At 44.7% G+C, this 115,343-nt stretch carries 93 protein-coding genes, 1 tRNA gene and 1 other annotated feature (2 of these 95 cut by a window edge); of the genes, 17 read left to right on the top strand and 77 right to left on the bottom strand.

Features of this window, described 5'->3' with window-relative positions; genetic code table 11:
• The 7 genes from HGO97_RS00715 to HGO97_RS00685 all read right to left on the bottom strand — a co-directional run.
• Positions 1–35, bottom strand: the beginning of a protein-coding gene (locus HGO97_RS00715; RefSeq protein WP_216238474.1) for a metal-sensing transcriptional repressor. It extends 268 nt beyond the left edge of the window; 35 of the gene's 303 nt are visible here — the first part of the coding sequence; it begins with the start codon at positions 33–35; its stop codon lies beyond the left edge, outside the window.
• 158 nt (positions 36–193) lie between these two features.
• Positions 194–1,474, bottom strand: a complete 1,281-nt coding sequence (locus HGO97_RS00710; protein WP_216238462.1) for a hypothetical protein — start codon at positions 1,472–1,474, stop codon at positions 194–196.
• 62 nt (positions 1,475–1,536) lie between these two features.
• A complete protein-coding gene (locus HGO97_RS00705) occupies positions 1,537–2,700 on the bottom strand; it encodes an NAD(P)-dependent malic enzyme (protein ID WP_216238460.1) in 1,164 nt (387 codons plus the stop codon).
• A 21-nt stretch (positions 2,701–2,721) separates the two neighbouring features.
• Complete coding sequence (locus HGO97_RS00700; protein WP_442900472.1) at positions 2,722–4,149, bottom strand: aspartate ammonia-lyase; 1,428 nt, start codon at positions 4,147–4,149, stop codon at positions 2,722–2,724.
• A 189-nt stretch (positions 4,150–4,338) separates the two neighbouring features.
• On the bottom strand, positions 4,339–5,673 hold the full coding sequence (locus tag HGO97_RS00695) for an MATE family efflux transporter (RefSeq protein ID WP_216238458.1): 1,335 nt from the start codon (positions 5,671–5,673) through the stop codon (positions 4,339–4,341).
• A 498-nt stretch (positions 5,674–6,171) separates the two neighbouring features.
• Positions 6,172–7,992: a CocE/NonD family hydrolase gene (locus HGO97_RS00690; RefSeq protein WP_216238457.1), complete on the bottom strand. Its 1,821-nt coding sequence runs from the start codon at positions 7,990–7,992 to the stop codon at positions 6,172–6,174.
• Between the two features lie 145 nt (positions 7,993–8,137).
• Positions 8,138–9,526, bottom strand: a complete 1,389-nt coding sequence (locus tag HGO97_RS00685) for an APC family permease (RefSeq protein ID WP_216238456.1) — start codon at positions 9,524–9,526, stop codon at positions 8,138–8,140.
• 169 nt (positions 9,527–9,695) lie between these two features.
• On the opposite strand from HGO97_RS00685, the gene HGO97_RS00680 reads away from it, so the two are divergent.
• Complete coding sequence (locus HGO97_RS00680) at positions 9,696–10,421, top strand: Crp/Fnr family transcriptional regulator (RefSeq protein ID WP_216238455.1); 726 nt, start codon at positions 9,696–9,698, stop codon at positions 10,419–10,421.
• Between the two features lie 499 nt (positions 10,422–10,920).
• The gene (locus HGO97_RS00675; RefSeq protein ID WP_216238453.1) at positions 10,921–12,765 is read left to right on the top strand and encodes a CocE/NonD family hydrolase; all 1,845 of its coding nucleotides are present in this window, start codon (positions 10,921–10,923) and stop codon (positions 12,763–12,765) included.
• Positions 12,766–12,844: 79 nt separating this feature from the next.
• On the opposite strand, the gene HGO97_RS00670 is transcribed toward HGO97_RS00675, so the two are convergent.
• The 3 genes from HGO97_RS00670 to HGO97_RS00660 form a co-directional block, all read right to left on the bottom strand.
• Positions 12,845–14,959, bottom strand: coding sequence for a glutamine synthetase III family protein (locus HGO97_RS00670; protein WP_216238451.1), 2,115 nt, complete (start codon positions 14,957–14,959; stop codon positions 12,845–12,847).
• Between the two features lie 147 nt (positions 14,960–15,106).
• Positions 15,107–15,973, bottom strand: a complete 867-nt coding sequence (fba, locus tag HGO97_RS00665) for a class II fructose-1,6-bisphosphate aldolase (protein ID WP_216238449.1) — start codon at positions 15,971–15,973, stop codon at positions 15,107–15,109.
• 226 nt (positions 15,974–16,199) lie between these two features.
• Positions 16,200–18,248 (bottom strand): FAD-dependent oxidoreductase, encoded by a 2,049-nt coding sequence (locus tag HGO97_RS00660; protein ID WP_216238447.1) that lies wholly within the window; start codon positions 18,246–18,248, stop codon positions 16,200–16,202.
• Positions 18,249–18,465: 217 nt separating this feature from the next.
• On the opposite strand from HGO97_RS00660, the gene HGO97_RS00655 reads away from it, so the two are divergent.
• The gene (locus HGO97_RS00655; protein WP_216238446.1) at positions 18,466–19,050 is read left to right on the top strand and encodes a TetR/AcrR family transcriptional regulator; all 585 of its coding nucleotides are present in this window, start codon (positions 18,466–18,468) and stop codon (positions 19,048–19,050) included.
• 96 nt (positions 19,051–19,146) lie between these two features.
• Here the strand turns inward: HGO97_RS00655 and HGO97_RS00650 are convergent.
• From HGO97_RS00650 to murB, 6 genes are all read right to left on the bottom strand, one after another.
• Positions 19,147–19,218, bottom strand: a tRNA-Glu gene (locus HGO97_RS00650).
• A 211-nt stretch (positions 19,219–19,429) separates the two neighbouring features.
• Positions 19,430–20,395 carry a diacylglycerol/lipid kinase family protein gene (locus HGO97_RS00645; protein WP_216238442.1) on the bottom strand — a complete coding sequence of 322 codons (966 nt, stop codon included), beginning with the start codon at positions 20,393–20,395 and terminating at the stop codon, positions 19,430–19,432.
• A gap of 130 nt (positions 20,396–20,525) precedes the next feature.
• On the bottom strand, positions 20,526–20,786 hold the full coding sequence (locus HGO97_RS00640) for an HPr family phosphocarrier protein (RefSeq protein WP_216238441.1): 261 nt from the start codon (positions 20,784–20,786) through the stop codon (positions 20,526–20,528).
• Positions 20,779–21,741: a DNA-binding protein WhiA gene (gene whiA, locus HGO97_RS00635; protein ID WP_216238440.1), complete on the bottom strand. Its 963-nt coding sequence runs from the start codon at positions 21,739–21,741 to the stop codon at positions 20,779–20,781. The genes HGO97_RS00640 and whiA overlap by 8 nt, the downstream gene beginning before the upstream one ends.
• Positions 21,742–21,755: 14 nt before the next feature.
• Positions 21,756–22,634 carry an RNase adapter RapZ gene (rapZ, locus tag HGO97_RS00630; protein WP_216238439.1) on the bottom strand — a complete coding sequence of 293 codons (879 nt, stop codon included), beginning with the start codon at positions 22,632–22,634 and terminating at the stop codon, positions 21,756–21,758.
• Position 22,635: 1 nt separating this feature from the next.
• Positions 22,636–23,541 (bottom strand): UDP-N-acetylmuramate dehydrogenase, encoded by a 906-nt coding sequence (murB, locus tag HGO97_RS00625; RefSeq protein ID WP_216238437.1) that lies wholly within the window; start codon positions 23,539–23,541, stop codon positions 22,636–22,638.
• A 230-nt stretch (positions 23,542–23,771) separates the two neighbouring features.
• Here murB and HGO97_RS00620 point away from each other — a divergent pair, with 230 nt between their 5' ends.
• From HGO97_RS00620 to HGO97_RS00600, 6 genes are all read left to right on the top strand, one after another.
• On the top strand, positions 23,772–25,094 hold the full coding sequence (locus tag HGO97_RS00620; RefSeq protein ID WP_216238435.1) for an HlyC/CorC family transporter: 1,323 nt from the start codon (positions 23,772–23,774) through the stop codon (positions 25,092–25,094).
• 348 nt (positions 25,095–25,442) lie between these two features.
• On the top strand, positions 25,443–26,531 hold the full coding sequence (locus HGO97_RS00615; protein ID WP_216238433.1) for a hypothetical protein: 1,089 nt from the start codon (positions 25,443–25,445) through the stop codon (positions 26,529–26,531).
• Between the two features lie 158 nt (positions 26,532–26,689).
• Entirely contained in the window at positions 26,690–26,815 is a 126-nt protein-coding gene (locus tag HGO97_RS23955) for a hypothetical protein (RefSeq protein ID WP_281419924.1), read from the top strand.
• 18 nt (positions 26,816–26,833) lie between these two features.
• Complete coding sequence (locus HGO97_RS00610) at positions 26,834–27,544, top strand: restriction endonuclease (RefSeq protein WP_216238431.1); 711 nt, start codon at positions 26,834–26,836, stop codon at positions 27,542–27,544.
• 218 nt (positions 27,545–27,762) lie between these two features.
• Positions 27,763–28,527 carry an N-acetylmuramoyl-L-alanine amidase gene (locus HGO97_RS00605; RefSeq protein ID WP_216238429.1) on the top strand — a complete coding sequence of 255 codons (765 nt, stop codon included), beginning with the start codon at positions 27,763–27,765 and terminating at the stop codon, positions 28,525–28,527.
• Between the two features lie 205 nt (positions 28,528–28,732).
• Entirely contained in the window at positions 28,733–31,315 is a 2,583-nt protein-coding gene (locus HGO97_RS00600) for a PEP/pyruvate-binding domain-containing protein (RefSeq protein ID WP_216238427.1), read from the top strand.
• 125 nt (positions 31,316–31,440) lie between these two features.
• Here the strand turns inward: HGO97_RS00600 and glmM are convergent, their stop codons facing one another.
• Both glmM and HGO97_RS00590 read right to left on the bottom strand, forming a co-directional pair.
• Complete coding sequence (glmM, locus tag HGO97_RS00595) at positions 31,441–32,790, bottom strand: phosphoglucosamine mutase (protein WP_216238425.1); 1,350 nt, start codon at positions 32,788–32,790, stop codon at positions 31,441–31,443.
• Between the two features lie 180 nt (positions 32,791–32,970).
• Complete coding sequence (locus HGO97_RS00590; RefSeq protein WP_216238423.1) at positions 32,971–34,365, bottom strand: NAD(P)/FAD-dependent oxidoreductase; 1,395 nt, start codon at positions 34,363–34,365, stop codon at positions 32,971–32,973.
• A 310-nt stretch (positions 34,366–34,675) separates the two neighbouring features.
• On the opposite strand from HGO97_RS00590, the gene HGO97_RS00585 reads away from it, so the two are divergent.
• The gene (locus HGO97_RS00585; RefSeq protein ID WP_216238422.1) at positions 34,676–35,473 is read left to right on the top strand and encodes an HAD family hydrolase; all 798 of its coding nucleotides are present in this window, start codon (positions 34,676–34,678) and stop codon (positions 35,471–35,473) included.
• A 50-nt stretch (positions 35,474–35,523) separates the two neighbouring features.
• On the opposite strand, the gene HGO97_RS00580 is transcribed toward HGO97_RS00585, so the two are convergent.
• The 15 genes from HGO97_RS00580 to HGO97_RS00510 form a co-directional block, all read right to left on the bottom strand.
• The gene (locus tag HGO97_RS00580; protein ID WP_216238419.1) at positions 35,524–36,285 is read right to left on the bottom strand and encodes a DeoR/GlpR family DNA-binding transcription regulator; all 762 of its coding nucleotides are present in this window, start codon (positions 36,283–36,285) and stop codon (positions 35,524–35,526) included.
• A gap of 197 nt (positions 36,286–36,482) precedes the next feature.
• Positions 36,483–37,556, bottom strand: coding sequence for an S-methyl-5-thioribose-1-phosphate isomerase (gene mtnA, locus HGO97_RS00575; RefSeq protein WP_216238417.1), 1,074 nt, complete (start codon positions 37,554–37,556; stop codon positions 36,483–36,485).
• A gap of 68 nt (positions 37,557–37,624) precedes the next feature.
• Positions 37,625–38,074, bottom strand: coding sequence for a ribose 5-phosphate isomerase B (gene rpiB, locus HGO97_RS00570; protein ID WP_216238415.1), 450 nt, complete (start codon positions 38,072–38,074; stop codon positions 37,625–37,627).
• A 262-nt stretch (positions 38,075–38,336) separates the two neighbouring features.
• Positions 38,337–39,512 carry an iron-containing alcohol dehydrogenase gene (locus HGO97_RS00565; protein ID WP_216238413.1) on the bottom strand — a complete coding sequence of 392 codons (1,176 nt, stop codon included), beginning with the start codon at positions 39,510–39,512 and terminating at the stop codon, positions 38,337–38,339.
• A 175-nt stretch (positions 39,513–39,687) separates the two neighbouring features.
• Positions 39,688–40,155, bottom strand: coding sequence for a helix-turn-helix domain-containing protein (locus tag HGO97_RS00560; protein WP_216238412.1), 468 nt, complete (start codon positions 40,153–40,155; stop codon positions 39,688–39,690).
• Positions 40,156–40,489: 334 nt separating this feature from the next.
• On the bottom strand, positions 40,490–42,355 hold the full coding sequence (locus HGO97_RS00555) for a putative bifunctional diguanylate cyclase/phosphodiesterase (RefSeq protein WP_216238411.1): 1,866 nt from the start codon (positions 42,353–42,355) through the stop codon (positions 40,490–40,492).
• Positions 42,356–42,618: 263 nt separating this feature from the next.
• A complete protein-coding gene (tuf, locus tag HGO97_RS00550; RefSeq protein WP_216238408.1) occupies positions 42,619–43,812 on the bottom strand; it encodes an elongation factor Tu in 1,194 nt (397 codons plus the stop codon).
• A gap of 130 nt (positions 43,813–43,942) precedes the next feature.
• On the bottom strand, positions 43,943–46,060 hold the full coding sequence (fusA, locus tag HGO97_RS00545; protein WP_216238406.1) for an elongation factor G: 2,118 nt from the start codon (positions 46,058–46,060) through the stop codon (positions 43,943–43,945).
• Positions 46,061–46,078: 18 nt separating this feature from the next.
• Entirely contained in the window at positions 46,079–46,549 is a 471-nt protein-coding gene (gene rpsG, locus HGO97_RS00540) for a 30S ribosomal protein S7 (protein ID WP_216238397.1), read from the bottom strand.
• Between the two features lie 243 nt (positions 46,550–46,792).
• Complete coding sequence (rpsL, locus tag HGO97_RS00535; RefSeq protein WP_109732657.1) at positions 46,793–47,215, bottom strand: 30S ribosomal protein S12; 423 nt, start codon at positions 47,213–47,215, stop codon at positions 46,793–46,795.
• A 199-nt stretch (positions 47,216–47,414) separates the two neighbouring features.
• Positions 47,415–47,978, bottom strand: coding sequence for an HD domain-containing protein (locus HGO97_RS00530; RefSeq protein WP_216238395.1), 564 nt, complete (start codon positions 47,976–47,978; stop codon positions 47,415–47,417).
• 168 nt (positions 47,979–48,146) lie between these two features.
• Positions 48,147–49,589: a proline--tRNA ligase gene (gene proS / locus HGO97_RS00525; protein WP_216238393.1), complete on the bottom strand. Its 1,443-nt coding sequence runs from the start codon at positions 49,587–49,589 to the stop codon at positions 48,147–48,149.
• A gap of 133 nt (positions 49,590–49,722) precedes the next feature.
• Positions 49,723–49,930, bottom strand: a binding site (T-box leader).
• Between the two features lie 74 nt (positions 49,931–50,004).
• Positions 50,005–51,144, bottom strand: coding sequence for a toxic anion resistance protein (locus HGO97_RS00520; RefSeq protein WP_216238391.1), 1,140 nt, complete (start codon positions 51,142–51,144; stop codon positions 50,005–50,007).
• Between the two features lie 21 nt (positions 51,145–51,165).
• Positions 51,166–52,590 (bottom strand): 5-bromo-4-chloroindolyl phosphate hydrolysis family protein, encoded by a 1,425-nt coding sequence (locus tag HGO97_RS00515; RefSeq protein WP_216238389.1) that lies wholly within the window; start codon positions 52,588–52,590, stop codon positions 51,166–51,168.
• A gap of 181 nt (positions 52,591–52,771) precedes the next feature.
• Positions 52,772–53,746 carry a calcium/sodium antiporter gene (locus HGO97_RS00510; protein WP_334299569.1) on the bottom strand — a complete coding sequence of 325 codons (975 nt, stop codon included), beginning with the start codon at positions 53,744–53,746 and terminating at the stop codon, positions 52,772–52,774.
• Positions 53,747–53,837: 91 nt separating this feature from the next.
• On the opposite strand from HGO97_RS00510, the gene HGO97_RS00505 reads away from it, so the two are divergent.
• Entirely contained in the window at positions 53,838–54,494 is a 657-nt protein-coding gene (locus HGO97_RS00505; RefSeq protein ID WP_216238386.1) for an RluA family pseudouridine synthase, read from the top strand.
• A 60-nt stretch (positions 54,495–54,554) separates the two neighbouring features.
• On the opposite strand, the gene spoVG is transcribed toward HGO97_RS00505, so the two are convergent.
• From spoVG to HGO97_RS00490, 3 genes are all read right to left on the bottom strand, one after another.
• Positions 54,555–54,842, bottom strand: coding sequence for a septation regulator SpoVG (gene spoVG / locus HGO97_RS00500; RefSeq protein WP_109732663.1), 288 nt, complete (start codon positions 54,840–54,842; stop codon positions 54,555–54,557).
• A 75-nt stretch (positions 54,843–54,917) separates the two neighbouring features.
• Positions 54,918–56,036 (bottom strand): glucose-1-phosphate adenylyltransferase subunit GlgD, encoded by a 1,119-nt coding sequence (glgD, locus tag HGO97_RS00495; RefSeq protein ID WP_216238385.1) that lies wholly within the window; start codon positions 56,034–56,036, stop codon positions 54,918–54,920.
• Positions 56,033–57,307 carry a glucose-1-phosphate adenylyltransferase gene (locus HGO97_RS00490; protein ID WP_216238384.1) on the bottom strand — a complete coding sequence of 425 codons (1,275 nt, stop codon included), beginning with the start codon at positions 57,305–57,307 and terminating at the stop codon, positions 56,033–56,035. The genes glgD and HGO97_RS00490 overlap by 4 nt, the downstream gene beginning before the upstream one ends.
• A gap of 214 nt (positions 57,308–57,521) precedes the next feature.
• On the opposite strand from HGO97_RS00490, the gene murC reads away from it, so the two are divergent.
• From murC to HGO97_RS00470, 4 genes are all read left to right on the top strand, one after another.
• Positions 57,522–58,898 (top strand): UDP-N-acetylmuramate--L-alanine ligase, encoded by a 1,377-nt coding sequence (murC, locus tag HGO97_RS00485; protein ID WP_216238383.1) that lies wholly within the window; start codon positions 57,522–57,524, stop codon positions 58,896–58,898.
• Positions 58,899–59,046: 148 nt separating this feature from the next.
• Complete coding sequence (locus HGO97_RS00480) at positions 59,047–60,294, top strand: DnaD domain protein (RefSeq protein ID WP_216238382.1); 1,248 nt, start codon at positions 59,047–59,049, stop codon at positions 60,292–60,294.
• A gap of 13 nt (positions 60,295–60,307) precedes the next feature.
• A complete protein-coding gene (locus HGO97_RS00475) occupies positions 60,308–61,297 on the top strand; it encodes an ATP-binding protein (protein WP_216238381.1) in 990 nt (329 codons plus the stop codon).
• A gap of 18 nt (positions 61,298–61,315) precedes the next feature.
• Positions 61,316–62,500 carry a ribose-phosphate pyrophosphokinase gene (locus tag HGO97_RS00470; RefSeq protein ID WP_216238375.1) on the top strand — a complete coding sequence of 395 codons (1,185 nt, stop codon included), beginning with the start codon at positions 61,316–61,318 and terminating at the stop codon, positions 62,498–62,500.
• Positions 62,501–62,619: 119 nt separating this feature from the next.
• On the opposite strand, the gene HGO97_RS00465 is transcribed toward HGO97_RS00470, so the two are convergent.
• From HGO97_RS00465 to HGO97_RS00440, 6 genes are all read right to left on the bottom strand, one after another.
• Positions 62,620–64,602 (bottom strand): sodium-translocating pyrophosphatase, encoded by a 1,983-nt coding sequence (locus HGO97_RS00465; RefSeq protein ID WP_216238373.1) that lies wholly within the window; start codon positions 64,600–64,602, stop codon positions 62,620–62,622.
• Between the two features lie 367 nt (positions 64,603–64,969).
• Positions 64,970–66,058 carry a M24 family metallopeptidase gene (locus HGO97_RS00460; RefSeq protein WP_216238372.1) on the bottom strand — a complete coding sequence of 363 codons (1,089 nt, stop codon included), beginning with the start codon at positions 66,056–66,058 and terminating at the stop codon, positions 64,970–64,972.
• A gap of 134 nt (positions 66,059–66,192) precedes the next feature.
• Positions 66,193–66,945, bottom strand: coding sequence for an ABC transporter ATP-binding protein (locus HGO97_RS00455; RefSeq protein ID WP_216238363.1), 753 nt, complete (start codon positions 66,943–66,945; stop codon positions 66,193–66,195).
• The gene (locus HGO97_RS00450) at positions 66,932–68,914 is read right to left on the bottom strand and encodes an FtsX-like permease family protein (protein WP_216238361.1); all 1,983 of its coding nucleotides are present in this window, start codon (positions 68,912–68,914) and stop codon (positions 66,932–66,934) included. The genes HGO97_RS00455 and HGO97_RS00450 overlap by 14 nt, the downstream gene beginning before the upstream one ends.
• A gap of 20 nt (positions 68,915–68,934) precedes the next feature.
• Entirely contained in the window at positions 68,935–69,693 is a 759-nt protein-coding gene (locus tag HGO97_RS00445) for an ATP-binding protein (RefSeq protein WP_216238359.1), read from the bottom strand.
• Positions 69,675–70,394, bottom strand: coding sequence for a LytR/AlgR family response regulator transcription factor (locus HGO97_RS00440; RefSeq protein ID WP_216238357.1), 720 nt, complete (start codon positions 70,392–70,394; stop codon positions 69,675–69,677). Before HGO97_RS00440 ends, HGO97_RS00445 begins: the two co-directional genes overlap by 19 nt.
• Before the next feature lie 218 nt (positions 70,395–70,612).
• On the opposite strand from HGO97_RS00440, the gene HGO97_RS00435 reads away from it, so the two are divergent.
• Together HGO97_RS00435 and HGO97_RS00430 are read left to right on the top strand one after the other, a co-directional pair.
• Positions 70,613–71,686 carry a sensor histidine kinase gene (locus HGO97_RS00435; protein WP_216238354.1) on the top strand — a complete coding sequence of 358 codons (1,074 nt, stop codon included), beginning with the start codon at positions 70,613–70,615 and terminating at the stop codon, positions 71,684–71,686.
• Complete coding sequence (locus HGO97_RS00430; RefSeq protein WP_216238352.1) at positions 71,676–72,389, top strand: response regulator; 714 nt, start codon at positions 71,676–71,678, stop codon at positions 72,387–72,389. Before HGO97_RS00435 ends, HGO97_RS00430 begins: the two co-directional genes overlap by 11 nt.
• Positions 72,390–72,543: 154 nt before the next feature.
• Here the strand turns inward: HGO97_RS00430 and HGO97_RS00425 are convergent, their stop codons facing one another.
• The 35 genes from HGO97_RS00425 to araA form a co-directional block, all read right to left on the bottom strand.
• Positions 72,544–73,524, bottom strand: a complete 981-nt coding sequence (locus HGO97_RS00425) for an ABC transporter permease (protein ID WP_216238349.1) — start codon at positions 73,522–73,524, stop codon at positions 72,544–72,546.
• 4 nt (positions 73,525–73,528) lie between these two features.
• Positions 73,529–75,016, bottom strand: a complete 1,488-nt coding sequence (locus HGO97_RS00420) for a sugar ABC transporter ATP-binding protein (RefSeq protein ID WP_330654132.1) — start codon at positions 75,014–75,016, stop codon at positions 73,529–73,531.
• 92 nt (positions 75,017–75,108) lie between these two features.
• On the bottom strand, positions 75,109–76,242 hold the full coding sequence (locus tag HGO97_RS00415) for a substrate-binding domain-containing protein (RefSeq protein WP_216238347.1): 1,134 nt from the start codon (positions 76,240–76,242) through the stop codon (positions 75,109–75,111).
• Positions 76,243–76,351: 109 nt separating this feature from the next.
• Positions 76,352–77,302 (bottom strand): phosphotriesterase family protein, encoded by a 951-nt coding sequence (locus tag HGO97_RS00410; protein ID WP_216238345.1) that lies wholly within the window; start codon positions 77,300–77,302, stop codon positions 76,352–76,354.
• Positions 77,303–77,321: 19 nt separating this feature from the next.
• Positions 77,322–78,170, bottom strand: a complete 849-nt coding sequence (locus HGO97_RS00405; protein WP_216238344.1) for a MurR/RpiR family transcriptional regulator — start codon at positions 78,168–78,170, stop codon at positions 77,322–77,324.
• A gap of 371 nt (positions 78,171–78,541) precedes the next feature.
• Positions 78,542–79,390, bottom strand: coding sequence for a MurR/RpiR family transcriptional regulator (locus tag HGO97_RS00400; RefSeq protein WP_216238342.1), 849 nt, complete (start codon positions 79,388–79,390; stop codon positions 78,542–78,544).
• 126 nt (positions 79,391–79,516) lie between these two features.
• Entirely contained in the window at positions 79,517–80,485 is a 969-nt protein-coding gene (locus tag HGO97_RS00395; RefSeq protein WP_216238340.1) for a D-2-hydroxyacid dehydrogenase, read from the bottom strand.
• A 48-nt stretch (positions 80,486–80,533) separates the two neighbouring features.
• The gene (locus HGO97_RS00390; RefSeq protein WP_216238337.1) at positions 80,534–82,072 is read right to left on the bottom strand and encodes a xylulokinase; all 1,539 of its coding nucleotides are present in this window, start codon (positions 82,070–82,072) and stop codon (positions 80,534–80,536) included.
• A gap of 21 nt (positions 82,073–82,093) precedes the next feature.
• A complete protein-coding gene (locus HGO97_RS00385; RefSeq protein WP_216238335.1) occupies positions 82,094–82,936 on the bottom strand; it encodes a class I fructose-bisphosphate aldolase in 843 nt (280 codons plus the stop codon).
• 90 nt (positions 82,937–83,026) lie between these two features.
• Positions 83,027–84,064, bottom strand: a complete 1,038-nt coding sequence (locus tag HGO97_RS00380) for a zinc-dependent dehydrogenase (protein ID WP_216238333.1) — start codon at positions 84,062–84,064, stop codon at positions 83,027–83,029.
• Between the two features lie 439 nt (positions 84,065–84,503).
• On the bottom strand, positions 84,504–85,217 hold the full coding sequence (locus HGO97_RS00375) for a tryptophan synthase subunit alpha (RefSeq protein WP_216238330.1): 714 nt from the start codon (positions 85,215–85,217) through the stop codon (positions 84,504–84,506).
• 2 nt (positions 85,218–85,219) lie between these two features.
• On the bottom strand, positions 85,220–86,368 hold the full coding sequence (locus tag HGO97_RS00370; RefSeq protein WP_216238328.1) for an iron-containing alcohol dehydrogenase: 1,149 nt from the start codon (positions 86,366–86,368) through the stop codon (positions 85,220–85,222).
• A gap of 21 nt (positions 86,369–86,389) precedes the next feature.
• On the bottom strand, positions 86,390–87,181 hold the full coding sequence (locus HGO97_RS00365; RefSeq protein WP_216238326.1) for a BtpA/SgcQ family protein: 792 nt from the start codon (positions 87,179–87,181) through the stop codon (positions 86,390–86,392).
• A 180-nt stretch (positions 87,182–87,361) separates the two neighbouring features.
• The gene (locus HGO97_RS00360) at positions 87,362–88,108 is read right to left on the bottom strand and encodes a nucleoside phosphorylase (protein WP_216238322.1); all 747 of its coding nucleotides are present in this window, start codon (positions 88,106–88,108) and stop codon (positions 87,362–87,364) included.
• Positions 88,105–89,061, bottom strand: a complete 957-nt coding sequence (locus tag HGO97_RS00355; protein ID WP_216238313.1) for a carbohydrate kinase family protein — start codon at positions 89,059–89,061, stop codon at positions 88,105–88,107. The genes HGO97_RS00360 and HGO97_RS00355 overlap by 4 nt, the downstream gene beginning before the upstream one ends.
• 23 nt (positions 89,062–89,084) lie before the next feature.
• The gene (locus HGO97_RS00350) at positions 89,085–89,648 is read right to left on the bottom strand and encodes a cysteine hydrolase family protein (protein WP_216238311.1); all 564 of its coding nucleotides are present in this window, start codon (positions 89,646–89,648) and stop codon (positions 89,085–89,087) included.
• A 27-nt stretch (positions 89,649–89,675) separates the two neighbouring features.
• Positions 89,676–90,593, bottom strand: a complete 918-nt coding sequence (locus HGO97_RS00345; RefSeq protein ID WP_216238309.1) for an ABC transporter permease — start codon at positions 90,591–90,593, stop codon at positions 89,676–89,678.
• The gene (locus tag HGO97_RS00340) at positions 90,593–91,663 is read right to left on the bottom strand and encodes an ABC transporter permease (protein WP_216238308.1); all 1,071 of its coding nucleotides are present in this window, start codon (positions 91,661–91,663) and stop codon (positions 90,593–90,595) included. Before HGO97_RS00340 ends, HGO97_RS00345 begins: the two co-directional genes overlap by 1 nt.
• Positions 91,656–93,197, bottom strand: coding sequence for an ABC transporter ATP-binding protein (locus HGO97_RS00335; protein ID WP_216238307.1), 1,542 nt, complete (start codon positions 93,195–93,197; stop codon positions 91,656–91,658). Before HGO97_RS00335 ends, HGO97_RS00340 begins: the two co-directional genes overlap by 8 nt.
• A gap of 25 nt (positions 93,198–93,222) precedes the next feature.
• Complete coding sequence (locus HGO97_RS00330; protein WP_216238304.1) at positions 93,223–94,422, bottom strand: BMP family lipoprotein; 1,200 nt, start codon at positions 94,420–94,422, stop codon at positions 93,223–93,225.
• Between the two features lie 29 nt (positions 94,423–94,451).
• Positions 94,452–95,180, bottom strand: a complete 729-nt coding sequence (locus tag HGO97_RS00325; RefSeq protein ID WP_216238303.1) for a GntR family transcriptional regulator — start codon at positions 95,178–95,180, stop codon at positions 94,452–94,454.
• 262 nt (positions 95,181–95,442) lie between these two features.
• On the bottom strand, positions 95,443–96,174 hold the full coding sequence (locus tag HGO97_RS00320; RefSeq protein WP_216238302.1) for a GntR family transcriptional regulator: 732 nt from the start codon (positions 96,172–96,174) through the stop codon (positions 95,443–95,445).
• Positions 96,175–96,371: 197 nt separating this feature from the next.
• The gene (locus HGO97_RS00315; RefSeq protein WP_216238300.1) at positions 96,372–96,821 is read right to left on the bottom strand and encodes a chemotaxis protein CheW; all 450 of its coding nucleotides are present in this window, start codon (positions 96,819–96,821) and stop codon (positions 96,372–96,374) included.
• On the bottom strand, positions 96,812–98,821 hold the full coding sequence (locus HGO97_RS00310) for a chemotaxis protein CheA (RefSeq protein ID WP_216238298.1): 2,010 nt from the start codon (positions 98,819–98,821) through the stop codon (positions 96,812–96,814). Before HGO97_RS00310 ends, HGO97_RS00315 begins: the two co-directional genes overlap by 10 nt.
• Positions 98,808–99,776: a GGDEF domain-containing response regulator gene (locus HGO97_RS00305; RefSeq protein WP_216238296.1), complete on the bottom strand. Its 969-nt coding sequence runs from the start codon at positions 99,774–99,776 to the stop codon at positions 98,808–98,810. Before HGO97_RS00305 ends, HGO97_RS00310 begins: the two co-directional genes overlap by 14 nt.
• A gap of 48 nt (positions 99,777–99,824) precedes the next feature.
• Positions 99,825–100,301, bottom strand: coding sequence for a chemotaxis protein CheD (locus tag HGO97_RS00300; RefSeq protein ID WP_216238294.1), 477 nt, complete (start codon positions 100,299–100,301; stop codon positions 99,825–99,827).
• Positions 100,302–100,303: 2 nt separating this feature from the next.
• Entirely contained in the window at positions 100,304–100,915 is a 612-nt protein-coding gene (locus HGO97_RS00295) for a chemotaxis protein CheC (protein WP_216238292.1), read from the bottom strand.
• 21 nt (positions 100,916–100,936) lie between these two features.
• Positions 100,937–102,613 (bottom strand): HAMP domain-containing methyl-accepting chemotaxis protein, encoded by a 1,677-nt coding sequence (locus HGO97_RS00290; RefSeq protein WP_216238290.1) that lies wholly within the window; start codon positions 102,611–102,613, stop codon positions 100,937–100,939.
• 21 nt (positions 102,614–102,634) lie between these two features.
• Entirely contained in the window at positions 102,635–103,000 is a 366-nt protein-coding gene (locus HGO97_RS00285; RefSeq protein ID WP_216239160.1) for a response regulator, read from the bottom strand.
• A gap of 35 nt (positions 103,001–103,035) precedes the next feature.
• Positions 103,036–103,854, bottom strand: a complete 819-nt coding sequence (locus HGO97_RS00280; RefSeq protein WP_216238288.1) for a CheR family methyltransferase — start codon at positions 103,852–103,854, stop codon at positions 103,036–103,038.
• Entirely contained in the window at positions 103,847–104,815 is a 969-nt protein-coding gene (locus tag HGO97_RS00275) for a hypothetical protein (RefSeq protein WP_216238287.1), read from the bottom strand. The genes HGO97_RS00280 and HGO97_RS00275 overlap by 8 nt, the downstream gene beginning before the upstream one ends.
• Before the next feature lie 231 nt (positions 104,816–105,046).
• The gene (gene rpoC / locus HGO97_RS00270; protein ID WP_216238285.1) at positions 105,047–108,676 is read right to left on the bottom strand and encodes a DNA-directed RNA polymerase subunit beta'; all 3,630 of its coding nucleotides are present in this window, start codon (positions 108,674–108,676) and stop codon (positions 105,047–105,049) included.
• Between the two features lie 14 nt (positions 108,677–108,690).
• On the bottom strand, positions 108,691–112,548 hold the full coding sequence (gene rpoB, locus HGO97_RS00265) for a DNA-directed RNA polymerase subunit beta (RefSeq protein WP_216238283.1): 3,858 nt from the start codon (positions 112,546–112,548) through the stop codon (positions 108,691–108,693).
• Between the two features lie 142 nt (positions 112,549–112,690).
• Positions 112,691–113,935 carry a M20 family metallopeptidase gene (locus HGO97_RS00260; RefSeq protein WP_216238277.1) on the bottom strand — a complete coding sequence of 415 codons (1,245 nt, stop codon included), beginning with the start codon at positions 113,933–113,935 and terminating at the stop codon, positions 112,691–112,693.
• Positions 113,936–114,089: 154 nt separating this feature from the next.
• Positions 114,090–115,343 carry the 3' portion of an L-arabinose isomerase gene (araA, locus tag HGO97_RS00255; RefSeq protein WP_216238267.1) on the bottom strand. It continues 243 nt past the right edge of the window, so the window shows 1,254 of its 1,497 coding nt (coding positions 244–1,497); its start codon lies off the right edge, out of view; it ends in the stop codon at positions 114,090–114,092.

Raw genomic sequence — 115,343 nt, 5'->3', positions numbered from 1 at the left:
TTTGTCTTATGACAGCATTCCTTCATCTCTTCCATCTTTACACCTCCTTCACTTTCTGAGCTCATTATATACCCTCATGGGGTATATTGCAAGTAAAAAATAAAAAGAAGAAAACGCCGGGAGTAAAATAAATTTCCGAAAATCAATTTTTGCTCCCAGCGCATCTTCTATTTTATTTATATTCTTTATACTGCTACACAAATATCACCATCAAGCTGACGATCAGTACGGACACTGCATTTGATATGAGCATCGTGCCCATCCCGAGCACTGGCCCGATCTGACTCTTGATATATCCTTTTTCTGCTTCACTCTCCCCGATTGCTGCCGCATTATTTGTCAGCATATCATTGACCGGAAATCCCATCATACAGTTCATTGTCAGAGCGATGCCTTTTTCTGCCCTGAATCCACAGATCTTGGCTCCTACAATACCGCAGATTACCAGAACGACCGTCGAGACAACAAAAACCAGAAGCAGCGGCGGAAGGAAGGATACAAGTCCCTGCCAAGGACACCTTGCAATCGTATTGGCCATCAGTCCCATCAATCCCATCAGCAGAAGTCCGTAAGAATCTGCTTTAAAAAGCGGTGCCTTATCCATAAGACCAAGGCTTCCAAGAATACATCCGAACAGCAGCGCTGTGATATTCGGATTGATATTCATCCCTGCCAATACAGTACCATGAAGCAGATTATTGATCACTGTCACAATCATAATAATTCCCAGATAATAAGCAGTATTCTTATACTTCGCAGGAATCCTCTCACAGAAAGGAACCTTTCCTCCCTGCTGTGCATTGGGGTTTTGCCCCATCCCTGGTACGTCCGGCTTCGTCATCCCTGGTGCACCATTCATCGGGGATGCTCCGTTTCCTGCAGCATTGCCGCTTTCCTTCTCCTGACTGCCTTGGCTGCGTGCCCTGAACTCAGCCGACAATGCCCTGCTCTCCCGCTTTAATGCCCATGTCACCACCGGAACACTGAACAATCCCTGGAACATGAATACCAGCCATGGAAAGACGGAAATCGCCGGATTCTTATCTAATACCCATCTGGATGCGATCGCACAGGAAGCGCCTCCTCCGATGACAGACCCAGGTGATAAAAATGCCAGGCCCTTTCCCAGAATCGGAGTCAGTCCAAACCCTACGATCACCACCAGTGCCAGAGACGCTGCAATACAGAGGAAGGCCTCCTTCTTTCGCGCCTTAAGCATCTTAAAGTTGATCATGGTCCCTGAATGGATGACCAGCACATTGAACGCAATCGTTCCGACTGCAATCATATTGGCAGACAACAGCATATCCGTCGGAAGGATTCCCGTTCCAAATCCAATCGCAAATAAGATACCATAAATCAAAGGCATCGGAATCATAGATTTCAGCTTTGTTGCAATCGTCAAAGAGACAAATGCGATTGCCAAAAATACAAGAAAACTTCTGTCAAATGCCCATGTATATTCAGTCCCCATAAAAAATCACCGTCCTTTATCTTTCTATTACAAAGTATAAAGGAACGGTGACTTTTTTACTGTCAGAAAACTGACACATGTGCACATTTTGCTACTTCTTCTGCAACTCTTGCGGCTACTCTCTTATCAAATGGGGATGGAATGATATAGTCAGCCTTGAGCTCTTCTTCACTGACAAGGGAAGCAATGGCACGTGCTGCTGCCAGCTTCATATCGTACGTAATGTCCCTGGCCCCTGCATCCAGCGCACCTCTGAACAAGCCTGGGAATGCCAGCACATTATTGATCTGGTTCGGATAATCAGAGCGTCCGGTTCCCATGACCTTCACGCCTGCCTCCACAGCATCCTCATAGGTAATCTCCGGTGTCGGGTTTGCCATGGCAAATACGATCGGGTCTGGAGCCATCGTTGCGACCATCTCCTTTGTCAGGATATTCCCTGCGGAAACACCGACAAATACATCCGCACCCACTATGGCATCCTTTAATGTTCCTGTCACGCCCTCTGGGTTCGTCAGTCTTGCAAGCTCCAGCTTATGCCCTACGGCAAACGGACATCCCTCTGCCAGAATTCCCTCCAGATCACAGATCGTCATATGCTTCACACCTGCATGGAGCATCATTTTTGCGATTGCTGTTCCAGCACTTCCCGGACCGTTTAAGACTACTTTTATCTCATCGATCTTCTTTCCCACGACCTTCAATGCGTTCATCAAAGCCGCCGTCGTTACGATCGCAGTACCATGCTGGTCATCATGGAATACAGGAATATCCAGCTCTTTCTCCAGTCTCTGCTCGATTTCAAAGCACTTCGGTGAACAGATATCCTCCAGGTTGATTCCTCCGAAACAAGGAGCGATCCGTTTCACTGTCTCGATAATTTCTTCCGTATCCTTGGTATCCAGGCAGATTGGAAATGCATCCACGCCACCGAACTCCTTGAACAAAATGGCCTTTCCTTCCATGACCGGCATTGCCGCTTTCGGGCCGATATCTCCCAATCCTAAGACAGCAGTTCCATCAGATACGACTGCGACCAGATTACCCTTTGCTGTATAATCATAGGCCTTCTTCTCATCCCTGTGAATTTCCATACACGGGCTGGCAACTCCCGGCGTATAAGCAGTACTTAAATCCTCTCTTGTCTTTAGCGGCACTTTACTGCACACCTCAATTTTCCCGTGAAACTCTTCATGCATCCTTATTGCTTCTTTACCATAATCCATTACCCACACCCCTCTTTCCTTTTATTGTGCATCCATATTTTTTAACAGAAGCTCTTTTCCTGAAATTCCTGGTTCTGTCATATTTTTTACATCCAGTATCTCTTCTAATTCCTCCTCATTCAAAAGCCCTTCATCCAGAATCAGCTTTCTGACTGATACTCCGGTCTTAATTGCTGCTTTTGCCAGGGAAGCCGCTTTTGCATATCCCACATGAGGACATATCGCTGTAACAATGCCAACACTATTATCTACCAGCTCTTTGCAGCGCTCCTTATTTGCAGTGATTCCTTTCACACAGTTATCTACAAATGTTTCTACTGCATAGGCCAATGTATCTATGGACTGGAACAGACAGTAGAAAACAATCGGCTCAAATGCATTCAGTTCCAATTGTCCGGCCTCTGCCGCCATAGTGATCGTCACATCATTTCCAATAATATTAAATGCGACCTGATTGACGACTTCCGGGATAACTGGATTCACCTTTCCAGGCATGATGGAAGAGCCATTTTGCTTTGCTGGAAGATTGATCTCTCCGAATCCGCATCTTGGGCCGGAGGACATCAGACGGAAATCATTCGCTATTTTTGAAAGCGTTACTGCACAGGCCTTCACCGCACCGGATACCGCTACAAATGGGTCCAGGTTCTGTGTCGCATCGATCAAATCATAAGCCTGCACGAAATCCATACCGCTGATCTGTGCCAGATTCGGAACGATACGTCTTAAATAGGCCTCATCCGCATTGATTCCGGTTCCGATTGCCGTACCTCCCATATTCAGGGTCCGCATTTCTTCCTGTGCCTTTTCCATACGGTTGATATCACGCTGAATTGCTACGGAATATGCTCTGAATTCCTGTCCCAGACGAATCGGCACTGCATCCTGCATCTGTGTCCTGCCCATTTTTATGATGGAGTCGAATTCCTCGCCTTTCTCACAGAACGCCTTATGTAACCGCTCCAGCTCTTTCTTCGCATTCTTTAGAAGCTTCAAGGAGGTCATCTTTCCTGCTGTCGGAATTACATCGTTGGTCGACTGTCCGCAGTTTACGTGGTCATTCGGATGTACGATGGAATAATCGCCTTTCTGGCCTCCCAGAATCTCAATGGCACGGTTTGCGATTACTTCATTGGCATTCATATTGATCGAAGTACCTGCCCCGCCCTGAATCGGGTCTACGATAAATTCATCATGGAGCTTTCCTTCCACGATCTCATCGCAGGCTTTCACAATCGCTTCCGCAATATGTTTATCTAAAAGCCCGATTTCACAGTTCGTGATCGCTGCCGCTTTCTTAATCTGTGCCAGGCTGTTAATAACCTCGGGATGCATGGACAATCCAGTGATACGGAAGTTCTCTGCCGCTCTTAAGGACTGCACACCATAGTAGACGTCTTCCGGTATTTCCTTTGAGCCTATCGAATCCTTCTCTGTCCTGCATTCCATTCCATCTATATTTTTTGTCATAACCATAATAAAAAACCTCCCAGACTTTACTGCCAATTTCTTTTTACAGGCACATTATAAGTCCGAAAGGTTTTATAATCAAAGACATATATTTATATATCGCTCATAACCGTTTATTTATACCCCCGCAAAATCGGGCCGTATGCTCATTATTTTTAGGACAGCCTCCTAGGCTTTTGTTTTCCATTTTCCACTGATATATCGAATCACACAGAGAACAAAGCCTGTGCTCCAGGAAATCGGAAGCCCCCACCAGATAGACGCCATTCCCAGATTTGTATACTTCAGCATCAAATAGGAGGATGCTACTCTGACCACAAGTGCAATGATTGTAGCTGCCATAGAGTAGAATGCATCCCCTGCTCCTCTTAAGGCACCACTCAAATTATTATAAAAGGCATTGATCAGATAAAAGAGAGCGATTGCCCCCAGATATCCCACGCCAAATTCCATTACGACCGGGTCCACATCTCCTTTCAGGAAGATTCCGATCAACTGATACCGAAACAGAAAGATCAAAAGTGCAATACTTCCACAGACTGCTGCGGCCAGCCCAAATCCTGCACGTACTCCCTGTCTGGCTCTGCGCTCATCGCCTGCACCGATATTCTGTGCCACATACGTAGACAGAGCAGAGCCCAGATCAAACATCGGCATCATCGCCAGTGACTCTACCTTTCCAGCAGCCGCATATCCTGCCATCGCCGCTGTACCAAAAAGATTGACCATCCCCTGCACACACATCACACTGATGGAAACAGAAACCTGCTGGAACATGGCTGGAATCCCAAGGTTCAATATCCTTTTTAACATCTGTCCATCAAAAACGCGCTCCTCTTTTGACATCTGCAGAATCTCGGCTTTCTTCCTTATATAAAGTACACATAAAAGTGCAGAAATTCCCTGAGACATAATGGTAGCCACAGCCACGCCGGCGATTCCCATATGGAAAACAACGACAAATAAAAGATCCAGTACAATATTTAAAATAGAAGCAATGATCAAAAAGTAAAGCGGTGTCTTAGAGTCACCGATGGACCTAAATATAGCCGTACACACATTATAAGCGAACGTCAGCACCAGTCCTCCGAACACGATCCGCAGATACAACGTACTTCCCGCCATGATATTGTCTGGAGTCCCGATCAGCCTAAGAAGAGGAACTGCAAGCCCCTGGCTCACGCCTGTCAGAATAACTGCCAATACTCCCATCCCAATAATCATCGTATATAGCGCCCGGTGGAACTCTTCCATATTTCTGGCACCAAATAATTGAGACAAGAGTACCGAGGCACCAATCGTAAGACCTATCATCACCGCATTTAAAATAAAAGTCACCGGAAATGAGCCTCCCACCGCCGCCAGGGCATCCTCTCCCACAAACCGGCCGACCACGACCGTATCTACAATACTATAAAGCTGCTGAAACACATCTCCCAGCAGCATAGGCAGGGCAAATCCCCCTATAATCCGCGCAGGCTTTCCCGCTGTCATATCCTTCATATATAACCTCCATCTCACTCATTCCACATACGATTTCTATCACTTTCAACACAATTGTCTATTATAAGCCTCTGATCGTCCAAAAGTCCAGCCCCAAATTCAAATCTTCCTCGATGGGATATTCTTCCATTACTGTTCACTCGCAAGCTTGACACTTGCTGTCAAGCTATGCGCCAGAGTTGACAGCAGGATGGATTTCAGCCCCATGCATCGAAGATGCATTTAAAATGGGCTGAAATCGTAACTGTACACAGGGTACCTGTGAACAGTTACATCTGTCCTGCTTTGTATGATATAGGGGACGAGACTTCCTATATCATACAAAAGAAACCCTGCGGCAGTGCTCCATGTCCTTGAAAAGGCATATCTGCACTACCGCAGGGTCTGTTTACATCTTACATCGTTTTCCCCTCTGCAATCAGATATATCCGATGGGACATATCCGAATACATGCCCTTACGGGCAGATCCACAGTAGAACCGTGGAATAAAGTAAAGACTAATCTTCTACCTCGATCTCATCCCAATTCTCGAAAGGCTGTACCCACTGTTCCGGATCAGTATACGGAATAATTGGAAGCAGCAGATAAGAAGGATGATTATTATCTCTGTAAATCTTGTATGAAGTTGTTGTATTTCTCGGAATGACATTCATATTACCGACTTTTCCTGTCCAGCTCTCTGTATGGCATGCATTCGGGCACTGGCTCGTGATTTCCAGTTCAATCCAATGTCCTGGCGGAATAATCATGGATGTCGGGTTCATCTCGATTACATACTCGCGAATCTCACCTGGTGTTACAGGGATAGATACGCTGTTGTCATGTACTGGAGCACCAATTGTCGACTTTTCTTCATTCAATGGATGAGAAGCTCTTAATGCACCATAACGTAAAAGCGGCATTCTTGTTCCATCTGGAAGCACGTCGAACAGACTGCATACAAAGTTCGCATCCTCAGCATCAATAGAAGCCCAGAGATGTAACTCGATCGGTCCTGTGATTTCCTTAGCCTGTGGGAATCTGGAGGACTTGTATACAAGCTTGTTGACTTCTGTAGAAACTGACGGCGGCAGGTGAGTAAATCCATCCGGCGGCAGATCCTTATCCGGCTCTCTGTCCCAACGCAGACGGTTGAAGGAACGTAAGTACATCTTCTGCCACTCTGTTCTTGCCAGCGGCCACTCGTTCTCATAACGGGTTCCTGAGTTAATAACACAGAACTTATATGGAGGCTCATCCATAATACCTGTATCCACGCCTTTGAGCCAGTGATCATACCATCTTAAGCATTCTTCGTTCAGTGCGCGGTATGGAAGTTCCAGTCCGTCGTAACCTTCCAGAACGCCAAGACGCTTTGGAGCCTGAAGACGATCATCGTTCATAGCAGAGAAAATCGGAGCGCTCCATCTTCCGAGCGGTGACCATGCACAGTGCAGGTATACAGGAACTTTTACTTTATCATACATCTGGTTCGCACTGCGCTGTTTCCAGTATTCATCATCCAATGGATGAAGCAGGTAATCCAGATAGAAGGTGTGGTATGTTGGCGGCCAGGTCGTCAGGATCTTGGTGAAATAGGAATTCACTGCGATATCCGGGTCCTGGAGACGCTCTTTCATCATCTCTTTTACTTTCTCTTCCCCATACATCTTTACAGACCAAGGCATTGGCTGATTAGATGGGCAAAGCTCCCAGTAAATGCTCATGTATGTAGACGGAACACCGCCATAATATCCATGCTGATAGTAATCATCAACGAATGAGCAAGGCATAATACATTTCAAATGCGGCGGCTGCTGAGCTGCTGCAAGAATCTGGCAGATTCCAAAATAGGAATATCCGATCATACCTACATTGCTGTCACACCACTCTTCTCCTGCTGCCCATTCGATCATATCATAGATATCCTCATGCTCCTGAGGATTATATACGCCGTAGAAAGTTCCTTCACTCTTACCAATTCCTCTTGGATCTGGAATAATATATGCATATCCTCTCTTTACAAAGTATTCAATATCTCCTGCTTCCAAGCTGTGGTCAAATAAGAGAGACTCTGGCGGAATCGCACCTCTCTTGATTCCCTGCATCTCTTTACTATAAGCAGACCAGCTTACAAGTGCCGGAACCGGACCAGCTCCCTTCGGGAGATATACATCTACACAGAGGCGTACTCCATCCCTCAAGGTCATCCATACATCCTCATGCAGTTCTACTTCATACTTAGGTCTTGATAATTTATCCAAATTCTTCACATATCGTTTGTCCCAATAATTTGGCAGGTTATCAATCCCAAGAACTTCTGTAATTCTTCTTTTCATAGTTTCGTACCTCCTTTTCATGTAAATATCATAACAAAAAATGGTGTGTACCGTTGTCATGTACACACCATTTTTAAACTTTTCTATGTCACCTGAGGAGACAATTTTATGTCATCCTGGAAGACAATTCGCTCTTTAAAGGCTGTTATTTCGCTGCTGCACCGTCGATTTCAGCCTTTGCATTCTTCTCCATCTCATACCATGGCTCATAAGGCTCTTTCATCTTCTTGAAGATGTCGAATCCCTTCTTATCCATCACGTACTTACGACGAATCAAGGTATAGATGATCGCACAAACATAGAATATAACCATTGTGATCCAGTTCTTCGGAGACATCTGGAACAATACATAACTACCAAGCAGCACACACATCACTCCGGCTGCAATCGTCAGAATACAATTCAGAATATGAGGTGTCTTAATATATGCATTCTTATATGCGTTCGGGAATTTTCTCGGCAGCATAAAGATACTGAAAAATGTAATCGGAAGTAATAACAATCCAGGAATTGTTGTGATCTTTACAACATCATCTAGATTGAATCCTGCAACGATAGCTACGATAGCGATGATAGAGTTCACCCAAAGAGAAACTGCCGGTGCACCGTGTTTGTTGGACTCACAGATCTTGCTCGGGAACAGTCCGTCTCTGGCTGCTGCGAAGTTGATTCTGGAGAACATCATCATTGCTGAGTTAATACTTGTTACAACTGCAAGCAGCGCTCCGCCTGCAACGAAGAACATCAGCATTGCAGGTCCCATAAATTTGCCTGCTACTGTTGCCAGGTTATCGATCTCGTAAAAGTTCGGCATAACGCCTACTGTTACATATGCAACTGCTGCATAAATGATAGCTGTTGCAAGTGTGCTGACAAGGTATGCGATTGGAACGTTCTTACCAGGGTTCTCGATTTCCTCTGCGGAATAGTACAGTACGTTCGCACCTATCAGACTTCCATGCATGATTCCCATTGCAGCCCAGAGTGCGCCGAGCTGGAATGTCGTAGAAATAACTTCTCCGAAGGAAACCACTGTTGCTCCCCATCCGCCGAAGATATAAACACCTAATGCAACAAGAAGAACTGCTACACAGACGTTCTGTACTGTGGATGAAAGCTTGATTCCAAAGCAGGAAATAATGGTGAAGATAATGATGCAGACAACTGCTGCAACTTTGTCTGGACATGCCGGTACTAACATGCAAAAGTATGTAGAAAACGTCAATGCCATGGTCGCTATCTTCATAACACCTACAACCAACTCATTGAATGCGTCCCATGCTCCCATAATCGGATGAACTAATCTCGTCAGGTACATGTAGGAACCGCCGTTGGCAGGTAATGCTGATACCAGTAACATCTCAGGGATACTGCGCAGGAATACGAACAGCGCCGCACAGATGAAACCGATAACAATCCCATTACCCCCGATTATCTTAATGGCAATAGGTGTTGTGGCAAATACACTGGCACCTATAATACTTCCGATTCCCATTAAGATACAGGACAACAAATTCATTTTCTGTTTTTTCATCTACTTACCTCTTTTCTTTCTGTTATTTTTAGTTAACTATACTCAATTTCTGACGCTTGGAGTGTCATGTATGTGACATTTAACTGATTTTGAGTTCTTTCTTTTCTTTTTTTGTGCAATATGTTAAAATCTCTTTAGTACATAAATTTAAGAAAGGAATGCTGCCAATATGGACAAAACTACCAGACTCCAAGACCTAAGCAAGGAGGAACAGATGATTTTCCAGGGCTTAAAAGCTACCGCGCTATTTGAAAACCTCCCAGTAAAGCAACTTATCGAACTTTCAACTCACTGTCGGATCGTCCATAAGAAAAAAGGTGCAACCATATACAGAAAAGACGAGTCGTCCAATCACTTATATATTATCAAATCCGGCTATATCATGGAATCCGTATTTTACGGTACCAGCGCCGATATCATAGTCAAGGTCAGAAGTGACGGGGAATACTTTGGTGAGATGGGCATGCTCACCAACGAACCATACCCGAACACAGCCTTGACGTTGGAGGACTGTCAGCTCATCTCTATTCCAAAGAATTATTTCCTTGAGACAGTCTGGGGCAATACCTGTGTCTGCAAGGTCATCATCCAGGAGCTGATCGACCGTCTGCTGAACTCCGCACAGCATATGGTGAACGCTATGTACTTAGACGCTCCAGGCCGCCTGGCATCCACGATTGTCAACCTGACGACCAACAGTAAGCAGAAAAGTATGAATATCCGCATCACCCAGAGCGCCCTTGCCTTCTCCTCCGGCATGGCCCGTCAGACCGCCGCTAAGATCTTAAGCGACTGGCGAAAAGAAGGCATTATCTCAACCGAACGCGGCAAACTGTCTGTCCTCGACTTCAACAAACTCCTGGACATTATCCTCAACAGCGAGATTGGAGATTAAGAGAGAGGGAGGCCAGATTCAAGGGAGCCGGGATTCTCCCGCTCCCTCATCTTGTGTCTTCTCCCTTTTTGTTCCTATTCACTCAAATTCTCCAATCTATCCTATCCACTTCTTTTACTCCATCCTCCTTCCTAGTTATCTTATCAATCATTTACTCAATATCTGCTCAACACTCCAATAAGCCTATCTAAAGATATGCATCCCCAGCTCTAAAAAGTATCTCTTTTCCTAGAATTCCCTTTCTCTCCTATTTCTCCTCTCTTTCTCCCTAATTTCTTTTCTCTCCCCTCTTTCCTCCCTGCCATTTACTCCCCAATTTTATTTAGCCGCTTACCCACCCTCCGCCCGCCCCCAAAAGCAGTACATGAGCGGATTCTCGCGGGCGCCCCCCCTTCAAATTTGTATTTGTCAGAATTTTCTTCTTGTGTCACTTTATAGACAGACAGAACTATTTTTTTTGATTATACTTAGCCTATCAAAAACGTAGGAGGTACGATTTATGAACCAAGAAGAATTTTGCGAAGTAACAGGTTTAGAGAAGGTACCGGTTTATTGGGACAGACGATATACAAAGAACCTCGACAAACTCTCTAAACCGATTTACACTGTTAAACTTGAAGAAGACGTAGAAGTTATTTTAAGAGACGGCACAAAAACTTATGTTGATGTTTACCATCCAGCAGAATTAGAGTCAGCTCCTTCTCTCATCGCTTATTCCGCTTACGGAAAGAAAATGCAGAGAATGCGTCATGGAGCACTTCCAGGAGCATCTAACTATTTCGACCACAGCCTTGAAGCTGGTGACATCGATTTCTTCGTAGAGAGAGGTTATACATTTATCATTCCTGACGGACGTGGAATCGGAAGAAGTGAAGGTGAATACCTCGGTGTTTACAATCCACAGGAGCAGGAAGACGTATATGATTATGTAGAGTGGGCAGGAACAGACTGCCAGTGGAGTACAGAAAAAGTTGCTTTACTCGGATATTCTTATTTCGGAATCATCCAGTCACTTGTTGCAGCACTTCAGCCGCCTCACCTTGTATGTATCATGCCTTTAAGTTATACAGATGACTATTATCAGCATGGATATTACGGTGGTGTTGCAGATACATATATGAACATGTACTGGGAACTCTGTCCGGCTAATAACCCGACCACCTGGACGAGTAAGATGATGTCTGAGGAAGAGATGAAAGACCTGATCGAAGAGGTACAGAAAGACCCGGATATCGGAATGAACACTTACTTCAACAAGATGTTCAACGTATGGCCGCCGAAGTACCACACCTTCTATCTGGACTACCTGCTTCATCCACAAGAGGATGATTTCTGGCGTCCGCGTTCAATGAAGTACAAATACGACAAGATTAAAGTGCCTGTATACTTCAAGTGCGGCTGGGCTCCACAGGGACGCTGGTCAGCTCCTGTATTCAATGCCATGAATTCTAAGGAACTGAACGTTTACAAACGCTGCGGCGTTATGGAAGGCTACAACGGAATGGAACTTCCATACCGTTTCATGAATGAAGAGATGCTCCGCTGGTATGATTACTGGATGAAGGGCGTTGATACAGGTATCGTTGACGAGCCACCAATGAAGATGAACATTCTGGGCGCTGGCTATCGTTATGAATATGAGTATCCATTGGAAAGAACACACTGGAAGAAGTTATATCTGCATACATTCGGCAACCTGCGCTGGGAGCCTGTCGTAGAAGGCAACCTTGCACCGGACAGCTTCACACACCGTCCTCCGTTCATCACAACAGAGGTAGAGAAGCTTACTTACCGCACAGACCGCTTTAGCCGTCCTACAGAGTTCACAGGACCGATCGAGCTGCATCTGTGGGCTTCTATCGACAGTGATAATGCAAACTTCATCACAAAAGTATGGCAGATCACAGCCGGCGGAACAAGAATGCCTGTTTCCCGTTCAGGATCCTTAAAGGCATGCTATCCACTGGATGAAGAGAAGAGCCAGATCGGACGTCCGGTACATGATTATACAAAGAAAGTACCTGTTGTTCCGGGAGAGATCAAAGAATACGTGATCGAGATCAACCCGATCGGTATGGTATTCGCACCTGGCACTGCTATTGAGCTTGAGATCAAGGCTATGGATAACTTCGAGCCACAGAGCGGAGCTTGGCAGGCTAAGATGGACCACCTTGGACCTATTCCGAGCGTTAAGACAATCAACTACAAGATTTATAGAGATAAGGATCATCCTTCCTATATTCTTATGCCTTATATTCCTACGACACCACCAGAATTATGGTTACAGCCAATCTGTGATGATGATATCGTAATAGGCGGAAGTGGAAAAGGAAACACCCATTAATCTCTTACCTTATATAATTCCTTCTTTCAAAAGAAAAAGCCCCCTGACTGCCATCAGGAGGCTTTTTCTATCTAAACTTCTATACTTCAAAAATCAAATCACCATAGGACGGCATCGGCCATACATCCTTATCCACGATCATCTCAAGTTGATCCACCGGAGCACGCAGATTGTCCATCGCAGGAACGACATCGGAGTGGTAATAGTTTGCCTGAACCTCTCCTTCTTCCTTCTCCGCCGCCGTATCTGTCACCTGGATCAATACATTCAGTGCATTCTTCGTCTCTACCAGAAGATTCGATACCTCTGTCAGCAGTTCGGACTGTACCGTTGTATCTGCTCCTGCCTCTCTGACAGAAATCACTGTATCTGCAAGTGTCTTGGTGTAACGCATGATTGCCGGAATAATCTGCTTGCTTGCCATATCAATCATGGTACGCGCCTCGATATTGATTGCTTTCGCATAGGATTCATACTGAATCTCAGCACGGGATTCCAGCTCAGCCTTTGTAAAGACATTGAACTTCTCGAAAAGTTCTACCGCCTTATCCGTTGTCATGGCCGGTATCGCCTCTACCATGGATGTGATATTCGGAAGACCTCTTCTCTTCGCCTCTTCTACCCAGGCTTCTGAGTATCCGTCCCCATTAAATACGATCTTCTGATTCTCAATCGCATATTCCTTGATCAGATCATGAACTGCCATATCAAAGTCATCTGCTTTTTCCAGCACTCCACAAGCCTCTGCAAAAGCTTCTGCTACAATCGTATTAATCACCACATTTGGAGCTGCAACAGAGTCGCGGGAGCCGACCATACGGAACTCGAATTTGTTGCCTGTAAACGCAAATGGTGACGTCCTGTTCCTATCTGTCGCGTCCTTAGCCAGGTCAGGCAGCGTCTTAACGCCTGTCTCCAATTTTCCGCCTTTCAGGCTGTGTGTCGCTTCACCAGTGCTGATTAACTGTTCCAGCACGTCCTCAAGCTGTTCACCGAGGAATACGGAAATAATGGCCGGAGGAGCCTCATTTGCCCCTAAGCGGTGGTCATTCCCCGGATCTGCAGCAGATTCACGCAGCAGGTCCGCATGTCTATTAACAGCCTTTAAGATACAGGTCAATACCAGAAGGAATTGTGTATTTTCGTGAGGAGTCTTGCCTGGCTCCAACATATTGATTCCATCATCTGTCGTCAAGGACCAGTTATTGTGCTTACCTGAACCATTCACCCCTGCAAACGGCTTTTCATGGAGCAGACACTTCATACCGTGCTGGCTGGCAACCCTTTTCAAGGTCTGCATCACCAGATGGTTATGATCAACTGCAATATTCGCCTCTGCATAAATCGGCGCAAGCTCATGCTGTGCTGGAGCCACCTCATTGTGCTGTGTTTTGGAGGACACACCGACTTTCCACAGCTCTTCATTGACATCCTTCATAAAAGCCGCGATTCTCTGACGGATCGTTCCAAAATAGTGATCATCTAATTCCTGCCCCTTCGGAGGCATCGCACCAAATAAAGTACGTCCTGTATAGATCAGATCTTTTCTCTGCTTGAACTTCTCCGCATCCACCAGGAAGTATTCCTGCTCTGGCCCTACGGATGGAGTCACCTTTTTCGATGTTGTATTGCCAAATAAACGAAGGAGCCGAAGTGACTGTGCTCCTACAGCCTCCATGGAACGCAGAAGCGGAGTCTTCTGATCCAGTGCCTCTCCTTTATAAGAGCAGAATGCCGTTGGGATACAAAGTGTGGCCCCTGCTGCATCCTTCCTTACAAATGCAGGTGAAGTACAATCCCATGCTGTATATCCCCTTGCCTCGAATGTAGCGCGAAGTCCGCCGGACGGGAATGAAGATGCATCCGGCTCCCCTTTGATCAATTCCTTACCGGAAAAACTCATCAGCACTTTACCGCTTGGGAGTGGAGCTGAAATGAATGAGTCATGCTTCTCTGCCGTCACACCTGTCAGAGGCTGGAACCAGTGCGTGTAATGTGTGGCTCCTTTCTCGATCGCCCATTCCTTCATCTCATGGGCAATGACATCGGCTGTTTCAAGATCCAGTTCTTTTCCTTCCTCAATCGTCTTCTTTAAGTTCTTGTAGATCTTTTTTGGTAAACGTTCCTGCATGACTGTGTCGTTAAATACGTTCTCTCCAAAAATATCCGCAACATTAACAAGTTCAGTGCTCATAATTCCTTCCTTCCTCTTCGCCATTTAGTAAATAACCTATATTATGAAAAAGGCACTCCAAGCTGTCTTGGAACGCCTTTGTTCAAATCTGCGCTGTCAGTATACCTCAATCGTCCCAAAAAGGCAAGCAAAAATTAAAAATTTATCTTATTCTGCTTTCCCGATTGATCCGAATAATTCCATCTTCTCTTTTACTGTAGCAATGATTGCATCTGCGCCTGGCTTGAGTAACTTACGTGGGTCAAAGCCTTTTCCTTCCAGGTCTTTTCCTGCTTCGATGTACTTGCGTGTTGCTGCAGCAAATGATAACTGGCATTCAGTATTTACGTTGATCTTTGCAACTCCTAAATCAATTGCTTTCTTGATCATATCTTCCGGGATACCTGTACCACCGTGAAGTACGAGCGGCATATCGCCTGTCAGCTTCTGAATCGCATCCAGAGTCTCAAAGCTTAAGCCTTCCCAGTTAGCCGGGTATTTGCCATGGATGTTGCCGATTCCTGCTGCCAGGAAATCGATTCCAAGGTCAGCGATCATCTTACATTCCTCTGGATCTGCACATTCACCTTTTCCGATGACTCCGTCTTCCTCACCGCCGATAGAACCAACTTCTGCCTCCAGTGACATTCCATGCTCTTTGACAATGCCTACGAGCTCTTTTGTCTTAGCAATGTTCTCCTCGATCGGATAGTGAGATCCGTCAAACATGATGGAAGAAAATCCTGCTTCCACACACTTCAGGCATCCTTCGTAGCTGCCGTGGTCCAGATGAAGAGCAACTGGAACAGTGATGTTCATCTCTTCCATCATCCCGTTCACCATGCCTACAACAGTCTTATATCCAGTCATATACTTTCCTGCACCTTCGGATACACCTAAGATAACTGGAGAGTTTAACTCCTGAGCAGCTGTCAAAATAGCTTTTGTCCATTCCAGGTTGTTGATGTTGAACTGTCCAACTGCATAGTGGCCAGCTTTTGCCTTCTGAAGCATTTCTTTTGCTGATACTAACATATTTTCTTCCTCCACTTCTATCCTGACGGTGATTCACCGCCTGGCATGCTTGTTTATAAAATCTTTTTTTATTATAGCCCATTCACGAAAAAAAGACAATCCGCAATTGTCACAATTAATGAGACAGAATCTTTTCTATGCTACTAAGAATCTTATAAAAATAATGCCGGATACCGTAAAATATATTTTCACAGTACCCGGCATCTCATTTATTCTTTGCCATTATTTACAGATCTTTTGCAGTCTCATAAGCTGCCCAGATAGCGTCCATGATATTCGTCGGCTGCTTTGCATCCCCAATCAGATATACATGCTCGCCCTTGATCTTCTCATAAAGAGATTGATTCGGAATATATCCGACAGATACCACAATGTGATCTGCAGGAATCTCATGTTTTACTTTGATTCCCTGTGGACCGACTGCAAACATACGCTTTGCCCTGTTTGCCGCATTTGGATAGTTCTTCTGCGTCTCAATCACTGTTGCCACACCATCTTTGTAACTCTCCACCACTGCATTCTTGATTACGTTTACTTTATAGTAATCAAGCAGTTCCATCAACATATTGTAGTTGGCTGCTGACAATCCGAATGCATTCAGAATCGTCTCTGTCATCTCCACGACTGTTACCTTCTTGCCTTCCTGGCCCAGCTTGTATGCAATTTCACAGCCTGTCAGTCCGCCGCCTACGATGATGACATTCTCTCCATTTACCTCGATGTTTCTGAGAGTATCCACTGCATAAGTAACATTCTCTGAATCGAATCCAGGTGTATCCAGCCTTCTTTCCTTTGCACCTGTAGCCACAAAGATCTCATCATATTCTGCTGTCATTTCCTCTGTCACTTCTGTATTCATATGTACATTGACAGGCAGGTCCTCCATCTGCTTGATATACCACTTCAACAGGTTCTTATCATCCTCTTTGAAGTCCGGTGCAGCCGCAGCGATAAAGACTCCTCCCAGCTCTCCTGTCTTCTCATACAGATCCACCTCATGGCCGCGCAGTGCACAGACTCTTGCAGCCTCCATACCGCCCAGACCGCCGCCGATGACCATGATTTTCTTCTTTGTCTTAGCCGGAGCCAGTGCATAGCTCTTCTCACGTCCGCATGCCGGGTTTACAGCACAGCTTATATCCTTGCCCTGGAAGATACGTCCCAGACATCCCTGATGGCAGGAAATACATGGTCTGACATCTGCAAGCCTTCCTTCACGGAACTTATTCGCCAGGTCTGCATCTGCAAGCAGAGGACGTCCCATGCCCATGATGTCGATCTTACCTTCTGCAATCGCTTTTTCGGCAAGGTCAGGATCGTCAAAACGTCCGGCACATACAACCGGGATGCTGACTGCCTCTTTCACCTTCATGACATCCTTTAAGTTACATGCCTTCGGCATATAAACCGGCGGATGCGGCCAGAACCAGGAATCGTAGCTTCCGTTATCACAGTTCAGCATATCGTACCCGAACTCTTCCAGCATCTTTGCAACTGTGATTCCTTCCTCTAAATCTCTTCCTTTTTCCTCGAACTCTTCCCACGGAAGCGCACCGCGGTTAAAGTCCTTTACATAACTGCGCACACTATAACGGATAGATACAGGGAAATCCTTCCCACATTTTGCCTTGATGGCTTCCACAATCTCTCTCGGGAATCTTAAGCGGTTCTCCAGACATCCACCGTACTCGTCTGTACGTTTGTTGTAGAAACCAATCGCAAACTGATCCAGGAGATATCCCTCATGTACAGCATGGATCTCGACCCCATCACCACCTGCTTGTTTTACAAGGTAAGATGCCTCTGCAAAATTCTCTACATATTTGTGGATCTCGTCTTTTGTGATTCCACGGTTCTTGATGGTCGGGTCCCATACATTCTGAATCGGGGCCGGCGCCGGCAGCATCTTCCAGTCCGTCTCACTTTCAATGTGGGCCGCACGTCCTGTCATGGCGGTCAGTTGGACAAACATCTTCGAACCATATTCATGGACACCATCCATCAGATACTTCATCTCTTCTACATATTCCTCTGGATAGCACAGCGGGGTGCGTACCGGAATCGGAATGATCGGCACGACTCCTGAAATAATAAGTCCTGTACCGCCCTTTGCACGCTCAATATAGTAGTCCGCACCATCCTTGGTATATGCGGCAGTCTTCGGATTCATCAGACGTGGGGAAAAGACTCCCATCGGCATCATCGCAATACGGTTCGGCAGTTCAATCCCTCCGACCTTGATTGGGGAAAATAAATGTTTATACTTTGTAGACATAGGCATCTCCTTCCATCCTTTCGGATTGCTCTGTTTTTATTCTGTTAAAAGAATAACACAATTCACACAGGAAATCCATTGACACAGAATACAATTCGGCGAATTATATTTTGTGAAATATGCTGAATCCTTGTTACTTGTCAAAAGCCGAGCGTCCGTGTTATGCTTAGAGATACGTAATCAATCTATTTAGGCCACCAGATAAAGGGGGAGTATCATGAAACCACAGACTAACCGCCAGAAACAGGCTCTGGCTACCAAACACAAGATTTTTTCCTGTGCAGTCACACTCTTTGCACAACAATCCTATGAAAATGTAACCGTCCAAGATATCTGTCGAGAGGCAGAGGTATCCGTGGGGGCTTTTTACCATCACTTTAAGAGTAAGGAGAATATTTTGGATGAAGGTTATCGTCTGTTCGACCAGCAGTCCGAGGAGGCATGGAAACAGGGACATCCTGATGAACCGCTCGCAGCGATCCATTTTCTGATTCTGGAACAGGCACAGTCTATGGAGAATATGGGTGCACTGGCAGCACTGCAGTATTTCAAGCATCAGCTCTCCAGTAATGAGAAGTATATTCTCAACCCGGACCGCTTTTTCTATCAGACGATCCTGCATGCAGTTGAAGAAGAGACGGCAGACGGAATCCTGCATGGCGATCCTGTTGTCATTACAGAAGATATCTTAAGCCTTACAAGAGGACTGATCTATGACTGGTGCCTGCATGAGGGGACCTACACCTTGTCCGAACGTTCACAGAAAGTATTAGACATGATCATTCATTATTATCAGAAATAGCATACCCCTTTTGAACTTCTTAATAAGTTCAAAAGGGGTATACAAAATAAAATACCGGATATCTCTTCTCATTAAGCGATATCCGGTATCTTCGTATGACTCCGAGGGGAATCGAACCCCTGATTCCAGCGTGAGAGGCTAGCGTCTTGACCGCTTGACCACGGAGCCTTAAGTTGTTTTGCTTTTCTCAAGCGAGTTTTATCTTACCATACCTTTTTTCAAAATGCAAGTATTTTTTCAACTTTTTTCATCATTTTTTTTCGAGGCACTATTTTCTCCCTAAAATGCCCACAGATTCCCCGCAGGCCGTATCCTCCTCAAAGCCGGAAAATACGACCTGTGTAAGCTTCCTGTTGCAAGCTCTGTGATGGTCTAGAGATTATTCAAGTCCTTCCATTTCTTCCTTCAGTTCGATTGCGCCTGCGATCCGGCCTTTTACAGAAAGCCGTTCAATCGCCTTGGGTGCGACCATGATGCGAAGCCCCTGCTTCTTATTCTGTATCACGACCTCATCATGTTCCCCACCGAACTCCCCGTCCAGTGTCCATGGAATCTCCTCCACCGATTCAAACTTTACATTCCCTGACCGGAAGGAATACATATGTTTCGAATCAATCTGCTTGAGCACAAGGGACGCGATGATTTCGTTAAGTTCAATCGGATTCTTTGGTGTCTTGATCAATGTCACTTCAAACTCTCCGTCATCGAACACCACATCCTTTCCGATGATTCCCTTGAACCCGCCCACAGAACGGGAGTTCGTCACCATCCCGAACACAAAATCCTCTTCCAATGTCTCCCCGTCATGGGTCACCTTGATATGATATGATGGAATGTTAAAGATGCGCTTTGTTCCTTCCAGAACATAAGCCAGATGTCCCAGGACATTCTTCATGCTCTGCTTCGTCTCATAAGATACATCTGTAAACAGACCGAATGCTGCGATATACACAAAGTAATCATTGTTAAATACTCCTACATCGCATGGGAATGGAATCCCATTCGCAGCTGTGTCTGCTGCCTCCAGCACATCCTTCGAGATATGGAGACTGTTCGCAAAATCATTGGTCGTACCGGCCGGAATATAGCCGATCGGCACCTGCTTCTCCCTCATGGACATGCCTGTCACCACTTCATCCAGAGTTCCGTCACCGCCGCTGCATACGACAACATCATATTCCTCTGTGTAGGAAACAGTCTTTGTCAATGCATCATGATAACATTGGGTCGGGTATACAGTCACATCATATCCACCCTTCACAAAGATATCCAAAACGTCTGCAAGCCTTGGTTTGAGCACTCCTGTCCCTGCATTTGGGTTGTAAATAAACAGCATTTTTTTCATATTCTGTTGCCCTCCATTATATGTAAAACTCATCCGGGATTTCTATTTCATGCCCTTCCATTATAAAAGAGGCCGCACAAAAGTACAACCTCTTTTCCCACCTCTTTATTCTATCATAAAGTCTATCCGCTTATTTTCCTACTTTTGTAAAAAAAGTCTTGATACCTTCTGCGGCTTTCATTTCGTCCTCACCATCTGTTACAACTGTAAGCTCTTCCCCTTCACAAAGGTTCAGGCTCATCATTCCCATAATACTCTTAGCATTGATCTTCTTCTCGCCTACATGAATATAGACTTTGCTTGCGTACTGGCTTGCCTCCTGTACCAACAATGCGATTGGTCTTCCGTCAAGACCTTTCTCCTGTCTTACAACAACCGGTGTTTCAATCATAATATTCCTCCTTGTTTTGCCTAACCTTTTCTGCCATCTCGCTCAGTTTGCGAAGTCTGTGGTTCACTCCAGACTTTCCGACGGGCGGGGATAAGAGTTCTCCTAACTCTTTCAATGTCGCATCAGGATGGGAAAGGCGGGCAAGCGCTGCTTCCTCCAACCCTTCAGACAATTTTTCAAAACCTATTGTATCTCTCAGATATGTAATATCCTCTACCTGCTTAACCGCAGCAGATACGGTTTTGTTGATGTTGGCAGTCTCACAATTTACCTTACGATTTACGGTGTTGCGCATTTCCTTGAGGATACGGACATTCTCCAGTTCCATTAATGAAATGTGCGCCTCCATAATATTCAGGATATCAACTATCTGGGAGCCTTCTTTCAGATACACGACATAGGACTTCTTCCTCTGGACGATCTTTGCATCCATAGAAAATCCACAGATCAATTCCTGTATCTGTTGTGCCATCTTTTCAGATGCACAGACGATTTCAAAGTGATACGACTTTTTCGGGTCACTCATCGATCCGGCGGCTAAAAAAGCACCTCTGATAAAAGAGCGTTTACAGCAGGTCTGCTGTACCACAAGCGGATTCACGATATGAACCTCCTCAAATCCGGCCTGATGTTCGTCTATCAGCTTTGTTGCCTGAAGGATGCGCAGAGCATCATCATGCTGCTTCACTACCACTGCATAAGTGACACTTTGCTTCAAAATGTTCCTTCGGATAGAGATATCAGCTTCTATATTAAATGTTTTTTCTATTAATGTAAAGCATTTTCTTGCAACAGCCAAATTTTCCGAATGGATTTTTACGCTGTACCGCCCGCAGCTATTAATGATAATGGAGCCGCACATACTGATCAAAGCCGCTAATTCCGCGATCTGACAGTGTCTGGCAGTACTCCACTGCCTTGAAAGTTCTTCTCTTACATTCCCTGAAAATGACATTTCCTTCTCCTGTGCTATTTCGCCTTCGTTATTGCATCTTTCCCAATATCACGGTGTTCAATACGCACTCCATAATTTTCCTTCTTTCCCAAGAATTCATACAGAGCGTTGGCAAGCGTTACAGAACGGTGCTTTCCCCCTGTACAGCCGATTGCGATCACCAATTGGTTTTTTCCTTCCAGTATATAATTGGGAATCAAAAATTCAATCATCCCTGTCAGCCTCACAAGGAACTCCTGCGCCTTCTCACTATCCATTACATACTCGCGTACCTCTGCATCATTCCCCGTCTTTGGCTTAAGTTCTTCTATATAATAGGGGTTCGGTAGGAAACGGACGTCAAATACCAGATCTGCATCCTGTGGAATTCCATACTTGAACCCGAAGGACATTACCGTAATATACAGATTCTTAAAATCCTTTCCCTCCACAAAAATCTTTTCCAATTCCAGGCGCAGTTCCCGTGTAAGCATCTTACTTGTATCAAGTATATACGTTGCCTGCACTTTTAAGAACGCAATTTTTTCTCGTTCTCTGGCAATCCCTCTGTCAATGTGTCCATCACCTCCCAGCGGGTGCTGACGCCTGGTCTCCTTGTACCTCTTGACGAGGATATCATCTCCTGCATCCAGGAACAATATCTCATAACGAATCCCGATCTCATCGATCTGTTTTAAATTCTTCTCCAGGTTCTGAAATGCCTGGCCGCCCCGGATATCGATTCCCAGAGCAACATTACTGACCTCCGCATCGGGCGTAGACATCATCTCGGCAAACTTGGTCATCAATGGAATCGGCAAGTTATCCACACAGAAATACCCCATATCCTCCAGCATTTTCAATGCCGTTGACTTTCCTGCACCAGACATTCCGGTTACGATCACAAACCTCATCTTAGAACTCTCCTATCCTTTTCACTTCCGGTTCCAGCCTGACTCCTGCAAGAGCCTCTACTTTATCTGCAACCTGTTCCATCAAAGAGACCACCTCCGCGGCGGTAGCACCTCCACGGTTGATCACAAAGCCGCAGTGCTTCTCGGATACCTGTGCATTCCCCACACGAAATCCGCGGAGTCCCGCATCCTCAATCAGTTTTCCTGCAAAATATCCCTCTGGACGTTTGAAGGTACTTCCTGCACTTGGATATTCCAATGGCTGTTTGGTCACACGCTTTGACTTTAACTCTTCCATATAAGCACGGATAGCCGCGGCATCCCCCTCTTTGAGACCGATGGCTGCCTCCAGGACTACATATCCTTCTTTCGCAATGATACTGGTCCGATATCCCAGTTCTAATTCCTCAACGCCCAGGGTCTTCACTTCCCCACCCTGCGTCAATACGGTGGCCTCCAAGAGCACCTGCTTCATTTCACCGCCATATGCCCCGGCATTCATCATCACTGCGCCGCCAAGCGTCCCTGGAATCCCAGATGCGAACTCGAAACCTTCCAGACCACGCCCCAGCGCTTCTGCAGCGATCTTGGAAAGCAGAGCACCTGCCTGTGCATGGATTAAATTGCCCTCTGTATGGATCTCATTCAAATTCTTGTAAATCTGAATCACCACTCCCCGGTAACCTTTATCCCCAACAAGAAGATTGCTTCCGTTCCCCAGGATGTAGTATGGGACTTGTGCATTCTTACATATCTCAATAGTATCTTTTATCTCATCTGTACTGCGCGGTACGACAAAATAATCCGCCGGCCCGCCAATTCGAAATGTAGTGTGTCTGCTCATTGGTTCATCCAAGAGTACCTGTTCACTTCCTAATACATTACACAATTCTTCATATAAACTCATAAAATGTTCTCCATTTCTTTTGAACTATTCTTTTTCCAATCATACAACAAACCAGGCCTAAATTCAACCAGAGATAAGTACGCACCACGCCTCAAACAGCCCCGCCTCTGGTCGAAACTAGCCGAAAATGCCCAGTATACTTGCAAAATTCGGACAAATGATGTATATTAATTTCGTGTACATGCTTTTGGCAACAGAGCAATTCAAGAAATAAAGGAGTGAACAGATAATTGGACTCGAGTGATGCCATACAACTTGTTATATTAATCGTATTATTATTACTGTCTGCATTTTTTTCATCTGCGGAGACAGCACTGACTACGGTCAGCAAGATCCGCATGCGTTCCCTTGCAGAGGACGGCAACAAACGCGCAAAGGCTGTGTTGGACGTGACAGAAAGACATTCACGCAAGATGCTGAGCGCTATTTTGATCGGCAACAATATCGTCAATATTTCCGCTTCATCACTGGCCGCAACACTGGCATACAGCTTCGGCGGATATATGGTCAGTATCGCAACTGCACTTTTAACAGTTGCAATCCTTGTATTTGGTGAGATTACCCCGAAGAGCATTGCGACTCTGAATTCAGATAAGCTTTCTCTTTCTTATATACGCGTGATACGGCCGTTTATGACAATCATGACACCATTTATTTTTATCATCAATGTATTTTCCCGCGCAATCTTGTTTTTATTCAGGATTGACCCGAATGCAAAGAACGATACCATGACAGAGGACGAGCTTCGTACGATCGTGGATGTCAGCCATGAGGACGGAATCATCGAATCTGAAGAGAAAGAGATGATCTACAATGTGTTCGACTTAGGCGATGCCCGTGCCAAGGACGTGATGGTCCCCCGCGTGCATGTAACGTTTGCCGATGTGAACAGTACCTATAAAGAACTGATTGATATTTTCAAAGAAGATAAGTTCACACGTCTCCCTGTTTATGAAGATACAACGGATAACGTGATCGGTACGATCAACATGAAGGACCTGCTTTTGTTCGATAATAAAGAGCATTTCAGCGTACGCGATATCCTTCGTGAAGCTTATTTTACCTATGAATACAAAAACATTTCAGAACTGCTTGTCGAGATGAGGGACGCATCATTCAATATTGCTATCGTTCTCGATGAATACGGTGAAACTGCCGGACTGATTACCCTGGAGGATATCCTGGAAGAGATTGTCGGTGAGATTCATGACGAATACGATGAGAATGAGGAAGAATTCATCAAGCAGATCAATGAATATGAATATATTATTGAGGGCTCTATGAGCCTGGATGATGTGAATGACCGACTGGATGTAGAACTGGAATCCGAGGACTACGATTCACTCGGTGGATTCATCATCGAACATCTGGATCGTCTGCCGGAAGTCAGCGATGAGGTGACAGAAGAAAATGGAATTCGCCTCGTAGTGGAGAAGCTGGATAAGAACCGTGTAGAAAGCGTTCATGTCTATCTGCCGGAAAAGAAAGACTCCACTGATGAGGAAGATGCCGAATCAGATGAAGATCAGGCAGAGGACTCGAAAGAAGCATAAAATAAAAAGCTCCTTGATTGTAAATCTCAGACAATCAGGGAGTTTTTTTGTGATTCATTCACTTTCTTTCACATTCCCATATATCATAAAGTAGAACAATGTGAAAGGAATGAAACTTATGCCCTATTCTATCATGTTAGATGCCGGACACGGTGGAACAAAGTTGCGCAAATAAGGCTATAGACAATGTTATTATAAAGAAAGGAAACTACTGTACCGCCTAAATCATGGTGTATTCTAAATCATATTAGAAAGATATAAAAACAAAGAAATACTAATAGATTTTTAGAATTAAATAACGTATAATTAAAGTAAAGAAGTATGTTTAGAAAAAATTGGGGGAGACACATGCTAGAAAATAATTATTTAGAATATCTCGAAAAAACAATAGAAAAGTATCCTGATAAAGTCAAACGTTACCTAGTAAAGCAATTTATTCAAAATGGTATTGCTACTAAGGTAGTTGCGGATTCTAAACAACTTTGTTTAGAGGGAATGGAAACGATTGACATCTCAGAAAAAGCCTTAACTGAACAATTACTAACTTGTATACACCAAAGTAAACGAGCTTGCTACTTTCTAGAAAAGTGGGAATTTGTAAAAGATTATAAATATTCTGTAATCTTTACTTGTGATAATTTCAAAGAAGTTTTAGAAAAAGTGAAAAGTATTCCTCCTTTAACAAACTGTTATGAAAACGAATATCTTTATACGTCTTTTGTTAAACCAATTGCTTATAATTCTGAAGGATATAGCTTTTTAAAATTCAATCTAGCGTTTGCGGCAGTTCATCCTCTAACACAGGAGGAATTTTTAACAAAATACCCTTTTTTGGTAGTTTTTCATGAAAAAGGTGAGCTTATTGAATTTCGATTCGATGTTTTAAAAAGGGTATTTTTATCAGACAGAAAAGAACAAACTATTTATGCGGACTTAATTGCAGAAATGGTAGAATATTTCAAAGAACATTATGATTGTGAATTAAATCCTTTGGATTTAGATTTCATGGTTAATGTTTGCAAACGAGACAGTGATGTAAAATTAATTGCCCAGTACATGAAACTACCAAATGGTGGAAATGCACAATTAGAAGTCGGTAATAATCAAGAATATGTATTGCCATTTCTTGGAGAATTAAGATCTTTATTAAGTGATAATCAAGTAGAGTTAGAAAAGGTTCCTGATTTTAGGGAGGCTTTGGAACAATTTATGTTTGAAATGGAAGAGATGTCAGACTACCCATGGATTGAATTATTGTGGGAGAATGAAATTAAAACTAGAAGTATTCGTGTGAAATTTGTTTTTAATTACATGAATAATACATATTGTTTAATCCAACATTATTATAGTAATGTGTTGATTGGAATGGAGCGGATGAATTATGTTATCAAATACATTGTCAGTCATAGAAGTGACGATACAAAGCCAATTGAATAGTAATGTAAATATCACCGCCCTGGTTAATTTTTTCAAAAATTATAAGGTAAATATGTGGATTTATCCGGGGGTGCTAAAGAGAAAATTTTCGTTATCTATACCAGAAATTTATGCTTTTTTATCAGCGTTAGAGGAGCAGGGCGTGTTACAAAGTTATTATGAATTATATTGTAGCAATTGCCAGAAATCTATGGGTACAGTCCAGTTGTTTAATGAGTTACCAGAGACTTTTGAATGTGAATTGTGTCATGGTGAACTTCCAGCATTGGAAAACTCTTTCTTAATTTATAAGGTGATACGTGATGATTAGTATATCTGATTTAGAAGTATCTAAAGCGTTAAATATATTAGAAAGTATATCTGATGAACTTCGGTATGAAAGAATTTGCCAGCTTGATGATTTGCAGAAAGCAACGTATGCTCGGCTACTTGATGATTTCAAAAAAATGCATAGTGTAAAAGCACAATCGGAAAATGCTTCTAAAAATCTGCATAATATGAAAGGGGAAGCATTAGAAAAATTAGTCTCGTATTTATTAACTATATCGGGTGGCATTTTTTACGTAGATAGGAACTTACGGACGTCGACAAATGAAATTGATCAGGTGGTTTCGCTGACACCGAAGGGAAAAATATTATTAGGGTATCATTTAATAAATCCTAAATTAAGAAGTTTTTTAGGTGAATGTAAGAACTATGATAAACCAGTAAGTGTTACATACATAGGAAAGTTTTGCAGCTTATTGCTTACTAATAATGTAAAGGTCGGAATCTTGTTCTCGTATCATGGAGTAAGTGGATCTGGTTGGAGTTATGGAGCAGGATTAATTAAAAAATTTTATCTTCATAAAGAAAAACTGGAAGATAAATATTGCATTATTGATTTCTCCATTAAGGATTTTGAATCAATTCTTAATGGAAAAAATATGATTCAAATTATTGAGGAACAGTTACAATCGTTGCAATTTGATACAGACTATTCGCAGTATCTTTCAAAACATCCTGCCGAATAAGATAAAATTAATATAGTTATTATTTTCAGACGTTCATAAATGAGCGTCTATTTTTTATAATGAAGTATTAAAACACAACACTTATAGTTTAAAAATAAGAATGGCTGGATTAAATATTCACAATTACATAAGAAAGTAAATATCCTATATCAATCAAGTCACTTTCTTTCACATTCCCACATATCATAAAGTAGAACAATGTGAAAGGAATGAAACTTATGCCCTATTCTATCATGTTAGATGCCGGACACGGCGGTCGCGATCCTGGTGCTGTCTTTAACGGACGACAGGAAAAAGACGACACGCTACGTCTTGTCCTGGCTATTGGGGAAATCCTTGCAAATAATGGTATCGATGTACAATATACACGAACGACCGATGTCTACGAGTCTCCTTATCAGAAAGCAATGAAAGCAAATAATGCTGGTGTCGATTTCTTTATCTCTATACACCGGAACTCTTTTCCTACTGATAACGTCGTATCGGGTGTGGAATCATTGGTATATGACCTCTCTGGAATCAAGCTCCAGATGGCGGAAAATATCAACGAACAACTGGAGGCTGTCGGCTTTGTCAATCTCGGCGTAAAAGCTCGTCCGAACCTGGTCGTATTGCGCCGGACCACAATGCCCGCCGTGCTTGTAGAGGTCGGTTTTATCAACTCCGATACGGATAACCTGCTGTTCGATAATAACTTTGATGATATCGCTCAGGCGATTGCTTCTGGGATCCTGGATACCCTGGAGATGGATAACATCATCGATCCTCCTGGATACCGCATACAGGTGGGGGCCTTCCGCAATCCTACTTATGCAAATCGACTGCTGAATGAATTGCTGGAGCAGGATTTCCCGGCTACAATCGTCGATCAGGACAGATTCTTCCGGGTGCAGGTCGGAAACTTTGATACATTAGATGATGCTGCCGCCATGGAACAGCGGTTGAAAAGAGCAGGGTATCCTACTGTTATTGTCAGCCGGTAGCGTTCCTTTATGTTTCTGTTTACTTAACACACCTCTTCATGAACACAAATGGCTCCCCAAAGGGTACGAACCAACTCCTTTGGAGAGCCTTTTATGAACTGTATTTTGATTTTTCCAATATTTGTGGTAAACTGTTAATAATCATGATTGTCCGTCTGAATATCTGTATTCTAATCTGCAGTGTATCAGGGAATGGAGGAACCAAATGGAGAGTATTGAATTTATAAGTACAGGAATAAAGGGTGCCGATGAGGTGATCGAGACACTTTATCCCGGTGATAACATCATATGGCAGGTAGATTCTTTTGAAGCTTATTCTTTTGTGGTGAAGCAATTTGTAAGGCAGGCTGCTGCAGACAAAAGACGTCTGGTCTACCTTCATTTTGGATGCCACGCACCTCTTGTGGATGAAGATGCCTTAAATACTGCGAATGCTGATTTTAAAGTCCACACGCTGGATGCCACAATGGGCTTCGAATCCTTCACGAGCCGTGTCTATCAGATTATCTCTGCCGAGGATAAGGAAACTTTTTTTGTATTCGACTGCCTGAGCGAGCTTCAGGAGTCTTGGTGTTCAGACTTGATGACCGGGAATTTTTTTCAAGTCACATGTCCTTATTTACAGGAGCGTGAAGATGTTACTTATTTTGCCCTGTATCGGAATGCACATACTCAGGATACCATCGCCAGAATCCGTGAGGTCACCCAGCTTTTATTGAACCTGTATTATATTGACAGCCAATACTATCTCCACCCGCTGAAGGTATGGCACAGATACTCTCCTGTCATGTTCCTGCCTCATCTGCTGACCCCGGATGGTTCAGAATGTATTACGGACAGCGGCAGCTCTGCGGATCTATTCTCCCGGCTGCAGATTCATACCAAGAAGCTGGATTACTGGGATGTCCGTTTTGAGGAAGCCAAGCCCTATCTGAACGCGCCCTTACAGGAACAGGCCTATGTTAAGGAAAACCTGCTGAACCTGCTGATTGGAAAGCGTTCCCGCATCGCTTCACTAAGTCGGGACTTTTTTACCCTGGAAGATCTGATCCAGATAGGAAGCCGTGAGATCGGTACCGGCTATATCGGTGGAAAATCCGTCGGAATGCTTCTTGCGCGCAAGATTTTGGAGACTAAGAATCCTGACTTTTATCAGGAACATATGGAGCGGCATGACTCCTACTATATCGGATCGGACGTTTTTTACACCTATATTGTACAGAATGGAGGATGGCGTCTGCGTATGCAGCAGAAGACCGGAGACGGATACTTTACAGCCGCCGAAGAGCTGCGGAAGATCCTCTTGACCGGACATTTTCCCACGACCATTAAGGAGCAGATTATGGTCATGCTGGAATATTATGGACAATCTCCTATTATCGTACGCTCCAGCTCCCTGCTGGAAGATAATTTTGGGAACGCGTTCGCTGGAAAATACGATAGCTTCTTCTGCCCGAACCAGGGAACTCCTGAAGAGCGCTATGATGCTTTTCTGGAGGCAGTACGCAAAGTCTATGCCAGCACCATGAGCCGTGAAGCGCTGGAATACCGTCTGAACCGCGGACTCGCAGACAAAGATGAACAGATGGCATTGCTTGTACAGAGAGTCTCCGGGGATTACCATGGCAAATATTTTTTCCCGCACTGTGCCGGTGTGGGGAACTCTTCGAACCTGTTCGTATGGGATAAGAACACCGACCCATCGAAAGGAATGCTACGTCTGGTATTCGGTATGGGAACCCGTGCCGTGGACAGGGTGAATTCTGACTATCCGCGCATTGTAGCGCTGGACAAGCCGGAACGCCCCCCGCTTCTTGCTTATGGAGATGAGCGGAAGTTCTCACAGCATTATGTGGATGTCATCAACCTAGAAGAAAATGAGTTCCAGACGATTCCAATCGAAGCTGTGAAGGAACTGCCCTTAAAGACGAACGTCCGGCTCTTTATGGAGCCTGATTTTGAGCTGGCAAGATATTTCCGTGAAACCGGGCACCGCAGCCGGAAGGTACCGGATATCGTCAGCTTTACCCGCCTGCTGCGCCACACAGACTTCCCAAAATCATTGGAAAATGTTCTGGCCGTCCTGTCGCATACTTATGATTATCCGGTAGACATCGAGTTTACCTGTAACTTTGATAAACAGGAACATTACCGCATCAGCCTCCTTCAATGCCGCCCATTGCAGACCAAGGGACTTGGCAGAAAGATTGAATTCCCGAAAGACGTAGATAAGAATGAGTGTTATTTTTCTTCCAAGGGGAATTTTATGGGTGGAAACGTCCGCCTGCCGGTACACTATTTCATCTTTGTGAAAATCAAGCCGTACCTCGCGCTGACCGAACCCCAGAAGTATGCCATTGCGAACCAGATTGGCACGCTCAACCACATTCTGAAAGGAAAGCACGCAGTTCTGGCCGGCCCCGGACGCTGGGGAACGACTACACCTGCCCTGGGTGTTCCCGTACGCTTCACCGATTTATGCAATATGAACGCCATCTGCGAGATATCCTATGAAAAGCTGGGACTGATGCCGGAGCTCTCCTACGGAAGCCATTTTTTCCAGGATATTGTGGAATCGAATATCTTTTATATCGCATTGTTCCAAAGCGAACGGGATGTCACTTTTAATGAAGAAAAGCTATTAGGGCAAAAAAATATTTTAGAAGAATTGCTTTCCGGCAGTACCGAAGAAGAGATTTACCCGGACGTCATACATGTAGCCGATGTCAGGGAAGAAAATATCGAGATTTATTCCGATATTGTCACCCAGCGGCTGATCTGTACTTAATTGGCAGACCTAAAAAAACATAAGACAAAAAAGGGATTACATCATGTCTGTAATAGACATCCATGTAATCCCTTTGATTTTTTCTGCTATATGCAGACAGAACTGCAACAGTCTTTCCTTAAATCCTATCCTTCAATGATCAGATTTTCCTTTGCCATCACTTCAACGACCTGATTCACATACTTCTTACAGATCTCGTCTGTGGAAGCCTCTACCATGACACGAATCACTGGCTCTGTTCCGCTTTCTCTGACAAGGATTCTTCCATCGCTTCCCAATGCGGCTGTCACATCCTCCACAGCCTTCTGTACAGCAGGATTCTCTCTTGCTGTCTTCTTATCTGTCACACGGACATTTTTCAAAAGCTGAGGATAGATCTTCACATCCTCACACAGCTTTGCAAGGCTCTGCTTCTTCTCCATGATGACTTCCATCAGCATCAGTGATGTAAGGATACCGTCACCAGTTCTTGCATGCTTGCTGAAAATGATATGTCCTGACTGCTCTCCGCCCAATACATAGCCGTTCTGCAGCATATTCTCATAGACATACTTGTCGCCGACTGCTGTCTGCTCATAATTCATACCAATCTTGTCGCACGCCTTGTAAAGACCAAGGTTTGACATCACTGTTGTAACAATTGTATTCCCTGCGAGACGTCCCTGTTCCATCAGGTATTTTCCGCAGACATAAAGAATCAAGTCTCCATCGACTACATTCCCATTATTATCAACTGCGATACATCTATCTGCATCTCCGTCAAATGCAAAGCCTACATCTAACTTCTTATCCATTACATACTGCTTGAGCACCTCGATATGTGTGGACCCACAGTTCGTGTTGATGTTGGTTCCATCCGGTTCATTGTTGATCACATAAGTCTTGGCGCCCAACGCATCAAAAACACTCTTTGCAATACTGAATGAGCTTCCGTTCGCACAGTCAAGACCAATCCTCATGTCTTTGAAGGAGCGGGTCGCAAGAGAGATCAGGTGCCCGATATACCGGTTCCTTCCTGCTGCATAATCGATTGTTCGTCCGATATCTTCCTTTGTTGCAAGTGGAAGCTCCTCGATCTCACCGTCGATATATGCTTCGATCTTCTCCTCTACTTCTGCCTCCATCTTATGTCCCTGTCCATTGATGACCTTAATACCATTATCATAGAATGGGTTATGGCTTGCAGAAATCATGATTCCACAGTCAAAATCTTCTGTACGTACAACGTAAGAAACACTTGGTGTGGTTGTTACGTGAAGCAGGTATGCGTCAGCACCTGATGCAGTCAATCCAGAAGCAAGCGCATATTCATACATATAACTGCTTCTCCTCGTATCCTTGCCGATCACGATCCTGGCCTTATGCTCGCGCCCAAAGTACCATCCCAGGTAACGTCCGACTTTAAAGGCATGTTCTACGGTCAGGACAACATTTGCTTCTCCTCTAAATCCATCTGTTCCAAAATATTTACCCATATGTCTTCATCCTCTTATCATCTAGTTTTCAGTTACAATGCTGCATAGGATACAACATTCATTAACATTATATTCTCATCAGGCTCAAGATACAACATTTTTTTTAGCGGACAGCGAATGCCTCATCCTGGCAGGGCATTCGCTTTACAGAGAAACAGAATTCATTTCAGTGCCTGTTCTTTATCTATTCTTTAAAATCGCCCGCGCTACACACAGCCCGTTGGCGGAAGCCTGCTGGAGACCTCGGGTCACAGAGGCACCGTCTCCCATCGCACGAAGTCCTTTGACATTGGTCTCAAATTCTTCGTTTACCAGAACTTTGTTGGAATAGAACTTCACCTCTACCCCATACAGCAGTGTCTCATCGCTTGCGATTCCCGGTGTTACCTTATCTAATGCCTGAATCATTTCATCAATGGCTACCATGATCCGGTGTGGGAAAACAAGCGACAAGTCTCCTGGTACCGCATCTTTGAGGGTCGGAGTAATATTATTACGAATCAAACGCTCCGCAGTCGTACGGCGTCCTCTACGGAAATCGCCATATCTCTGCAGAAGGATTTTCCCATCACACAACATGTTTCCAAGCTGCGCGATCTGTTTGCCGTATTCGATCGGAGATTTAAACGGTTCCGTAAAGTTCTTGGAGACAAGCAGCGCAAAGTTCGTGTTATTTGTCTTCATATCTTTAGATTTATACGCATGGCCGTTTACCACAGCTAAGCCGTTTTCATAATATTCCGTAGCGACCTCACCGGATGGATTGGTGCAGAACACACGGACTTTATCATCAAACGTCGGTGTATAGTATACTAATTTTGCCTCATAGAGCTTCTCATTCAGTTCCTTCATGATTTCATCACGGACTTCTACACGTACTCCGACATCTACGGTTCCATTTCTGGTCTCGATGTCATGTCCTTTACAAATATGAGAGAACCATTCAGAGCCTTCACGGCCTACTCCAGAGACAATCTCAGGGGCATAATATGTCTCATTCTTATCTGTCACAACGCCTTTTGCAACACCACCTTCTATCAGAATGTCTGTCACCATTGTCTTAAACAGGATTTCAACACCTGCATCCAGCAGATGGTGCTGCAGACGGGTATAGATCTTGTACCCCTCCTCTGTTCCAAGATGACGGATCGGGCACTCGATCAGCTTTAAATTGGCACGGATCGCCTTGGTACGGATGTCTGTGATTGCCTGCTGGTCTTCAATACCATATACCTTCTTATCAGCACCAAACTGCAGATAAATGCTGTCTGCCTCATTGATCAGTTCTGTTGCTCTGTCATATCCGAGAATCTCCGGCAGAGTACCTCCCACGTCCGGTGACAATGATAATTTACCATCGGAAAATGCACCGGCTCCTGCAAAACCTGTCGTGATGGAGCATGGCTGGCATCCCACACAAACCTTCGTCTTTCGTTTCGGACACTGGCGCTCTTCGATACAGCGGCCCTTCTCGATCATCAGAACCTGGATATCTGGATTCTGTCTTTTCAGCTCATAAGCGCAGAAAATACCGGACGGCCCGGCACCAATTATAATCACATCATACTTTTTCATCTTGTCCCTCAGCTTTCTTAAAATCCTGACCTATATAGCGAACCTCTTATTTTATTATGGAAATTGTGTAAGGTCAGTCCACTTTACAAAGGAGACTGGCCTCTACGCAATTTCCGCATAACTCCTACAATACCCATACTAGCACACATTTTTTCGCAGGACAAGGCTATACAATCCGTTGATTTTAGGGTAATATATAAGAAGTCCAACTTAAAACACAATCTTGTGTTTTTTATGAACATATCACTTAATCGTTTCCATCGGGACGTTTTTTATACCACCCGGGATACGTATAAATTCGGAGGTTTTTATGATTAAATTAGTAGCCAGTGATTTAGATGGCACGCTTTTACAGGGCGGTGCACAAGAGCTTACCCCTCGTGCCATTGAATTGATTCATCAATTAACACAAAAGGGAATCTATTTTGTTTCCGCAAGCGGCAGACAATATGATAATCAGTGCAGGGTTTTCGAAAAGATTAAGGATGAGATATCCTTTATTGCGGAAAATGGATCGATTTGTGTCCATCAGGGAGAGGTCATCTCCCGTGCCACGATCGATGATGAGCTCGCATCCAGAATCCTGGAGGAAATCAAGAAACAGAATCATTTCGAGGTCGTTGTCTCCAGAGAGGATACCTGCTTCATCGAGGATCATGACCCAGCTTTTGTGAATCATATCGTGAATGTAATGCAGAATACCACACAGATCGTTGATGACATCACCAAGGTCGAGGGTCCGATTTTAAAGATTGCGATCTGCAATATGACGGATGGACCACACATCATTGATAAATATCTGAAACATCTGCAGGATATGTTCGGAGATGAGATCAAAGTCGTAACATCCGGGAATCTCTGGATCGACTTTATCGCTCCAGGCGCCAACAAGGGGACCGCACTAAAGACCCTTTTGGAACTACTTCATGTAAGGCCAGAGGAATGTATGGCCTTCGGCGACCAGTATAATGATGTGGAAATGCTGCAGCTCGTAGGCACCAGCTATTCCATGTCCAACGCAGCACCAGGAATCGCTTACTATTCCACTTATGTGACTGATTCCGTGGAAGATGTGCTGGAAGACCTCATTCAAGAGATTGATGAATAAAAACTATCCCCGGTCAGCTCAAAATATTTCAAGCTGACCGGGGAATTATTTTATGCAATGACAAGCGGAATCTCCTCTTGTCTTGCCCGGCTTATATACTCTTCTTCTACTTCTCCGTCTGTTATGATCTGATCGATCTCATTCAACGGACAGATGACCGACAGATATCCACCGCCGAACTTTGTACTGTCTGCCAGCACGATCACCTGATCGGCTACCTTCATCACTGCCTGCTTGATCTGCGTCTGAGCAGAAGCTGTTGATGTGATACCTACATCAAAATTAATCCCATGTACTCCAATAAATGCCTTATCTACATGAAACCGTGAAATATCAGCTATAGCCTCATCCCCCATAGTGGATGCCAAATATCCGCCCACAGGGCCTCCCACCATATAAAGCTCTACATGGTCCAGACCTGCCAGTTCATTACCGACCAGCAGTGAATTCGTTACAACTGCAATTCTCTTCTCTGGATGCTGCTTAATGTACAACGCCAGGTAAAATCCAGTGGAAGTATCATCAATAATGATAGTATCCCGCTCTTCAATTGTGTCATATGCACACGCCGCAATGGCCTTTTTCTTATCAGCGTTCCTGTAAATACTTTCTGCTGAATACTTCTTCTGCGGGGTTTCTTCTATCTTTAAAGCACCGCCATGAGTACGAATCAGAAGTCCTGCGCGCTCCATACATTTGATGTCATTCCTAATTGTAACCTCTGAACACCCAAGCTCTGCACTCAATTCATTTACACGAACCTTCCCCTTTTCTTCCAGTTCCTGTAATATCTTTCTTCTGCGTTCCTCCATATCGTTCTCCCTATGCAATTTCAGAAAAGCACCCCGATCAACAACACCACATGTCAGGAAACCAAGAGTTCCCTATGCCCATATTTTAGCACATTTTGCCTCATATAAGGGATTTATTTTACCATATTTTTCCAATAATTTCAATTCATAAAAATACACAGTAAGGAATAAATCCAAAACTGTGTATTTTATGACTCTTATAAAATTGCCTTCTGGAAAATCTTTTGGAAGGATTCTTCATATGGTTCCTGTACCACTCCATATTCCGTCACGATACCTGTGATTAATTCATGGTCTGTCACATCAAAACACGGATTATAGACTTTTACCCCCTGAGGCGCCATCCGCTTCTCATACCACATCTCTGTGATCTCATCGCCTGATCGTTCCTCAATCGGAATCTCTGCACCACAGGACAGGGCCATATCGATCGTTGACGTGGGGGCGCAGACATAGACAGGAATCCCATAATAATGTGCCACTGCCGCAACCACAGAGGTGCCGATTTTATTGGCTGTATCTCCATTAGCCGCAACCCTGTCACACCCTACAAAAACAGCATCTATCAGCCCTTTTTTCATCACTGCGCCAACCATATTATCGCAGATCAGTGTCACGTCCATTCCTGCCGACTGTAGTTCAAATGCGGTCAGCCTTGCTCCCTGTAAAAGCGGTCTCGTCTCATCCACATAGATGTGGAAACCATACCCTTTTTCCTGTCCCAGATACATTGGAGCCGTTGCGGTCCCATATTTTACCGCTGCAAGCTTTCCTGCATTGCAATGTGTCAAAAGACCGGCCTGCGGCTGTACTAACGAAAGAGCATGCTCACCGATCCGGCGGCAGACTTCTATATCCTCCTCACGGATGCGCACGGCCTCCTGATGCAGAGCTTCCTTGACTTCCTCCACACTGCCCTCGCCATGCTTATAGGCAACCGCCTCCATGCGGTCCAGCGCCCAGAATAAATTGACAGCCGTAGGCCGTGAAGTCGCCAAATACTCCTTCGCCTTTTTAAATCGCTTCATGAACAGCCCCATATCCTCTGTCTGAATATCCTTCATAGCAAGGTACACTCCAATTGCCGCAGACACACCAATCGCGGGTGCGCCTCTGACCTTCAACAAATAGATTGCCTCCCAGATGTCCTCAATGTTTGTCAGTGACAACATCTCGATCCGATTCGGGAGCTGTGTCTGGTCAACGATGACCAATGCTCCATTTTCTTCATCCAATGTGACAGTATCACAATCAAGAATTGTCTTTCTCATCAATCAATTCTCCTGTTTTTCTTGAAATCAAAGTAGCTCTTCATAATCCACTCTGCTCATTTATGAAATTAAATCCCCTCTTTTTCCTCGATGGCGCCAATCAAGTCCACTCTTCTCTGGTGGCGTCCACCTTCGAACTCTGTATTCAGCCATGTCTCCACAATCATCTTTGCAAGCTCACCGCCGACAACTCTTGCCCCAAATGCAAGGATGTTGCAGTTATTATGTTGTCTTGCCATCTTCGCAGTGAAGGGCTCGCTGCAAACTGCCGCACGGATTCCCTTTACCTTGTTCGCAGCAAGTGAAATCCCAAGACCTGTTCCACAGATCAGAATTCCCTGGTCCACTTCCTTGTTCACAACTGCATGTGCAACGATTTCCCCATAAACCGGGTAATCACAGCTTTCCGGTGAATTTGTTCCATAGTCCACGACCTCATGGCCCTTTTCCTTTAAAAATTCAATAATTTCTGCCTTTAACTCCAATGCTGAGTGGTCATTTCCAATTCCGATTTTCATTTTATGTCTCCTCCATCCTGACTTTCTCTATCTTTACATGTAAATTATGATGCCATTATAAGCATGACACACGCTCTGTCCCCAATAGACCGAAGTATATTGGGGACGCATATATTTTCCTTCTTATTTTCCACCATCAGATTCTAAATGTCAAGGACAGCCTTCCGTTCCCACAGCACCTGTCCTTCTAAATATGATACTGCTGACATCCGAATCCGCTGTACTAACAAGGCATTTCCCAGATGTATAAAAGTTATTCACACTATAGTGCCAGACGATAAATATTTTCCACATCCTCCTGGTATAATTTCACAAAGTTACCAACAGAACCTCCCCGATTATCTCCATAGCAGCATTTTTGAGCCATCGCCGCAATATCCTCTTCCTTGGCACCCAGTTCTGCAAATGAGACTGGCATTCCAATAGACCGCAGGAAATTTTTGAATGCATCGATTCCTGCAAGAGCCGTATTCATTGGATTCTCAAAGTCCATCTGGCATCCCCAAAGTCTGACCGCAATCTGTGCGAACTTCATTGGATTATGCTCCACGGTATACCGCATCCACGCCGGAAAGATGACTGCAAGCCCGGCCCCATGTGCGCAGTCGTATACTGCACTCAATTCATGCTCTATATCATGACTGGACCAATCCTGGTCTCGCCCCACACCGCAGATATTATTATGAGCTGTCATGCCTGCCCACATAATATTCGCACGAGCCTCATAATCATTCGGATTCTCAATGACTCTCGGCACCTCTTTTACCATGGTCAGAAGAATCGCTTCACAGAATCTGTCTGTGATCTCGACCTCTTTTGTATTCGTAAAATACCGCTCAAATACGTGAGCCATGATATCTGTTGCACCGCATGCCGTCTGATAAGCCGGAAGCGTCTGTGTCAGCTCTGGATTCAAAATAGAGAATGCAGGGCGGATTCCTTCGCCAGTCGCACCTCTCTTGAACATGCCCTCTTCTTTTGTAATCACAGAGTCAGGAGACCCTTCGCTGCCTGCCGCTGCGATGGTCAGAATCGTTCCGACAGGAAGTGCACGCTCAATTAATTTTCCCTGATAAAAGTCCCAGAAATCCCCATCATAAATTGCCCCTGCCGCAATTGCTTTTGAGGAATCAATCGTACTTCCCCCGCCTACAGCCAGTACAAAATCAACGCCTTCATTCCGGCACAGCTCAATCCCCTCATAAACAAGGCCGCTGCGGGGATTCGGTTTTACTCCGCCCAGCTCTACATACTCCAGCCCCTCCTGCTCCAAAGATGTCTTTACTCTGTCAAGAAGTCCTGAGCGCTTCACACTGCCGCCGCCATAATGAATCAAAACCTTGCTGCCACCAAACCTCTTCACATAATGTCCCGCCTCATTTTCTTTCCCTTTTCCGAACACAAAATATGTTGGACTATAAAATGTAAAATCCTGCATCGTTCTTCCTTCTTTCTTTCAAAATACACATACGCTCTCGTGAACTGCCTAAAAGTATTCCTTTGCTTTATAGCAAGTGCACTTATACACATAAATTTTATCACACACAGAAGATATCCACAATCAAAAGCGACTTTGTCACATAAGTTTTCTATACTATATTCCTACAGCCATCTCATCTTTGAATATATTTTTTGAGCGCCCTCACGACAAGAAAAATCAGATATCCTATCCCCCAAAACACCCAAAGATCAACTACCCAAACAATTCCTGTTAGAGCGGCATGGCGGCTTACAGTCCAAATCATGATCAGAACCGTACATACTGACAGAATCAGCAGCCCAGGATGACGCATTCTTTTTCTTTCTTCCTGGCGCCCCTCATGAGCTTGAACAACGTTCTGATTCTCCTCAGTATTTTCTTTCTCCCTATCCTCTGGTTCCTCTATCTCCATTTTTAACAGATAGTCCAGGGACACATTAAAAATCCTGCCCAATTCAATTACATTTTCTGTATCCGGTACAGATTCATTTAACTCCCACTTGGAGACAGCCTGTCTTGAGACTCCAAGTCTGCCTGCCAATTCCTCCTGAGACATCTTCTGCTCTTTTCTGCATTTTTGAATCTTTTCACCGATTGTCATATCTATCCCCTCCCTCTTTTCTCTATCTTTACACCCACAATATAACATTTCGTGCCTGAATCTACTACCAAATCGAGTTTACACCTCCGCAACTGAGAGTTGCTGTCATGTTCTATACTCTCTCTGCCTTCTGATTTATCATTATTTTACCACTGGCAGGAACATACAACCATTCTATATTTCTTTCGTTTTCTTATAATAATATAAGAAGGCTGCCCCAAGATGTAAATTCCTCATATCAAAATATGATGTTTGCATCTTATGACAGCCTTACTATTATGTATCTATCATACTTTATTCGTTTCTTTTTCGTTCTCTAATGATGCTCTGTTACTTATTCTGCCTTCCCATCTACAAGGGGAAAGAGCAGCTTCTCATATTCTTCCTGGGGCATTGGCCTGTAAAATACATAGCCCTGCACCATATCACAGTCCACACTCTTAAGAAACTCTACCTGCTCCATCTCCTCAATTCCTTCTGCTACTGTAACTACATCGAATTGTTTTACTAAGTTGATGATTCCTTTTACCATGAGTCTGTCCTTTTCTTTTTCCACAATATTGGGGAAGAAGGCAGCATCAATCTTAAGGACATCGATATTCAGGTTCTGCACAGTACTTAAGGAGGAATATCCCTTGCCAAAATCGTCAATAGAGCATGAAAATCCCGCTTTATGCAGATCTTCTACAATCTTACATAAGACATCCCAGCTATCGAACAGGATCGTCTCTGTAAACTCAATCTCCAACAGATTCGGGGGAATCTGATAGCGGTCACGAATCTCTGTATAGATCTGAACAAAATTCGTATTATAAAATTGAAGTCTTGAGACATTCACCGATACTGGCAGTGGTTCATGCCTCTCATCCAGCAGATGTCTAAGCCATCTGCAGACTTCCTCAAACACATATCGATCCAGAAGAGGGATCGTATAATTCTTCTCAAAAACAGGAATAAAATCACCCGGGGATATAATCGTGCCATCCGCCTTTTTCCAACGTACAAGAGCCTCAGAGCAGGCAATCTTGTCAGTCTTTAAATCTACCTTTGGCTGGTAATATACCAGAAACTCCCGATTCTCCAGGGCTGACTCCATGCTGCTTTCTATAGACTTCTCCTGATACAGCTTTTTGCGGATGCTTTCGTTATAGAAGCGGTACTTATCATACCTGCCTGTCTTCACTGACTTCCTGGCGAAATTAGCCCGATCCATCAGTCCCTCGATCTTGAGTTCTTCCATCACATCGTCAATGCAGCAGACCCCGCAGCAGACAGAGAGGACATGCTTCTCATAGGAATTATGCATATACTCGGTAATCTTCTGATCGACTTCCTTCTGACGATCTAACACTTCCTTCTTAGTTTTGTAGTGGCGCATGATTACAAAATTGTCTGCATTCACACGTCCGAATACCTCATCCTCCTGCAAATCCTGCTCTATGATGGACGCATATTCCTTTAAGATGGTATCTCCCCATTCGTATCCAAATACATCATTAATATACTTGAAATCCGCAAAATCAGCATAGAATACTGCATACTTCTTATCTCCGCAGTTATCCAGAAGTCTCTGTGCGATCTCCCGGAATCGGCTCACCGTATATGCATTCGTCAGGATATCTCTTCCAGCCTTGTCCTCCAGGTTGCGATTCACAGATTCCAGATTCAGAATCTTCCTGATATTGGACCAAAAATAAAAAAGCCAGATCAAAATAATGCATCCTGTCAGCACGATCGTCATGAGTAAAAGGTTTCGAATACGGTGTGTTGAAAATGCCTCTGCTGCAAATACAGTATCATTGGCCAGGTCAAAGTAAGTCTCACTGCTCTCAAGCAGCGTCTTTTCAGTCGTGGGGTCTTCTCGATAACGGTAAATATCTTCCTTTAATATCTCCCACTCATCATCCAATTTCTTTAAGCAGGTCTGGTAGTCTTCTTCCTCCACCCGGAGCAGCTCGTACTTTCCGTCCCCGCTATTGAGGCCGTCCAGTATCTCATCCAGATATGTAATCAGATCATCTCTGGGTATGCCGTTCATCTCCAGCTTCACAAGACGCTGAGTAGCACCGCGGACAATTCCAACATAATTAATCAAACGTCCGTATGATTGAGTGCTATATACCGAGTGAAATACAAACCCAACCAAAAGTATCATTCCCAGGAAAAATCCAAGAAGAGCATACCGCCACTTTTTCTTCATCCCTGTTTCCTTAAGGCTTTCTGACATTCACAGCCGAATACGTCCGAAAGACCGCCCTTTCCTCAAATAGTATGCCTTTTTCTGAAAATATTATATCATATTATACTAGTAAATACTACTAAAAGCGTGGATATTAAATAGGTCAAGTCGCATTAAAATCACGTACTTTTTTGTAGCTCCTGAAAAACACAAAATACCGCAATCCTTGAATATATCAAGGATTGCGGTATTTTTATAGTTAGGATTATATTGTAAGTCAACGACTACTCGATGATCTTAGCAACCTTTCCTGATCCAACTGTACGTCCACCTTCACGGATAGCGAATCCAAGACCCTCTTCCATAGCTACTGGGTGAATCAGTTCGATTGTCATCTCTACGTTATCTCCAGGCATGCACATCTCAACGCCTTCTGGCAGCTCGCAAACACCTGTTACGTCTGTTGTTCTGAAGTAGAACTGTGGTCTGTAGTTGTTGAAGAATGGTGTATGACGTCCACCTTCATCTTTTGTCAGAACGTAAACCTGAGCTGTAAATTTCTTGTGGCATTTTACTGTACCTGGTTTGATCAGAACCTGTCCTCTTTCGATTTCAGTTCTCTGAACACCACGAAGCAGAGCACCGATGTTGTCACCAGCCTGAGCCTCGTCAAGCAGTTTACGGAACATCTCGATACCAGTTACAACTGTCTTCTTAACGTCTTCGTGGATACCGATGATCTCAACTTCGTCAGAAACGTGAAGTGTACCACGCTCTACTCTACCTGTAGCAACTGTACCACGCCCTGTGATTGAGAATACGTCCTCTACTGGCATCAGGAACGGCTTATCTGTGTCACGCTGTGGGTCTGGGATCCAAGCATCTACAGCATCCATCAGTTCCATGATCTTGTCTCCCCACTCTGAAGAAGGATCTTCCAGAGCTTTCAGAGCTGATCCCTGGATAACCGGAGTATCATCTCCCGGGAATTCGTACTCGTTCAGGAGTTCACGAATTTCCATCTCTACTAATTCAAGAAGTTCTTCATCGTCTACCATGTCACATTTGTTCATGAATACTACGATGTAAGGTACACCTACCTGACGGGACAGAAGGATATGCTCTTTTGTCTGAGCCATAACACCGTCAGTTGCAGCTACAACAAGGATAGCTCCGTCCATCTGAGCAGCACCTGTGATCATGTTCTTTACATAGTCAGCATGTCCTGGGCAGTCAACGTGTGCATAGTGACGTTTGTCTGTCTCATACTCAACGTGAGCTGTAGAGATTGTGATACCACGCTCTCTTTCTTCTGGAGCTTTATCAATGTTTTCGAAATCAACTGCTGCGTTTCCAGCAACTCTTTCAGAAAGAGTCTTTGTAATAGCAGCTGTTAATGTTGTTTTACCATGGTCAACGTGTCCAATGGTACCAATATTAGCATGTGGTTTTGTTCTTTCAAATTTAGCTTTTGCCATTTTGAATAATCCTCCTTAATATATAGCCTGATAGCAGGCATTTTATTGGTTTACGCTTTTACTCGGCTATCTCTGATTATATTTCATAATCAGCGGATTTTCAAGCCCTTTTATGAGATTTAAGCATTATTTAATCATTTTTGCTTGATAATACTTTTTCCTGTACAGACTTCGGTACTGGCTCGTAGCTCTCGAAGAACATAGAGTAGTTACCACGTCCCTGTGTCTTGGAACGTAAGTCTGTGGAGTAACCAAACATCTCTGACAACGGAACGTACGCACGTACAATCTTTCCGCCGCCTAAATCATCCATACCTTCGATACGTCCACGGCGGGAGTTAATGTCACCGATAACGTCTCCCATATATTCTTCTGGCATTGTTACTTCTACCTTCATGATAGGCTCAAGAAGCACTGGTGAAGACTTCTTCATAGCGTCCTTGAATGCCAGGGAACCAGCGATGTGGAATGCCATCTCACTGGAATCGACTTCATGGTATGATCCATCATAAACGACTGCATGAACACCAACAACCGGGAATCCGCCGAGGATACCGGACTTCATAGCCTCTTCGATACCTTCTCCTACAGCCGGGATATATTCCTTCGGAATTGCTCCTCCGACTACCTGAGACTCAAACTTGTATGTCTCTTCTGCATTGACATCCATTGGCTCAAATTTAACTTTACAGTGTCCGTACTGTCCACGTCCACCGGACTGCTTAGCATACTTGCTATCTACATCAACAGGCTTTGTGAAGGACTCTTTATAAGCAACCTGAGGTGCACCTACATTAGCCTCTACCTTGAACTCACGCAGAAGTCTGTCTACGATGATCTCCAGGTGGAGCTCACCCATACCTGCGATGATTGTCTGTCCTGTCTCTTTATCTGTGTGTGCACGGAATGTCGGGTCTTCCTCTGCAAGTTTTGCAAGGGATTCACCTAATTTACCCTGAGAAGCCTTTGTCTTAGGCTCGATAGCGAGCTCGATAACTGGCTCTGGGAATTCCATGGACTCCAGGATAACCGGATGCTGTTCGTCACAGATGGTATCACCTGTTGTAGTGAACTTAAATCCGATTGCTGCTGCGATATCTCCAGCATATACTTTATCCAGCTCTGCTCTCTTGTTGGCATGCATCTGAAGGATACGTCCAACACGTTCTTTTTTGCCTTTTGTTGCATTCAGCACATAAGAACCTGAGTTCATAGAACCTGAATATACACGGAAGTAAGCAAGCTTACCTACGAATGGGTCTGTCATGATCTTGAATGCCAGTGCTGAGAATGGCTCGTCGTCTGAAGAATGTCTTACAGTCGGGTTACCATCTTCATCAGTACCCTCGATCGGAGGGATATCTGTTGGAGCCGGCATATATTCGATGACTGCATCCAATAACTTCTGAACACCTTTGTTTCTATATGCTGTACCACAGCATACTGGAACTGCTGTACACTCACATGTTCCCTTTCTCAGGGCAGCTTTCAGTGCATCAACAGAAGGTTCTTCACCTTCCAGGTATTCCATCATCAGGTCATCATCTAATTCGCAGATCTTCTCGACTAATTCTGTACGATACAGCTCTGCATCATCTTTCATATCTTCCGGAATCTCTGTAACACTGATGTCCTCGCCCTTTTCATCATTATAGATGTAAGCCTGCATCTCCATCAGGTCGATGATTCCTTTGAATTCGTCTTCTTTGCCGATTGGCAGCTGAAGGCAAATTGCATTCTTACCAAGTCTTGTCTTGATCTGATCTACAGCATTGTAGAAATCAGCACCTAAAATGTCCATCTTGTTGATGAACGCCATTCTTGGTACGTTGTATGTGTCTGCCTGACGCCATACGTTTTCTGACTGTGGCTCAACTCCACCCTTAGCACAGAATACACCTACGGCACCATCCAGTACACGAAGTGAACGTTCAACCTCTACAGTAAAGTCAACGTGTCCCGGTGTATCGATGATGTTGATACGATGCTCCAGAGCACCCGGCTTCGGCTGAGTCTTCTCTTCCAAAGTCCAGTGACATGTTGTAGCGGCTGAAGTGATTGTGATACCTCTTTCCTGCTCCTGTTCCATCCAGTCCATGGTAGCAGTACCTTCATGAGTATCTCCAATCTTATAGTTAACACCAGTATAATACAGGATACGCTCTGTCAATGTTGTCTTACCAGCATCGATATGAGCCATGATACCAATATTTCTGGTTCTATCTAATGGATATTCTCTTCCAGCCAAGATTTTTTCCTCCTAATATTAGAAACGATAGTGAGCAAATGCTTTGTTTGCTTCTGCCATCTTGTGCATATCTTCTTTCTTCTTCACTGATGCACCAGTGTTGTTAGCTGCATCCAGGATTTCATTAGCCAGTCTTTCTTCCATTGTCTTTTCGCCTCTCTTGCGAGAATACAATGTCAGCCAACGAAGTGCAAGAGCCTGTCTTCTATCTGCTCTTACCTCGATCGGTACCTGATAAGTTGCTCCACCGATACGTCTTGCCTTAACCTCAAGTACAGGCATGATGTTGTTCATTGCTTCTTCGAACACTTCGATAGCCGGCTTATCAGCCTTTGCTTCAACTCTCTCAAATGCTCCGTATACAATCTTCTGTGCTACACCTTTCTTACCATCTAACATGATGTTATTGATAAGTTTGGTAACAACTTTATTGTTGTATATTGGATCCGCTAATACATCTCTTTTTTGAGTATGTCCTTTACGTGGCACGGTCCTTCCCTCCTTAATCATTATTTCCGGTCCTAGCCGGGATTAATTCATCGGTACTCACATGTGTCTTTCTATGGAAATCGCGCTTCATGTGCTCGTGGCAGCGGGACTTTAAATATCTTAAATCCGCAACCTGTACTTAGTGAACAGCCTGAATCAGGCATGTTCAATAAGGTACGATAATCATAGTTCTGTTTGTGATACGATTTAACTGTTTAGTTACAAATTGCTAAGTTCTGAGACCTATTTCTTAGCGTCTTTTGGTCTCTTAGCGCCGTATTTAGAACGAGCCTGTCTTCTCTTAGCAACACCTGCTGTATCAAGTGTACCACGAACGATGTGGTATCTTGTACCTGGCAGGTCCTTAACTCTTCCTCCACGGATCAGAACAACGCTATGCTCCTGAAGGTTGTGTCCTTCTCCTGGGATGTAGCTTGTTACTTCGATTCCGTTAGACAAACGAACTCTGGCGATCTTTCTCAGAGCTGAGTTAGGCTTCTTCGGTGTAGCTGTCTTAACTGCTGTACATACACCTCTCTTCTGTGGTGCAGATACATTCGTAGCACGCTTCTGCAGAGAGTTGTATCCTTTCTGAAGTGCCGGTGCTGTAGATTTCTTTTCAGAAGTCTGACGTCCTTTTCTAACTAACTGGTTAAATGTTGGCATTCTTTTTCACCTCCTATGATTCTTCGTTACCTTCCACTTATGTGGTAAGGGGTTGCAGATAATCGTAATTATCTTGATTTGCGCACCAAAAACAATCTGCCTTTGTGCACGCTAAATTAGTTTATTACGTTTTTTCGGGAAAGTCAAGGGATTTACAACTAATTTCATGAAGTTTTTGCAACTTTACCTATAATTCCCCCTATAATCCCAAATCATCCGCAATACTGCACATTTCTTCCAATGCAATGTCGATAAATTCATCCAGATCAAGCCCGGTGAATTCGATTGCTTCCATATAATCCCGGTTCGCTCCTGATGCGAACCTCAGTTCTCTGAACCTCTTATTGACCGATTTATGCTTGACACTTGTAATTTTTTTATCTGGATAGATCTGGGCAATTGCCTTCAAAAATCCGCTCATCGGATCTGCCGCCAGTACCGCATACTGGAGATTCGTACGCGCTTTCACACCAGATGCCGGATTATGTGCACATATAGCATCGAACAATTCCTGGTCATTTATACCTTCTTTTTTCAAAATTTCCACAGATGTGGGGCCATGCACCTCTGGATGTTCCTGCCATTCACACTGCTCCTCATCCAAATCATGCAGCAATCCGACGATTCCCCAACGCTCCACCTGATCCGGTGCAAGCCTCTTCGCGAGCCCCTTCATGATGGCCTCGACCGCCAAAGAATGCTGGAGATATCTCTCTCCTTCCATATATTTCGTAAGAATCTGATATGCCTCTTCCCTGTTCATTTTCATCGCCTCCGCGTATGTTTTATTCCTTCTTCTTTATACAAAGGGGCCAGACCCTCTTGCAAAAGGGTCAGACCCCTTTGCAAAAGTATCTCACCCCTTCTGCATCATTTTCCTAGCCGTTTTTTATTGTCATAGTCTCTTCCGCTGTATTGTAAGCTTCCGCTCTTAGTATGACTTGCCCCAGTAAACCATGTGTTTCGCTGGTTTTCCGCAACAGATGCAGACATCGGAAAGGTGCTCCTCATCATCTGGGATACATCTGGATGATGCGCCGCCTGTCTGAGCCTTGATCTCATCTTCACATGCCTCATCTCCGCACCACATTGCCTTGATGAATCCGCGGTTCTCCTGGAACTTTTCTTTCATCTCATCCATGGTAACTGCAGTATCGATATGAGAATCTAAGAATGCTTTTGCCTTGTTGAACATATCCTTCTGAATCGTCTCCAGAATTTCAGCCAGTTTTGTTGTGATTTCATCCAGTGATACTACGATTTTTTCTCTTGTATCACGGCGTACAACAACGACCTGGTTGTTCTCGATATCTTTTGGCCCGATTTCAATTCTGGTCGGGATGCCCAGCATCTCCTGCTCACTGAACTTCCAGCCAGGGCTCTTCTCAGAATCATCAATCTTCACTCTGTAACCTGCAGCCTTCAAAGTCTCAAGTAATTCGTTGGCCTTGTCAAGCACACCTTCTTTATGCTGTGCGATCGGTATGACTCTTGTCTGTACAGGTGCAATTCTCGGCGGCAATACAAGGCCGCTGTCATCTCCATGTACCATGATGATGGCGCCGATAATCCTGGTGGAAAGTCCCCAGGAAGTCTCATACACGCTGTGCAGCTCATTATTCTTGTCTGCATATTTAATCTCAAATGCATCCGGGAACGCACTTCCGAAGAAATGGCTCGTTGCTGACTGCAATGCTTTTCCGTCATGCATCAGTGCTTCTACTGTATAAGTATCCTGTGCCCCGGCAAACTTCTCGCTCTCCGTCTTGCGTCCACAGATAAGCGGGATCGCCAGATCATCCTGGATAAAGTCTCTATATACATCGCGCATCGTCAGAGTTCTCTGCTCTGCCTCTTCATAAGTCGCATGAATCGTATGCCCCTCCTGCCACAGGAACTCTCTGGAACGTAAGAACGGTCTTGTCGTCTTCTCCCAACGCAGTACAGAACACCACTGATTCCAAACCTTTGGCAGGTCTCTGTAAGACTGAACTGTTTTGCTCCATAAGTCACAGAATAATGTCTCTGAAGTCGGGCGGATACAGAATCTCTCTTGAAGTCTCTCCAGTCCGCCATGTGTGACCCATGCCACTTCCGGTGCGAATCCTTCAATATGGTCTGCTTCTTTTTGAAGAAGATTCTCTGGAATCAAGACCGGGAGGTATACATTCTCTACCCCTGTATCTTTAAAACGTTTGTCTAAGTCTGCCTGAATATTCTCCCAGATCGCATATCCATTCGGCAGATAGTTCAGGCAGCCTTTCACCCCTGAATAGTCACACAGCTTTGCTTCGCGTACAACATCTGTATACCACTGTGCGAAATCTTCATCTCTCGATGTGATTGATTCAACTAACTTTTTTTCCTTTGCCATAGTGCGTCTCCTTTTCCATTTTCCGAAGCCCTTGCTCCGTTCATTTTGTGTTGGGAAGAAACATACAACTGTATTGTATGAAGCCCCGGCTTTCCTCTAAAACAAAAAATCGCCGAAGCCTTCCTCCCTCTAAAAAAGGGACCGAAAGTCTCGGCGGTACCACCCTAATTAACTGCATCCCATGACACAGTTCACTCATACACCGTTAACGCCGGTTCTACGCCCCGGTTTCCCGTGGCAGCTCCCGGGCCGGTTCTATACCTTCCATGCAGGAGCTTTCACCATACACTCCCTCTCTGTGGCACTTTTACGTATATACTAATCCCGTTCATCGCTCATAGTATTTGTGATTTTACTCGAAAAGCCATTTTTTGTCAAGGCTTCTCAATAAAATCCATGCTCCTTAAAAGACTGATTATGCCTGCACCTGAAGAAGCTTCTGTTTGAGTTCTCCCTCCAGCCTCTGCATCTCACGCTCTGCCTCCTGACGTTTCTGTCTTCCATCTTGCTGAATCTTCATCACCTCATCCAGAGTGGAAATCAGTGATTCATTCGTCGTCTTGAGCGTCTCAATATCCACAATGCCTCTCTCAGACTCTTTTGCTGTCTCAATTGTAGCAATCTTGAGTTTCTCCGCATTACGCTTGAGCAGTTCATTGGTCATATCTGTCACTTCTCTCTGCGCAGCAGCGGCCTGTGCAGAGTGCTCTACACCAAGTGCCAGTACCATCTGGCTCTTCCACAGTGGAATCGTATTCACCACGGTAGACTGAATCTTCTCTACCATCAGTGTGTCATTTCCCTGTACCAGACGAATCTGTGGTGCTGTCTGGATACAAATCGTACGTGTCAATTCCAGATCGTGGATCTTCTTTTCAAATCTGTTGCACATGGAATCCAAATCCTTCGCGGCCTGCGCATCCTCCGGCAATCCGGTCTGCTGAGCTTTCTGTAAAAGCTCCGGCAGCTTTTCATTGCGTACCTGCTGCAGCTTTTTCTTACCTGCCAGTATATACATAGAGAGTTCTTTAAAATAGGTCAGGTTCACTTCGTACATTTTATCCAGAATTGCTACATCCTTCAAAAGCTGTACCTGGTGGTTCTCAAGTACTTTCACAATCTGGTTGATATTTGTCTCTGCCTTGGCATACTTTGCCTTCATAGCTGTAATCTTATTGGAGGTCTTCTTGAAAATTCCAAGGAATCCTTTTTCCTCTTCCTCGTCAAAGTCCTTCAACTCTCGTACGACATCCGAAAGCAGATCTCCTACTTCACCTAAGTCCTTTGTCTTCACATTCTCAAGAGCTGACTCTGAGAAGTCTGCCATCTTTTTCTGTGTTCCAGCACCATACTGCAGGATAACGGATGAATTGGTCAGATCGATCTGATTGACAAATGCATCTACAGCCTTCTTCTCTTCCTCTGTTAAGATGCTGTCGTCCAGGGCCTCAGCTTCTTTTTCCGGCGCTGGCTGTACGACTGCCTGCTTTTCCTGTGGAAAAGGTTCCAGTGTTAATGTCGGGGTTGTTGCAAATGCTTCAAATTCGTTACTCATAGTCTTTCCTCCAAACCTGATTTAAAAATCATCTTTTGTCAGCCCTTCCTGGGCAAGCATTGTATTCAGCACAGAAATATCAGATGACACATCCCACGCTGTATCCTGGAACAAACTGTCCAGTAGTTTTTCAAAGGCCACATTCAAAGTATCCAATGTCTTTTCAATCTCATTCTTAGATGTAATAATATTCTCGCCCTGGACCGGAAGAGAATCTAACTCTTCATAAGCCTCCAACAGCTTCACAGTCGTCGGCAGATAGTACTCCATCAGCCTGCGGATATCCGTGATACTCTCCGGGTTCTGCTCTACTCTGTCGAAAATCTTGTCGACCAGAACCTCCATCCGGGAAATCTTTGCCGAAATCTCCTCCCCGGGAATGGCATCGTTACACTCATGGATCTTCTTAATATATTCATCTCCTGTGCGGATGATCTCCTGCACCTGCGGATCCAACTGCTTCTGCTCCTTTGCCTGCTTTTCCTGCTCCTTTTGCTGCTGCTCGCGGGTAAGCTTCTCCTCCAGCTTCTGCTTTTCCATACGCTCCATCAAGTCATGGTACTGTTCATACGCCTCGTTACTTGTGATCAGGCAGGTCTTCTGTCCGTCTAAATGCCCCTGTCTGAACCATCCCTTACGGATCATCTTTTGAATGTCCTTCACGATGAACTTATTGGACTTTTTTACATGATCTGCAAGACTCTTGATCTCACAGTATTCTTTTTCTCCAAGCACGCTTAAATAACGCTGATATCTCTTCACCTTTCCCAATAGCGAAGTTCCTGCTCCTGCCAGGATGCCGCCTGCGACCGTGAACATTCCAGCCAGGACCGCCAATACAATCATCACGGAAATACCGAGCGGCATGGTCGCCGGAGATAGGAGAATCGATGTTACCAACGCACCTAACGTAAACAGCATCGAAATGCCTACAGTAAATCCCATGACTGTCATGATGATTCCGCCGACCTTGGCACCTGTGGGCTTTGCAAACAGCTCCTGGCGTTTGACTAAGGCATTTGACTGCTCCGCCTGACCGCCGCGCCGCTCTGCAGACCGATATCCAGCGCCATTACCGCGGGCATATGCGCGCTGCTGCTCCCGGTAAAATGCACTGCCTTGGCCCTGCTGATAAGTACCTCCCTGCTGCGTGCCTTTTCCCTGATACATTCCCCGATACACATTCTGATCCTGCTCCCGGTTATATCGGTATGCGTTCTTTTTCTCCCAGCGCGTTCCCTGGGGACCAGAATGATATTGAAAATTCCGAGCCGTCTTATCCACAACATCACCGACGTTATGCAGCCCTTTCTCCAGGGTGTCCATCGCACCGCTGATTGTATTCGTAATCGTTTGATTCAGGCGGTTATAATTCTGGGAGTCTATCGCCTCCTGAACCGTCCTGCTTATATCTTCACCTAATTTCTCCCAATCTTGATTTTCCATTTTTCCTCACCTAAATCTTATTTCACTACAGGTCTGACAGCCCGCCCTTCGGGCTCATCACGACAAATTGCCCTACTAAGACCTTCGAGTCTCCGCCCAAAAAGGGCGTGTGATACGATCTAACTGCTTATCATTTAAAGTATAATAGAAATCCCGTAAAAAAGCAATGTAACTATATAGATTATCTCAGTAGAATAAATACAAAAAATACTGCATAAAACAGAAGGAACATAAATCCTTCCAGCTTAGAGAGACCTTTTTTGCTGATCGAACAGATAAATACCAGCAGACTCGCTACGATCAGGATCACCGTATCCTGTACTGCAAGGGCATTTACAGTAATCGGAGCGATGGAAGCCGATGCTCCCAGAATGAGCAGGATATTGAAAATGTTGGACCCTACTACATTGCCCAATGCAAGATCATTCTCTCCTTTTTTTGCTGCTACCATAGAAGTCACCAGCTCCGGCAGGGAGGTTCCCAACGCTACAATTGTCAGACCGATAAACGTCTGGCTCAGCCCGAAGCTCGCCGCAATATCAGAAGCACTTTCTACTACAAAATCACCACCGATGATGATTCCGGCAATTCCAACCACCACATAAACTGTACTGCGGATAGGCGTCAATGCCTCATATTCTTCCTCTGGTTCCCCTGACTCAGCGATTTTCTTTCTGGAATGCAGTGCATCGATTACCGCAGATACTACAAATCCAACAAAAAGTACCAGCAGAAAAATTCCGCAAGGCCTCGAAAGCACATATTCACGATCCCCTGTCAGAATATCCTGAAACCGGAATCCTGTCAGCATCAAGAAAAGAATGCCTGTAATAACAATTGAAAACGGAAATTCCCGCTTTAAAATGGACCACTTCACCTGAATCGGCTGCACAATTGCACTCGCCCCCAGAACCACCATCAGATTAAATATATTCGAACCGATTACATTGCTAACAGCCAGGTCATTCTTCCCCTGAAGTGCAGCAGTAATGCTGACTGAAGCCTCCGGCATACTTGTCCCGAATGCGACTACCGTAAGCCCGATGACGATCGACGGCACCCGCAGAAGCTTGGCAGCGCTGGAACTTCCATCCACAAAAAAATCCGCTCCTTTAATAAGCAGAAAAAATCCTATAATCAATAATAAATATGTTATCATACTTGACCTCACTTTTCATTTGTACGATAATCAGTGTAGTCAGATTCCACCGAAAAGTCAAGGATATCAAACTAAAGGAGTAAATAAAATGAACCCCGATATACTATATGAAGATCAGGATATTATCGTCTGCGTAAAACCCGCAGGGATTGCAACACAAAGCAGCCGCATCGGCACACCAGATATGGTCAGTATTCTAAAGAACCATATTTACAGAAATTCCGAAAAGAAATCTGAACCCTACCTGTCTGTGATCCATCGTCTGGATCAGCCGGTAGAGGGCCTGCTGGTATTTGCTAAGAACCAACCGGCTGCGGCCAAGCTCAACAGACAGCTTACACAGTACGGCTTTGGCAAGTACTACCGTGCAATGCTGTCCGGTACCCCCAGCCCCAAGGAAGACCGCCTGTGCGACTATCTCGTCAAAGACGGGCGGACCAATTCTTCCCACATCTGTACACAGGATACGCCAGGAGCAAAGAAAGCCGTCCTGCATTACCAAGTCCTCGAATCCAGACCACCCTATTCTCTGGTGGGCGTCACACTAGAGACCGGGCGTCATCATCAGATTCGCGTACAGATGGCACATTTAGGATGCCCAATCGTTGGTGATAAAAAGTATGGAGATGCCTCCCAGGTTCAGACTGCTGATACGCTTCAACTCTACGCCTGTCGTCTCACCTTCAGACATCCTTATACAGGCAGACCAATGGACTTCCATCTTGACCGTTTAAGCTCACTTTGAACGCAAAAAACTGCTGCAGACCCTTCTAGCCTGCAGCAGTTTTTTTATCTACTACTCCAATTACATTTCCCCAAGCACCACTTCCGGCTCTTCTTCCACAGCCTCAGTATACTTCTCCAGGATGATCTTCTGAATCCGCTCTCTTGTGCCAGAGTTGATCGGGTGCGCGATGTCGCGGTATTCACCGTCAAGAGCTTTCTTGCTCGGCATTGCAATAAATAATCCCTTTTCTCCTTCGATTACCTTGATGTCATGAACTACAAATTCATCATCAATCGTAATAGAAACTACCGCCTTTAACTTACCTTCCTTTGCTACCTTGCGCACACGCACATCTGTGATTTGCATAATGTTCAAGTCTCCTTTCTCCGCCTGCATTAAATCTTTTACTTGATTGAGCCCTAAGCACAATAAGCATAACCTTTATAATGCATACCGCTCGTTTTTCTCAACTACCACTTTCACACCATTCTCACCAACATGTCTCGTGTTTGCCCTTATCGTATCGCGACTCTCTACAACACAATTTTCAATGTACGTGTTATCCCCAAGATAAACGTCGTTCAGGATAATGGAATTCTTGATCACGCAGTTATTCCCTACAAATACCTTCTTGAAAATCACGGAATTCTCAACTGTTCCATTAATGATACTTCCGCTTCCCACAAGGCTGTTCTTCACAACGGCCCCAGGATTGTACTTCGCCGGCGGAAGGTCACTCACTTTAGAATTCACTGCCGGGAGCTCTTTGAAGAAATAGTTCCGTACTTCCGGTTTCAGGAAATCCATATTTGTCCGGTAATATGCGTCCACTGTTGAGATGTTACTCCAGTAGCTGTTTATCTTATAACCGTAGATCTTCTTCAGATTCTTATACCGAATCAGAATATCGGTTACAAAATCATGTCTTTCCTCCTCTGCACAATGCTCGATGAGGTCGATCAGTTGTCTTCTCCTGATGACATAAATACCAGTAGAAATTGTCTGTGAGTGAGCCACCATAGGCTTCTCTTCAAATTCTTCGATCCTTGCGGATTCATTCATACGTACTGTACCGAAGCGGGTCGCATCTTCATTCGGTCCCAGCTCCTTGCATACAACAGTAATGTCTGCCTTCTTCGCAATGTGATATTCAAGTACTTTATTATAATCAAGCTTGTACACTGCATCACCAGATGCAATGATCACATATGGTTCATGACATCTTTTAAGAAAATCTAAGTTCTGATAAATTGCATCTGCAGTACCGCGGTACCAATAACCATTCTCTGCTGTGATCGTAGGGGTGAAGACGTAAAGTCCTCCCTGCTTTCTTCCGAAATCCCACCACTTAGAAGAATTCAAATGTTCATTTAAGGATCTCGCATTATACTGTGTCAGGACAGCCACCTTCTGGATATGGGAGTTCGCCATATTGCTCAGTGCAAAATCAATCGCCCTGTAGCTCCCTGCTACTGGCATTGCTGCAACCGCACGTCTGGAGGTCAGCTCCTGCATCTTCCTGTTATTCCCGCCTGCTAAGATAATACCTACTGCTCTCATACTCGATCACCTGCCTTTATTAATGTCTCACCGCTTGCAAGTACTCCATCGCTGTAATCTTCTATGGATGTAACACCACTAATGGCGGTATTCTTACCGATCTGTACTCCAGACGGTACCTTAGAATTCTCTCCGATCGTTGCCAGTCCGCCGCTGTAAATATTCGGCTTATCCTTGTTCGGAACTTCACTTCCGATACCAATCACAACATTATCTCCGATCACTGTGCCTTCTGCAATAATTGCTTTCTCTATTACACAGTTATCGCCGATCGTAACATCTCTCATCAAGATCGAATCTTTGATCACACTTCCCTTACCAACTGTCACGCCGCCCCCAAGCACAGAGTTGCGAACTTCACCGTAGATCTCCGAACCGTTGCTGATAATACATCTGTCAACTACAGACTGCTCTGAAATATACTGTGGTGGAAGGTTCGCGCTGTTGGTATAGATCTTCCAGAACTCTTCATATAAATTAAATTCTGGAATGATATCGATCAGTTCCATGTTCGCTTCCCAATAGGAACTAAGTGTTCCTACATCTTTCCAGTAACCATTATACTCATATGCAAACATTCTCTTACCATTCTCATGGCAATATGGGATGATATGTTTACCAAAATCACAGTTCGGCTGGTCGGAAAGCTTGATCAGAGCATCCCTGAGTACTGGCCAGCTAAATATGTAGATTCCCATAGAAGCCAGATTGCTGCTCGGCTTCTCAGGCTTCTCCTCAAATTCTTTGATCCTGCTCTCATCATCAGTAACGACAATACCAAATCTGCTTGCTTCTTCCATCGGAACCGGCATCGCTGCAATCGTTACATCAGCCTTGTTCGCCTTATGGAAATCAAGCATTACCTCATAATCCATCTTATAAATATGGTCCCCTGAAAGGATCAGGACATAATCTGGATTATAGTTCTCCATGTAATCCAGGTTCTGATAAATCGCATTCGCAGTACCGGTATACCATTCACTGCTTGTACTCTTCTCGTATGGCGGAAGAACAGTCACCCCTCCGACATTACGGTCCAAATCCCACGGAATACCAATTCCGATATGAGTATTCAACCTTAAAGGCTGATACTGTGTTAAGACACCTACAGTATCAACACCTGAATTAATACAGTTACTTAGTGGAAAATCAATAATACGATACTTACCGCCGAAAGCTACTGCCGGCTTGGCCACCTTTGCGGTAAGAACCCCCAGTCGACTGCCTTGTCCTCCTGCTAAAAGCATGGCAATCATTTCCTTCTTAATCATGTCGTCACCTCATTTCTAGTTAGTTGCACTCATTATAGCACACTTTTCTCTTCCGCGCACAATTTTTACAATTTTTTAGCGGAACGTTTTGTCTTTTTGTTAATGTTGCACAAAAAGAACATCTTTAAATTTTCCCCATATATAGTATAATATAAAAAGTAGTAATTGTTTATGACTATTTTAAAGAATTTTTATTTGAGAAAGGGATATTTTTATGTATAAAATTGATTTCCAAAAGCCCATTCATATCCATTTTATAGGCATTGGCGGCATCAGCATGAGTGGTTTGGCTGAGATTCTGATGAAGGAAGGATTTACAGTATCTGGTTCTGATTCCAGAAGATCACCACTGACCGAGCAGTTAGAAAGCAGAGGCGCCCAGATTTTTTACGGACAGAAGGCAGAGAATATCATCGAAGGAATCGACTGTGTCGTCTACACCGCTGCAATCAGCAGAGACAACGCAGAGCTGATCGAGGCTGTAGCCCAGAAAATCCCGATGCTGACACGTGCAGAGCTTTTGGGACAGTTAATGAAGAACTATAAGAATGCGATTGCAGTATCTGGAACACATGGAAAGACAACCACGACTTCTATGATTTCCCACGTTTTACTCGAGGGCGATATGGACCCGACCATTTCTGTCGGCGGAATCTTAAAAGCCATCGGCGGCAATATTCGTGTAGGCAATTCAGATACATTTATCACGGAGGCCTGTGAATATACGAACAGTTTCCTGGATTTTTACCCTAAGATCAGTATTATTCTTAATATAGAAGAAGATCATCTGGATTTCTTCAAGGATCTGGAAGATATCCGCCATTCCTTCCATCAGTTTGCTTCGCTGCTGCCAACGGACGGAACTCTGATCATCAATTCAGATATTTTGAATTATCAGGAGATCTGCGAGGGACTCTCCTGTAATATCATTACCTATGGAAGCTCCAAAAATGCAGATTACAGTGCCCAGAACGTCAGCTATGATGAGAAGGGAAGAGTTTCCTTTGACCTGGTAAGAAAAGGTGAGGAAGCGGAACACATCACACTTTCTGTCACAGGAGACCATAACGTATCCAACGCATTGGCATCCATCGCAGTCGCTGAGCTGCTGGGGCTTGACATGGACACTATTCGAAAGGGACTGCTCTCCTTTTCTGGAACAGACCGTCGTTTCGAGTATAAAGGCTCCTTGAATGGTGTTACGATTGTGGACGATTATGCACATCATCCAACAGAAATCACTGCAACATTAAAGGCCGCTCACCATTATCCACATCATAAACTGTGGTGTGTATTCCAGCCACACACATATACAAGGACCAAGGCCTTTTTCCACGAATTTGCGGAGTCTTTGTCTCATGCAGACCATGTGGTCCTTGCAGATATTTATGCGGCCCGCGAGACAGATACATTGGGAATTTCCTCAAAAGACCTTGCCGATGAACTGAAAAAACTTGGAACAGATGCTTATTACTTCTCCAGCTTTGAGGAGATTGAAAATTTCTTGAAAGAAAATTGTGTTTCCGGCGACTTGTTGATAACTATGGGGGCGGGAGACGTTGTAAACATTGGGGAGGACCTTTTACGCTAAAACTTATCCACATATTCCCCACATAGTTATCTACAAAAAACCCTGTTTTTCCCACAAAGAAGTGCTTTTTCCGCCAAAGATATGGTGCTATAATACGTTTACGCATTGAGAGAGTCAAGTACGAAAACCAAAGGGTAGGGGAAATAACATGAAGACATTAACATTAAAAAATAAATTCCAGACAAACGTAACCTTAATTGCGAATGATTTTATTGATAACTATATGATCAACGCGAATGGGGAGTTCATTAAGGTTTATTTATTCCTGTTGAGGCATCTGGATGATCCGTGTTCTAATCTCACGATCACCACGATTGCCGACTGCTTGAATAATACGGAGAACGACGTCTTAAGAGCCTTCAGATATTGGGAATCTGAAGGACTTTTAAGCCTGGAAAAGGATGAGGACGGAAAGATCATCGGAATCGAGATGGATCGGACACCTTCGATTACACACAGGAAGATGACTGCACCTAAGGTAACAGCAATTCCCGAGAGACCTGCCTTCAAGGAGGTGACTGCTGTAACTGACACACCTGTGGTCAGAGAAGCAGTCGCCATTACAGAAGCCCCTGTGCTCAGAAACGTATCTGCCGCTCCTGAGGCTTCTCTCATCAGAGGAGTAGCTACGGTTCCGGGAACTACCATTTTAAGACAGGTAGAGGCCATGCCGGAAGCGCCTGTTTTTGAAGAGGTCAAGCCTGTCATTGAACAGCAGGCTGCACCGAAAGCAAAAGCAATCCCTCTGACTTCATTTAAGGCACAGAAGGAAATCAAGTCTCTGCTTTTCATTGCAGAACAGTATCTTGGAAAGACTCTGTCCAAGACAGATGTGGATGCAATTACATACTTTTACGAGACACTCGGTATGTCTGCGGATCTGATCGAGTATCTGATTGAATCCTGTGTCGAGAATGGACATAAGAGCATCCATTATATTCAGAAGGTAGCACTCTCCTGGTCTGACAGCGGTGTTACCACCATTGAGCAGGCTCGCCAGCAGTCCGCGAATTACAACAGGAACTGCTACACCGTCTTGAATGCATTCGGTATCAAGAACAGAGGTCCTGCCGCTACAGAATTAATTTATATCAAAAAGTGGACTGAAGAACTGGGCTTTGATCTGGATATCATCCAGGAGGCCTGCAGCCGCACCATCATTGCTACCCACCAGCCCAGCTTTGAATATACGGATACGATTCTGCGTAAATGGCATGAGAATGGTGTCCGTCACTTAAAGGACGTTGCTGTTTTAGATGCAGCATACCAGAAGGAGAAGGCTGCCAGAAGCACTGCCTCCAGCAGACAGAAACCAGTCTCCAAGAATCTGAACAATTTCGAGAGACGAGCTTATGATATGGATTCTTTGGAGGAGCAACTATTAAACAGTAATTAGAAGGAGTACCATTGTGGGATTAAAACCATCACAATATCAGGCTATCATGCGGGATTATGAGCAGCGCCAGTTGAAGAACCATGACACCCTGACCAGACATTATGAAGAAGTCTATCGGAAGCTGCCTGAGTTCAAGTCCTTAGACGACTCCATCTCCATCCTTTCCGTTCAGTACGGTAGGAAGCTGCTGAACGGGGATGATAAGGCTGTGGATTCCTTGAAGGAAGAGCTTTCTATCTTACGGAACAGCAAGAAGGAGCTTCTCAAGTCAGGCGGATTCCCTGATGATTATCTTGAACCAATCTATGACTGTAAGGACTGTAAGGATACCGGGTATATCAATAATAAGAAGTGCCACTGTTTCAAGAAAGCAGTGATTGGTATTCTGTATGAGCAGTCTAATTTGAACCAAATTCTCAGCCAGGAAAACTTTGCTACATTTTCACTAGATTATTACTCCAACAACTATATAGATTCAAAAACAGGGCGTTCTTCCAGACAGGTCATGCAGGATGCCCTGAAAGTATGTCATCAATTTACCGATACATTTGGAAGCGAATTCAATAATCTGTTTCTTTACGGAGATGTTGGTGTTGGAAAGACATTTTTATCCAACTGTATCGCAAAAGAGTTGATGGACAAGGAATTTTCTGTCCTTTATTTTTCCGCATCTAAGTTTTTTTCTATTCTAGCTAAAAATACATTTGACAAAAACAACATTGATGCGCAAAATATGTATGAGTATATTTTTGATTGTGATCTGTTGATCATAGATGATCTGGGGACAGAATTCACGAACACATTTGTAGCATCACAATTTTTCACCTGCATCAACGAAAGGCTTTTGAGCCGCAAATCCACGATCATTTCCACGAATCTTTCACTCGACACTCTGGCAGATTTATACACAGAACGTTCTTTTTCCAGAATTACGAGTAATTATACGATGTTGAAACTGATTGGGGATGATATCAGAATCAAAAAGAAATTAAAAAGAATTTAAAATCAGGGAGGTCAACTCATGTTACACCGAACAGAAAGAACTTTAGAAAACATTCCAGTAGGCGCACTTGGTCTGATCCCGGTTGCCGGTTGTGAAGAGCTCGGCAGCAAGGTCAATGATTATCTTGTAAAATGGCGCAAAGAAAGTGCCATCGAACACAAGGATGATATTGCATTCTCAGGATATGAAAAGGACACCTATATCATTAATACGAAGGTACCGAGATTTGGTTCCGGGGAAGCCAAAGGTATTATTAATGAATCTGTAAGAGGAAAAGATCTTTATCTCATGGTCGATGTATGTAACTACAGCATTACCTACTCACTTTCTGGCAATCTCAACCATATGTCACCGGACGACCACTTCCAGAACTTAAAGCGTATCATCGCTGCCATTGGTGGTAAAGGACGCCGTATCAACGTGATTATGCCGTTTTTGTATGAAAGCCGTCAGCACAAGCGCAACGGCAGGGAATCTTTAGACTGTGCTCTGGCACTTCAGGAACTTGCGCGCATGGGTGTTGACAATATCCTCACCTTTGATGCGCATGACCCAAGAGTACAGAATGCTATTCCTTTGAACGGATTTGAGACCGTACCGTCTTCTTATCAGTTCATCAAGGGACTGCTCCGCAAGGAGAAGGACTTAAAGATCGACAGCGAGCACATGATGATCATCAGCCCGGATGAAGGCGGTACGAACCGCGCGATCTATCTTGCTAACGTACTCGGCCTTGATATGGGTATGTTCTATAAGCGCCGTGACTACACAAAGATTGTGAACGGCCGCAACCCAATCGTAGCACATGAGTTCCTCGGAAGCTCTGTAGAAGGAAAAGATGTGATCATCATCGATGATATGATTTCCTCAGGAGACAGCATTATCGAGGTTGCAACCGAATTAAAGCGCAGGAAAGCGAACCGCATATTTGCTGCCGCTACATTTGGCCTGTTCACGAATGGAATGGAGAAGTTCGATAAGGCTTATGAGGAAGGTCTGATCAATGGCATACTGACCACCAACCTGATCTACCAGACACCAGAACTGCTTTCCAAGCCTTACTATATCAACTGTGATATGAGCAAGTATATCGCACTTTTGATCGATACATTGAATCATGATGGTTCTATCAGCACACTGCTCAATCCAAGCGAGAGGATTCAGCACGTGCTCCAGAAGTACCGGAATGGAGAGGAAATCTAACATTAGGTAAAGCTAATTATAAAGTCAATGATAAGCACGTTCATAAAAGGGCATCCCGCATAGACGATGAATTTCTCTATGCGGGACGCCCTTTTCTTTTTCTAAAAATCTAGTCTTTCCTACAGCAGTCCGCCAATGGAAAGGAATAATGGAGCAAATACCAATGATACGATGGTCATGAGCTTGATCAAGATGTTGATTGACGGTCCTGATGTATCCTTGAACGGATCTCCTACGGTATCGCCTACAACGGCTGCCTTATGTGCCTCACTGCCTTTTCCGCCGTGACTGCCTTCCTCTATGTACTTCTTCGCATTGTCCCAGGCTCCACCTGAATTGGACATGAAGATTGCCATTAGGACACCTGTAACGAGCGCACCCGCGAGCATTCCACCCAAAGACTGTGGTCCAAGGATGACACCGACCAGCAATGGTGCTGCCACCGCCATGGCACCCGGAAGGAGCATCTCTCTCAATGCTGCTGTAGTGGAGATTGCCACACAGGATTTATAGTCTGGCCTTTCAGTCCCCTTCATGATGCCTGGTTTCTCACGGAACTGACGTCTTACCTCCTCGATCATCTTATAAGCCGCTTTGGAAACGGACTCCATCGTAAATGCTGAGAATAAGAATGTCAGCATACCACCAATGAACATTCCGATAATGACACGGTAATCCAGAATATCAATATTATCCAGCTTCACAGCATTTGCATAGGATACGAATAATGCCAGAGCTGTCAGAGCCGCAGAACCGATTGCGAAACCTTTTCCCATAGCTGCAGTTGTATTTCCTACGGAATCCAGCTTATCTGTGATCTCACGGACAGATTCATCCAGACCGGACATCTCCGCAATACCCCCTGCATTATCAGCAATAGGGCCATATGCATCGACGGCAACGGTAATACCTGTTGTGGAAAGCATTCCAACTGCTGCCAGGGCGATTCCATACAGGCCGCACACCTGGAAAGCCACGAAGATTCCAACACAGATCAGAAGCAGCGGCACTGCAGTAGACTGCATTCCGACTGCGATACCACTGATGATCGTCGTGGCTGCTCCTGTCTCTGACTGTTCGCCAATTCGTTTTACAAATTTATAATCTGCAGAGGTATAGACCTCTGTGATGATTCCGATCAATACGCCGACTACAAGACCTGCGATTACAGCAACTGCACCGTTAAAATCTCCAAACAGCACCTTGCTCAGTACAAGAGAGGCAATTACCACGAGAATAGCAGATACATAGCTTCCCATCTTCAGCGCTTTGTGCGGGCTGGACTTCTCATCACCCTTTACAAAGAAGGTTGCGATGATGGAGGCCAGAAGTCCGCATGCAGCAATCGCAAGCGGGAAAAGCGCACCGGATGCCTCAAAATAAACAACTCCCAAGGTAAGTGCTGATACCAGTGAACCTACATAAGATTCAAACAGGTCAGCTCCCATACCTGCAACATCTCCAACATTATCCCCCACATTATCTGCGATAACAGCCGGGTTACGCGGGTCATCCTCAGGTATCCCAGCCTCTACCTTACCGACCAGGTCGGCTCCAACATCGGCTGCCTTCGTATAAATTCCGCCGCCCACACGGGCAAACAAAGCAATAGAAGAAGCTCCCAAACTAAATCCTGATAGGACATCCACATTGCCAGTCAGGATATACACAACGCTCACGCCAAGTGCTCCCAGACCTGCAACACACATTCCCATGACTGCACCGCCGGAAAATGCGATAGACAACGCTTTGTTCATGCCGCTCTCTTTTGCGGCATTGGCTGTCCTGACATTTGCCTTTGTTGCCACATTCATTCCAAAGTATCCTGCGAGTGTGGAAAATAATGCCCCTACCACAAAGCATACAGCTGTCACCCAGCTTCCAATGCCCACACCGATCAATACAAACAATACAGCTACAAAGATGACCAGTATCTTATACTCTGCTGTCAGGAAGGCTCGTGCTCCTTCGCTGATCGCACTGGCGATCTCTTTCATCTTGTCGTTCCCAGCATCCTGTCTGCCGACCTTCACTGCAAGATATACAGCAAAGAGCAGAGTAAGGATTCCTACCGCTGGAACCACATACAATAACTTTTCCATTTTTATCCTCCTGATTTATAATACCTATCCTTTGGCTTCTGGCTCATCCTAGAACGCCCCTCCTTTCCTGCCATCCGCCTCTTGAAAAGAGCTCAGTCAACAGACCAAGCCCTTCGCTTACTAATATGATACTGTCTTACGACAAATTTTGCAAGAAAAAGCGGTCATTCTTGCAAAAAAATATTATTACTCACTCTTTTTGCAGATGACCGCTTTGACTTTTTATTCACTTTTCCAGTACTCTTGGCAAATTCCAAAGTTTTTTCAGATTTATTCACTTCTCTTCACAATGCATTTTTCACAATGTGAAATGTCATTTCACAATCTTACCACTTTGTTCTGTATACCGTACTGTCTCTCTTATCGATTACTCCTCGATTGGAACAATGATCAGATCTTTTGTATAGCTGTTCAGGACTTCACATCCGTCTTCTGTGATGATTACAAGGTCTTCGATACGAACACCGATTCCTTCATCTGGAAGGTAGATACCTGGCTCAACGGAGAAGCACTGTCCTGGTTTGATGATGTCTTCGTTTACAGAAGAAACATCGCCGAACTCGTGATCTTCCAGACCGATTGAGTGTCCAGTTCTGTGTGTGAAGTATGGGCCATAGCCTTTTTCTGTTATGTAGTCACGGCATGCAGCGTCAACATCGCACATTCTGTTGCCTGGTTTTGCTGCTGCGATTCCTCTCATGTTAGCTTCTACAACGATATCATAGATTTCTTTTGCTCTGTCAGAAACTTCTCCAAGGAATACAGTTCTTGTCATATCTGATGCATAAGCATTCTTGAATCCACCGATGTCAAGGATGACACAGTCGCCGCGTTTACCCTTGGAATCATCTGTTACGTGATGAGGATCGGCTGCACCTTTTGCATATGCTGTGATCGGGTCGAAGGAAACATCCTCGCATCCAACTTCTTTGTAGATCTCACGAACTTTTTCGTTGAGCTGTCTCTCTGTCAGGCCTTTGCCTACCCATGGAATCAGCTTGTCCATAACGATGTCGTTCAATCTTGAAGATTCACGCATTAATTCCTGTTCTTTCTCGTCTTTGATCATTCTGATATAGTCAACGATCATTGATCCGTTCATGAACTTGCTTCCTGCGCCTAATTCCTGTAATCTGAGCAGGAATCTTGCCGGCCAGATCTTGTCGATTCCGATCGGTTTATCTTTTTCAACGAACTGTGACAGAATCTCTACTCCATCCTGTACGTCATTATACCATACGATTTCTACCCCAAGGTCTTTTTCCTGTGGGAACAGCTCGTTGATCATCATCTTGTGGTTACCGTTTACATTCAGATATAATGCTAACAGTCTCTCTCCCGGAACGATCATCTTTCCTGTGAGCCAGAAAATGGTAAGAGGATCCGCGATAATCATCTGCGGCATATCTTTTTCCTTCATTGCCTCCAGTATTCTGTTTAACTTTCCTGTGTCCATTGTTAACTCCTCCTTTTTCTTGCATATTCGTATATGCAACTTTAATAAACATACCATAGTAATTGTAAGGCTATTTGTGCGGTATGTCAATAATCTATAGCGGAATCCTGTAAATTTATTGTATTTTTACTTCACTATAATTCTGCCATCCGATCAATGATCTTCCTGTAAAATTCGTCCCTGCTTTCCCCTGCACAGATCGTATCCAAAATGGTCCCGTCTTTTAAGAAGATAATTCTCTTGCAGTGGCTGGCCAACTGTGGATCATGAGTCACCATTATAATCGTTTTCTGAAAATCCTTATTTATGGTCTCCAACGCGTTGATTACGATATTACCAGACTTTGAATCCAGATTTCCCGTTGGCTCATCTGCCAGAATCAGGTCTGGATCATTTACCAGTGCGCGGCAGATCGCCGTCCTCTGCTTTTCCCCTCCTGAAAGCTCATAGGGGTTCTTCTTCATCAGATGTTCGATCCCGAATTTTGCCGCATAGGCCTTGGCTGCTTTCTTCATTTTCTCTGCTCTTTCTTTGCCCAGTATCATCGGAAGCATGATATTTTCCTCTACAGACAGGCTGTCCATCAAATAAAAGTCCTGAAAAATAAACCCAAGCTCCTTTTGTCTGATTTCAGCCAGCTCATCACCGAACAGTTCCTCTGTATCCTTTCCTTTGAAAAAGACTTTCCCCGCAGTCGGTTTATCGATCAGACCAAGGACCTTTAAAAGAGTGGTCTTTCCGCATCCTGACTTCCCCATAATTCCCACGAAATCATGTTCCTCCACAGCAAAATTCAGATTTTTCAGCACCTTTACATCCTGCTCACTATCTTTTAAAGCAGATTTGCGGTAGTTACGGACCAGATTTTTCACTTCAATAGCGTTCATGCTTCGTTTCCTCCTCTATCTTCCTCACCAAATATTGTGATATGAGTCCGGTCCCCACAGCGATCACTAAAAGATACGCGGCAAACACCAGTCCCCAGGCCTTCCAGAACGTATAATCCCCATATTTCGCCGGCTCAAAGATCCATCCATAGCACCCCTGATACACCAGACCCATACCGCCGCCAAAAAGAAGGGGGACCTTAATACCATTATAAATTTCCTTTTTTACAGTCCTTCGTCTGCTGCTTCGTTTCATTCCCATACAGTAAAAGAACTCATCCTGCCGCCTATAGAACGCCATTGCTGAAAAACCTTTCAGACCGATCAGGAACAGACAACTGAATACAAGTGCCATAAGAATGATGGCACGGCTCGCAAAGTTAAATGCATTCTGCATTTTCAGTCCATCCAGGAAATCGTCTGTAAAATATAGATTCGACGTCTCAATGTTCTCTACTTCATTTTTGATGCCTTCTTTATCCTCATATTTTTTCAGATCAGCAGCTGCATCTTTACGCATTGATTTCGGAATATGCATCAGAACAAGCAGATTTTGTTCATCCTCAATTTTACTGATTTTCCTCCACTGCTCCTCAAAATAGGAATCCGAGAACACGAGAACATTCGTATGCCATCCATCCAGGCTGTACTTTCCGACGACCGGACGCACAATCAATTCTGTTATATTACTCTTGTGAAAAGTCCCTTTCTCATAAATCGCTCCTGCCATAGATGCTTTTGACAATTCTCCACGATATCTCCCAATGTGGATGATGTCTGCCATATCTAAAATTCGGGACTTTGATTCGCGGTCCAAATATTTCATATACTGATCTACATATAAAATCTGGTCCCCTTTCAAATCTGCTGTCTCCCCTGTGATTTCTTCATAAGCACTCTCTGATATCCCAATATGCTGTACCATATTCCGTCCCACGACAGAAAACATAGGATACTGACTAATCTGGGCATCGTATTTTGCTTCAAAATCCCGGATATACCCTTCATCCTTCTTCGCCGCACACCATACTGCATCATAAGGATACCCTGCCGTATCCGGCTGCAGAGGAAGCGTCTCCGCAATCTGACCTGCCAGATACCCTATCGCCATAAAATGGATCAACGCAAGACTGAACATAATCAAATAATTAGAGCTGTATTGATGGTATAGCTGATTCAAGTGCAGAATATTTCGAAAATAGAGCCTCTCATTCTTTTTTAACAGTTCCAATATCATCCCTAATCCAAAATAAAGAAGTAAAAATATAGAGACCGACCAGATAATAATTGCTCGGTACGCACCTTTCGCCACATCTACCTTGAACGCGTAAATGCCATAAGCACACAGTCCCATCCCGACTAATACAAAAAGGAACCACTTTCCCTTCGGCCGTATCTCCTTTTTCTGCTTATCCTCTGCCAGATCAGACGCATTCTTTTCCCCGATGATGATCATAACGGAAAGAAGTGCTCCCAGCATAATTACAATGCTCAAGAGCATCGTATTTCTATAAATGCTAAATGGCACTCGCATATGAATCTTATACGCAGGATCAATCCTAACAAGAAGTTTCTGACAGCCGAACAGAACACCGTTCCCCAAGATCAGGCCTCCGATAATGGACATAAAAATACCCGTTCCCGACTCCAGGAGGAGCATCTTAAACACCATTCCCCTTTTCATTCCTAAGGTAAGAAACATTCCATAGTCACGGACTCTGACCTTCATATAATATTTCATCGAAAATACCATCACAAAAATACTGATCACAATGATAATGGCTGCAGCTATTTTGAACTGCATCGTAAAGATATAACGGGTGGTACTGTCCTCAATTCCCGCCAATAGCGAATACTTTAATGCCAGGAATGTAAAAAGCATGGTAATTGCCATCATCTCACTAATGAAAAACAAAATATAGTTTTTTAGATTATACTTAAAATTCTTAATGATTATTTTAAAAAGCATCTTTCTCTCCCATTCTATGATTACAGATACAAAAGCACCTCGGCCGCGAACCTGCCCCGGCCGCAGTCTAATTTCAATGTTCCATTATTCTTGTCCACCATGCTCTGCACACTGTATAATCCAATCCCGTGCTCCCCTTGATTCCTTTTTGTCGTCATGAACTTCCCATTTTTCTTAGCTACAGAAGTCTCGCAGCTATTTTCAATCCGAATATACAGGATGCTTTCATCCGCTCTCATGAAAATATTCATCCACTTCTCTTCTGTTCTTTCAGCCCCCTGGACCGCATTTTCCAGTAAATTGCCTAAAATGGCAGTCAGATCAAAAGAATGGACCGAGACCTCCATGGAAATCTCCACTTTCCATTGAATTTCGATGCCGGCATCCTTGGCCTGCTTGATTACATAATTAAGAATACTGTCTATCTCCTTTTTGCCTGTAAAGACATATTCCTTCGTCTGTTCCAGATACCCCTCAATCTCCTCAATATAACGAAGGACCTGTGTATCCTGACTTTCATTCGCCAGACCGCCCAGCACGATCAGATGATGCCTAATATCGTGTCTGAACACCTTCATCTGGCTCTGCGCATCAGCCATGATCTGCAGCTGATTGCTATATGCTTCGATCTGTCTTTCCAATTCCTTCTCTCTTCTGCGCTTTCGATTCCAATGTATATACAGAATCAGAGCCGTTACAGAGAGAAACATACATGCCGTCAGAAGCACAATTAAAATCATTCCAAATCTATTGAGCATATCTATTGTAATTTCCTCCATAACCGCATCATCTTGCTTCGTACCTCTTTTCGGTGAGGCCTGCTGATGTTCAGCTCATCCCCATTTACCATAACAACGGACTCATAGTTATACTGCTTGATATAACGCATATTGATGAGAAAAGATTTATGTATCATAAGGAAGTCCTGGTCGAGCTGCTTCAAGACCTGTTCCATTTTCCCATAGAACATCGGAAAATCCCCCTTCCCCACTGGTATCAACCTGATCTGGCGTCCCTCACTCACAAAATAAAGAATCTCCTCATGCGGCACACGATAAAAACTCTGGCCGGATTGATACTCAAAAATTTCCTGCCCGCTTCCAAGCAGCTCCAGGAATACCTTCATCACTCTTTCCACAGCTTCATACCCAATAGGCTTCACTAAAAAGTCCAATGGACGCATTTTGAACAGGTCCAAGGCATAGTGTGTTTTTGATGAAATATAGACAATCTGCAGCTTCTGATTCTGACAGACCGCCCTGATATGCCTCCCAATTTCCACACCGCTCAAGTCTGGCAGTTCTATGTCCAGAAATACAATATCAAATTTCTTTTCTTCCAGTCTTTCTACAAAATCATTTCCTAAGAAAAATGTTTCTATAGAAATTTCCGCATCTGTCAATTCACAGAACCGATCTAAACATTTTCTTATTTTTTCGCATGTGATTTTTTCATCGTCACAGATCGCAATCTGATACATAATCCCTCCCCCCTTTCTCTGGCCCGCTTATTCCATGTATTTATTATACCATACAGGCACATCTTTTTAGGATTACCGTTTTTGACAAAAACATGGTCCGTTTTTTACAACCCGATTTCCAAGTTGATATGGATTTTTTCTTGTTTTATGATATGCTTGTTATAGTATGTCTTCTGGCATTCGCTGCCCAGTAAGTATGGATCGAGGTGATTTTAAGATTGAACAGACATATATTTAGAAATCTGGGAATAACTTTGCTCGGGCTGCTCGCTGCAACTGCACTTTCCTTTTTATTCTTCCATCTGGGACATAAGAATTCCGCTAACATAGCACTGATCTACATTCTTGCTTTGATACTGATTGCACTTAATACGACTGGATATCTCTACGGAATCCTGGCCTCACTGTTCTGCGTATCAGCAGTGAATGTATTCTTCACTTATCCTTTTTATAAGATGGACTTTTCCATTGCCGGATACCCTATTACATTCGTTGGGATGCTTGCGATCAGTCTGATCACCAGCACCACTACGACGCGGATAAAAAAGCAGAAAGCCATCTTAGACGAACGGGAACGGAAGCTGGCAGAAGCAGAGAAAGAACGCATCCGCGCGAACCTGCTGCGGGCTGTATCGCACGATCTGCGCACTCCCCTGACAAGCATCATTGGTTCCTCCGCCTCTTATTTGGAGGACCAGGAGAACCTAACACAGGAAGAAAAGATTGAATTGATCGCGAATATCAACGAGGATGCGCATTGGCTTTTGAATATGGTAGAGAACCTTCTGACGGTCACACGTATCCAAAACGATTCCGGGCTCGTGATCAAATCGCTGGAAGTCGTGGAAGAAGTCGTCGGAGAGGCCATCACCCGGGTGCAGAAACGACATCCCAAGCTGACCGTCCACGTCTCCATGCCAGAGGATTTTCTAATGATTCCAATGGACGCAACACTGATCGAACAGGTCCTGATCAACCTGATGGAGAACGCCTTCCTGCATGCCCAAAGCAAGGAGCCGATCGATCTGATCATCGAGAACATGGACCAAGAGGTTGTTTTTCGGATCAGAGACCACGGAATCGGCTTGGACGAAGAACAGATTCCTTATATATTTGAAGGAAAATACAGCAGTGAACACACAGATAGCTACCGCGGCATTGGCATCGGATTGTCCATCTGTAAGACAATCATTACTGCGCATACCGGTATGATTTGTGCCCTGAACCATGAGGATGGGGCCGAATTTTCATTTGCACTTCCAAAAGAAAAGGAGAACGAAGATGACGCCTAAGTTTACAATACTCATCATCGAGGACGAAAAGAATATACAGACCTTTGTCGGAAAAGTTTTGAAAAAACATGATTATAAGGTTCTATATGCGGACAACGGAAAGGAAGGGCTGAACCTCATCCACTCCCAGTGTCCCGACATCATATTGCTGGATCTGGGGCTGCCGGACATCGACGGCAACGAGGTCATAAAAGAAGTGCGGACCTGGAGCAGCATCCCCATCATCGTGATATCTGCGCGCTCCGCAGAAAAGGAAAAGGTATCCGCGCTTGACCTGGGAGCCGATGACTACCTTACAAAGCCGTTTGGCACTTCCGAACTGCTCGCAAGGATCAGAGCCTCTCTAAGACACAGTAATCGTCTGAATACAGACAGTACACTTTACATAAGATCCTATCGCTGCGGCGGCCTGGTACTGGACTTTTCCAAACGTCTCCTTACCATTGATGGCGAGAAGGTCCATCTGACGCCGATCGAATATAAAATCGTCGCTTACCTGGCCCAGAACTCAGGAAAAGTCATGACATATGCCTCTATCCTGTCGAACGTGTGGGGACCTTATGCAGATGACGATAACAAGATCCTCAGGGTCAATATGGCGAACATCCGGCGGAAGCTGGAATCCGATCCGGCACAGCCGAAGTATATCTTTACGGAGGTCGGTGTGGGATATCGAATGAAAGAAGATGAATTTGAAGGATAAAAAAGTACTCTGTCGGTCCGGCTGTCTTTGAACGCTTCCGGTCCGTCAGAGTACTTTTTCTATCTGCTGATTTTTTATTTTTATGTATGACCTCTATCTTTGCCCCGCGTCAAAGTGAGGATTCAAAATTCGCTTCGCTGCTTCCTTGATGAGGCTAAGCTATTTTCTTCTTTTTAGAAAAGATACCTGATACCTTTTGTTGTACTACCTCAAGATATACAGCTACAATGATGATCAAACCAGTTGCAATATATTGATAGAACGTATCCATCCCCACAACAACAAGACCAATCTTAAGGGCCGATAAGATCAACGCTCCAAGAACTGTTCCAAGGATGCTTCCTTTTCCTCCTGCCAAGCTTGTACCACCGATTGCTGCTGCAGCGATCGCATTGAGTTCATAACCCTCGCCTCCAGTAGGTTCCCCTGTTCCCAGGCGGGCAAGCGTCACCATACCAGCCATGGCTGCTCCCATACTGCAGAGCATATATGCCATAATCTTAAACTTATCTGTATTCACACCGGAAAGCTTTGTGGCTTCTTCATTTGATCCAATCGCATAAATATACACGCCTGTTTTTCTCTTCTTTAACACAAAGGAATATACAATCGACATCAAAACTAACACAATCATAGACATCCTGAGATTCGGCACGATAGAATACTGGAAAATCTCCCGGTACTCCTTTGGGATGTTCAGCACCGGCCAGCCTCCAGTGATCAAATATGCAATTCCTCTCAACACACTGTTCGTACCCATTGTAGCAATGAACGGCTGCAGCTTCATTTTTGTTACCAGCACTCCATTGATAATTCCTATAAAGGCACCCAGCCCCAGTCCGACCAATACCACCACAAGAGGAGGAACACCAGCCACCGCAAGTCTGCCGCACGTCACAATGCTCACAGCCATAGCAGAACCAACGGAAAGATCGATTCCCCCTGTGATAATCGCACATGTCACTCCAATAGCGAGGAAACCATTTACTGTTCCCTGCTCCACGATATCCATCAGGTTGCTGATTTCAAGATATCTTGGAGCTATGATGGAAAATATAACAATGATAAACAAAAGTGCCAATAATGTAGACAACTCTCTCGAATATGATTTTATGCTCTTCTTTAGTTTCTCCATATCCCTACTCACCTATCGCATGGCCCAGTAAATTCGTTTCGCTGAATTCCTCTCTGTTTACCAGGGCTGACATACGTCCTTCCTTTAATACAATAATTCTGTCACTCATTCCTATGACCTCAGGAAGCTCTGAAGAAATCATAATAATAGATTTTCCTTCTGCGACAAACTCTTCCATTAAGGCATAAATTTCTGCTTTTGCACCGACGTCCACTCCCTTGGTCGGTTCATCAAAAATAAGGATATCCACATTGGTCGCTAACCACTTGGCCAAAATCACCTTCTGCTGATTGCCTCCTGACAGATTTTGTGTCAGATGTTCCGGATCCATAATGTTAAGCTGTACCTTTTTCCCGAAAGTCTCAAAGCTTTTATAAATCAACTGTTTATTTAAACCGATTCCTTTATAGAAAGATGGCAGTGCCGCCAGCCCCATATTCATCGCATTACTCATTACCGGCACAAATCCTTCACTCTTTCTATTTTCTGATATCAGACCAATTCCATTTTTAAGCGCTTCCTGCGGTGACTTTATATCTACCTTTTTCCCATGTATAAAAATTTCACCGCTCGTTTTTTTATCTATTCCAAAAATGGCCCTCATGACCTCCGTCCGTTTTGCACCTACCAATCCTGAGACTCCCAGGATTTCACCTTTATGTAGTACAAAACTAATATCTCGGAAACCATTTCCGTTAAGTCCCTGCACATCCAATACGATTTCGTCCTGCACACAGGACGGTTTCATTCTCACTGCATAGCTGGACACATCCCGTCCGACCATATTTTTTATCAATTCCTCTTTTGTCATATCAGCAACAGCCGCAGTCATAATATAGCTCCCATCCCGCAAAATGGTAGCACGATCTGCTATACGGAATATCTCATCCAGCTTATGGCTGATATATAGGATCGTAATTCCCTTGTTCTTTAATTCTTCTATAATTTTAAATAGTCGTTCCGTTTCAGCATTTGACAGAGATGCCGTCGGCTCATCAAAGGATATGATCTTTGCATTGTGGTAGAGCGACTTGGCTATTGCAATCATCTGTAATTCCCCGACACTTAAGCCCTGGATGCTGTCTCTGCTTTTGAATCTACAGCCGAGCTGTTCAAGGATCTCATCTGTCCTTTTGTAAATATCCTGATAGTCCAGCCTTCCTTTCCTTTGGATTTCAAATCCGAGGGCTATATTCTGTCCCACCGTCAGACATTCTACCATATGTATTTCCTGATGTACCTTTGCGATCCCATATTTCAACGCCTCTACCGGAGTCTCAAAATTAACCTTTTCTCCTTCGATATAGACATCTCCCTCTGTGGCTGTAAAAACACCATGCAGAATGTTCAGCAATGTAGACTTCCCTGCTCCATTCTCTCCGAGAAGTGCGTGCACTTCTCCTTTGTTGATTGAAAATGATACACCTTTCAGCGCATACACACCAGGAAATTTTTTCTGTATATTATCAAACCGAATCATTGTCTCACTCACAAAGCACTGCTCCTTTCTTTTCGGCTCCATCTCTGTTGATATTGCCTGAAAGCAGACCAGCCGGCATGGCAGCACCGGCTGGCAGCTTTTCTTTATTCAAATGTAGGTGCTTCCCAGCCTAAGTTTTCCTCTGCTGTCTTATCGACATTAGTAGAATCCAGCATCCTGCAAGGTGTAAATACTACCTTCGGGACATCTTGTCCGATCATCCAGCGGTAGCAGACCTCTGCCGCCATATATCCCTCATAATATGGGAAGGAATCAATCGTTGCAGCCATTTCTCCGGCGCGGATAGAATCATATGCTTCTGACTGTCCGTCACATCCGATTACATAGATATCCTTATTCAGCTCCAGATTTGCTTCCTTCACTGCTTCAACAACACCTAATGCCATAACATCGTTGTTACAGAAAACAGCCTTTAAATCAGGATAGGTCTTCAAAAATGTTGCCGCTACATCTTTCGCCTTTGAACGGTCCCAGTCTGCATTTTGTTTTGCCACCACTTCGATATCTGGATTATTCTCTTTGAACCAGCTTTCAAATCCCTCTGTCCTGTTTCTCGTCACGCCTGTCTTCGCCATGCCCATGACGATTGCGACTTCACCTTTGCCGCCGATCTTATCATTGACCCATTCCGCTGCGATCTCACCTTGTTCTAATGAGTTCGGACCAACAAACATATCCGCTCCATTAAACTCATTATTTACCGCAAAGACCGGGATATCCGCATCATGAGCAGCTTCTATTCCCGGCAGACAGTTTGCATCAGAAATCGGTGATAAAAGAACCGCATTCACACCCTGTCTTACCTGATCCTTTAAGATGGACAACTGTCCTTCTTCATCACTTTCGCCCATTGGGGAGGTCGTATCTACCGTTAGTTTTCTTCCTGCTGCCTTGGCATCGTCCGCAAATCCTTCATAACCATTGGCAATTTCCTGCCACACAACGTTTTCGAAAGCCTTTACATTACCGGCAAAGCTGAACTCTTTATCTGATTTGGAGATTGCGCCTAACTTCTCTCTCAAATCCTCAAAGCTTATGGCATCCTTCTCATCTAATGGGTTGAACGTCTCATCTGTTGAAGCCCACTTCGTTTTCTGTGAATCCTTGGAAGCATCCTTCTCTCCCCCATCAGAGTCTCCTTTTGAACTTCCGCACCCACCCAGCACCATCGTTCCTGTCAGTGCCAGACATAACAGCAATGCAACTTTCCTCTTCATACTTTTTCCTCCATATTCTTTTAAATTAGTTAAACTAAGTTAACCCGTACCTTACACACTAATCCTTTCGTGTGCCTTCAATGCTCTTTTTCTGCTTAGATCACCACAATCATCTGCAAAGAGCTTTTTTCGGATTTTCCTGCGTTATCTGTATGATTTCCTGATCCGTAAAACCTTGCTTTTTTAATGCCGGAATAAAAGTTGTCAATATGTAATCCATCCCGCATCTCCCTTCATAATTCTTCAGTCTGTCCGCTGTGGGATCTGTAGAGATCAGAATCTGATCTAAATAACCTTTGTCTATCATATGCCTTAACATCCTGATCTCCGACTCATTATCATGGAACTCAAACAGCGTGATCGTATCATATTCCATAAATACACCCGATGCCGCAATTTCCTCATGTATAGAAAGCTCTTCGACCTGCCTGTCTACATGACAGATCAATATCCGATTCTCTTTCAGCCCTTGTTCTTTCAAAAGCTGTATTGCCTCAAGTGCCCCCTTTCCATACTCTGTATGCAGCATGAGTGAGGTGCCCGTTTTCGCTGCTGCGCGCCCTGCTGCTTTCAAAAGCACCTCTGTCCTGCCGCTGACTCCTTCGTTTGTCAGCATGGCTTTTACAAGACCAGCTCTGATATCCGTCTGGTAGGAAGGCCAACCATAGCACCCTCCCAGAAACATTCCCTCTGTCAGTTCACGTACGAAAAGTTCCTCCAGTTCTTCCTCTGGCGTGCTCCATATCCAGTGGTCTTCCCTATAAAATATTGGGATATGATAACCTGTACATGCAATCACCTGGACCCCTGATACCTCAGATGCACTTTTTAGGGCAAGTGCATCCCGGCCTGTTGCTAATGGATTGGCATCGACCAAGGTATTTCCGCCTGCTTTCTTGTACATCTGCAGCTCCTTGATCGACGCTGCCAGATTATTCAGTCTAAGCTCTGGGTTCGTGAGTAATGCCGGTGTCTGCGTAATATACACATGTTCATGAGGCTGACAGTGTCCTATATTCTCTTCCTCCACCCGTCCAGTCACTGTTTCTATATATCCCATCTATTCCACCCGCCTTTTGTTAAAATTTATTTTCTGATGTGGCCTTTCTTGTCTTTTGGATCGCCTGGTAAGATTCTTCGTATTTCTTCAAAGCGATCATCGAAACAATCACATCCAACACCGCTAACTGCGCAATTCTCGCACTGATGGATTCCGATTTAAAAATATTTTCCTCAGAATCCGTATAAATTGTGATGTCTGACATTCTCGACACAGGTGTCTTCCCCTTTGTCACAAGCGATATAATAAATGCCTTACTTCTTCTCGCTGTTTTCATACAGTCCACCACGTTTTTATTTGTCCCCGAATGGGAAATAAAAAAAGCGACATCTCCTTCGTCCAAAAGGGAGGCTGACATTAATTGCATATCTATATCTTCATATACATAAATCTGCACTCCCACCTTCATAAATTTATGCTGTACATCCCGGCCTACCAAAAGGCTGCCTCCAGTACCGGCAAAGACCACTTTTCCTGCGCGGATAATCTTATCTGCCGCTAATTCTAAGTCGTCTATATTGAGCATCGTACTTGTTCGTTTCAATACACTGATTTCTGAATGGAATATCTTTTTACAGATTGTCTCCGTATTGTCCTCTTCTGAAAGCTGAGGATTCAAATGCTGTATCTTAGAAAGCATATCCTTGGCAGCATTGATTTTAAAATCCTGATATCCTTTATACCCCATCTTCTTGCAAAAGCGTACTACTGTCGCATCGCTTACCTCGGCACACTCTGCAAGCTCGCTGATATTGCAGTTCAATACCTTTTGATAGTTCGACAGGATGTAGTCTGCTGCTTTTCTCTCTGTTGCAGTCAAAAATCTTAACTTTGCTCTAATATTCTCTCTGCATCCGATTTCCTGCATTTTCCCGCCCCTTGCCTTTTATCTTTTTATGTTTTCTTTCGTTATTGAAACTATACCATATCTGAAAATATTTTTCAACATGTTTTTTATTTTTTGTAAATTATTTTCAAATATATTCTTATTTTTTGTGCACTTTTTCATATGAATACCGCATTTTCATAGGTTCTAATTCTTTAATATTGAAAATATTTTACATTTTTACATTTTATATTCGGTTTATTTTTTCACAATCTACCTTTCACGCTTACTTTCATTTTCACTTCATACAAAACATAACGTAAAAATGGCACTTGAGTGAAAATTATTTTCTCTCAAATGCCATTCTCGATTTAGAATATTCTTTTATTTACCTGATACGTTTTGAAAGCCGTCTAATACTTATTCTGCGAAGTTGCTCTGCGCGTCTGCTGGATTGCCTGATAGGAATCCTCATAATCCTGGAAAGCAACAATTGCAACCAAACTATCAATAATCGCGAGCTGTGCGATCCTTGTGCTTACTGATTCTGATTTAAAAATCGTCTCTTCTGAAGCAGTATAAAGCACCACCTCTGCATTCTTTGAGACAGGTGTTTTTCCCTGACTCACAAGCGCAATACGTCCTGCACCACATTCAGCAGCATTCTTCATACAGTTTACCACATTAGAATTATAACCCGAGTGTGAGATACACAGTGCGACCTCATCCTCCTTCATCAATGACGAAGCCATCAGCTGCATATCCATATCTTCATAAACATATACCTGAATCCCAATCTTTAAAAACTTATGCTGAGCATCTTTGCCTACGAGCAAACTTCCTCCGCTGCCGAAGATCACCAGCTTTTTCGCATTGCGGATCATATGTGCGGCCCGTTCAACGGCCTCCAGATCTAACCCCGCCAGAGTCCTGTCCAAAACCGCAACCTCTGTTCCAAAAATCTTCTTACATATGGTTCCCATATCATCAGATGGCTCCAGACTAGGATTCAGATGCTTCTCCTTTGGCAGAAGATCCCTTGCTGCATTGATTTTAAAATCCTGATATCCTTTATACCCAAGACTTTTGCAGAAACGTACTACAGAGGCATCACTGACTCCAGCCTGTTCTGCTAATTCTGTAATATTACTGCTCAACACCTGATCATAATGATCCAGAACATATTTGGCAATTTTAGCCTCCGTGTTGGTAAGATGGTTCATCTTCCCCCTGATTTTTTGTTTACAGCTGATTCCTTCCAAAGCAATCCCTCCGTTTTCTCAACGCATACAGAGTATCTCTCTTGTATCTTTTGTATAGTAATGCACTCTTATTTTTTAATCATAACACAGGAATTGCCACTTTACAACGTTTCTGCCCTGACAGGCTTACGCTCTGTTTACAACATTTACAGGTTCCCCTTTCACGAACTGTTCCAAATTCTCTACAGCAATATTCATCAACCTCTGCCGGCTTTCCCTCGGCGCCCATGCAATATGAGGCGTAATAATACAGTTTTTGGCTGTCAGCAAAGGATTATCACCTCGAATCGGTTCCACAGAAACCACATCCAGCCCTGCCGCATATACTTTTCCACTGTTCAATGCTTCTGCCAGATCGTTTTCCACAATCAGCGGACCTCTGGAAGTGTTCAGGATGATAACCCCATCTTTCATCTTAGCAATACTTTCTTTATTTACAAGTCCTTCTGTAGAAGGGAACAGCGGACAATGCAGAGAAATCACATCTGCCCGACAAAACAGTTCTTCTCTGGATACATACTCTGCAATCTCGCGTCCCGCGTCGTTCGGATACTCATCATTCGCAATGACACGCATCCCTAGGGCCTTCGCTATTCTCCCTGTCTCCTGCCCGATTCTTCCAAATCCGATCACACCCATTGTCTTTCCTGAAAGTTCAATCAATGGATAATCCCAGAAACACCAATCAGGATTGCTCTCCCAGCGTCCTTCTCTGACTGCCTGATCATGATGACCAATATGGTGGCAGATTTCTAATAACATAGCAATTGCGAACTGTCCGACTGCCGCCGTGCCATATGTAGGGATATTACAGACCACGATTCCTCTTTCTTTGGCCGCCTGAATATCCACTACGTTATATCCGGTCGCCAGAACACCTATATATTCCAATTTAGGGCAGCTGTTAATCACTTCTCTCGGAAGAGGGGTCTTATTTGTTAATACCGCCTGTGCATCTTTGATCCGGTCTGTAATTTCCTGCCAATCAGTAAGAGAGGTCCTGTCATACACAGTCAGATCACCTATTTTCTCGAATCCTTCCCAGCTTAAATCCCCGGGATTTTCAGTATAACCATCCAAAATTACAATCTTCAATCTTATTCCTTCCTTTCCTCTGCCAATGGCGCTTCCTTTACACAACGTCTATTGTAATTCACTCCCTATTTTATATAGTTCCTTGATCTGCGGGTACAATTCTTTATACACTTGATATCTTTTGCCGTAAACTTCTTCATGCACAGGGCTGCTTTTTACAATTTGGTACACTTTCTTTTCCACCTTTTCTGCCGCCTCATAAACATGATCAAAAACGCCTGCACCAACTCCTGCGAGCAGCGCTGCACCAATCGGTGCCATATCATTCATATCAAGTATCTCGATATCTTTTCCCGTTATATCGGCTTTGATCTGAGCCCAGATCAAACTTTTAGCGCCTCCGCCTATCGATACAAACCTCTTGATTTTACGCCCTGTTACATGCTCTGCTATATCACTCAGCTGCCGAAGTCCATATCCACAGCTTTCCATGATTGCCCGGTTCATTTCCCTGCGTGTAGTCTGCAAAGAAAGTCCAAAAAACACACCTCTTGCATAAGGATCCCATATCGGGCTCCTTTCTCCCAGCATGTATGGAAGAAAAACAAGTCCGCCGCACCCCGGTGCCGCCAAACTTGCTTCCTCATTCATCAGTTCAAACGCTCTTCCTGCATTTCCCTTGGCTTCTGCCAGCATATCCTGGCAAAAATTGTCCCGGAACCATTGATAGGATGAACCGGTATGAGATAAAGCACCCTGATATATCCAGGTGCCTTCGACCACATGACAGCGGTTGATAAAACCTCTGTCAAATTTCGGCCGGTCCACACAGATTGTCAGGACATCCGTCGTACCGGCGGATTCACACACATCGCCATTCTTGGTAATTCCTGCGGCATAAGATGCACAGGCAGTATCTCCTCCTCCAATAATGACAGGCGTCTGCAGGGGAATCCCTAAGCGAATCAAGTCCTGATGAATCAGCCCGCCTACCACGTCTGTAGATGGATGCAGCGGCGGCAGCTTTAAAATGTCAATTCCTACCTTCTCACACAAAAACTTTGACCAGCCAAATCCTCCTGTTGTTTCAAAAAGATTCGTATACGAAGCATTCGAATAATCCATTGCAAACACTCCTGACATTCTCTGTACCAGCAGTGTATTGACATGGCCAAAATATTTCGTCTTTTCGTAAACCTTTGGAAGATTCCGTTTTATCCAGAGCATAGAGGTCCCGGATGTAGCCCCGGCCATTGCAGTATTCGCCGTAATCTTAAAGAGCTGCTCTTCTCCCACCGCCTCTTTGATCATCTCAGCTTCTTTTGTACTGCGACGATCAGAATAAATGATCGGGTCGACCAGCACTTCCCCATTCTCCCCCAGGGCCGCAAGCCCCGGACAGAGACTGGAAATACTGATTCCGGCCGTCTTTGACAGATCTATCTGTTTCCCATCTTTTAACAACCGTATACATTTCAGTAATGCCCTCCACATATCTTCTGTATCGATCTGAACATAATCCTGATTCGGCGTAATCATTCTATAAGAGCTGCTGCTCATTCCAATCACCCTGGCATTTTCATCAATTACGGCTGCTTTGATGCTCGTGGTACCTACATCTACACCCAATAAATACTTCTTCCCCATTTCAGACACCCATCTTTTATATTAGAATTCTTCGTAATTCTTATCATTCTCCAACTGTGCAAGAAGTTCTTTCGCCTCTTTTACACTATATCCCTCATGAATGATATAACGCAGTGCAATCACAAGAGCAGTTACATCCTTGTAGTCCCATACAAATCTTCCCATTGTAACACCACCGACTCCACAATCCATGGCTTCCCTTGTCATCTGAAGATAATCATCTAATGTTTTGCAGGAATCACCGCCCTGAATTACGATACGGAATGTAGACGGAACACATGCAACAACCTTCGCCATACTGTCTGGATCGCCCGTGTAAGTGGTCTTTACTATATCCATTCCCAATTCGCATGCACTTCTTACACAATAAGCAATATTTTCCCAAGATGTCCTCTTATCCATAGGAACGCTCTCCCCCTTCGGATATACATGTCCAATTAGAGGCATTCCTTTTCTCATGCATTCCTCTGAAAACTTGCCAATTGTTTCGAACTGCTCACCCTGAAAATCGCCTAACGTCATCGCCCCCATAGATACTGCATCAGCGCCCATACGGATTGCTTCATCTACAGTGCCAAAAACAGTATCCTTTGTCGGAGCAACAGGGGAATAATTGGAAACCTTCATGAGCATTGCTACATCCCCTGCATGTTTCCACATACAGTGCTCCGCGATTCCTTTTGTCATCGTCATCGCGTCCGGTCTTCCTACAATAATCTTATCAATCGTGTCCTGAATCTGATGCAGTCCTGTCATTGGCGCAATTCCTCTTGAAATTGCATGATCCACTGTAATCGCCATCATCTTTTTACTCTTCGGATTGACCAGTCTGCTCATTCTTACTTCTTTTCCTAACATTGCCATAATTCTTCTCTCCTTTATTTTAGAATATTTTGTTTAAAATCCTGCACAATTGCAGGTTAAACGTCCTTTTATGTATTCATGGGCTGTCGCTTAAGGCTCTATTAAAATTTTAAGCCCCTTTCCACTTTTACACATCTCATACGCTGCCTGAAATTCATCTATTTTATAGGTATGTGTCGCAATTTTATCTAAATTTATCTTGCCGCTGATTACCATATCTGCCGCTTCGAGATAATCTTCTCTTTTGTAGGCAGTACTGCCATTTACATTAATTTCATTATAGTGAATGGTATTGACCTCTATACTGCACTCTCCTGTACCTGCAAATCCAGCAAACAAATTGACTGTCCCACCCTTCTTACAGAGCTTTAACGTTGAATTCACTAATGCCGGTACTCCAATGGCCATCACAATGACATCTGCACCCATTCCCCGGGTCGCTTCTTTCACAATCTTCTCCAGATCTTCTTTCTCTGGATCTACTACTCTATCCGCGCCTAATTCCAAAGCAATCTGTCTTCTCATTTCATTAGGTTCACTGACAATGACCTGCTTCGCTCCGGCAATCTTCGATAACTGCATATGCATCAGACCAATGGGACCTGCCCCCACGATCAGAACTGAATCATTGAAGCCTGTCCCTGCATTTTTCAGCCCTCTGATGCAGCAGGCAAGTGGCTCAATTAAAGCTCCCGCTGTGAAGGATACCTGCTTAGGAAGTTTTATCACGTTGCCGCTTTTCATCGCGATTTCTGGTATCAGGACATATTCTTCGAAGCCGCCGTTAAATTCATACCCAATTGCCTTACGGTTCATACAGGCATTCTCCCGCCCCTCCAGACAAGCCGGACAGGAACCACAGGGAATTACATTCGCTATGGAGACTTTATCTCCGACCTCAAATCCTGTTACGTTTTTCCCCACCTCTGCAATGACTCCACACATCTCATGGCCGATAACGGATGGATAACGTACACCCTTTGTCTTTGCCCCTGTCAATATTCTCATATCCGTTCCACAGATAGCCGCCTTCTTCATCTCCAAAAGCATCTCATCATCACCGATCTCCGGCTTAGGCAGCTCTGTGGGAGCAAAATCATTTGGTGCATTTAATACAACTGCTTTCATATCTATTCACTCCTTTTTCTTAACTTGATTGAATCATATCATACTTGAAAAATATTTTCAATCTATTATTTTAATTTTGTAAAATATTTTCACTCGTTTGTCTTATAAAACACCTATATTCCTTTACTTTACTAACAAAGTTTATCCTTTTATCTTTATTTTAAAAAATATTTTTCAATTTTATATGTTTGATTTTTTCTATTTTCGTCAATACTATTGTAATTTTTTTTCAACACAAGAATAGCGAGTTTTGCTTTTGAAACATGCGCCCACATCGGTCGCATCGCGACATCTACCTCTTACGCCGCAATGTGCATCCCGCCCGGAGGGCTTTTTGTGATATAGGGAACAAAGTTTTCTGTATCATAAAAAAATCCTGTGAAAAGAGAAGCATCTTTTCACAGGATTTTCTATTCTTTGTATACGTAATTTCACACACTTAGCACTGTGCTTTATATCTTTTAATCATTTCTTTCATTGCTGGCACATCTTCATGCAGCTTTAAAATCGTGCTTCCAACGAATGCTGCATCTCCGCCCGCATCCTTTACCATCTTTACGTCCTCCGGGGCATGTACTCCCACACCGCAATAGATAGGACGTTCGATTCCACAGTCTCTTAAATGCTGGATACAGTCTTTTAATGTCGGATAATCTGGATTGATATTCCCGTTCGGCTTCGCCTGCATATAAACAAATCCATTGGAAGCCTTTGCTGACTCGATTTCCTCCGGCAGCATATGGAACTGCACGTAACAGGATACTTTCAGTCCGCTTGCTATGATTTCATTCTTGATTGTCTCATCCTTCAATCCGACCATCAGTACATCCTCAAAATCATTTTCCTTGCAGAATTTAATAAAACGTTCTGTCCCAATCTCTTCAATCGTGTTCTCATATGCCAGTACGAGGAAATGTACCTCTGGGAGACGCTCTTTAATGCGCACCATGCTTTCCATATATTTCTCGTAATCATCGCAGACCTCTAAGGCTTTTGCCATTCTGTCTGCTATGTATTCTCCCTCCAGATAAGGATTACGGGATGGAAAATCGATTTCCATCATGCGGCATCCTGCATCTGCGTACTCAATTGCGGTCTGATAGCTGCTCTCCAATGTAGGATAGCCGTTAGATAAGTATAAAATTACTTCCATTTTTATTCTCCTTTATATGCCTTGATAAATAACTCTTTTAACTCTTCAATGGTCGGGATGATCGGATTCGTCTTGGTACAGCCGTCTGCCTTTGCCATCTCTGCCATCTCTTCCAGGATGGACATATATTTTTCTTCATCCGGGATAATTTCTTTAAATGCATGAGGAATGTTCAGTTCTTTGTTCAGAACATCTACCATTGCTGCCAGGTCCTCGCCTCCTGCTTTCTGCGCAAATTCCTTATAGATCCTAGCTGCCCGCTCGTCTCTGCTGTTGAAGCGGATGATATAAGGAAGGAGCATTGCATCTCCTAATCCATGTGCTGTATGAAAATAGCTGCCCAGTGTATGAGCCATGGAGTGTACGATTCCAAGTGAAACATTGGTAAATGCAAGTCCTGCTGCCATAGATGCATTTAACATTGTTTCTCTGACCTGCATATCATTTCCGTCTTTATATGCCTTGGGCAGATTTTCCATAATATCGAGGGCAGCCTGGGTCGCAAGGACATCTCCTATATAATTTGCACGGGTTGATGCTAACGCTTCTAATGCATGTGTCAGAGCATCCATTCCTGTCTCTGCTGTAATTCGAGGAGGCATAGAACGTGTTACCTCTGGGTCGCAGATTGCAATGTCCGGCATCATTTCCATATTTCCGATTCCATGCTTAATTCCTGTTTCGGTATCAGAGATTACTACAGAACGGGATACCTCACTTGCGGTTCCAGCCGTTGACGGAATACAGCAGAATATTGCTTTTTCCCTGAGTTTCGGGAACTCATTCGGAGGGAGGAGCGCTTCCAGAGAGTCCAGCTCTGGGTGTTCATAGTATACCCACATCGTCTTCGCTGCATCCATAACGGAACCACCACCCAATGCAATAATCAGGTCTGGTCCGAATTCCTGCATTTCTTTTGCACCGCGCATAACAGTCGCAAAGGAAGGATCTGGCTCTACCCCTTCTATTACCTGTGTTTCGGCACCGATTTCAGCAAGATATTCTTTTACTTTATCCAGGATTCCGCTTTTTACCATACTGCTGCCACCGATTACGATAGAAGCTTTTTGGGTACTGATTGCTTTTAAATGCTCCAGACAGCCCTCACCAAAGAGCAACTGGCTTCCTGCTAATTTCATTGGTCTCATCATAACTCATCATCCTCTTTTCTTTTATTTCAATCCATCCATTACTTCTTTTACCAGGTCATAAGAAATCGGGTTCGTCAGGATTCCACCCTCTTTTAGGCTGGAACCGATGATTGCTCCATCTGCGATTTCCATCTGTGCTTTGATATTGGAAGCCTTCACTCCGCTTCCTGCGAGTACCGGAATCCGAACAACTTTTTTCACGCGTTGAATCATATCAAGCGGCGTTTCTTCCCCAATGACACTTCCTGTCACAATAATTCCATCGGCGCCATTGTCTGCTGCTTCCTTTGCAGACTGTTCGATGGTGATATACGGAAGCAGCATATGGGCATGTTTTACTTGGACATCTGCTAATATCTTCACATGCTCCAGGCCAAGCTGCTTTCTGAACTCCACACATTCCCTTGCTGCCGGATGAATGATTCCATCTGAGAATACCACGGTATCTACAAAGACCGGTACACGAATAAAGTCTGCACCTGCCATACCTGCTATGGAAAGAGAAGCCTTACAGTCATTGAATGCCGCATCAATTCCAATCGGAATCTTCACATTCTGTCTCACCGCATATGCCGCTGCACTCAATGCCGCGATCTGAGCAGTCGTCAGCAATGCTGTAAACGGGGTGTCCCCCATGTTTTCCACAATCACCGCATCCACTCCGGCTTTCTCCAACGTAACTGCATCTGCTACCGCATGATCAATGATCTTTTGAAAGTCACCATCAAACCCTGGTGTCCCAGGCAGCGGAAGACAGTGCACCATTCCAATCACCGTTGTATCCCCAACCTTCAATATATCCTGACTACTCATCGTCTGTCACCTTTCCTTTCCTGTCTTTTACCTGTCATGGTATTACAATTTCCAAGCCATAGTCTGTTCAATATACCAGCCAAACTACTCGTACTATTTCCAACAAAAAACTTCCATTTGCCACCTTCTTATCCCCAATTGTCAGAATCGAGGATATCCGGTGTGCAAGAGGGCCTGCCCCTATGAACGGCTGAACCGGTAGATTCCTTCGAGCGCCACCCGGCACAGCAGGTCTTCTGCATCTGTCCTTGCCTGTCCCTGGAGAGTTTCTTTCAGGTTCTCTAATACGGTAGTCATGGTCACGATACTTGTCTTCACTCCCATAAGTCTTCCCACGGTCAGCATACATGCAGATTCCATATCGATTCCGATTACTTTTAATTTCTTCAATTCTTCAAACGTCTGTGTCATATCTCTCCCCCATTCCAGTGAGAATCGGGAATCGTGCATTTTGCTGTAGAATCCATCCATGGTGCAGTTCAGCCCATTTCTGTACTCTGCTCCCATATCTACTACGGTCTGGTTCATACAATTGACCAGATCGATATCTGCAACTGCCGGGTAGGTCATGTCAACATAGGAACCACTTGTGCCTTCTCTTCTCATCGCCGCGATCGGAATGATGAACTTTCCAAGCATGTCATCCTCCAGGGCCATGACAGTTCCCATGCGGACAGCTACCTCCATCCCGCATTCATACATCTCTTCCATGGCAATGGCCGCGGACGGTGCCCCGATTCCGGTGCTGGTCACGGTGATTTCCACCCCTTTGTAGGTTCCAGTGTAGGTATTGAATTCTCTTTTAAAAGCTACCTTCTGCGGATTCTCCAAATATTGCTTCAATACTTCTACTCTCCACGGGTCTCCGGAAAATAGTACATATTTTGATATATTAGATCGATCCGCTCCTAAATATAATGTGCTCATGACTGGCCTCCCTTTTTTACCTGTTGGTATTTCTCTAAAAACGCTTCCTCTGTGGGAAGATTGGTACAGCATCCTTCTTTCTGAAGTACGAACCAGGACAAAACACTTCCCATCACACAGCATTCCTTTGAAGGTTCCCTGTTCAGGTAACCGTACAGGAAACCTGCCATATAGGAATCTCCTGATCCGGTTGCATCTACTACCTGCTCTACCGGACAGATACCGATTTTTTCGATTTTCACACCATCGTCTGTGCGCTCATAACAGATGCTCCCGTCTTTCCCCATCGTTGTCACGATGATGTCTACTTCTCCGATTTCAAAGAGCTCCGTAATATCCTTAAATCCATAAAGCTCTTCAATAATCCCACGCTCTACCTCATTTGTGAAAATAATCTTGCTCCCCGTCAAAAGTTCTTTCAAGAACTCCTCTGGAAATGCATCGAAATCATCTTTCATTCCAAATACAACGGGAACATTGTATTTTTTACATTGCCTGAAAAACACCTCATTATCTTGTCTGGACGCTACTGTTATCACGCCGAGACGGGCCTTTTCGAACAGAGAGTCCTCCATCTTCCCTGCAAATTTTCCATCCATAGCACCTGGATAGAAAATCGTAATATGATCGTTGTTATTGTCCTGCAGAAGATAGCAGATAGAAGTGATTTCGTCCTCAAGTACCTCGATACCATCAAGCGGAACGTTGCCATCTTCCAGGAATCTCTTAAAGCCGTTCGCCTCATAGTCACCGCCTACCCTAAGAACAGGCAGAGACTTCTTCCCAAGCCTGCTGAGTGCATAGGCAATATTGACAGAACAGCCGCCGTACTGAATCTGGCTGTTGTTCTTATTCGTGACAAGAGAGGTGAAACCGATCTTCGCAGGTGAGGCTATTTTGATGATATGGTCCATGCTGACATATCCACTGGTAATCACGTCATACTCTTTCATACTTGTTTCCTTTCCTGCCGGGATCATAACGTCCCTTCATCCAGCATTTGGAACAATGTTTCTGTATCAATCACATGTCCCAGATATTTATTGATATCCTCCAGGTGTACCTGGTTGACCGTCTCTGAGTTCGTCGCCACACAGTCGCTGATGACATATCCCTCATAATCCAAATAAAATGCATCCGTCACCGTCGCCCTAATACAGCAGTTGGTCTTTGTTCCCACGATAATGACATTCTTCACATCATGCTCGCGGAGCACCAGATCCAGATCTGTGGAGAAGAAACCGCTGTAGCGTCTTTTCTTGATGACATAATCCGATTCCAGTACCGGCAGCATCGGGTCGATTTCTTCTCCTCCACTGCCCTCGATGCAATTCGGACGCATTGCGGCGGCCTTCCGGTCAAATTTTCCTTTCCGGTTGCAGTGCTGAAGGAACACGATCAACACGTCCTTCTCTCTGCACTTATCTAACACCCTGCGAATCTTTGGAAGGATCTCCCGATTCTGGGGATAGAACACAAGCCCCTGAGGGTCTGTAAAATCCTTCACCATATCCACAATCAGCAGTGCTGTCTTTCCCATAAACGCGCCTCCATTCTCTTCCACATTCTACAGTTCGTTCTTGAATCCACGTACCTTCACATTCTTGTACTTGACGATGGATACCACAGCCAGCACAGTCACCATGATGATATATGGGATAATGTCAAACAGTCCGGCAGCCGGTCCTGCATAGATACTTAGGTTCACCGCCAGCGCTCTTGCCACGCCGAACAAAATCGCATAAAGAGAAGATAATACCGGCCGTCCCTGCCCACAGTAAATTGCAGCTATGGCAATAAATCCACGTCCTGCCGTCATATCGTTGGTATAGAGTCCCAGACGTTCTACTGAGAGATTCACTCCTGCAAGTGCACAGCAGAACGCACCAATCAGGACTGCCGCATATTTATAAAAGTTTGTCTTGATACCAAGACTCTTTGCAGAGTCTTCATTCTCTCCGACTACACGTACATAGATACCGAATTTTGTCTTATACATCAGCACGGAGAATGCCGCGATTCCGATAAATGCCAGATAGGTAATCGGCGGATGCCCGCTCAAAATACTTCCGATAATCGGTATGTCCTTAACGAAAGGAATATTGATCTTAAAATTCGCAATATTCACATTGGTCAGGTTGATATTTGCCGTCTCCATCATCTTCATAACAAAGCCTGCAATAGCTGGCGCAATCAGGTTGATAGCAAGACCTACGACAATAACATTTCCTTTGTAGGTAATACCCATGACCGAAAAGACCAGACCATAAATCAAGGTAGTCACAATTGATAACAGGATTGCCAACGGCAGACTCCCGGTAAAGAACATGACCAGTGTTGCAACGAATGCACCGTTGAGCATCATACCCTCCAGCGCGATATTGAGCACATTTGCTTTATATGCGAACATACCACCTATAACACAGAGGATGATCGGCGTACTGTGATAAACAGTATCGTACAGAATGTTATTGAGTAATTCCATTATGCAGCCCCCTCTCTTTTCTTTGCACTCTTCTTACGGAATGAAAAGTTCGTCCGCTCGGAGATGAATTTTACTGCCAGGAAGAGGATGATCAATCCCTGGATCAACGCTACGATTTCTTTTGGAACGCTTGTATACATGTTGATATTGTCACTTCCTGTTTTCAGTGCTGCATAAAAGATTGCCGCGATCAGGATTCCTCCCGGAGAGTGTCCGCCCAGGAGTGCGATCAGCATACCATCCCAGCCAAGTCCCGGTGTACCGGAAAAGCTCAAGGTATACTTGAACTGTTCGCTCATCATATAACCTGCACCCGCGATTCCTGACAGAGCACCACTGATCAGCATCAGAATAATCGTCTTCTTTGCCACATTCATGCCGGCAGCCTCTGCGAATTCCGGGTTCTTGCCGATTGCTGTCAGCTCATATCCCAGCTTAGATTTCTTCATTACAATATACATGATGATCAGAACAATGATTGCAATCACAAAGAACATCGTAAGTCTGGAGCGTCCGAACCTGGAGAACATGGCGCTCTCCTGGATGGTCGGTGTCGCAACATAACCAGAACTCAAATCACGGAATACTCCCGTTGACAGGAATTCCAGTGCCTTTGCCATCGCATAGTTCAGCATCAGAGTCACTACCATCTCATTGACCTTACATTTCGCCTTCAAAAGTGCCGGAATCAATGCAAATGCCATACCGCACAGAATACCGACTGCAAAGCAGATCAGCTTATGTACCAGCGGATTCATGCCTGTAATATAAGCTCCTGCGATTCCTGCAAAGAAACCTCCCAACAGCATCTGGCCTTCCACACCCATGTTATACAGATTGGCTTTGAAGGTCACTGCAATTGCCAGACCTGTCAGAATCAGCGGAGATGCATAGTGCAGTGTATTCATGAATCCGGTCGAGGTCAGGAAGGACTTCTTTAAAAGAATCCAGTATGTCTCAAGCGGGTTCTCACCGATACATGCAATGACAATGCCTCCAATGACGAACGCCAGAAGAATCGGCAGTACAGAATTGATTACATTTCTTAAGATATTCCCTTTTTTATTCATGAGCTGCCTCCTTTTTCTCAGGCTGTATTCCGGCCATCAGAAGTCCGATACTTGCCGTTGTTACCTCGTTCTGGCTGACACGTCCCGAAATTTTCCCCTTGTACATGACAATCATGTTATCTGAAAGGCTTAAGATCTCTGAAAGTTCACTGGATACAAGGATGACTGCATTCCCCTCATCACGGAACTTCAAAATCTGTTTGTGAATGAATTCGATAGAACCAATATCGACTCCTCGTGTCGGCTGACATGCGATCAAAAGCTTTGGACCTGCGGAAAGCTCCCTGGCCACAATGATCTTCTGCGCATTTCCACCTGACAGACTGGATACATTTCCATTCAAATCACCGATACGTATATCAAACTCCTCAATAAAATGATCTCGTTTAGCTTTGATTGCTTTCTGATCGAAAATCCCTCTCTTACATACATCCGCATTTCCGTGATAGCCTGCGATACAGTTCTCTGAAATATTCATATCACCACACAAGCCCTGTGCATATCTGTCCTCTGGGATGATGCCCACCCCTTCCTTTCTGAGTTGTGCAGGCCATTGGTTCGTGATATCTTTCCCTAAAAATGTAATGGTTCCTTTTGTTGATTCCATTAGACCGGTCATCAGTTTCACAAGCTCTGACTGCCCGTTTCCCTCTACACCTGCAACGCCTAAGATTTCTCCCTTATGTACCTTAAAAGATAAATCCGATACCACTTCTTTTCCATAATCGTTGATGGTGCACAGATTTTTTACTTCATATATGACTTCATCCGAAATTGGTTCTTTTCTTTCATTACTTACGGTCAATACAACATTTCTTCCGACCATCATCTGGGCGAGCTCGGACTCGTTGGTATCCTTTGTCTTCACATGACCGATGACCTTGCCCTGCTTGATGACCGTAACGCTGTCACTTAGTTCCATCACCTCACGCAGCTTGTGCGTGATTACAATAATTGTCTTCCCCTGCTTTTTCATGTTCTTAAGACTGACCATCAGGTCATCCACTTCCTGCGGGGTAAGCACTGCCGTAGGCTCATCCAGAATCAGGATGTCTACATTGCGGTAAAGCATCTTGAGGATCTCCACCCGCTGTCTTCCACCTACGGAAATATCCTCGATCTTATCCAGAGGATTCAGTTCAAAATGATATTCATCAATTAGCTTCTGTACTTTTTCTATCTCTGTCTTTGCATCAACAAAAGGACTCTTTCCCTTCTTAATCTCGACACCAAGCAAAATATTCTCATACACGGTAAGGCTGGGCACCAGCTTAAAATGCTGGTGCACCATGCCGATCCCATTTGCTATTGCATCAATGGGGCTGTTCATCTGGACTTCTTTGCCACGAATCAGGATTTTCCCACTGGTAGGCTGCAATAAGCCGTAGAGCATATTCATAAGTGTCGATTTTCCGGCGCCGTTCTCTCCGACGATACATTTGATCTCCTGTTCTTCCACGCTCAGGCTGATTTTGTCATTCGCCGTAAAATCACCGAACTTTTTCGTCAGATCAACCACTTCTATCATGCTCATATGTATACCCTCGTTTCTGATTAGTCTACTTGATTGTTACATTTTTGCAGGTTGATGGGTCAAGCTTTTCCCCAACCTGTGCATTTGTTACCTCAATGGAGCCATCTGCAATTTTTGCTTTCAGGTCATCAATATATGTCATGATTTCATCCCATTTTGCTTTTGCTTCATCGGTATCTGCCAATGCTTTTTTAATCTGGGTCAGGTCTGTAATGTCTGTAGCACCTGATGCCAATGAGAAGGTCTGCAGTCTGTCAATATCGTTGATCTTACCGTCTACATATGCCTTTGTGATATCAAATACAGGAACAGATGTGTTCTTGATTACACTTGTCAGGATATATCCCGGCTGCATATCATCTTTATCAGCGTCCACATGAATCGCAAGTTTGCCTTCCTCTTTTGCTTTGGATGCAACACCATCTCCAACGCTTCCAGCTACTGCATATACCAGGTTTGCTCCCTGATTATAATAAGTTCCTGCGATGGTGCTTCCTGTTGCAGGATCTGAGAAGCCGGCATCATATTTTGCATAGTAATCATAGTTCACGCCGAGGTCCTCTGCTGCTTTGTTGATTCCTTCTACAAATCCATCAGAGAAAACTGTAATTCCGTTAGAATTCGTTCCACCTACAAATCCGATAGCACGTCCGCCCTTATCCAGATCTGTGAACTTATAGTTTTCAGCCGGAAACAGGACATCTTTATTTTCCAATACCTGTACGCCCAGAGCTCCTGCGATGTAGGATGCCTCGTGAACATCGAACAATGCACAGATGACATTGTCGTGAATGACCTTTCCGTTCTCATCCTGGTTCGGATTGTCGTTGACACATACGAAAGTAGTATCTGGATACATCTCTGCGATCGGCTGTGATCCGCCTACACCCTTGATCAAAGCGTCAAAGTCATACTCCAGATTGAAGATTACGTTATATCCGTCCTCTGCCAGTGCTTCAAGTGCTGCCGGAACTCCGTTCGTAGGCTCTACAACCTTATACTCTACCCCGAGCTCCTTCGCTGCCTTCTTGGCACCTTCCACTGCGGTCTGGTTGTAACCATTGTCGTTCTGTCCTGCGGAGTCACAGACGATTGCGATCTTTGCGTCCGTTTTCTTTCCTGAGTCCGCGCTCTTCTCATCCTTGCCTCCGCCGCAGGCTGTCAGACATCCCACTGTCATAGCTGCTGCTAACAACACACTCAAAATTTTCCTGCTTCTTTTCATAATGTTCCTCCTTTTTCTTGCTTTTGCTTTTATTTGACCTGCTCAATATAGAATTTATATTGATCCGTCCGATAGTAACATTTGAAGCTTTCAATCGGCAGCTCCCGGCCCTGTACAACGCCGTATGTTGTACTTTCGAATAGAATTACCGGCATTTGTTCATCAATATCGAGATATTCTGAAATCTCCTCTTCCGCCAAGACCGCTTCTATAGTCCTTCTTGACTTTGCGAACTTGACACCATATTGCTCCGCAAGAAGATCATAAAGAGACTGCGTGTTAAAATCATATCTCTCGATACCCGGAAACAGACGGCGGGGCAGATAGGTAATCGTATAATTCAGCGGCTCTCCATCAGCCATGGTGATCCTTTCCAGACGAAACAGCTCGTCCCCTATCGCAGTATTCAGAAGCCTGGCTCTCTTTGCATCTGCCGGAACGATCTCGCTTGCTGTTACCTTCTTGGAGGGATTCCTTCCCAGCCGGATGACATCGTCGGTACAGCTCGTAATTGCAAACAGGTTCTGACTATAGTCATCACTCTTCACGTAGGTCCCCTTGCCTTGTACCTTATATAGATACCCGCCAGCAACTAATTCGTCGATTGCCCTTCTCACCGTAATCCGGCTGACCTGATACTGTTCCATCAATTCCCGTTCGCTCGGAATGGGACCGTCAGGCTCAAACTCTTCTTCCTCGATTTTTTGAATCAGTTCACGTTTGAGAGCAAAATACTTTGGTACACGTTCTTCTTCCATTCACTTCCTCCCCTCATTGATGTTATGTCGTCATGTCGTCATAACCAGTTGTAATTATATAATAATCCAATCTTTCAAAAAGTCAACACCTTTCACAAGTTTTTATTATTATTAAAATCATTTTTGTTTATTTTCACATATTTTATGATTATAATTTGTGAAATCTGCCAGATAAAATTTTTCTACAAAAAAAGAGAGAAGGCGTTCTATCTGAAATCCTTCTCTCTTCATTCTTATATTTCTTGTTCCAATACTTAGCTTCTTACATGGCGACCTGGTCGATATAGAACTTATATTTATCCGTCCGGTAATAGCACTTAAAATTCTCAATCGGCATCTCCTGTCCATTCACTTCCCCATATGTGGTACAGCCGAACAGAATCACCGGCATGCCCGGCTCAATATCCAGATACTCCGCGATCTCATCCTCCACAAGCACCGCCTCTACGGTCCTTCTCGCCTTTGTCAGATTCACATGGTATTCTTCTCCCAATACCTGATACAATGATTCCTCGGCAAAATGATGCTTCTCGATTCCCGGAAACAGTTTCACCGGCAGATAAGTCAACGTATAATTTAACGGCTCTCCATTTGCATACAGGACACGTCCCAACTGAAATACTTGGTCCGTGTCTGTCAAATTCAGTGCCTTTGCCCTTTTCTTATCCGCTGTTAAAATCTCCGAAACAATGACCTGCTTTGTAGGTGTCATTCCCATATTACGTACCGCCTGGGTACAGCTCACAAGAGAAAACAGATCATTGCTCTTCTCATCTGTCTTCACATAAGTCCCCTTCCCCTGGACCTTATAAAGATATCCTTCTACCACCAGCTCATCTATCGCCTTCCGCACTGTGATACGGCTGACCTGGTACTGCTCCATTAACTCTCGTTCACTCGGGATTGGTCCATCCAGTGTGTATTCCTCCATCTCAATCTTACGGATAATCGCCTTTTTTAACTGATAATACTTTGGCACTCGTTCCTCGTTCATAGCTTTCCTTCCTGTTCCTATACTGTCCCATCTGATTCTTTTTACGTTGTAATACACGGGACAACTTTTATATAGATTGTACCACAAATATGGAACTCGTGAAATACCTCTCGCAGTATTTGAGAGTATGTCTTATCAAGCTTTCTCTATTCCCTTTGAATCAAGATAAAAGGCGCATCCTATCATGCGCCCTTCCCTTATCCTCTTAAATATTCCCCTTTGAAATATTCCGCCAGATTCAATATGATCTTTTCTATATCCAGAACTGTCACGATCTCACCGTCATGCTGAATCAGTTTTTTCTCTGTCCACATACCATCTGCTTCTGTCTCAGGCTTTTGAATCTCCTGTACGGATTGTGTATTCAAAATATAAGGCTCCCCATAACATAGGATTCCAATCTGATAATCCTGATACGCAAAGATAATGACAACCTTCCTTTTTTCGATGTAGACCTCTTCCTTCAGAGATAGTACCGGTACGATTTCGCCTTTATAATTACACACGCCTGCAAAATACGAAGGCAGACATGGCATCTTTGAAATCTGCATTTCAGGACATAACTCTTTCACCACCGAGAATTCAAAGGCAAACGTCTTATCTGCGCCCTTCACGCAAAGCAAATCATAAACATTGTCTATTCCCATACATTTCCTCTTTCATACAAGCGCAGCATAATTTCCAGATCCAGGGCTGTGCAGATTCTTCCTGTCCCCATGATGCTCATTCCACTGACTCCGGTCTTCCGTCTGAAATCAACTCCGAACAGTGGTGGGAGTTGTTTCACCACGATCCGTTTCTGTTCATACAGACCATCCACTAGAACACAGCCTTCTTTTTCTGTTCCTCTGGCATATATAATTGTAGCATCCTCCGGTGTAGTCCCCTCTATATGAAAAAACTCTCGCAAATCGATGAGAGGCACCATCCGTCCCTCAAACAGCATATAAGTACGCCCGTTGATTTCACGCACTCCCGGATCATTCTCCCTATATTCCAAAAACCGATGTACATATCTTGCGGGCAGCGAAAAACGGTAGTCCTCCACGCGGAAACGGACACATTCCATAGTCGCCAGAGTCAAAGGGACAACTAACGTGAATGTGCTCCCGCGCCCCTTCTCACTATCGATATATAGATTTCCTCCGGCGTTTTCCAAGACATTCTTGACCACATCCAGACCAACACCACGGCCCGAATACTCTGTCACTTCTTCCTTCGTCGTAAATCCAGGGTGCAGAATCATGTTCAGGATTTCTGATTTGGTATATTCTTCCTGAGGTTTAGTCAGCAGTCCCATATCCCGGGCCCTCGCCAAAATCTTATCACTATCCAGACCTTGACCGTCATCGGAAATGGTAATCATGACCTCCCCCACAGTGCTTTCTACAGAGAATTTAATCTTCCCTTTTCTTGCCTTTCCAGCCGCTGCCCTCTCCTGGGGTGACTCTATCCCATGATCCACTGCATTCCGAATCAGATGGAGCAGAGCCTCTGAAACATACTCCACAACACTCTTGTCTGCTTCAATATCTCCACAGCTTACCTCAAAATCGACCTCTTTATTCTCATCGCGGCAGATGTCCCTGAGTATCCTACGTAGCTTCGGCACAATTCGCTCAAGTGGGACCATACGCATCTCCATGACCGTATGCTCCACATCACCGATCAAACGATTAATTTGATGGGCAGCCCCTTCCTTGATGTCCTTCATCCCGTTCTCATCCAGTTGAATCTCCAGAGTCATGATCTGAATAATCATCTCCCTTGCGAGGTTCTGCAGCTTATCTAAGCGGTCGCTTCGCACATTGAGAAATTCCAGCTCTGAATTTCCCTGTGGCGCTGCCGGTCTGGGGGCTTTTTGCTTCCCACACGGACTGCTCTCCTTTTGGGCAGCCTTATCCTGCATGACCTCACAGCTTTCCACAAATAATCCCTGGCTCAAAGCTGTCAGGACAGCTTCTTTTTGTTCACTCTCAAACCGGATATAAATTCCATGCTTCCCAATCTCTTCCGCTTGGTCCTGAGCATGTTCCAAATCCTCGGGATACGACTCCAAATCTGTACACATGCCCTTCACCTGGCGTATTAGCATAAAAGCGCGAAGATGCTCCATCCTGCATCCCTCCGCGAACCTCACCCGGACTATAGTTCCTGGCCTTTTCAACATCTCGGAAGAAGGGGCCCACTGTGGTTCCTCCTGTGAGGCTGCTGCAATACCGGACGCGGGTTCCCTGCTAACATCATTCAGATATTTTGTAACCTCATCAAGCAGGGACTCCGTGCTTCCAGGTTGATATTCCTCATCTGACATCCGTTCCATCTCGTCCTCTATAAAATCTAAAAAACGATAGAGCAGATCGAACATCTCCTGCTGTACACCTTCAATCCCACCGGCCTGTTCTCTAAAATAAGAGAACAGATCCTCCATCTTGTGTGCCAGCGAAGAAAGATCCTTTAATCCCATCATTGCGGATGAACTTTTCAGAGTATGCATCACCCTGAAAATACTGTGTATCTCACTTTCCGAAAAAGCATTCTCCTTTTCTGCATTCAAAAGAGTCTCATTCAACTGTCCTGTCAGCTGCCTGGCCTCCAATAAATACACTTCCAACATTTCCTGTGCATCCGCATCAAAGTATCCCATTTTCCCACTCCGTCTGTTCTATGTCCTCAAACCATACACTGCGGTTCTTTCCGTGTCTTTTCCCATAGTATAAAGCTTTATCAGCACATGCAATACACTCTTCAATCCCCTCCTGCTGACCGTACACATGAAGTCCCAGCGTCAGCGTACAGGAAAACTCATCTGCTTTATTTGTGATGCGGAACTGTTCCACATCGTTACGAATCGACTCACTGACTGCCATTGCCTCTTTTTCCGTCACATTAAAAAGAATGATCAGAAATTCTTCGCCGCCCCAGCGCACCACTCTGTGCATCCTGCAGTGAGCCTCCATAATACTGGCTATACAGACCAGGGCCATATCTCCTGCTTCATGTCCATAGGTATCATTAACCAGCTTAAAATCGTCGATATCAGCCAGAATGACAACATTCTTTTTCTCCTCTACCCGAATCTCCTTAATGTCATCCAACAAATCGCCTACTACATATCTGCGGTTATATAATCCTGTAAGCCCATCCCGGAAGGCAAGCTCATTGAGCCTGTCCATATTAGACTTTAACTCCATATTCATCCGGTTTAATTCGTCCTTCTGCTTCTTTAACTGCAGATGTGTGATCACACGTGATTTCAGTTCACTCTTTGAAAAGGGCTTCTTTATGTAATCACAAGCCCCCACTTCAAAACCTTTCACAACATCATCATCTGTATCTTTAGATGTTAAAAAAAGGATGGAGGCATTGTTCTGATCTCTCGTCTTTAAATCTCGAAAGAGGTGAAAACCATCTTTATCAGGCAGGACCACATCCAAAAGAATCAGATCGGGCTGATACCGTTCAATCTTTTCCAGGGCTTCTTCTCCTGTATGTGCTTCACACAAGAAAAATGGCGTATCCTCAAGAGCCGCCCGGATCTGCTGACAGATCATCAGGCTGTCATCTACCGCCATTACAATTTGTTTACTTTCCGTTTCCATGCTTATCCCTCCATCTAATGTGTCCACAATCGAAGTCCTGATGCTGTCCTATATATAAATGACTGACTGTCTGACCGTTCTGACCTCCAGTGTTCCATTCTCTGACAAAAACGTAATCGTTCTGCCATGGCTTCCCCCGGTATCTTCCCCGACAAGCCTGATTCCTTCCTCTTCCAGTGCCCGTTTCACATTCTTTACGTTCCAATATCCGATATTCCAATTCTGTTCAGCGGTACTGAACATCTTGGCACCCCCTGCGATTTTAGCAGTCAGATGTTTTTTCTCTGCTCCTTTACGGCAGATTTCCTGCACAAGCCTGTGCGTCCCTTCTACCGCAAACTTATATTCATTTTCCTGATGAAGCGACTGATGCTTATCCGGCAGGATGACATGGGCCATTGCCGCGACTTTATGCTTCGCATCATACAGGCATACACCGACACAAGACCCTAAGGCATATGAGACTAACGCCTGACCACATGCAGCCGTCTTTCCTTCGGCAATTCCCACCACAATTTTTTCCATAATTACTCCCTGAGCTTATTGAGCATCGCGGACATCGACTCTCTCTCCGGCCAGAAGAGTATCCGGCCGACAAAGGATGCCTCTCCCATGCGGAATACATTCTCAATCAGCAGCACATCGTCACTTACCTTGATATGTCTGGCCAGCGGCACTCCTAAGATTGCTCCGCCCATATCCACACACATATCCGGCACAGATACATCTGTCTCCATTCCCGTCACCTGGGAGAGAGCGCGTATATAGGACCCGCACATAATATTCCCGAGTTCACTTAAAACAGACCGTTCCATCTCATCAAGGGAAGTCAGGTTGCGCTCCTTTTTCTCCAGCATTCCATCCAGCACGGCCCGTGTGAACGCCTCATCCATCAAGAATAAGAACATCCCTTTCAGCTCACCGAATACACGAATCAAAATTCCTGCCTGAACATCTTCCTGAATATCCAATTCACTAAATACATCCTGGTACTTTACAAAACGTACCATTGGAATACCAACCTCAAAGGGATGCTCCATCATGACTGCCAAAGATGCAACTGCATTCCCCGTCCCTATATTCCCCAGCTCTTTCAAAATATCCTTTGCCACATTATCCAACTCTGCATAATTTTCCATCTGCGTCCCCTTCTTCCGCCTTTACAGTTCGAACTGCTCCACCAGTTCTTTCAAAATCTGCGCCTGTGCCGACAGCTCTTCACTGGCTGCAGCACTTTCCTCGGACGTAGCTGAGTTCCCCTGTACAATATCGGATATCAGTTCTACACTCTTTCTGATCTGGGCAACCGCATCCGCCTGCTGCTCTGAAAGTTCTGATATATTGCCCACCATATCATTGACTGTCTGTGCGCCCTCTACAGAACTCTGCAGCGTTTGTGCAGTCATCTGTGATGCCTCATATCCCTCACGCACTGCCTCTGTATTCTTCTCGACAAGCTCCGCTGTCAGCTTAGAAGCACCTGTCGTCTTAGCCGCAAGCCTGCGCACCTCTCCTGCCACGACCGCAAAGCCTTTTCCTGCTTCTCCCGCTCTGGCCGCCTCTACAGAAGCATTGAGAGCCAGGATATTCGTTTGAAATGCAATATCTTCTATCTCTTTGACAATACCTGTGATTTCTTTTGAGTTCTCCTGAATCTGTCTGATGCTCTCTTTCAGCTTAAGCATCTGATTATTATTCTCAAGAATCTGATTTCCTACCTTAGCCGCGTATTCACTGGATTTGGCCGCATTATCTGCGTTGGTGCTCACACTCTCAGCAATCTCATTGATACTTGCCGCAAGCTCCTCGATTGAACTTGCCTGTTCCGAAGCCCCCTGGGCCAATACCTGGGCGCCATTGGAGACCTGCTCAGCACCACCTGAAACCAGTTCAGCACTGCTGCTGATCTGCTGGATGGAATTTCGCAGCATCTTCCCGATCATCTCCATGGATTCGCCAACTCTGATAAAATCGCCTTTAAACTGGAATGAGGTGTCATAATTCAGCTTTCCATTTCCTAAGGCATACAAGCCTCTTTGAATCTCAGATACATATGAATCCAGTGTCTTAGCCGTCGAGCGGATGTCATCGGCAAGATTCCCGAACTCATTCTTAGAAGTGTATGACAGATCGATACGCAGCTGGCCATTCGAAATCTGATTGGCAGCACGTTTTACTTCTTTTACAGGTGTTACAATGCTCCTTGTGATTCCGATGCATAGAACTACCGTACAAAAAACACAAACAACAGCAAGTCCCAGAATAAACAAAAGAATCTGCTTGTTTGAAAATGTTGTATCCGTAAGACTCTCCTGCACGTCCTCGTCGGATGCATCGATTACACCATTCAAAAGTGTCCTCACCTTTTCCGTCTGCGGTTCATACTCATTAAAGTATATCTGACATGCGGTCGTCTTATCTCTCCGCTCTAAACAGTTTATCAGCTTGTCTCTGATTACTCTTAAACTTTCAAACTCCTCCACATAGGCTTCTACATGATTCTTCCCGCCTGCATAGCCCTTTTTAAGCTTTTCAATTCCCACTTCTGCCTTCGATGCAGCCGCCTTTGTATTCTCCAGATATTCTGCTTCATTCACTTCGTTCTCTTTATTTACCAATACCGCCAGATTCTTGCCTACGAGCTGGATATTTGCACTGGTCTCATGCGCAGTCTCGACATTCTCAAAAGGTCCCTCGCTCATCTGGCCCATCCTGTCAGAAAGCTTACTGATGTTATATACAGACACAAATACGGTTATCATATATAATCCGATCACGACTAAAAAAGACGTCATCAGCTTTTTCCCGACCCTCAGGTTCTTAATATATTCTTTCATTCTCATTTCCTCTCATCTGTACTAACTCTCCAGAACGTACCTTACGACCTGCTGCAGTTCTTCTGGCTTGAACGGCTTTACGATGAATTCCTGGGCCCCGCATCCAATCGCCTTCTGTATCATCATCTCCTGACCGATTGCAGAACACATCACGATCTTTGCTGCAGGGTCATATTCCAAAATCTCTTCCAATACATCAATTCCTGACTTCCCAGGCATGGTAATATCAAGCAGGACCAGGTCGGGCTTCTCCTCATAGTACATCTGGACCGCAGTTTCCCCATCAGCCGCTTCCAGTATATTGGTATATCCATTCTTCTCAAGCACCTTACGTATCGTCATCCTCATAAAGATTGCATCATCCACTAACATTATCTTTGCATCCATCATCCACCTCAACCTTTCCAACTGTACCCGACTGCCTATATCGTCTCTCTCTTCCTGTACACCGCCTGATGTACCTGTTCCAGATTTGTCTCGTCCCGTGCCAGAAGCTCCGCATGTCCAATGAACAAATAGCCCCCGGGATTCAGATTCTCCTCCAGCATTGACACCAGACGCTGTCTGGAAAACTTATCAAAATAAATCATGACATTCCTGCAAAAAATCACATCGAACCTGCCGGTCTCCTTAAGAGGCTCCATCAAATTATGTTTCATGAACCTGATATTATACTTTAGTTCCTCTGCTACACAAAAACTGTTCTTCTTTATCTCCCTGCAGTACTTTTCCTGCCAGGATGGAGGGATATCCTCAATCTCACGCTTCGGATAAACTCCCTTTTCCGCCTTTTCAAGGACTTCCTCTGAAATATCTGTGGCAATGATCCTGGCATTGAGCGTACATCCATTCTTCTCCTGGTATTCGTCCATACACATCGCCAGGGTGTAACACTCCTCCCCGGTCGCACATCCGGCGCACCAAATATATAGCGGTCCATACCGCTTCTTCTCCAAAAGCTCTGAGAATATCTGCTCCTCTAAGAGAGTAAAGTGTGCCGGTTCACGCAGAAAATATGTATAATTTGTCGTGAGCCGATTCACCATCCCTCCTGCAATATCCCCTCCACTGTCCTTCTTAAGCAGCTTCAAGTAATCTCCGAAATTCGATACCTTGCACCGCTCCAACTCCTTTGCCATCCTGCATTCAATCAATATCTTTTTATTCTTCAGATTGATTCCGTAATTCTTACGGAAATACTCTACTACGTCCAAAAACTCCTGATCCGTCAGCCTAATCACTTCTTCTCACCCAAATCCCACTTCCCACAGATACTATGTCATCCATATCCTCTTGAGAGAATTCCTTTTCTCCTGTAGAGTCTCCTGCCAACCCGGCAAGATTCCCTTCTTCTGTCCTGAATATAATGCCGCACGCGAACTCCATCCGCTCTTGTGACTGTTCGATTCCCTTTTCTTCCTCGAACTGGTCATAGTATATGACCAAATCCCCCTCATAGAAGGAAATCCCAAGACCCCTGCTCGATTCTCCAGGTACTTTCCATATCTCCGGCCTCATAACAACGGCTGTAACCATGGTCTTCTCTGCATACAGCACCTGATCCTCTCGTTCCAGGATAATAGTCTGTAATAATGTCCCTTTAGAATCATATACGGATTCTTCCGGCAGATCCATACTGCAGGGACCATTCGCCTCATTATGAATTCTTATTTTGTGAGAATGGCCCGTCCTCTCTTGATCGACCGTTCCATTCGGTTCTGTACCTATCTCTGCTTCTTTTATAGACCTCTCTTCGTCCTGGCTACTCTTCTCTTCTTTTTCCCTTTGTTCTAAAAATCGATTGCTCAGCTGTCTGATATCAAGAATGTATCCCACTGATTCGAATTCTTCCGTCCGTATCCTGGCAGCGGCCTTTATGAAATTGTTCTGACAGTTTCTCACAGGACTTTTAAGTGTAAATTCTTCCAGCTTCCCGTTTTCCAGGATTCCTTCGATCTCTTCAACCAAAATCCCCGGACATTCCGCCGCTTTCACGTCATCCGATCCTGAATGAAAAAGAACCCCATATTGGTATCTCATTTTTCTGTCCCTTTTCTCTCTACCCGTTAGTTCAGAAAAATCAACAAAAATCCCTTCTGTTTCCAGCCTCCCGTCCACGATTCGCTCCACTTCATTCAATGGCAACAGATATAAAATTCTGTCCGATCTAAATGCCAGGTAAGACCTGTCTAAACTGTCCATTCCCATGCCGCCCCCCACATTATATAGCTAGTTTAATCATACTTTATTCTCACAAGAAACACAAGGAAACTGCCTGTTTTTGTAAAAAAGATTTCCCTCATAAGTGTTTCTCCTGTGATTCTGAACATTTTCTCCTGCCCAAAGAACTTTTTGATGAGTTAGAGGACGAAAAAAAGCAGTACGCAAAAGAATATAGCTCCTTTGCGTACTGCTGTCATATTTACTTTATCTCTATTCTTCTTCTGTAAGCACCAGTTCTTCTTCCAGTTCCGGCTCTTCCTCAAAGTCAATCTCATCTTCAACTTCTAATTCCGTGCTCAGTTTTACATCACGGTACTTTCTCATGCCTGTACCAGCCGGAATATGTTTACCGATGATAACGTTCTCTTTCAGTCCAACCAGATGATCGACTTTTCCTTTGATTGCAGCCTCTGTCAGAACCTTGGTAGTCTCCTGGAAGGAAGCGGCTGACAGGAAGGAATCTGTAGCAAGGGATGCTTTGGTGATACCAAGCATGATCTGCTCGCCTGTTGCAGGCTCTTTTCCTTCTGCCTCTAACTGTTCGTTCACTTCGTTGAACTCCAGGACATCTGCCATCGTTCCTGGCAGGAATTCGGAATCACCGCGCTCTTCGATGCGGATCTTCTTCAGCATCTGGCGTACAATGACCTCGATATGCTTATCGTTGATCTCAACACCCTGCAGACGGTATACACGCTGTACTTCCTGGATCATGTAATCCTGAACGGCACGCAGGCCCTTGATCTTTAAGATATCATGCGGATTGACACTACCTTCTGTCAGCTCGTCTCCGGCCTCTAATACCGCGCCGTCCTGTACCTTGATACGGGAACCGTATGGAATCAGATATGCCTTAGACTCTCCTGTCTCACTGTTGCTTACGATGATCTCACGCTTCTTCTTTGTATCGCTGATTGTTGCTGTTCCGGCAAACTCAGTGATGATAGCAAGACCTTTCGGCTTTCTTGCCTCGAAAAGCTCCTCGACACGAGGAAGACCCTGTGTGATATCGTCACCGGCAACACCGCCCGTATGGAAGGTACGCATGGTCAGCTGTGTACCAGGTTCACCGATGGACTGTGCGGCAATGATTCCGACAGCTTCACCGACCTGAACAGCCTCACCTGTTGCCATGTTGGCTCCATAGCACTTGGAGCACACACCGTTCTTACACTTACAGGTAAGAATGGTACGGATTTTCACCTTATCTAACGGATTGCCCTTCTCATCAACGCCCTTCTTCATGACTCTCTCCGCACGTCTCGGAGTGATCATGTGGTTCGCTTTTACAAGAACATTTCCATCTTTATCTTTGATATCCTCGCAGGAGAAACGTCCTGTAATACGCTCCTGTAAGCTCTCAATCTCTTCATTTCCATCCATGAATGCTTTCACATACATTCCTGGAATCTCTTTTCCTTCTTCCACACAGTCGCTGTCGTGAATGATCAGCTCCTGGGATACGTCAACAAGACGTCTTGTCAGGTATCCTGAATCGGCTGTACGAAGAGCTGTATCAGACAGACCCTTACGAGCACCATGCGCAGACATGAAGTACTCCAATACGTCCAGACCTTCACGGAAGTTGGACTTGATCGGCAGCTCGATGGTACGTCCTGTTGTATCAGCCATCAAACCACGCATACCTGCCAGCTGCTTGATCTGCTTATCGGAACCACGGGCTCCGGAGTCAGCCATCATGAAGATGTTGTTGTACTTATCAAGACCGGACAGAAGTGCCTCTGTCAGCTTATCATCGGTTGCCTTCCATGTCTCAACAACTTCTTTGTAACGCTCTTCCTCTGTGATCAGACCACGCTTGTAGTTCTTTGTGATTCTATCCACTGTATTCTGAGCTTCCTCGATCATCTGCGGCTTCTGCGGCGGTACCGTCATATCGGAAATAGAAACGGTCATGGCAGCTCTCGTGGAGAACTTGTAACCGATTGCTTTTACATTGTCAAGTACCTCTGCGGTCTGTGTTGCACCGTGGGTATTGATTACTTTTTCAAGAATCTGTTTTAACTGCTTCTTACCTACGTGGAAATCGATCTCCAGTACGAGGTCATTGCCTTCCACTTCACGGTCTACAAATCCAAGATCCTGCGGGATGATCTCGTTGAACAGAAGTCTTCCCACGGTCGCCTCGATGATACCTGTCTTCTCTGTTCCATCAGGCATTGTCTTTGTCACGCGGACTTTGATTCTGGAGTGCAGTGTCACATATCCATTCTCATAAGCAAGGATGGCTTCATTCACGCTCTTGAAGAACATGCCTTCGCCCTTTGCTCCTGGTCTCTCCTGAGTCAGATAGTAGATACCAAGTACCATATCCTGTGAAGGAACGGCAACCGGACCACCATCAGACGGCTTCAACAGGTTGTTCGGTGAGAGCAGTAAGAAACGGCACTCAGCCTGTGCTTCTACAGACAGCGGTACATGGACAGCCATCTGGTCACCATCGAAATCGGCATTGTAAGCGGTACATACCAATGGATGCAGCTTGATTGCCTTACCCTCTACAAGGATCGGCTCAAATGCCTGGATACCAAGTCTGTGCAGTGTGGGGGCACGGTTCAGCATAACCGGATGCTCTTTAATTACTTCTTCGAGAACATCCCATACCTCTGGCTGTAATCTCTCGACCATCTTCTTGGCATTCTTAATGTTGTGTGCAGTACCGTTAGCAACCAGTTCTTTCATAACGAAAGGCTTGAACAGCTCGATTGCCATCTCTTTCGGCAGACCGCACTGGTAGATCTTAAGTTCCGGTCCAACGACGATAACGGAACGTCCTGAGTAGTCAACACGCTTTCCGAGCAGGTTCTGACGGAAACGTCCTGATTTACCTTTCAACATGTCAGAAAGGGACTTCAGTGCTCTGTTACCAGGTCCTGTTACCGGACGGCCGCGGCGGCCGTTGTCGATCAGGGCATCGACTGCTTCCTGAAGCATACGCTTCTCGTTGCGGACGATGATGTCCGGGGCTCCCAGTTCAAGGAGTCTCTTCAAACGGTTATTTCTATTAATAATTCTTCTGTATAAATCATTTAAATCGGATGTTGCAAAACGTCCACCGTCTAACTGTACCATTGGACGAAGATCCGGCGGGATGACCGGAATTGCACTCAGAATCATCCACTCCGGCTTGTTACCGGATTCACGGAACGCCTCAACTACTTCCAGACGCTTCACGATTCTTGCACGCTTCTGGCCTGTTGCGTTAGTAAGGCCTCCCTGAAGCTCTGCGTATTCCTTCTCCAGATCAATAGACTGTAAGAGTTCCTGGATTGCCTCCGCTCCCATTCCTACACGGAAAGAACGGTAGCCCCATTTCTCCTTCGCCTCCTGATATTCAGCCTCAGACAGTACCTGTTTGTACTGTAAGTCTGTCTCGCCCTTATCAAGTACGATATAAGAAGCGAAGTACAGGACTCTCTCCAATGTTCTTGGAGAGATGTCCAGAATCAGACCCATACGGCTCGGAATTCCTTTAAAATACCAGATATGGGATACCGGCGCTGCCAGGGCAATATGCCCCATACGCTCACGACGGACAGATGCCTTTGTGACCTCAACGCCGCATCGGTCGCAGACAACCCCTTTATAACGAATCTTTTTGTACTTTCCGCAGTGGCATTCCCAGTCCTTACTAGGTCCGAAGATACGTTCGCAGAAAAGTCCGTCTTTCTCTGGTTTCAGTGTTCTATAGTTAATGGTCTCTGGCTTGGTAACCTCACCTCTTGACCACTCCATGATTTTTTCCGGTGAAGCCAGCCCGATTTTGATTGCATCAAAAGTTAACGGTTGGTATTGTTGTTCATTGTTACTTGTTGGCATATAAATGGCTCCTCCTATTCTTCGTCATCCATAAATTCATCGAATTCAAGTTCTACCTCTTCTTCGAATTCATCTTCCTCAGGTTCCACATCCTCAAGTTCTTCCCCAACAAATTCCTGTTCCGTGAATCCATGCTCCCCGAGAGGCTCATTATCATCACGATATCTTCTGTCTCCTTCGATAATGGAGTGCAGGTCGGTCTCACCGTAATCTACAGTTTCCATGATCTCAACTTCTGTATTGTCATCGCGCAGTACGCGTACATCCAGTGCCAGTGACTGAAGCTCTTTCAAAAGTACCTTGAAGGACTCTGGAATACCTGGTTCAGGGATATTCTCACCTTTGATGATCGCTTCGTAAGTCTTCACACGTCCGACAACGTCGTCTGACTTCACAGTCAGGATTTCCTGCAGAGTATAGGATGCACCATATGCTTCCAGTGCCCATACCTCCATCTCTCCGAAACGCTGTCCACCGAACTGTGCCTTACCACCTAATGGCTGCTGTGTAACCAGTGAGTAAGGACCAGTAGAACGTGCATGGATCTTGTCGTCTACCAGATGGTGCAGCTTCAGGTAATGCATGTGTCCGATTGTTACCGGGCTGTCGAAGAACTCTCCGGTACGTCCATCTCTTAAGCGGACCTTACCATCGCGTGACAGCGGAACGCCCTTCCACAGTTTCCTGTGCTCTCTGTTATCAGACAGATATTCAAGCACTTCCGGCAATAATTCTTCGCCGTGCTTCTCTACAAATTCTTCCCATTCCAGGTTGACATAATCATTTGCCAGGTCAAGGGTATCCATGATATCGATCTCGTTCGCACCGTCGAAGACTGGTGTGGAGATATTAAATCCTAATGCTTTTGCTGCAAGGCTCAAGTGAATCTCGAGCACCTGCCCGATATTCATACGAGAAGGCACACCAAGAGGGTTCAGAACGATGTCCAGAGGACGTCCGTTCGGAAGGTATGGCATATCTTCTACAGGAAGCACACGGGAAACAACACCCTTGTTACCATGACGTCCGGCCATCTTATCACCGACAGAAATCTTTCTCTTCTGTGCAATGTAGATACGGACTGCCTGGTTCACTCCTGGAGACAGCTCATCACCGTTCTCTCTTGTAAACACCTTAGCATCCACAACAATACCATATTCACCATGAGGTACTTTCAGGGAAGTATCTCTTACTTCACGTGCTTTTTCACCGAAGATCGCACGAAGCAGTCTCTCCTCGGCTGTCAGCTCTGTCTCTCCCTTCGGAGTTACTTTACCGACCAGGATATCTCCGGCACGGACTTCTGCTCCGATGCGGATGATACCTCTTTCGTCCAGGTCTTTGAGCGCATCATCGCCCACACCCGGAATATCTCTTGTGATTTCTTCTGGCCCGAGCTTTGTATCACGTGCTTCTGCTTCATACTCTTCGATATGAACAGATGTGTATACATCGTCCTGTACCAGTCGTTCACTTAACAGTACGGCATCCTCGTAGTTGTAACCTTCCCATGTCATGAATCCGATTAATGGGTTCTTTCCAAGTGCCATCTCTCCGTTAGAAGTAGACGGACCGTCTGCAATTACTTGTCCTTCTTCTACACGCTCGCCTTTATCAACGATCGGTCTCTGGTTGTAGCAGTTGCTCTGGTTACTTCTTAAGAACTTCGTCAACTTATATGTCTTCTTGGTTCCGTCATCATGCTTGATCGTGATGTCAGTTGAAGTAGAACGCTCGATCACACCGGCCTTTTCTGCAACGATGCAGACGCCGGAGTCTACTGCTGCCTTTACTTCCATACCTGTTCCAACGACCGGTGCTTCTGTCGTCAGAAGCGGCACTGCCTGACGCTGCATGTTTGATCCCATCAGCGCACGGTTGGCATCGTCATTCTCCAGGAAAGGAATCAGGGCTGTAGCCACGGAGAATACCATCTTAGGAGAAACGTCCATGTAATCGAACTTGCTTCTCTCGTATTCCTGTGTCTCTTCACGGTAACGACCGGATACATTCTTGTGAATGAAGTGTCCCTCGTCATCCAGAGGCTCATTCGCCTGTGCTACGTGATAATTATCTTCTTCATCGGCTGTCATGTAGACAACTTCTTCTGTAACGATCGGATTCTCCGGATCTGTCTTATCGATCTTACGGTACGGTGCTTCAACGAATCCGTACTGGTTGATCCTTGCATAGGTCGCAAGAGAGTTGATCAGACCGATGTTAGGACCTTCAGGGGTCTCGATCGGACACATTCTTCCGTAGTGGGAATAGTGAACGTCGCGGACCTCGAATCCGGCACGGTCTCTTGACAGACCACCTGGTCCCAATGCGGAAAGACGTCTCTTATGAGTCAGCTCACCAAGCGGGTTGTTCTGATCCATGAACTGTGACAGCTGGGAAGATCCGAAGAACTCCTTCACTGCTGCAGTTACCGGCTTGATGTTGATCAGTGACTGTGGTGAAATACCTTCCTGATCCTGTGTTGTCATTCTCTCACGGACAACTCTCTCTAATCTGGACAGACCGATTCTGTACTGGTTCTGGAGAAGCTCTCCGACCGCACGGATACGTCTGTTGCCCAAATGGTCGATATCATCATCGTTACCCATTCCATATTCCAGATGGATGTTATAGTTAATGGAAGCTAAAATGTCTTCCTTTGTAATATGCTTCGGAATCAGGTCGTGGATATCTCTGCGAATCATGGACTTCAATTCCTCGATATCCCCTGCTGACTCTTCTAAAAGTCCAGCCAGTACAGGATAGTATACCTGCTCTGTCACTCCAACTTCCTTCGGATCGATATCAACGACTGCCTGCAGATCAACCATCATATTAGACAGAATCTTGATGTTGCGTGACTCATCCTCGCCCTCTACCCACAGGTATGGTACGGCTGAGTTCTGGATCGCATCCGCAAGCTCTCTTGTAATCATCGTGCCTTTTTCTGCAAGAATCTCTCCTGTCAGTGGGCTGACGATGTCTTCTGCGACTCTCTGTCCTTTGATCCGGTTCTTTAAAGCCAGCTTCTTGTTGAACTTATAACGTCCAACCTTCGCCAGATCATAACGTCTCGGGTCGAAGAACATACTTGTGATCAGGCTTTCTGCGCTGTCCACTGCAAGTGGTTCGCCCGGTCGTATCTTCTTATATAACTCTAAAAGACCTTCCTGGTAACTCTCTGCCGTATCTTTGCCAAAGCTTGCAAGGATCTTAGGCTCTTCACCAAAGAGGTCGATGATTTCTGCATTGGTTCCGATACCAAGTGCACGGATCAGTACTGTGATCGGTACCTTTCTCGTTCTATCTACACGTACATAAAAAACGTCATTGGAGTCTGTTTCATATTCCAGCCAAGCACCACGGTTCGGAATGACTGTCGCTGAGTAAAGTTCTTTTCCTAATTTATCATGGGCAATTCCATAATAAATACCTGGTGAACGAACCAACTGGCTGACGATGACACGCTCAGCACCATTAATTACAAAGGTACCGGTCTTCGTCATGATTGGAAGATCTCCCATAAATATTTCATGTTCGTTGATCTCATCGTTGTCTTTGTTGTAAAGTCTGACCCTTACTTTCAAAGGCGCAGCGTATGTTGCATCACGCTCTTTACACTCTTCGATGGTGTACTTTACATCATCCTCGCAAAGTGTAAAATCTACAAATTCCAGACTGAGATGACCACTGAAATCAGTGATTGGGGAAATATCGTCAAATACCTCTTTCAGTCCTTCATCCAGAAACCACTGGTATGAGTCTTTCTGGACTTCGATAAGATTCGGCATCTGTAATACTTCTTTTTGTCTGGAATAGCTCATGCGTGAACTTTTTCCGTTTGTGATGGGACGAATTCTGTTTTTCTCCATTGACGTTTCACTCCTCATATATTTTTTGGCGGGCTACGAGTTGCCCTTCGTTAATTCCAGTAAAATCAGGAAAGAGCCCTGTGACAGCAAAAAAGCTCACTGTTATGGCATACCTTTCCACAATAGCGCATTTTTTACTATATCACAAAGCTCTTGGGCCTGTCAACATATTTCTTACTAATTTCCGAAAAACCTCTTGACATCTGTCGATTTCTGTGGTAATAACGAATTCATTGGGCTTGTGGGCCTGTTTTAAGCTGCCTGGTCCGTAGGACATACAGTTCGGATTCCCAAGCTTTCCAGCGATTACAGCGGTATCTGTGTAACCCGGAAATGCAGTGACCGGAGGTGCAGCTTTTGTCGTCTCTTCCACCGCTTTTTTTAGTTCTCTTAAAAGGAAAGATTCTGGATGCGTCTCTACACTCGGTCTGTCTCCGGTAATCCGGCAGCTTCCATGTACCCCCGGTACATTCTGTTCTCCATATTGGATTGCTTCTCTTACGAGCTGTGCTGCCTTTTGCGTATCCATGGGCGGAACCAGACGCATGTCTATCGTAGCAGTACAGCAATCAGGAACCACATAGGGGCTGTATCCTCCCTGAATCTGCCCGAAGGTGGCAGTGGAACGGCCCAATTCCGCATGTACTGGACATTCCTTTATGTTTCTTCTTATATAAGTAAGCATGTATGCCATGCCCGCGATTGCATCCGCTCCTTTTTCCGGCATGCTCGCATGTGCAGTCACGCCCTGAACTTCTAACTCAAACCAGGTACGGCCCTTGTGCGACATCTGAATCTGGCCGTCCGTCGGCTCCATGTCCAGAACCCAGTCCTCTGCCGTAACCCACTGATCATCGATCGCTTTCTCGACCCCTTTCATATCGCCCTCTTCATCCACTGTCCCGATGAAGACAAGCGGCGCTTCTAACTGCAGCCCGCCGTCCTTTACCTTCACGGCCGTCTCGGCAAAAACACTCAGCGCACACGCAAGACCGGACTTCATATCACAGGCACCTCTTCCATAGAGCCTGCCGTCTCTGATCTCGCCTGAAAATGCATTCTCGTCCCAGCCTGCACCCACAACTACTGTATCCATATGACAGATAAAGACAAGGGCAGGATGCTGCTCCTGTACGAGATGATGTTCCTGTCCAGGATGCTTTTTCTGATATGAAGGCTGCCCGCAGTCGGACTTTGATTCCGAGGCTGCTATCATGGCCCGGATATTGCATCGTCCGTTCTCGACTTCTGAAAGTTCCGGTTCCACTCCTGCTTCTTTTAAATAATGAAAAATAAAATCACAGATTTCTTTCTCATACGTTCCAGGATTCGTACTTTCAATCTGCACAAGCTGTTTTGTCAGTTCTATTGCATCTAAAGTTGGCATTTCTATTGTCCCCCTGATAACTACTTCTTTTAACAGTATAGCATGGAAGGCAGAAAAAAACAGCCCGGCAGTCAGATTTTTCTGTATCTGCCGGGCTGCTTTGTTGCTGTCCCCTTCTGGTGTACACAGCAGTCTATTTTCTAATCATTTATTTTTACTTTCTAAATGCTACTGAATTCCAGAGTAATTCATTCTTGAACTGACGGATGGTTGTATCTTTATCAATATAAACGGCCTCGATTCCCATAGCTGCTGCCCAGTCACCCATCTGCTCTGCTGTGAGGTCATAGGAAAATGCAGTGTGGTGTGCCCCGCCTGCCAGGATCCATGCCTCTGCACCTGTCTTAAGATCTGGCTGCGGTGTCCAGAATGCTGTTGCAACTGGAAGCTTCGGCATCGGTTTCTCTGTCTTCTTGCAGTCCACATCGTTGATGATCAGACGGAATCTATCTCCCAGGTCAATCAGTGAGGTTGCAATAGCCGGGCCTTCTTTTGCTGTAAATACAAGACGTGCCGGATCTTCTCTGTCCCCCATGCTCAACGGCTGCTCTTTAATGCTGATCGGACCATCTGCGATAGATGGGCAGACCTCCAGCATATGAGCCTGAAGGATTCCTTCTTTTCCAGGAACCAGATTATAGGTATAGTCTTCCATGAAAGAAGTTCCCTTCGCATCCTTCATGCCTTCTGTCATGATCTTCATCACGCGGACCATAGCTGCTGTTTTCCAGTCGCCCTCGCCGCCGAAACCGTAACCCTTTTCCATCAGTCTCTGGATTGCGAGGCCCGGAAGCTGTTTGAGACTGCCAAGATCACCAAAATGTGTGACAATCGCCTGATAGTTTTTCTCTGTCAGGAATCTCTCAAATCCAATCTCGATTCCAGCCTGAACAGCTACATGCTCTCTGAATTCCTTTTCCTCTCTTCCTTCCAGAAGGATCTCATATTTATCATAATATTCCTCTACCAATGTATCAATGTCACCCTGTGACACCTGAGCTACCGCCTCTGCAATCTCATTTACCGGGTAAGCATCAACTTCCCAGCCGAACTTGATCTGAGCCTCTACTTTATCACCCTCTGTAACGGCAACATTTCTCATATTATCTGAGATACGCATAACGCGGATGTGGCTGCTCTCGATCACGCCGACAGCGGTGCGCATCCAGGAACCGATTTTCGCCTGAACTGCCGGGTCGCCCCAGAAGCCTACAACTACCTTTCTCTCCATGCCAAGGCGGCTGAAGATGTGGCCGTATTCCCTGTCACCATGGGCAGACTGGTTCTCATTCATAAAGTCCATGTCGATTGTATCATACGGAATCTCCTGATTGAACTGTGTGTGCAGGTGGAGAAGCGGCTTTCTGTATTCCTGCAGACCAAGAATCCAGGACTTCGCAGGAGAGAA

Origin of the sequence: Faecalicatena faecalis, from assembly GCF_012524165.2 — a bacterium.
Lineage (GTDB): Bacteria > Bacillota > Clostridia > Lachnospirales > Lachnospiraceae > Faecalicatena_A > Faecalicatena_A faecalis.
This window is presented reverse-complemented; position numbering and strand designations above follow the sequence as displayed.

Excerpts from the sequence above, each read along its gene's own strand:
- HGO97_RS00285 (WP_216239160.1), bottom strand. The coding sequence starts at position 103,000 with ATGGATGCAAAGATAATGTTAGTGGATGATGCAATCTTTATGAGGATG.
- HGO97_RS00610 (WP_216238431.1), top strand. The coding sequence starts at position 26,834 with ATGATTAGTATATCTGATTTAGAAGTATCTAAAGCGTTAAATATATTA.
- HGO97_RS00555 (WP_216238411.1), bottom strand. The coding sequence starts at position 42,355 with ATGAAGAAAAAGTGGCGGTATGCTCTTCTTGGATTTTTCCTGGGAATG.
- murC (WP_216238383.1), top strand. The coding sequence starts at position 57,522 with ATGTATAAAATTGATTTCCAAAAGCCCATTCATATCCATTTTATAGGC.
- HGO97_RS00325 (WP_216238303.1), bottom strand. The coding sequence starts at position 95,180 with ATGGAAGAAGAACGTGTACCAAAGTATTTTGCTCTCAAACGTGAACTG.
- spoVG (WP_109732663.1), bottom strand. The coding sequence starts at position 54,842 with ATGCAAATCACAGATGTGCGTGTGCGCAAGGTAGCAAAGGAAGGTAAG.
- HGO97_RS00465 (WP_216238373.1), bottom strand. The coding sequence starts at position 64,602 with ATGGAAAAGTTATTGTATGTGGTTCCAGCGGTAGGAATCCTTACTCTG.
- HGO97_RS00315 (WP_216238300.1), bottom strand. The coding sequence starts at position 96,821 with ATGGGAATAGACAATGTTTATGATTTGCTTTGCGTGAAGGGCGCAGAT.
- HGO97_RS00365 (WP_216238326.1), bottom strand. The coding sequence starts at position 87,181 with ATGAGTAGTCAGGATATATTGAAGGTTGGGGATACAACGGTGATTGGA.
- HGO97_RS23955 (WP_281419924.1), top strand. The coding sequence starts at position 26,690 with ATGAATTATATTGTAGCAATTGCCAGAAATCTATGGGTACAGTCCAGT.
- HGO97_RS00670 (WP_216238451.1), bottom strand. The coding sequence starts at position 14,959 with ATGAGCACTGAACTTGTTAATGTTGCGGATATTTTTGGAGAGAACGTA.
- HGO97_RS00520 (WP_216238391.1), bottom strand. The coding sequence starts at position 51,144 with ATGAGTAACGAATTTGAAGCATTTGCAACAACCCCGACATTAACACTG.
- HGO97_RS00375 (WP_216238330.1), bottom strand. The coding sequence starts at position 85,217 with ATGGAAGTAATTTTATACTTATCTAACGGCTATCCTACATTGGAGAGC.
- HGO97_RS00695 (WP_216238458.1), bottom strand. The coding sequence starts at position 5,673 with ATGAAGGATATGACAGCGGGAAAGCCTGCGCGGATTATAGGGGGATTT.
- HGO97_RS00470 (WP_216238375.1), top strand. The coding sequence starts at position 61,316 with ATGTTACACCGAACAGAAAGAACTTTAGAAAACATTCCAGTAGGCGCA.
- HGO97_RS00305 (WP_216238296.1), bottom strand. The coding sequence starts at position 99,776 with ATGGAAACGGAAAGTAAACAAATTGTAATGGCGGTAGATGACAGCCTG.
- murB (WP_216238437.1), bottom strand. The coding sequence starts at position 23,541 with ATGAGTTTATATGAAGAATTGTGTAATGTATTAGGAAGTGAACAGGTA.
- HGO97_RS00405 (WP_216238344.1), bottom strand. The coding sequence starts at position 78,170 with ATGCAGGAAATCGGATGCAGAGAGAATATTAGAGCAAAGTTAAGATTT.
- HGO97_RS00370 (WP_216238328.1), bottom strand. The coding sequence starts at position 86,368 with ATGATGAGACCAATGAAATTAGCAGGAAGCCAGTTGCTCTTTGGTGAG.
- HGO97_RS00480 (WP_216238382.1), top strand. The coding sequence starts at position 59,047 with ATGAAGACATTAACATTAAAAAATAAATTCCAGACAAACGTAACCTTA.
- HGO97_RS00530 (WP_216238395.1), bottom strand. The coding sequence starts at position 47,978 with ATGAACAGGGAAGAGGCATATCAGATTCTTACGAAATATATGGAAGGA.
- HGO97_RS00675 (WP_216238453.1), top strand. The coding sequence starts at position 10,921 with ATGAACCAAGAAGAATTTTGCGAAGTAACAGGTTTAGAGAAGGTACCG.
- HGO97_RS00415 (WP_216238347.1), bottom strand. The coding sequence starts at position 76,242 with ATGAAGAGGAAAGTTGCATTGCTGTTATGTCTGGCACTGACAGGAACG.
- HGO97_RS00515 (WP_216238389.1), bottom strand. The coding sequence starts at position 52,590 with ATGGAAAATCAAGATTGGGAGAAATTAGGTGAAGATATAAGCAGGACG.
- fba (WP_216238449.1), bottom strand. The coding sequence starts at position 15,973 with ATGTTAGTATCAGCAAAAGAAATGCTTCAGAAGGCAAAAGCTGGCCAC.
- HGO97_RS00380 (WP_216238333.1), bottom strand. The coding sequence starts at position 84,064 with ATGAAAGCAGTTGTATTAAATGCACCAAATGATTTTGCTCCCACAGAG.
- HGO97_RS00350 (WP_216238311.1), bottom strand. The coding sequence starts at position 89,648 with ATGGGAAAGACAGCACTGCTGATTGTGGATATGGTGAAGGATTTTACA.
- HGO97_RS00565 (WP_216238413.1), bottom strand. The coding sequence starts at position 39,512 with ATGCAGGATTTTACATTTTATAGTCCAACATATTTTGTGTTCGGAAAA.
- HGO97_RS00410 (WP_216238345.1), bottom strand. The coding sequence starts at position 77,302 with ATGGGATATATAGAAACAGTGACTGGACGGGTGGAGGAAGAGAATATA.
- HGO97_RS00655 (WP_216238446.1), top strand. The coding sequence starts at position 18,466 with ATGAAACCACAGACTAACCGCCAGAAACAGGCTCTGGCTACCAAACAC.
- rpoC (WP_216238285.1), bottom strand. The coding sequence starts at position 108,676 with ATGCCAACAAGTAACAATGAACAACAATACCAACCGTTAACTTTTGAT.
- rapZ (WP_216238439.1), bottom strand. The coding sequence starts at position 22,634 with ATGAGGTTTGTGATCGTAACCGGAATGTCTGGTGCAGGAAAGTCAACG.
- HGO97_RS00680 (WP_216238455.1), top strand. The coding sequence starts at position 9,696 with ATGGACAAAACTACCAGACTCCAAGACCTAAGCAAGGAGGAACAGATG.
- HGO97_RS00590 (WP_216238423.1), bottom strand. The coding sequence starts at position 34,365 with ATGAAAAAGTATGATGTGATTATAATTGGTGCCGGGCCGTCCGGTATT.
- HGO97_RS00390 (WP_216238337.1), bottom strand. The coding sequence starts at position 82,072 with ATGGGGAAGAAGTATTTATTGGGTGTAGATGTAGGTACCACGAGCATC.
- HGO97_RS00600 (WP_216238427.1), top strand. The coding sequence starts at position 28,733 with ATGGAGAGTATTGAATTTATAAGTACAGGAATAAAGGGTGCCGATGAG.
- HGO97_RS00560 (WP_216238412.1), bottom strand. The coding sequence starts at position 40,155 with ATGACAATCGGTGAAAAGATTCAAAAATGCAGAAAAGAGCAGAAGATG.
- HGO97_RS00690 (WP_216238457.1), bottom strand. The coding sequence starts at position 7,992 with ATGAAAAGAAGAATTACAGAAGTTCTTGGGATTGATAACCTGCCAAAT.
- rpsL (WP_109732657.1), bottom strand. The coding sequence starts at position 47,215 with ATGCCAACATTTAACCAGTTAGTTAGAAAAGGACGTCAGACTTCTGAA.
- HGO97_RS00490 (WP_216238384.1), bottom strand. The coding sequence starts at position 57,307 with ATGATTAAGAAGGAAATGATTGCCATGCTTTTAGCAGGAGGACAAGGC.
- HGO97_RS00345 (WP_216238309.1), bottom strand. The coding sequence starts at position 90,593 with ATGGAATTACTCAATAACATTCTGTACGATACTGTTTATCACAGTACG.
- HGO97_RS00710 (WP_216238462.1), bottom strand. The coding sequence starts at position 1,474 with ATGGGGACTGAATATACATGGGCATTTGACAGAAGTTTTCTTGTATTT.
- HGO97_RS00705 (WP_216238460.1), bottom strand. The coding sequence starts at position 2,700 with ATGGATTATGGTAAAGAAGCAATAAGGATGCATGAAGAGTTTCACGGG.
- HGO97_RS00660 (WP_216238447.1), bottom strand. The coding sequence starts at position 18,248 with ATGTCTACAAAGTATAAACATTTATTTTCCCCAATCAAGGTCGGAGGG.
- HGO97_RS00605 (WP_216238429.1), top strand. The coding sequence starts at position 27,763 with ATGCCCTATTCTATCATGTTAGATGCCGGACACGGCGGTCGCGATCCT.
- HGO97_RS00615 (WP_216238433.1), top strand. The coding sequence starts at position 25,443 with ATGCTAGAAAATAATTATTTAGAATATCTCGAAAAAACAATAGAAAAG.
- HGO97_RS00645 (WP_216238442.1), bottom strand. The coding sequence starts at position 20,395 with ATGAAAAAAATGCTGTTTATTTACAACCCAAATGCAGGGACAGGAGTG.
- HGO97_RS00450 (WP_216238361.1), bottom strand. The coding sequence starts at position 68,914 with ATGCTTTTTAAAATAATCATTAAGAATTTTAAGTATAATCTAAAAAAC.
- HGO97_RS00360 (WP_216238322.1), bottom strand. The coding sequence starts at position 88,108 with ATGAGCACATTATATTTAGGAGCGGATCGATCTAATATATCAAAATAT.
- HGO97_RS00300 (WP_216238294.1), bottom strand. The coding sequence starts at position 100,301 with ATGGAAAAAATTGTGGTGGGAATTGCCGAAGGAAAGACGGCTGCATGT.
- rpoB (WP_216238283.1), bottom strand. The coding sequence starts at position 112,548 with ATGGAGAAAAACAGAATTCGTCCCATCACAAACGGAAAAAGTTCACGC.
- HGO97_RS00320 (WP_216238302.1), bottom strand. The coding sequence starts at position 96,174 with ATGAACGAGGAACGAGTGCCAAAGTATTATCAGTTAAAAAAGGCGATT.
- HGO97_RS00335 (WP_216238307.1), bottom strand. The coding sequence starts at position 93,197 with ATGAGCATGATAGAAGTGGTTGATCTGACGAAAAAGTTCGGTGATTTT.
- HGO97_RS00700 (WP_442900472.1), bottom strand. The coding sequence starts at position 4,149 with ATGGAATGCAGGACAGAGAAGGATTCGATAGGCTCAAAGGAAATACCG.
- HGO97_RS00455 (WP_216238363.1), bottom strand. The coding sequence starts at position 66,945 with ATGAACGCTATTGAAGTGAAAAATCTGGTCCGTAACTACCGCAAATCT.
- HGO97_RS00580 (WP_216238419.1), bottom strand. The coding sequence starts at position 36,285 with ATGGAGGAACGCAGAAGAAAGATATTACAGGAACTGGAAGAAAAGGGG.
- HGO97_RS00355 (WP_216238313.1), bottom strand. The coding sequence starts at position 89,061 with ATGAAAGAGTATGACGTGATTACCAGTGGATATGTCAGCATGGACCAT.
- tuf (WP_216238408.1), bottom strand. The coding sequence starts at position 43,812 with ATGGCAAAAGCTAAATTTGAAAGAACAAAACCACATGCTAATATTGGT.
- mtnA (WP_216238417.1), bottom strand. The coding sequence starts at position 37,556 with ATGAGAAAGACAATTCTTGATTGTGATACTGTCACATTGGATGAAGAA.
- HGO97_RS00585 (WP_216238422.1), top strand. The coding sequence starts at position 34,676 with ATGATTAAATTAGTAGCCAGTGATTTAGATGGCACGCTTTTACAGGGC.
- HGO97_RS00425 (WP_216238349.1), bottom strand. The coding sequence starts at position 73,524 with ATGGAGAAACTAAAGAAGAGCATAAAATCATATTCGAGAGAGTTGTCT.
- HGO97_RS00430 (WP_216238352.1), top strand. The coding sequence starts at position 71,676 with ATGACGCCTAAGTTTACAATACTCATCATCGAGGACGAAAAGAATATA.
- HGO97_RS00460 (WP_216238372.1), bottom strand. The coding sequence starts at position 66,058 with ATGGACACAGGAAAGTTAAACAGAATACTGGAGGCAATGAAGGAAAAA.
- HGO97_RS00445 (WP_216238359.1), bottom strand. The coding sequence starts at position 69,693 with ATGGAGGAAATTACAATAGATATGCTCAATAGATTTGGAATGATTTTA.
- rpiB (WP_216238415.1), bottom strand. The coding sequence starts at position 38,074 with ATGAAAATCGGAATTGGAAATGACCACTCAGCATTGGAGTTAAAGGCA.
- HGO97_RS00685 (WP_216238456.1), bottom strand. The coding sequence starts at position 9,526 with ATGAAAAAACAGAAAATGAATTTGTTGTCCTGTATCTTAATGGGAATC.
- HGO97_RS00330 (WP_216238304.1), bottom strand. The coding sequence starts at position 94,422 with ATGAAAAGAAGCAGGAAAATTTTGAGTGTGTTGTTAGCAGCAGCTATG.
- whiA (WP_216238440.1), bottom strand. The coding sequence starts at position 21,741 with ATGTCATTTTCAGGGAATGTAAGAGAAGAACTTTCAAGGCAGTGGAGT.
- HGO97_RS00310 (WP_216238298.1), bottom strand. The coding sequence starts at position 98,821 with ATGGGATACTTTGATGCGGATGCACAGGAAATGTTGGAAGTGTATTTA.
- HGO97_RS00290 (WP_216238290.1), bottom strand. The coding sequence starts at position 102,613 with ATGAAAGAATATATTAAGAACCTGAGGGTCGGGAAAAAGCTGATGACG.
- HGO97_RS00340 (WP_216238308.1), bottom strand. The coding sequence starts at position 91,663 with ATGAATAAAAAAGGGAATATCTTAAGAAATGTAATCAATTCTGTACTG.
- HGO97_RS00440 (WP_216238357.1), bottom strand. The coding sequence starts at position 70,394 with ATGTATCAGATTGCGATCTGTGACGATGAAAAAATCACATGCGAAAAA.
- HGO97_RS00385 (WP_216238335.1), bottom strand. The coding sequence starts at position 82,936 with ATGGCAATGTTAGGAAAAGAAGTAAGAATGAGCAGACTGGTCAATCCG.
- HGO97_RS00260 (WP_216238277.1), bottom strand. The coding sequence starts at position 113,935 with ATGCCAACTTTAGATGCAATAGAACTGACAAAACAGCTTGTGCAGATT.
- glmM (WP_216238425.1), bottom strand. The coding sequence starts at position 32,790 with ATGGGTAAATATTTTGGAACAGATGGATTTAGAGGAGAAGCAAATGTT.
- HGO97_RS00640 (WP_216238441.1), bottom strand. The coding sequence starts at position 20,786 with ATGATTGAAACACCGGTTGTTGTAAGACAGGAGAAAGGTCTTGACGGA.
- proS (WP_216238393.1), bottom strand. The coding sequence starts at position 49,589 with ATGGCAAAGGAAAAAAAGTTAGTTGAATCAATCACATCGAGAGATGAA.
- HGO97_RS00275 (WP_216238287.1), bottom strand. The coding sequence starts at position 104,815 with ATGGACAGTTTAGACAGGTCTTACCTGGCATTTAGATCGGACAGAATT.
- glgD (WP_216238385.1), bottom strand. The coding sequence starts at position 56,036 with ATGAGAGCAGTAGGTATTATCTTAGCAGGCGGGAATAACAGGAAGATG.
- HGO97_RS00505 (WP_216238386.1), top strand. The coding sequence starts at position 53,838 with ATGAACCCCGATATACTATATGAAGATCAGGATATTATCGTCTGCGTA.
- HGO97_RS00295 (WP_216238292.1), bottom strand. The coding sequence starts at position 100,915 with ATGGAAAATTATGCAGAGTTGGATAATGTGGCAAAGGATATTTTGAAA.